Genomic DNA, 106,898 nt, shown 5'->3' on the forward strand with positions numbered 1-106,898 from the left:
TATGGCTTCTCCAGCATGATCGCATCGGTTTCGTCGGCGACCGATGCGGTATCCCCGGTCGCGAAGACGATGCCGACGCCCGGCCTGAGCGTCCGCGCGGTCCGGGCGAAGTCGGGTCCGGACACGCCCGGCAGGTTCACGTCGGTCACCAGCGCGTCGATCGGCACGGTCTGGAGCGCGGTCATCGCATCCTCCGCGCTCGCCGCGTCGACCACGACGAAGCCGCTGCCCTGCAGCATCTCGGCGGTGTTGGCGCGGATCAGCGCGTCGTCCTCGACCAGCAGCACGGTGCGGCGGGCAGGGGCGTCTAGACGGCGATCGGTATCGATCCTGGCGTCCCGCGCAACCTTCTCGGCGACGACGGGGCGCTGGCGGTTGGCGAGCACCTGGCGGAATTTCCGTGCCAGCGCCTCGCGCGTGTAGGGTTTCGACAACAGGTCGATCCCGGCGTCCAGCTTGCCGCCGTGGACGATCGAATTCTCGGTATATCCGGATGTGAACAGCACCGCGAGATCGGGCAGGCGCTCCTTGGCTTTCCGCGCAAGCTCAGGGCTTTTCAGCGTCCCGGGCATCACCACGTCGGTGAACAGCAGGTCGATCGGCACGCCACTCTCGACCACGTTGAGCGCGCTGGCGGCATCAACCGCCTTGAGGACGCTATAGCCGAGATCGGTCAGCAGCTCGACCACGGTCGCACGCACCTCGTCATCGTCCTCGACGACCAGCACGGTTTCGGTGCCACCGGCGATCGGACCGGCGTCCATGATCACCTCGACGTCCTCGCTTTCCATCGCGCGGGGCAGATAGAGCTTGATCGTGGTGCCTTCGCCGACCTCGGAATAGATCTTCACATGGCCGCCGGACTGTTTGACGAAGCCGTAGACCATCGACAGGCCGAGGCCCGAGCCCTTGCCTTCGCTCTTGGTCGAGAAGAACGGTTCGAACACCTTCTCGATGATCTCCGGCGACATGCCGCTGCCGGTGTCGGACACCGCGAGCATGACGTACTGGCCCGCCTGGACCTCGTCGTGACCGAGCGCATAGGCGTCGTCGAGATGCGCGTTGCCGAGCTCGATCGTCAGCTTGCCCTGGCCGTCCATCGCGTCGCGCGCGTTGATCGCGAGGTTGAGCAGGGCATTCTCGATCTGTGCGGGGTCGATGAAGGTGTTCCACAGGCCACCGCCGACGATCGTCTCGATTTCGATGCCCTCGCCGATCGCCCGCCGCAGCATGTCGTCCATCCCGCGCACGAACCGCGTGACGTTGACGACCTTCGGTTCGAGCGCCTGGCGACGGCCGAAGGCTAGCAGCTGCGAAGCGAGTTTGGAGCCGCGCGATACGCCGGCCATCGCGTTCTCGACCCAGCGTTCGGCGCGCGCGTTGCCGGCCAGGTTCTTGCCGAGCAACTGGAGATTGCCCGAGACGACTTGCAACAGATTGTTGAAGTCATGCGCGACGCCGCCGGTGAGCTTGCCGACCGTCTCCATCTTCTGCGACTGGGCGAGCTTGGCCTCGGCTTGGCGGCGCTCGTCGATCTCGCGGATGACGCGCGCTTCGAGCGTTTCGTTGAGCTGGCGGAGCTGATCCTCGGCGCGCTCGCGGTGACGGACCTGACGAGCGAGTGCCTCTGCCTGCTCACGAAGGGCCGCTTCGGCGGCGCGCTGGTGGGTTATGTCGGTGTGGACGCCGACCCATTCGAGGACCTCGCCCGCCTCATCGAGGATCGGCAGGCTGCGGACCGCGAACGTGCGCCACGTGCCGCAATGGCGGCGGACGCGGTGTTCGAACACGAACATCGACTTGCTCAGGACGGCGGCGGTCCAGGCCTTGATCGTCGAGGCGACGTCGTCGGGATGGATCGCGTCGGCCCAGCCGAAATTCTGGTATTCGTCGATCGACTGGCCGGTGAGCGTCGCCCAGCCGGGCTGTTCGCCGATCATCCGGCCGTCCGGGCTGTTGGTCCAGAGCACGCCGTGGACCGCGTCCATCGCGGTGCGGAAGCGGCCGTTGCTGATCCCGACCGCCGCCTCGCGTTCGGCGCGTTCTTCGACGTCGATGCCGAGGATGTAGATGCCGGGGATCGAGCCATCCGCGGCGATGTGCGGCACGTAGCGGAACTCTGACCGGCGGTGGCGACCGTCCTTATGCGGGAAGATCGCCTCGGTCGTGAAGCTCTCGCCGGCGAAGGCGCGGTCGAACGACGGGCGGCGATCCGCATACGCCGCATCGCCGAGCACCTCGCGGACCGGTTTGCCGATCATCGCTGCGGGGTCGGCACCGAGCCACTCTTCATACTGCGCGTTGGCGAGGCGGTAGACGTGATCGCGGTCGACATAGGAGATCAGCATCGGCACCGCATCGGTGACGCGGCGCAGTTCGGCTTCGCTGGCGGCGAGGCGGTGTTCGGCTTCGACCCGGCCGGTATTGTCGACCATCGTGCAGAGCACCCCACCGACGCCGGCATGCGGGCGGTAGACGGGGGTATAGAACAGGTCGAGCGTCAGCGTCTCGGGACCCTCAGGGCGCTGGAACAGGATCGGCTGGTCACGATAGGCGACGGTCTCGCCGCGGAAGCCGGCGTCGAGGACGGCGCGGTTCCAGTCCCAGACTTCGGGGAAGGCGGTCGCGACCGGGCTGCCAAGCGCGGCGGGGTGGCGGTCGCCGGCGACGGCGCGATAGCTGTCGTTGTAGAGCATGATGTGCTCGGGGCCCCACATCACGACCTTGGCGACCGGCGAGTTGAGGATGTTAGCGAGCGTGACGCGGAGCTCGGCGGGCCACGAGTCGATCGGGCCGAGGGAGGTCGCGCTCCAGTCGCGCTGGCGGACCAGCATGCCGCATTCGCCGCCACCGATCAGGGTTTCGGCGGGTCTGGCGGGTGCGCCGCGCTCGCGCATCTGTTCGAGCGCGGTGCGGACGATCGCAGTGGCATCGCCATGCCCTGCGGCAGTGAGGTCGTCGATGTAGCTGCCGAGGTCGGATGGCAGGGAAATGGTACGCGACGAGACTGGCGACGGGACTGGCGACGAGACGGGGGTTGTCATGCCGGACTAGTGGGTTTGCGGCGCACGCGTGTCAATGAATACACGTGGTTAGGGGCGGTCTGGAAAGGGCGTGTGTCCCCCAGGTACCACCCCGGCGGAGGCCGGGGCCCAATTGGGTGACGTCGTTAACAGAGCGTTGCGCGCTATTATTGCCACCTCTCCAATTGGGCCCCAGCCTTCGCCGGGGTGGTCCTTGGTGAAGGTAGCCGAGTCTCACTTTTGTTTCCCCGCGAAGGCGGGGATCCAGACTGGGCTCCCGCCTTCGCGGGAGAGCAAGGGGGCGAGGGGCGTCCGGCGATTTGCACTGACCGGCTCCCGCCCCCTTGTCGCTTACTGACTCAACCCTCGGTACGCGGCAGACCGAGCGGGTTGCCGTGCTTGACCGCCTTCGGCAGCAACGCGTCGGGCAGGTCCTGATAGCAGACCGGGCGCAGGAAGCGCTCGATCGCCGCGGTGCCGACCGAGGTCGTGCGTGGATCGGACGTCGCCGGGAACGGCCCGCCATGCACCATCGCCGGGGCGACCTCGACGCCGGTCGGCCAGCCATTGGCGAGAATGCGACCGGCCTTGCGCTCCAGCACCGGCAACAGCGCCGCCGCGTCCGCATAGTCGCCCTCGTCGATCTGCAGCGTGACCGTCAGCTGACCCTCGATCTTTTCGAGCACGCTGTGGACCTCGGCGAGGTCGGTGCAGCGGACGATGATCGACGCAGCGCCGAACACTTCGTGGGACAGCGCCGGGTCGGCGACGAACGCCTTGCCGGTGGTGGAGAACAGAGCCGCACGACCGCGATTCGAGCCCTCGGCTTCGGTCCCGCGGGCGAGCGTCTCGACCGCGTCATGACCGGCGAGCGCCGCGACGCCCTGCTCGTAGCTGGCGTGGATGCCGGGAGTCAGCATGACCTGAGGCGCGGCCTCGCCGAGCGCGGCGGCGGCGGCGTCGACGAAGGTGTCGAGGTCAGGACCGTCGACCGCGACGACGATGCCGGGGTTGGTGCAGAACTGGCCCGAACCCATCGTCAGCGACCCGACATAGGCCTTGCCGAGCGCTTCGCCCCGCGCCGCGAGCGCAGCCGGGAACAGGATCACCGGGTTGATGCTGCTCATCTCGGCATAGACCGGGATCGGCTCGGCACGTGCTGCGGCGAGCGCGACCAGTGCAAGGCCGCCGCCCCGCGAACCGGTGAAGCCGACTGCCTTGATCCGCGGATCGGTGACGAGTGCCGCGCCGAGCTCGTTCGCCGGACCCTGGACCAGCGAGAACACGCCCTCGGGTAGACCGCATTTGGCGACCGCAGCCTGGATCGCCTTGCCGACCATCACCGACGTACCAGGATGCGCGGGGTGACCCTTGACGACGACCGGGCAACCGGCGGCGAGTGCGGAGGCGGTGTCGCCGCCCGCGACCGAGAAGGCGAGCGGGAAGTTCGACGCACCGAACACCGCGACCGGGCCGACCGCGATCCGGCGCTGGCGCAGGTCTGAGCGCGGCATCGGCTTGCGGTCCGGCTGTGCCTGATCGATCACGACCGACGCCCAGGTGCCGGCGCGCAGATGCTTGGCGAACAGTCGGAGCTGGCCGGTGGTACGACCGCGCTCACCCTCGAGGCGCGGGCGGGGCAGGCCGCTTTCCTGGATCGCGCGCGCGACGAGCGGCTCGTGGATCGCCTCGATCTCGTCGGCGATCGTCTCGAGGAAGACCGCGCGGGCCTCCGGATCGATCTCGCGGAAGGTGTCGAATGCGGCTTCGGCGAGCTTGCACGCGTCGGCAACGTCTGCCTCGCTGGATACCGCGAAGGCGGGCTCGATCTTCGCGTCGGTCGAGGGATCGATCGCGAGGAAGGTGACGTCGCTGCTTACGGCGCGCGCGCCGATCGGGAAGGTGCCGTCCATATCAATTCTCCAGGTCGGTCGCGGCGGGCCTGGGCCTCGTCGCGACATTTCGGTATCGGATCGCTTGGTGTCGCAGGCGAAATAAGGGTGTGACCGATAACACGCAAGGTAAGGACTGCTCGCGGCGGACACGGCTGCGCCGCGACACGCAGGACAAACCGAGGATCCGACGTATGCCAGTTACTCCTGCATAACGGCCAGTCCTCGTAGCGGCTCCCAGCGAACTGCGTTTCGCATTTCGCTCGGAGCAAGCCCGCAGCGAGCATCCGGAGCGCGTGGTCATCGGGGAGGAGCGGGGCGGATCGTGTCATGCCCGACAAATATCTGGTATGGGATCAATCGGATGCCGCACCGGGGCGGCATTTTGCACGGGTGAGTCCATGGTTGACCTCAGGGAGGCCGCTGCGGTAGCGCTCCCATCGAAGAATAGCGTTCAGGAGAGTTTGCAGTGGACCGTGTACCGGTAAGGCCGTTCCGATCGCGTGACTGGTTCGCGGATCCTGCCCGCTCCGATATGACGGCGCTCTACCTCGAACGGTTCATGAATTACGGGCTGACCCCTGCGGAACTGCGGTCAGGGAGACCGATCATCGGCATCGCGCAGTCGGGCAGCGATCTCAGCCCCTGCAATCGCATCCATCTAGACCTCGCCAAGCGGACGCGTGACGGCATCCGCGATGCAGGCGGGATCGCGATGGAGTTTCCGGTTCACCCGATTTTCGAGAATTGCCGGCGGCCGACCGCGGCGCTCGATCGCAACCTGGCGTATCTGGGGCTGGTCGAGACGCTCTACGGCTATCCGATCGACGCGGTCGTGCTGACCACCGGGTGCGACAAGACCACGCCGAGCGGCATCATGGCGGCGTCGACCGTCGATATTCCGGCGATCGTGCTGTCGGGCGGGCCGATGCTCGACGGCTGGCACGACGGCGAACTGGTCGGGTCGGGGACGGTGATCTGGCGCAGCCGGCGCAAGCTGGCCGCGGGCGAGATCGACGAGGAGGAATTCCTCAACCGCGCCACCGACAGTGCGCCCTCGGCCGGGCATTGCAACACGATGGGCACGGCCTCGACGATGAACGCAGTCGCTGAGGCGCTCGGATTGTCGCTGACCGGCTGCGCGGCAATCCCCGCGCCGTACCGCGAGCGCGGGCAGATGGCGTACGAGACCGGGCGGCGGATCGTCGAGATGGCGTATGAGGATCTGCGCCCGTCGAAGATCCTCACGCGCGAGAGCTTCCTGAATGCGATCCGCGTGGTCAGCGCGATCGGCGGGTCGAGCAATGCGCAGCCGCATATCATGGCGATGGCGCAGCATGCCGGGGTGACGCTATACCCGGAGGACTGGTCGGATCATGGCTACGACCTGCCGTTGCTGGTGAACATGCAGCCGGCGGGCAAGTATCTCGGCGAGCGGTTTCACCGGGCGGGCGGCGTGCCCGCGGTGCTGCACGAACTGATCGCGGGCGGGAAGCTCGACACGTCGTGCCTGACCGTCACGGGGCGATCGATCGGTGAGAACATCGCGGGCCGCGAGACGCGTGATCGCGAGATGATCAAGCCGTTCGACGCGCCGATGATGGAGCGCGCCGGCTTCCTGGTGCTCAAGGGCAATCTGTTCGATTTCGGGATCATGAAGACGTCGGTGATCTCGCCGGCGTTCCGCGCGCGCTATCTCTCGACGCCGGGCGCGGAAGATCGGTTCGAGGCGCGGGCGATCGTGTTCGAGGGTTCGGACGATTATCACCACCGGATCAACGACCCTGCGCTCGACATCGACGAGGGCTGTATCCTGGTGATCCGCGGCGCGGGGCCGATCGGCTGGCCGGGCTCGGCGGAAGTCGTCAACATGCAGCCGCCCGACGCGCTGATCCAGCGCGGCGTGCTCGCGCTGCCGACGCTCGGCGACGGGCGGCAGTCGGGGACGTCGGACAGTCCGTCGATCCTGAACGTCTCGCCCGAGAGCGCGGTCGGCGGCGGATTGTCGTGGATCCGGACGGGCGACGTCGTGCGGATCGATCTGGTCGCGGGCACCTGCGACGCGCTGGTCGAGCCGGACGAGATCGCGCGACGCAAGGGCGAGGGGCTGCCACCGGTGCCCGAAAGCAATACGCCGTGGGAGGAACTGTACCGCGAGAAGACCGGACAGCTCGCCGAGGGCGGCGTGCTGGACTTCGCGGTAAAGTATCGTGGGATTTCCGCCAAAACGCCGCGGCATAACCACTGAGGGCAATATGGCCATCCCGTTCGCCGGGATGGCCATACCGCGTCTTACAGCGTGACCGGCTCGACCGGAACGCCGGGGACGTCGACGCGGAAAGTGAACAGATTGCCGGCGAGCGGCTGTTCCGCAAGCGCTGCGGCGTCGAGGCCCTTCGCCGCGGTCGTCGCATAGGCGGTCCGGCCGTCCGCGCCACCGAGCGCGATCTTGGTGATGTTGGCGACCGGGAAGCGCACCACATCGGTGCAGGTGCCGTCCGGCGCAAAGCGGCGCGCGGCCCAGCCACCGAAGAAGCCGACCCAGACGCCGCCTTCGGAATCGCAGATCGCACCGTCGGGATGGCCATCGTCGGGGCCCACGACGATGAACGGACGGCGATCGTCGAGCGTGCCATCGGCACCGACCGTCCACGCGTCGATCTGCTTGCCGAGCGTATCGACCGTGTAGAGCGTGCGGCCATCGGGCGAGATCGCCGGACCGTTGGTGATCGCGACGGGCGGCACGTCGGTCTGCGTCAGTGTGCCGTCCTGCCAGTGGTGGACGTGCCCGGACTTGGCAGTCTCGGCATTGTCCATCGTCCCGAACCAGACCCGGCCATCGGGCGCGCGTGCCGCGTCGTTGAGGCGGTTGCCGGGCATCTCGACGTGAACGGGCGCGAGCAGGTTGAACGAACCAGTCGCCGGGTCAAACCGGTGCAGCCCGCCGCGGACACCGGCGAGAAAACCGCCACCGGTTTCCGGGATCACCCAGCCGACCTGATCGGGTGCTTCCCACGAGTCCAGCGATGCCGAGTCGGGATCGAACCGGTACACGCAGGGCGCCTTGATATCGACGAACCAGAGCGCGCTGTCGCGAGCGACCCAGATCGGGCCTTCGCCGAGCGTCGCACCGACGTCGCAGATGCTGGTCGCATGGGTCTCGGCGGGCATCTCAGCGCCACCCCGCATCGACGAAATAATCGTGACCGGTACACATCCGCGCATCGTCGGAGGCGAGGAACAGCACCAGTGCGGCGACGTCGGCGGGCTGGACGCGGGTCTTCAGGCACTGCGCGGCGATGATCTCGGCCTCGCCCTCTGGCGTGTACCATTTCAGCTGGCGCGGCGTCTCGACATTGCCGGGGACGATCGTGTTGACGCGGATACCGTCGCCGCCCAGATCGCGCGCCATCGCTCGCGTCATGCCCTCGATACCGGCCTTGGCGGTCTGATAGAGCATCAGTTCGGGCAGCGCGAGATGCCACGAGATCGACCCGAAATTCAGGATCACGCCGCCGCCCGCACGCTTCATCGACGGCACCACCGCCTGCGCTGCGAAGAACAGGTGGCGAAGATTGGTCGCCATCCGCTCGTCCCAATAGTCGGGCGTGATTTCCTCGATCGTATGGCGATCGTCGTTGGCGGCGTTGTTGATCAGGATGTCGATCCCGCCGAGCCGGCTCTCGATCGTCGCGACCGTGGTCTTCAACGCATCGATATCGCGCAGGTCGAGCGGCAGGAAGATCGGCGCCGTCGCGACGGCAGGCGTCAGCGTGGCGATCAAATCGTGCGCGGCATCCTCGGCCATGTCGACGAACGCAACGTGCGCGCCCTGCCGCGCGAACGCCTCGACCAGCCCGGCGCCGATTCCCGACGCGCCGCCGGTGATCAGGACGCGTTTGCCTTTGAGGCTTGGATAGATCGCCGTCTGGTCGGCGGCTTGGGTCTTCTGCAGCACGGGGTTACGCTCCCTGGTTCTTGGTTTGCGCCAGCAGGCCACGGCCCGCCAGATTGCGCATGAGATCACCGATCCCGTAATTCCACGGCGCGGCGTCCTTCGACGTCGTTACCGGATTGACCAGCGCACCGAGCTTCGGGTTCGAGATCGTGACGACGTCGCCGACCGCGTGCGTAAAGCCGCGGCCGGGCTCGTCGCGATCCTGCGTCGGCGCGAACAGCGTACCGAGGAACAGCACGAAGCCGTCGGGATACTGGTGCTCGCTCATCGCCTGGCGGACGAGGTCCTCGGGATCGCGGCTGATCTGGTCCATCGAACTGCTGCCCTCGAGCCGGTAGCCGTCGGTGCCGTCGATCGTCAGCACGATCTCGGACGCGCGGACGTCGTCCATCCCGAACGTCTCGTCGAACAGGCGGATGAACGGCCCGAGCGAGCAGGACGCGTTATTGTCCTTCGCCTTGCCGAGCAGCAGTGCGCTGCGGCCTTCGAAATCGCGCAGATTGACGTCGTTGCCGAGCGTCGCACCGATCGTCTTCCCATTACGGTCGACGACCAGCACGACCTCGGGCTCGGGGTTGTTCCAGGTCGAGTCGGAGCGGATACCGACCTCGCCGCCCCAGCCGATCGTCGACAGCGTCGGGCTCTTGGTGAAGATCTCCGCATCCGGGCCGATCGCGACCTCAAGATACTGCGACCACATGCCGTCCTCGATCAGCGCCGCTTTCAGCGCCGCCGCTTCGGGCGATCCGGGCACGACCGAGCGGATGCTGCCGCCGACGCGTTCCTCGAGACGGGTGCGAACCGCCGCCGCCGCCGAGGCATCACCGCGGGCACGCTCTTCGATGACGCGTTCGAGTGCGGAGACCGCGAACGTCACGCCGGACGCCTTGACGCAGTGCAGGTCGATCGGGCTCAGCAGTCGCGGTGTCGCGTCCGCGTCGACCGACAGCGACAGATCGTCGAGATGGCCGAGATCGGTGCCGGCGCTGGTATCGAAACTGCCGCGCTCGATCAGCCCGGCGACGGTCGGCGCCACGTACGACATGTCGTACACGCGTCCCCCGCGGACGATGACCGGGGTCGGTCCGTCGCCCAGGTCGATCCGACCGAGCAAGGCCGCCTGTTCCCAATCGGCAGGCAGCGCCCGCGCCGATGCGAATGCGATGTCCACGATGTCATCCCCTCCGAATTTGTTAGCGTTACCGTATGCTGCTTGGCGGAGTCGTCAAGTCCCGGTCCTGTGTCTCGGACCCTATGCAATCGGCGGACCAGCTAGCGCAACGGCGAATCATACGACTTTCGTCTTATAAATGCGGCCGGGCGTGATTGAAGGACGATCTACCGGCGTGACGCTCTGTCGCGGAAAGCGGCCCTTGGATCGGATATGTCTTACCAGCCATCGAGCTGGTCGAAAGCCTAGCGAGCTGCAGTTATCGGCGATAATGGTCCGCTGGTAACGATATCAGCGCTGCCACCCGATTCTCGGTATCACGATAGAGGCAGATTGGCGCGCCCGGAGGGAGTCGAACCCCCGACCGAGGAGGTAGAAGCTCCTTGCTCTATCCAACTGAGCTACGGGCGCGCGCTGAGGACCGATTAGCGTGGATTGCGCGCGCTTGGAACCGTCATCATAACGCGCCACATGGATATCGATCAGGGCAGGGGCGTGGCGTCGGACGCCATCGGAGTCGCCGCGAGCGACGTGTCGGGCGGGCAGTTCCGCTATTATGATTTCGTGATGGCCGCGTTCGTCACGATCCTGCTGCTGTCGAACGTGATCGGTGCGGGCAAACGCGCGGTGATCGACCTGCCGTTCATCGGCGCGTGGCCGTTCGGCGCGGGGATCCTGTTCTTTCCGGTCAGCTATGTGATCGGCGACGTGCTGACCGAAGTCTATGGCTACGCACGGGCGCGGCGGTGCATCTGGGCGGGGTTCGGGGCGATGCTGTTCATGGTGTTCATGTCGGCGGTCGTCGTCGCGTTGCCGCCCGATTCGGGGTGGACCGGTCAGGCGGCGTATGAGTCGGTGTTCGGACAGGTGCCGCGGATCGTATTCGCGTCGATCTGCGCGTTCTGGGTGGGCGAGTTCGCCAACAGCTTCGTGCTCGCGCGGATGAAGATCTGGACGCAGGGGCGGATGCTGTGGACGCGGACGATCGGCAGCACGGTCGTGGGCCAGGCGTTCGACAGCCTGATCTTCTACCCGCTCGCGTTTTACGGCGCGCCCGACTGGCCGGTGCACGCGATGCTGATGGTGATGGTCAGCCAGTTCCTGCTGAAGGTGTCGTGGGAAGTTTTGCTGACGCCAGTGACATATCTGGTGGTTGGGTGGCTCAAGCGCCGCGAGGGCGTCGATGTGTATGACCGGGGCACCGATTTCTCGCCGTTCCGGACCCGGGTTTGAATCCGCACGCGGGTATAGAAGCGCGACCACACCCTCCGTTCTCCCGCGGACGCGGGAGTCCAGGGTTCCAATGTTGCGGATGGTATCCTGGGCCCCCGCTTTCGCGGGGGAACGGGTAATGATCAGGCGCTGACGGCTTCCAGCAGGCCCTCGAACAAGCGCCTGCCATCGGTGCCGCCGTGCGCCGCTTCGATACGACGTTCAGGGTGCGGCATCATGCCGAGCACGTTGCCCTTGTCGTTCAACAACCCGGCGATGTTGCGCGCCGAGCCGTTGACGCTCTCCGCGTACCGGAACGCGATGCGACCTTCGCCTTCGAGGCGATCGAGCGTCTCGGTGTCGGCGAAGTAATTGCCGTCATGATGCGCGACCGGAAAGGAGACGCGCTCGCCGGCCGTGTAGCCCGAGGTGAAGGTCGAGCTTGCGGTTTCGACCGTCAGCGCGACGTCGCGGCAGACGAAGTTCAGGCCCTCGTTGCGCATTAGCGCGCCGGGCAGCAGCCCCGCTTCGGTCAGCACCTGGAAGCCGTTGCAAATGCCGAGCACGGGCAAACCCTTGCCCGCCTGCTCGACAACCGCGCGCATGATCGGCGAGCGCGCCGCGATTGCGCCCGAGCGGAGGTAATCGCCGTACGAGAAGCCACCGGGGACCGCGACCAGGCCGACATCCGCCGGCACGTCCACGTCACCGTGCCAGACCATGAGCGGCTTGACGCCGGTCACCGCCTCCAGCGCGACGGCGATGTCGCGGTCGCAGTTGGAGCCCGGAAAGACGATGACGGCGGTCTTCATGCGCGCTCGACCCGGTAATTCTCGATCACCGTGTTGGCGAGCAGCTTGCGGCACATGCCGTCGATGGTCGCGTCGTCGGTATCGTCTGCAACTTCGAGTTCGATCAGCTTGCCCTGGCGGACGTCCTGCACGCCGTCGAAGCCAAGGCTGCCGAGCGCGTGGTGGATCGCCCGGCCCTGCGGATCGAGCACGCCGGGCTTCAATGTCACGAAAACCTTGAGTTTCATTTACTTGCCCCGGTTCTTGCGATGCTTTTCGAGGTCGAGGACGGCGTTGTCCGCACCCTCGGGCAGCAGGCCGAGACGGCGTGCAACCTCTTGATACGCTTCGACTTCGCCGCCCAGATCACGACGGAAGCGATCCTTGTCCATCTTCTCGTTGGTTTCCATGTCCCACAGGCGGCAGCCATCGGGGCTGATCTCGTCGGCAAGGATGATGCGACCGAAGTCGTTGTCGAAGATGCGGCCGAATTCGAGCTTGAAGTCGACCAGGCGGATACCAACGCCGGCGAACAGCCCGCACAGGAAATCGTTCACGCGGATCGCGAGGTCGGCGATGTCGTGCATCTCCTCCTGGCTCGCCCAGCCGAACGCGGCGATGTGTTCGTCGGAGATCATCGGATCGCCGAGCGCATCGTCCTTGTAGTAATATTCGATGATCGTGCGGGGCAGCTTGGTTCCCTCCTCGATCCCAAGGCGCGTCGAGATCGAGCCGGCGGCGACGTTGCGCACGACGACTTCGATCGGGACGATCTCGACCTGGCGGATCAGCTGCTCGCGCATGTTGAGCCGGCGGATGAAGTGCGTCGGCACGCCGATATGATCGAGCAGCGTGAAGATGTGCTCGGAAATCCGGTTGTTGAGCACACCCTTGCCGTTGATGGTGCCCTTTTTCTGGGCATTGAACGCGGTCGCGTCGTCCTTGAAATACTGGATCAGCGTGCCCGGCTCGGGACCCTCGTAGAGGATCTTGGCCTTGCCTTCGTAGATCTGGCGGCGGCGAGCCATGCGCGGTCCCCTGGAAATCGAGCGGTGAAAATCGAGCGGCCCCCGCCTACGCGCTATGCACCGCGAAGCCGAGGCCGGAATAGGCCGCGCCTATAGGCGAAGGGTGCGGGGGGTGCAATCGGATCGGTGCTTGGCCGATAAGCAGGGAGGCAGGTGCTGCAACGGTATGCTGTATACGATCAGCCTTCAACGGGCGTTCGTGCGTTATATGCTGCGCTCGATCGACCAGTTGCGGCGCACGGTTGTGAAATGTCAGGGGGATTTTCTAACCCATCCGCCTAACAAGTATCCGAGAGCAGTTGTCGCCAGCGCTCCAACCAGCCACTTGAAATCAAGGCCGGATGCCTTGCCGCTGAGGACGGCCCAAACAACGAGCGCTAATAGCGTTAAGGTTATCACGGAGGCTACCGTGCTACGCAGCCAGTCCAATCCCCTATTATGGCGCTCTGCTGCATTAAAGGCTTTCATGAGCCAATTTGCAAAGGGCTGAAAATTTTCAAAAAGCGTCAGCTCATTCATTAACTCATTTCCGAGAACATAATGAGCATTGTATTCGTTATTGGCGAAGGTCCAAACCCGCCAGACCTGGTGTGTTCCAAGAATTGCGGGGCCTTCAACTGATCGCTCTGTTTTTTCGCCACTCTGTTGGGCGACAAACGCCTCTATTTGCTGATAGCTCCACGACATAATAAAGTCCTTACCAACGGCAATGGTGGACTGCGTATCACGACGATAAATATTTTAAAAATCTATTGGTACAGAATTGGATCAATCACGTGGCACATGGCTGGCAATAAGCAGGGCATCGTCCTCAACTCGGCCACGAAGCAAGGATTGGGAGGTTCGGTCAATCAGGTGACCGCAAGCCGTTGCGAAAACGCCGGATCACGCCACGCTTCGGTTTCGATCGTTTCGCGCAGGATGTTGCCAGCTCTCCAGACGTCTTCGTGTCTGAGATATAACGGCGTGAGCCCCAAGCGAAGGATGTCTGGGTCGCGGAAGTCGCCGATGACGCCGCGGGCGATGAGCGCTTGGGTCAGCGCGTAGGCGTGCGGGTGGCGGAAGCTGATGTGGCTGCCGCGGTTGGCGGGGTCTCGGGGGCTGATGCAGTCGAGGCCCAGTGCGTCGCCGGCGGCGGCGAGGATGTCGAACAGGCGAGCGCTCTTGGTGGCGATGGCGCTCTGGTCGATGTCGGCCCAGAGGTCGAGTGCGGTTTCCAGTGCCGCCGTCGAGAGCATCGCGGGGGTGCCGGCGAGCCAGCGCTTCATGCCGGGGGCGGGGCGGTAGGCGTCCTCGAACGCGAACGGGGCGGCGTGGCCCATCCAGCCTGACAGCGGGCTGGCGAGTTTATCCTGCCAGCGTCTGGCGACGTAGAGGAAGGCAGGCGCGCCGGGGCCTCCGTTGAGGTATTTGTACGTGCAGCCGACGGCGAGATCGGCGTTCGCGCCGTCGAGGTCGATCGGGACCGCGCCGACGCTGTGACTCAGGTCCCAGAGCATTAACGCGCCGGCGTCGTGAGCGCAGGCGGTCCATTCCGCCATGTCGAAGCGATCGCTGGTCTTGTAGTGGACGTGGGTGAGCAGGAGGACGGCTGTGTCGCCGTCAAGCGCGGCTGCAAGATCTTCGCGCGCGACGACCTTCAGCCGTGCGTCGGGAACGCAGGCGACGGCGCCTTCGGCAATGTGCAGGTCGGTAGGAAAGTTGCCGGCCTCACTCACGACGGTGTGGCGTTCGGGATTGCTGCGAAGAGCGGCAACCAAGGCCTTGAAAAGATGCGTCGAGGTCGTGTCACCGATGATGACCTCGTCCTCGCCTGCGCCAATCAGGGGCGCGATCTTCGCGCCGATTCGCTGGGGGGCGTCGATCCAGCCTTCGTTCCAGCTGCGGATCAGCCGGTCGCCCCATTGGCGGGTTGCGACGTCGGCGAGCGCTGCTGGCGTGGCTTTGGGAAGCGCGCCGAGCGAGTTGCCGTCTAGGTAGATTACGCCTTCGGGGAGGGCGAACTTGTCGCGATAGGCGGCTAGCGGGTCTGTGAAGTCGAGCGCGCGGGCTTGGTCTAGCGTCATCGGGCTCACTTCAGCGCGGCCATAACGAGGCGTTTCGTCTCCGCCCATGCGGCGGTTTCGGGCGCGATCAGTTCGACGTGACCGGTGGCGGGGACGGTGTGAAGCGTGACGCGATCGCCCGCGGACCTGGCCTTTGCGAGATAGTCGGTAGCCATGCGGAACGGGATGATGCGGTCGTCGCGCCCGTTGACGAGGTCCTGCGACGCGCCGAGCGGGAGGAGGCGGGGGACCGAGGTGTCGGCGTAGACGTCGTTGTGCTGTGGCGTGGCGGTGCCGACGAGTTTCGTGACGACCTCCGTGCCGCAGCCATTGGTCGGGTCGGCGGCGGTGGCTTCGAGATCGGGGAGCCCACCGAGGCTGATGACGTGACGAATGCGGAGCGGGCGCGCGGTATGGAGCGCGCTCGTCTCGGGCAGCTTCCGGCGGGCCGCGAGCCAGAGCGCGAGATGGCCGCCGGCCGAATGACCGACGGCGACGAGGCGGCGGGTATCGAGGTTGAACTTCTTTGCGTTTACCGCGAGTTGGTCGGCGGCTTTGGCAGCATCGGCGAACGTGCCCGGATAGCCGCCCCCCGCCAGATCGACGCCGCGATAGTCGATGTTCCACACCGCGACGCCGTTCTTGCGCAGGTCGTCGGCGATCCAGTTCATCAGGCTGAGATCGGCGATGCTGCTCGTCCAGCAGCCGCCATGCACCATGAGCACGACCGGGAACGCACCCTTGCCCTGTGGGATCCAGACGTCGATTTTCTGCATGGCGTTGGTGCCGTAGTCTACGGTCGCATCCGGAATCGGCTTCGGGCGCTTGGTCAGGTCGGGCCAGGTCAGCAGCTTCGGCGCGGCGGGAGTGGGGTCTTGGGCTGTTGCCGGAACGGTAACGGCGGCGAGCGCGAGAAAGGCAAAGCGGATCATGGGGTTGGTGTAGCGGGCTCGGTCCGCCGCGTCATGCGGGCATCTGGCCTTCCGCACGCCGCCGAAGCGCGCGGTACGTTCATGCTTTGATCGTTGCGTTTTCACCTGCTACCGCTGTCGGCAATGGCCAGCAGCGACTTCAAAGATCCCTTCGACTCCATCGTCGACGCCCCGTTCGATAGCGCGCTCAGCGAGCGGTATCTCGTCTATGCGCTGTCGACGATCACCGCGCGGTCGCTGCCCGATGTGCGCGACGGGATGAAGCCGGTGCATCGGCGCCTTCTCTGGGCGATGCGCCTGCTGAAGCTCGATCCGGCGCAGGGCTACAAGAAATGCGCGCGCGTCGTCGGCGACGTCATCGGTAAGTATCATCCGCATGGCGACCAGTCGGTCTACGACGCGATGGTGCGCTTGGCGCAGTCGTTCGCGATGCGCTATCCGCTGGTCGATGGGCAGGGCAATTTCGGCAACATCGACGGCGATAACGCCGCAGCCTACCGCTACACCGAGGCGCGACTGACACAGGTCGCAATCGACCTGATGGACGGGCTCGACGAGGACGCGGTCGCGTATCGCCCGACCTATAACGGCGAGGATCACGAGCCCGAGCTGTTCCCGGGACTGTTCCCGAACCTGCTGGCGAACGGCGCAAGCGGGATCGCGGTCGGCATGGCGACGAGCATTCCGCCGCACAACGCGGCCGAGCTGCTGGAGGCGGCGATCGTGTTGATCGAGACGCCCGACGCCGACGATGCGGCGATCCTGGAGCATGTGAAGGGGCCTGACTTTCCGACCGGTGGGCTAGTCGTCGATCCGCCTGCCGTCATCCGTGAGTCCTACGCGACCGGGCGTGGTGGCTTTCGCGTCCGGGCGCGTTGGGAAACCGAGCGCGAGAAGGGTGGCGGGTGGCAGCTGATCGTCACCGAGATCCCGTACGGCGTGCAGAAGGGCAAGCTGATCGAGCAGATCGCCGATCTGATCAACGCCAAGCGCCTGCCGATCCTCGCCGACGTGCGCGACGAATCGGATACCGAAATCCGCATCGTGCTCGAGCCACGCAGCCGCACGGTCGATCCGCAGATCCTGATGGACGGGCTGTTCCGGCTGACCGATCTCGAGACGCGGATCAGCCTTAACCTCAACGTGCTCGACAAGGATCGCACGCCGCGCGTGATGTCGTTGCGCGAGGCGCTGGCGGCGTGGGTCGATCACCAGTTCGTCGTGTTGCGCCGGCGGACCGAGCACCGGCTGGCGAAGATCGCCGACCGCGTCGAGCTGCTCGATGGCTATCTGATCGCGTATCTCAATCTCGACCGCGTGATCGAGATCATCCGTACCGAGGACGAGCCGAAAAAGGTCATGATCGACGAGTTCGCGCTGACCGATCGCCAGGCCGAGGCGATCCTCAACATGCGGTTGCGGTCTTTGCGTCGCCTGGAAGAGTTCGAGATCAAGACCGAGCGCGACAAGCTCGACAAGGAGCAGGCGACGCTGGCCGCATTGCTCGCGGATCCGAAGAAGCAGCGGGCGCGGATGAAGCGGGACATGGCGAAGATCCGCGATCGCTACGGGCTGGAGACGGTGCTCGGCAAGCGGCGCACGACGATCGAGGAGGCCGCACCGACGCGCGACATCCCGCTGGAGGCGATGATCGAGCGCGAGCCGATCACCGTCATCCTGTCTCAGCGTGGCTGGATCCGGGCGATGCGCGGGCATAACGACCTGACCAGCCCGGAGGCGCTGAAGTTCAAGGAGGGCGACGGCCCGGCGTTTGCGTTCCATGCACAGACCACCGACAAGCTGTTGCTCGCGGCGGAGAATGGGCGGTTCTATACGCTGGCGGCGGATAAGCTGCCGGGCGGGCGTGGCTTTGGCGAGCCGGTGCGCGCGATGATCGATCTGGATGGCAGCATCGGGATCGTTGCGTTGTTGCCCGCGAGCAAGCATCCCAAACTGCTCATAGTCGCGACCGACGGACGCGGTTTCTCAGTCAGCAGCGCGGACGTGATCGCCGAGACGCGCAAGGGCAAGACGGTGATGACGCCGCGGCCGGGCGCGCAGTTGAAGATCGTCCGTCCGATCGGGCCGACCGACGATTATGTCGCAGCGATCGGCGACAACCGGAAGATGCTGGTGTTCCCGCTCGCCGAACTGGTCGAGATGACGCGCGGGCAGGGGCTTCAATTGCAGCGCTATCGTGACGGCGGATTGGCGGATGCGATCACGTTCACGTTCGCCGAGGGACTGAGCTGGGCGATGGGTGGCGGCACCGGGCGCACAAGGACCGAATCGGACCTTGGGCCGTGGCGTGCGGCCCGTGGTGCTGCTGGAAGAATGCCGCCGACGGGATTTCCGCGGGACAATCGCTTTGGCTAGCTTGCTGGAAAAACAAACGCTTACCGTAACATTATGAAATAATCCGTTTCGGTTCCTTTAGTTCGTCTTAACGAAGCTCGGTTAAGCGGATGTTATGGCATCGACAGCCCCGGATGCGACAGCGCAACTGACGACCGCGACCGATCTGGTTTCGCGGGCGCTGGAGCTCATCCCGATCCCGGCCGTACATGTCCATCTCAACGATGATGCGTTCGAGCTGTTTGCGATGAACCGCGCCTACCGGCTTGCTGGGCTGGGCGTGGTTGCCGAGCGATCGCCGATGATCGTCGACCTCGGGCCGCGGATTCGCGCGTTTCTCGAAAGCCCGCAGCTGCGATGCGATATGGATTGGAGGCTGGGGGAGGCGGTCGATTGCCGCTATTATCGCGTGACGATGGCGCGGACCTTCGCCTGGATGCACGACCGGTGCACGATCAGCTTCATCGACCAGACCTCGCAGATCCAGACCGAACGCAGCCTGCGCCGCGAGATGACGACTGACAGCCTGACCGGACTGCCCAATCGTGAGGGCTTCGAGGAGCTGATCGAGTCGGTGGTCGATCGTAGCGCCAGTGCGGTGCTCGCGGTCGATCTGGAACGGTTCGGCCGGTTGAACTCGTGTCTCGGATCGCTGGCCGGCGATGAGTTGCTGATCACGATGGCGCGGCGAATCAAGGGCGCATTGCGCGGACAAGATATCCTGGCACGGCTTGGCGGCGATCAGTTCGGCATCCTGATGACGATCGACAGCGATCGAAAGGAGGCGCACGCGCTTGCCGACCGGATCCAGCGGACGCTGACCACCCCGTTCCGGCTGACCGATTACGAGATCAGCGTCGAATGCTCGGTCGGTATCGCCTATGGCGGCGACGAGGCTGGCGACGTCGCCGAGCTGATCCGCCACGCGCAGTTCGCGGTGAAACGCGCCAAGGCGAGTGGGCTGGCCGAGAGCTATCTGCCGCAGGACTTCGCGATTGCGCGCGCGCAGTTCAGCATGGAAACCGCGCTGCGTCGCGCGATCGAGAACCGTGAACTGCGGCTCGCCTATCAGCCGATCTGCGATCTCGCGACCGGCAAGATCGTGTCGTTTGAGGCGCTGGCACGGTGGACCGACGACAGCGGTCAGCGGCATTGCCCGACCGCCTTCATTCCGGTGGCCGAGGAATCGGGGCTGATCGTGCCGCTCGGACGGTGGGCTATCGACGAGGCGGCGCGGACGCTGGCAAGCTGGGATGCGCGGTATGGCGGGGATTGCGGCGTCAGGCTGGCGGTCAACCTGTCGGCGATCCAGCTTCAGCGCGACGCGATCGCGCCGGTTGTCGAAACTGCGCTCGCGTCGACCGGCCTTGCCGGCGAGCGGTTTACGCTGGAACTGACCGAAAGTGCGATCGTGACCGATCCGGACCGTATCGCAAAGACGATGCACGCGTTGAAAGCGCTCGGCACGACGCTGGCGATGGACGATTTCGGGACGGGCTATTCGAATCTGGCCTATCTCCAGAAGCTGCCGATCGACGTTCTGAAGATCGACCGGAGCTTCGTGACGGGGATGCTCGCGGACCGCGACAAGGTCTCGATCGTGCGCGCGATCCTGAGCTTGGCGCAGGCACTGGGGATGAAGACGACCGCGGAAGGGGTCGAGACGTTCGAGCTTTCGCAGACGCTGGCGGCGCTTGGCTGCACCTATGGGCAGGGCTATTTCTATGCGCGGCCGCTCGAGGCGGATGCGGCGTATGCGATGATCGTACCAACCGAGGTCTAGATCCGGGCGCAGGAAATGCGTCCTAACTTACCACCGCTGCGACCATCTCGTCGGCGATTGCCGCCACCCGCGGTGCATCGGGAAAACCCTCCGCGATCCAGCGTGTCTCGACCTGGCGCAGCATCGCCGCGACGTCGGGGCCTTTGCGCAAGCCCCGTTCCACCAGTGCGCCGCCCGAGAACGGAAACTTGGGTGGTGTCCAGTCCCTGATGGCGGCGACGTCGTCGTCCGCGATCAAGAGGCGGTCGATCGCGCCGGCGGTGCCCACGCGGTAGGCGAGCGCGTGCGGGCCTTCGGTTCCGGCGCCGGCGGTGGCGGCGATCAGGCGTTTGCGGTCGGTGTTGGAGAGCTTCAGACGCGCACCGACGGATTCGGCGGCTGCGGGGGCGATCGTCATCGCGAGGCGACGGATCGGGTCCGGGGCGATCCCGGCCGCGGTTTCGCGATCGGCCAGCAAGGCCAGACGCTTGGCACCCGAAGCGTCGATCTCGGGGAGGACGGCGCGGAAGATGCCGCGGTCGACCATCAGCGCGACGACCGGCACCGCGTTGGCGGCGACCAGCAGTTTCAGGACTTCGCTGGCGATGCGTTCGCGTGAAAGGGCCATCAGGTCGTTGGCGCGCGTGGTGCACGCGTCGAGGCCGGCCTGGTCGATCGTCGTGCCGAAGCGCGCGTGGAAGCGGAAGAAGCGGAGGATGCGCAAATGATCCTCGGCGATGCGCTGCAACGGGTCGCCGATAAACCGGACGCGCCGCGCCGCGAGGTCGTCGAGGCCGCCGAAATAGTCGAAGATTTCACCCGTCGCCGGATCGGCGTAGAGCGCGTTCATCGTGAAGTCGCGGCGTGCGGCATCCTCGCGCCAGTCGTCGGTATAGGCGATGATCGCGTGGCGGCCGTCGGTCGAGACGTCGCGGCGCAGCGTCGTCACCTCGACCGGACCGCCGGCGGTGACCGCGGTGACGGTGCCGTGCGCTAGGCCGGTCGGTACCGCCTTGATCCGCGCATCCTCAAGCCGCTCGATCACCTCCTGCGGCGGCAGGCGCGTCGCGATGTCGACATCGGCGACGTCGATCCCGAGCAGCGTATCGCGCACCGCCCCGCCGACGAACCGCGATTCACCCTCGGCCGCGCCAAGGACCTTCGACAGCGCGTCGAGACCTTCACGCCGGCGCCACGGCGCGTCGGGGAGTATCAAGACCACCTCAGGCGGCGCGCGAGGTTGACGATCATCGCCGCGGTCGCGCCCCAGATACGATGCTCGTTCCACTGGATCTCGTAATAATGCCGGTCGTGGCCCTGCCATTCGAGCGTCGCCTCGACATGGTTCGCCTCGTCCAGCAGGAACGCGAGCGGGACTTCGAAAACGCTGGCGACTTCGGCCTCACTCGGGGTGAAGACGAGGTCGGGGGGAATGATAGCGATCACCGGCGTTACCTGGAAGCCGGTGACCGTACGATAGCTGTCGGCCTCGCCGACCACCCGCACCTTGTCGCGGGCGAGCGCGATCTCCTCCTCGGCCTCGCGCAACGCGGCGGTGACGACGTCTTCGCCGGGATCGATCCGGCCGCCGGGAAACGCGATCTGGCCGGGATGGCGGCTCAGCGTGTCGGTGCGCTGCGTCAGGATCACGCCGGGGTCGGCGCGGTCCGTCACCGCGATCAGGACGGCGGCAGGCAGCAGTGTCTCGGTCTCCGTGAGGTCGCCGTCATGCTGGTCGCCGGTGAGCAGGATCATGTGCGACCCGGTGCCCTTCGCCAGCGCCGCGGTCAGCCGTTCTGCAAGGTTCACGCAGCCGGCTCCAGCGCGAAGAAGGCGCCGTCGCTCCAGATTCCCGGGGGTGTCGTACCGTCGGCGATCGCGCGTTCGGCGAGCTCGTAATAGACCGGGCGCACGACCAGCGCCTCCATGCCGCCGCGGACGGCGAGGTAGGGGCGGGGACCGTCTGCGTCCTCGACGAAACGCAAGGGATGTTCGGGGCCTGCCGTGACGAAGTCGCCGGTGTTGAGCCGGAACGCGAGTTTGGCGTCGCGACCGCTGCCCTCGGCCTTCATCTCAACCGCGATGAACGGCGCGTCCTCGACCTCGATGTCGAGCTTTTCGACCGGTGTGACGAGGACATGGCTTCCGTCGGGCTCGCGGCGCAGGATCGTCGAGAACAGCCGGACCATCGCCGGGCGACCGATGGGCGATCCCTGGTGATACCAGGTGCCGTCGCGGGCGATCCGCATCTCGCTGTCGCCGCAATGCGTGGGGGTCCACTTCTCGACGGGCGGAAGCTTGGCCTCCTCGACCAGTTTCGCGATCTCGGCGAGACTGAGCGAGGCGATGTCGGGAATGGGATCCATGGGCATAGCGGCGGACTAGGCGGGCGGGGGGCCGAGGTAAAGCGGCGCCTTACGCAGATGCGACGGCCGGTAGGACGGCGGAGGTCCGGGGCCCGAGCATGCCGGCGGTTTCGGGCACCGCCGCGCCGCGCGCAAGCAGGCGGTGGCGCTCGACCGGGCCGGGTGCGCGCCAATGGGCGGTGCGCTCGGCGGTGAAGCCGAAGAACCGGCCATAATAGTCCGGGTCCCCGATCAGCATGAGCGCACCATCGAGGCCGTAGCTGGCGGCCGCATCGAGCGCCTGGGTCATCAACCGGCGGCCGACCCCGTCGCCCTGATGCGCCGGCTCGACGGCGACCGGACCGAGCATGACGAGCGGAATTTCGCGACCGTCATCGATCAGCGCGACCGGCCAGCACTGGATCGAGCCGACCAGCGTGTCGCCCGCGATCGCCGCGAAACTGAGCGCGGCGATCGGCGTGCCGGCGCCGCGGATCGTGTAGGCGGTGCGCCGGAACCGGTCCGGCCCGAATGCGCGATCGAGCAGCGACTCGACCGCGGTCGGATCGATGCTGTCGAGGGGGACGAGAGTGATCACCGGCATCTCCAGCTCCCGGGCATGGCCGATGCGGCGGCGCATGGACGGCGGGGGCAGCGCGCTTTAACTTCGGTGCGCCTGAACGCAAGGATAACCCGATCGATGAAGCTGTATGATTCGCGCGGCGCCCCGAGCCCCCGCCGCGTCCGCATCTATCTCGCCGAGAAGGGGATCACGGTCGAGCGCGTGACGATCGATCTGCGCGCCGACGAGCAGTTGCAGGACGCTTTCCTGGCGATCAACCCGCGCGGCGCGGTACCGGCGCTCGAACTCGACGACGGCGAGGTGATCTGCGAATCGGCGGCGATCTGCCGATATTTCGAGGCACTGCATCCTACGTCGTCGCTGTTCGGGATCACGCCGATCGACGTGGCGCGGATTGAATCGTGGACGCGGCGGATCGAGAGCGATGGCTATGCCGCCGCGGTCTATGTCCTGCGCAACACCGTCGATGCGTTCCGCGACCGCGGCGCCGCGGGCAAATGGCCGGCGATGCCGCAGATCCCCGAACTCGCCGCGCGCGGCGTGATCATGTGGGACGTGTTCGTCGAGACGTTGGAGACGCAGCTGGCCGACCGGACGTGGATCGCCACCGATGCGTACAGCTTTGCCGACATCACTGCGCTGGTGACGATAGACTTCGCGGCGCGCTGCAAGCTGGCGCTGCCCGAGGAGGCACGGGCGGTCCGGCGCTGGCACGCGGCAGCGACCGCGCGGCCCAGCGCCGCGGCATGACTTTCATCGCGCCGCGACTTTCTTCTACGCGCGCGTCTGCTAGAGGCGCGACGATGGAAGACAGTCTTCAACTCGAAGTCCACGATCTCGAAGTGCAGGTCCTGACCGGCATCTACTCGGAAGAGACGCATCTGCCGCAACCGCTGCGGATCTCGCTGACCGTCGACATGGTCTGCCCCGAGCGGTTCGATCCCGACACGCCGTTGTCCGCGTCGAAGAATTATCTCGACCTGAAGAATGCGGCGACGACGGCGCTGCCGCCCGGCGTGCACTTCACGCTGATCGAGGGCGTGGCGGATCATATCTGCGAGACGTTGTTCCTGCAGGACGCGCGCGTGCTGCGCGTGCAGGTCAAGATCGTGAAGCTGGCGATCGCCGAGGCGGACGAGGCGATCGGCGTGACTCTCGTCCGCCATCGTCGCTGACGCACGGGGCCCGGCGATGCGGCTCAACCTCGAGTCGGACGGCGATATCGTGTCACTGGTCCGGAACGCCGACGCCGATTCGATCGTCGTCGTTGCGCACCCTTCCGCGGACGCGATCTGGACTGCTTTCGCGCGCGCAGCAATCGGACCGCTCGCGATCGAGCGGGCGCCGGGCTGCCGGGTCAACGCGGTCTTTGCGGGAGAAGGCGCGTTGCCGGCAGATATCGACGCGGCGGCGGACTTCCTCGATCGGGCCCGGTCGACCACCGGGCAGATCGTCGACGTCCGCCCGCAAGCTCCTGCCTAGATCTTCCGCGTTCGACCGCAGGGGCCGAGCGCTTTCAGAACGAACGCGTAATCCTCGCGGGCAATTGCTGCGTCGGCGGCTTCGAGCGACGTTGTGCTGTGCTCCGGCAGCGTCTGCGGGAGAGCGCACGTCAGGCGATACCATAACAGCGTGTCGGGTTTCGGCGGGGCGGCCGATTCGTCGACGATCTCGCTGAGCGCGACCGCCCAGCGCGGCTGTTCGCCCGGTCGCCGCAGGATGGACAGCGAGACGGGGCGCTGATCGGCGGTGGTCAGGAAGATCTGCGTCTCGCCCTCGCCGGGCAGCGCACCGGCGACGTGGAAGGCATTGCCGACTCCGGTGATCACCGGCGGCGCATCGGCGGCAAGCGCGGCCTCGGCGATCTGGCGGACGGTGGCCTGTGCGGCAGGCGTCCAGTCGATCTGCGCATCGGGCGCGACGAGCTGGACCTGATCGACCGACCCGGCGACCGGACGCGCGAAGAGCAGCACGCGCGCCTTCTTCAATTTGGGGATCCGACCCCGCGCATCGGGTGCGACGTCGAGCAGATACCCGATTCGCGGCGGCAGCCCATTTGCGCCCCGGATCAGCGTTCCGACGTCGACCTCGACATAAAGTCGTACCTGTCCCGAAGTGAGACCAGGCGCCTCCGACGGCTTGATCTTGGTGGTCGATCGCACCGTCGCGTCGGCGATCACCGGCGCCGATAGTACGAGGTCGGCGAGGTCCGCATAGGCGATCCCCGATGGCGCGGTCGGCGACGCATTTGTCGTATAACCGGCGGAATCCGCGGTCTGCGAGGCCATGATCGGGCCCGCAGCGAGCGCGACGAGGCCGACGGAAGCCGTAACGTGAAGGGCGATTTTCATCGCTTAGCGCTACGCCATTGACGCTGAACGATACAGAAATAATTCTGCCATGCTGAGGTTGTACGTTTGTTGCGTCCGACAAAGCGTTTGCGTGTCGCAGAACGTGGCGATAGGACTCGGGTACTGCCCCGTGGTTATTCCGGCCAACGGCAGACGCATGTGCGACGTATCCGATACGGGCACGTGTGTACGGAGCAGGCAGATTAAGGGAGTGTCGTTGCTGAATGGCCTATGTTGACCAGAAGATGTCCGGAGGCAAAATCGTCGCGATCGTTATCGTCGCGCTGATTCATGCGGCCTTGGGCTATGCTTTCGTCACCGGCCTCGCGTACCAGTACGTGAAAAAGGCCCAAGAAAAGCTTAATACGTTCGACGTGGAGCCGCCACCGCCGCCGCCTCCACCCGACGAGCCCCCGCCGCCGCCGCCCGAACAGCCAAACCTGCCGCCGCCGCCGACGACTGTCGTCACGCCGCCGCCGGTCGTTGTAACGCCGCAGCCAGCGCCCGCGCTGACGACGTCGAGCATCATTCCACGCTTCCAGCCGACGGCTCCGCCGGCGCCGCCGGCGCCACCGGCACCGGCAGCGCCGCCCGCCCCAGTCGTCAGCAAGGCGGCAGGTGCAAAGGGTGATCCTGCGCAGTGGGTTTCGACGGACGATTATCCGCCGAGTTCGTTGCGCGCCGAGGAAGAAGGCACCGTCGGGATCGCCTGGGACATCAACACGCAGGGTCGTGTCGAGAATTGCCGCGTCACGTCGTCGAGTGGTTCGTCCGCTCTCGATCGTGCGGCATGCGCGGCGATCACGCGGCGTGGTCGGTATTCGCCGGCGATGGATCAAGCGGGTAACCCGATCCGGTCGAGCTCTTCGCGTCGTGTGACGTGGAAGATCCCGCCCCAGTAATCGGCGACCACACTCGGCGACATCACACGCTGTAGTTTTTTGTTTCAGACATAGACCTAATAGTCAGAGGACTAATCGACCATGATCACCACCATTCTTGCAGCGGCCGGGACCGCTGCTGCCGACGCCAACCCGTACGGCCTCCAGCAGGCTCTCAAGGAAGGCGGCCTGATCTCGCAGACCGTGTTCGGCATCCTGGTGCTGATGTCGGTCGTGTCGTTCTACATCCTGTTCTCGAAGCTGTTCGAGCAGCAGAAGATCATCGGCCAGGGCAAGCGCGTCCGTCAGGCCTTCTGGTCGTCGAACAGCCTCCGCGAAGGTTCGGCCAAGCTCGAGAAGAACTCGGCCTACAAGCAGATCGTCGACGACGGCCTGGCCGCCCAGGAGCAGCATTCGAAGCTGACCGATCCGGTCGAGGCACATGACTGGCTGCACGGTTCGCTGGCGCGTTCGGAAGCCGCGATCAACTCGAAGCTGGGTGGCGGTCTCGCCTTCCTCGCGACGGTCGGTTCGGTTTCGCCGTTCATCGGTCTGTTCGGTACGGTTATCGGCATCTACCGCGCACTCGTGAAGATCGGTGCATCGGGTCAGGCATCGATCGACAAGGTCGCAGGGCCGGTCGGTGAAGCGCTGATCATGACCGCCCTCGGTCTGGTCGTCGCGGTTCCCGCCGTGCTGTCGTACAACTGGCTGCAGCGTCGCAACAAGTCGATCGCAGAGGACCTGTCGGCCTTCTCGAACGACGTGCTCGGCTTCCTCGCTTCGAACGGCGCCGTCCGTCCGTCGATCGCTTCGGGTCCCAAGCCGGTTGCGACCAAGCCTGCTACGACGACCGCCGGCCAGGCTGGCGGCGTGCCGCGCGCCAACTAAGACGCGAAAAAGGCGGGGCTGCTCTCGGCAGCGGCCCCGTTTCCTTCCCGCCGGTGGTTCCGGTGGCGATTATATGAATAGGATAGTTCGCACATGGCGATGAGTGTTGGTGGCGATTCCACCGAGAAATCGATATCGGACATCAATACGACGCCGCTGGTCGACGTCATGCTCGTGCTTCTGATCATCTTCCTGGTGACGACGACCGTCGCGGTCCAGGCGGTGCAGCTGAAGCTTCCCGATGTCCGCTTCGATCCGACCATGACCAAGCCCGAGAACGTTTCGCTGTCGGTGACGTCGGCGAACGGACAGTGCCAGGTTTACTGGGGTCTTTCGCCGGTCACGCATGAAGAACTGCTGCAGCGCGCCGTCGACAAGCTGAAGGCGGAGATTGCGCGTCAGGGCGGTGCCGATGCCGCTGGTCTCGAATTGCCCGAGGCACACATCCGCGGCGACGTGAACGCACCGTATCGTTGCATCGGCGCGACGATCTACACGATGCAGCAGGCAGGGTTCGCCCGGGTCGGCTTCATCTCAGAACCGCCTCCCGGCGGCACCACCGAACGCTGACGTTCGCTCGGACGTAATTAGGAGTAGCATGCAATGGCAATGAGCGGCGGCAAAGAAGACGACGGCCCGATGATGGAAATGAACATGACGCCGTTGATCGACGTCCTGCTCGTTCTCCTCATCATGTTCATCATCACGATCCCCATTCAGACGCACGCGGTCAAGGTTGACCTTCCGGTCAACAGCAAGAACCAGCCGCAGAATCCGGTCGATCCGCAGAAGAACAAGATCTCGATCGATCCGGCGGGTGTCGTGGCGTGGAACGGTGCGCCGGTCGATGAGGTCACGCTGCGCCAGTATCTGGATCAGAGCGCGGGCATGACGCCCGAGCCCGAGCTCCATTTCCAGCCTGATCCGCAGGCGCGCTACGAAGTGGTCGATCGCACGCTGGCCGTGATCAAACGGTCCGCGATCACCAAGCTCGGCTTCATCGGCAACGAACAGTATCGCAACGACTTCTAGGTCGATCGGCGTACTGATTCGAATGTCCAAAGGGCGGTCTTTCGGGGCCGCCCTTTTTTGTTGTGTGCGGGAGAGGGGACTGAGGGACGATCCATCGCGACGGATCGACATTGGCCACGCGCGCGCTTCTGCTCCTTCCTGAAAGGGGAAGGGGGGCTTTCATATTCCACAACGCCCGAGGCATAAGTGGACCAACCCCCCAGCCTGTCCTTTTCAGGAAGCGGAGCCTGGAGCTTTTTGGGTTAGGTCAACCAAACGCCGATCCGGTCTGGGAGGTTAGCGGTGCGCTCGCGGTTTCGCGTTCGCTGAAGATCGCAAATGTCTGAGCAGGTAGACCTGCCGAGAAGAGCCAACTTTCACCGCCTGTTGTCCCGCGAAGGCGCCAGCCCAGACTTGATCCCAGAACACGGCGCGCCCGGTGTTGCTGAGACCCATCTTGGTGACGCTGACAGCTCACCCCCCTCGGCGAAGGCGGGGGCCCAAGTGGGAAACGTGGATGATATGCGTCAGGGCGTCGTTATGTCAGCCCTTCCCGCTAGGCCCAGGTCTTTGCCGGGAGGGAACGCAAAGAGGAGCATCGCTACCGTGAGCGATTCTGGGGGCCTGATCCGAGCTGGGTCGGTGCCGGGATGCCGCGCCCGGACACCCCAATCAAATCTAAAGCCGCGGCAGGGTCACCCCGCGCTGCCCCATATATTTCCCAGCCCGGTCCGCATAACTCACCTCACACGGCTCGTTCCCCTTGAGAAACAGGAACTGGCACGCGCCCTCGTTGGCGTAGATCTTCGCGGGCAACGGCGTCGTGTTCGAGAATTCGAGCGTCACATGCCCCTCCCATTCGGGCTCGAGCGGCGTCACGTTGACGATGATCCCGCAGCGCGCATAGGTCGACTTGCCGAGGCAGATCACCAGCACGTCGCGCGGCACGCGGAAATATTCGACGGTCCGCGCCAGCGCGAAACTGTTCGGCGGGATGATGCACACGTCGGTCTTGCGGTCGACGAAGCTGTTCGCCGCGAAATCCTTGGGGTCGACGATCGCGCTGTCGACGTTGGTGAAAATCTTGAATTCGTCGGCAACGCGCGCGTCATAGCCATAGGACGACAGCCCGTATGAGATGCAGCCGTCGCGGCGCTGCGCCTCGTGGAACGGTTCGATCATCGCATCGCCCAGCGCGCGTTCGCGGATCCAGCGGTCGGACATCACGGACATAGACGCATTCCCCTTTGTGCTGCGCCATCGCGCGGATGCTGCGGGACGGCAAGAGGGCGATTGCGTCGGCCCCGTCGACAGCGGGGATTTGTGCGCTAGAGCCGGGGTTCGAGGCTGGAAGCAAAGACGGGCAGGTGGGTGATGCGGGTTCTGATGTGCGGCTTGGGCGATATCGCGCGGAAGGCCTATCTGCCGGTGCTGGCGGCGATTCCGGAATTAGAGCTGCATCTCGCGACTCGCGATCCTGCGGTGTTGGCCGAACTGGGCGCTACCTATCGGCTGGCGGACCTCCACCCCAGTCTCGACTCGGCGCTTGCTGCGGCGTCGTTCGACGCGGCGTTCGTGCACAGTGCGACTTCGGCGCATCCGGCGATCGTCGAGCGCTTGCTGACCCTGCGCATCCCGACCTTCGTCGACAAGCCGCTGGCGGATAGGTTCGTGGAGGCGGAACGGCTGGTCGCGCTGGCCGATGCACAGGGGTGCCTGCTGACGATCGGTTTCAATCGGCGATTCGCGCCCGATTATGCCGCGCTTCGGCACGAACCGCGTCCGTTCATCCTGATGCAGAAGCATCGCCGCGCGCAGCCCGACCTGCCGCGCCGAGTCGTGTTCGACGATTTCATCCATGTCGTCGATACGCTCCGCTTCCTGACCGACGCGCCGAGCCCGCAGGTCACGATCGAGACGCTCGTCGAGGACGGTCTGCTGCACGGCGTGACGTTGATGTTGGCCGGCAGCGATCACCACGCCGTCGGGACGATGCAGCGCAATTCGGGGCTGGACGAGGAAAGGATCGATCTGATCGGTGCGGGCCGCAAGCGGTCGATCGTCGACCTGTCGGAGCGGTTCGATCATGACGGCACGATCGGGCGGCGTCGTCGGGGCGACTGGACTCCCGTTACCGTCCAGCGCGGGTTCGACGCGATGTGCACGGATTTCCTCGCAGGCGTGAAGGCCGGGCGCGCGACCGCGTCCCAGGACATTCTCGAAACGCATCGGCTGTGCGAGGCGATCGTCGCGCACGCCGAGATCGGGGATTAGAGAGCGGTCGCCGCCTTAGGCAATGCCAAGATCGGCAGGACCGAACGCGTCGGGGAGCAGTTCCGAGACTGTATAGGTGCGGATCGCAGCGCCTGCCGCCGCGCCGCAGTGCACGGGCAGGTCGCGGCCAGCCATCTGCGCGGCTTCGTTGATGACCTGGCGGCAGCGACCACAGGGGCTGACCGGGGATGAGCCGGTCGCGCGGCCGTCGGCGTCCATCGCGCCCCCGATCACGCCGATCGCGACGATATCGCGCAGCCGCCCCGCGGCGCTCGCGGTGGCGATCGCGACCGTCTCGGCGCACAGCGACAAGCCGTAGCTGGCGTTCTCGAAGTTCGCGCCGGTGATGACCGTGCCGTCGTCGAGCAGCACCGCGGCGCCCACCGCGAATCGCGAATAGGGGGCGTGCGCGTTGCGGGCGGCGTCGCGCGCTGCCGCGACGAGTTTGGTTGCTTGTTCGGTCATGATGCCACCACGTCCCAGTTCACCGGTCCCTCGATTCCGTCGATGCGGCGGAAATCGCTCGCGCGCCACATCCGCCACGGCCGCGCGGTGTAGTCGGGCTTGAGAATATTCTCCACCGCCCATAGCGGCCGCGGGACTGCGTCCGACAGGCTGTATTTCGAATCGACGGCCTTGCTGATCCGCAGCATTACCGGCTGCCGGGTGTGCGTCTCGACCATCGTCACGAACTGCGCGATGTCGGCGATCAGCGTCGCGCGATCCGGTCGCGCGGTGCAGTCGTCGTGGAACGCGATGTCGACAGCGGTCGGCAGTGCGTCCGACGTCCGCGGCACGAAGGTGTTGAACGCGTTGGCCTGCTCGTCCGCGCGCTGGCACAAGGAATAGACGTGGACCGCGCCGCGGCGCAGGCCGGCTTCAGGCAGCGCCGCCCAGTTCGCCTCGAAGGCTGGATCGCGGCGGTCGGTGCCCGAGGTCGCGACGATGTAGGCGAAGTCGGCACCGCTCGCGCGGACCGTGCCCCATTCGACCGGGCCGGGGTTTTCGACGAGGTCGATGCCCTGCAACGGGTAGTGTTTGACGTCGGGGTGCCAGCCGGTCGCAGCGGTCCAGCCGCAGATGCCGACAAAGCCGGTTGCGGCGAGCGCGGCCGCGAATTTCAGAAGTGCGTGAGCCATGGGTCTTCTAGTTGCGGATGTGGAGAACGCAGATCAGCGTGAACAGCCGTCGCGCGGTATCGAAATCGACCTCGATCTTGCCGTCGAGGCGCTCTTTCAGCAGCTCTGCCGCTTCGTTGTGGACGCCGCGGCGGGCCATGTCGACCGTCTCGATCTGCGCCGGGGAGGATTGCCGGATCGCCTGGTAATAACTGTCGCAAATCGCGAAATAATCACGGATCGGCCGGCGGAACCGGCCGAGCGCGAGCACTAGTGTCTCGAGATGCGTGTCGTCCTCGCGGTGGATATGGATGCCGAGGCGCCCTTCCTCAGACTGCAGCTTGATCTTGTACGGGCCGGCATAGCCGTCCGGGTAAGCGCGCTGCGGGGCGAAGTGATTGCCCTCGATCAGGTCGAAGATCGCGATCCGGCGCTCTTGCTCGACGTCGGGCGAGCGCCAGCCGAGACTGGTCTCGTCGAGTTGCACATCGATGATCCGCGGGTCGGCCATACCGGTTCGATAGCGGCGCACGTATCGCCTGTCACTTGTCGCGACACCCACGGAATTCTCCCTGCCTTTTGATGAGGAAGGAAGGGGGCAGGGAAATCTCGCTTCGTTGGAACGGAGGGGTAAGCATGCGAACGCCAATCGCCGACTTATCCCCATCATTCCGCCGCACGCCCCCTTGGACCCCGCCTCGCGCATCGCGTAGGTGAAGCAGATGGCAACTCTCGCATTCCCCGTTCCCGCCGCCGCCGAGCCGCAGCAGCTTCCCCGCAACGTCGAGGCCGAAGCGGCGATGCTCGGCGCGATGATGATCGACAACCGGCTCGCCGACGATCTCGTCGACAAGCTCGAACCGGGACACTTCTTCGAGCCCGTTCACGGCCGGATCTTCGCCGCGATCAAGACGCTGCGTGGCAATGACATGCTGGTGACGCCGGTAACGCTGCGGCCGATGTTCGATGCCGACGAGGGCATGCGCGAGCTCGGCGGGCCGGCGTATCTTGCCGGCCTGACGGGCAGCGGTGCGGGGCTGATCGGCGCGCGCCAGTTCGCGCAGCAGATCTACGACCTCGCGATGCTCCGCGCGCTCGTGTCGGTCGGGCGGACGCTGGTCGATCGCGCGATGGACACCTCCGAAGAGGTCAATCCGCGCGCACAGATCGAGCTCGCCGAGGAGGAGCTGTTCAAGGTTGCAGCCGACGGCGGCTCAGAGAACACGGTGAAGTCGTTCGCGCAGGCAACCACGGCGGCAGTGAAGATGGCCGAGCGTGCGCTCAATTCGGGCGGCAATCTGTCGGGCGTCACCACCGGCATCGATTCGATCAACGCGAAGATCGGTGGCATGCATCACAGCGATCTCATGATTCTCGCGGGCCGTCCGGGCATGGGCAAGACGTCGCTCGCCACCAACATCGCGTTCAATGCGGCGCGACGCTGGATGCGCGACATGGCCGACGGGATCGCGCCGAAGGATTCGGTCGGCGCGAAGGTCGCGTTCTTCTCGCTGGAAATGTCCGCGGACCAGCTCGCGACGCGTATTCTCGCCGAGCAATCGCAGATTTCGTCCGAGTCGCTCCGCATGGGCAAGATCAGCCGGACCGAGTTCGCGCAGCTTGCTGCCGCCGCGGCCGAGTTGGAGAATTTGCCGCTGTTCATCGACGACACCGGCGGTCTCTCGATCGGCGCACTGCATACGCGCGTGCGCCGGTTGCAGCGTCGGCATAACAACGAGATCGGGCTGGTGGTGGTCGACTACCTCCAGCTTTTGTCGGGGTCGGGCAAGAGCAAGGACGGCAACCGCGTCCAGGAAATCTCCGAGATTTCTCGCGGGTTGAAGACGCTGGCGAAGGATCTCAACGTCCCCGTTCTGGCGCTGTCGCAGCTGTCGCGAGCGGTGGAGTCTCGCGAGGACAAGACGCCGATGCTCTCGGATCTTCGCGAGTCCGGCTCGATCGAGCAGGACGCCGACATGGTCTGGTTCGTGTACCGCGAGGATTACTACGTCGCGTCGAAGGAGCCCAAGCGCCCGGCGGAAGGGGATAGCTCGAAGATCTTCGAGGACCATGCATCGTGGGCGGCTGAGATGGAGCGGGTCTACGGCCTGGCGGAGCTGATCATCGCGAAACAGCGACACGGTGCGACGGGGAAGGTCCGGATGAAGTTCGATCCGACGATCACGAAGTTCTCGGATCTCGCCGAGTATTGAGGCCATCGTGTCCCTCTCCCCTCCGGGGAGAGGGAAGGGGCCCGCGGCTCTTGCCGTGGGAAGGGAGAGGGGAGTGAGGCTCGGGACGGTTCATCCCAACCACCCCTCTCCCTTCCGTCGCCAAGTGGCTCCTCCCTCCCTCTCCCCGCAGGGGCGAGGGAAAGCGGTCAGATCATCGGATCGTAATCGGTCGGCGCGTGGATGCCGCATTCCACCTTGTCGAAACTCCGCCACCGGCCCGCGCGCGGGTCTTCGCCGGGGGCGACCTTCGTCGTGCAAGGCGCGCAGCCGATCGAGAGATAGCCCTGCGCCTCCAACGGATGCCGCGGCAACTCATGCTCCGCAAAATACGCGTCGAGCTTAGCCTTGTCCCAATCCGCGAGCGGGTTGATCTTCAAGCGGCCCTCGTCCTCCTCGAACCGGGGCAGCGCGGTACGAGTCCCCGACTGGAACCCCTTCCGCCCCGAAATCCAGGCATCGAACGGCGCCAGCGCCCGCCGCAACGGCTCGACCTTGCGCAGATCGCAACACCCATCCGGATCATACGACCACCGCAACCCCGTCTTGTCCTTGATCGCAAGCAACCGTGGATCGGGACGGAAGACGCGGAGATCGGTAAAGCCCAGCTTCTCCGCCAGCTCGTCACGATACGCCAAGGTCTCGCCGAACATCTTCTGCGTATTCGTAAACACCACCGGCACGTCGACATCGACCTGCGCAACCATGTGGAGCAGCACCGCCGACTCCGCACCGAACGACGACACCGCCGCGATCCGCCCGCGCAACTCCCCGACCAGCAGTTCGCGCAGCATCTCCTGCGCGGAGATACCTTCGAAGCGCGCCTGCATCGCCATCGCGTCGGCGCGCGTGAACGCCGGCGTGACGTCGATCATGTCGAGTTGGCGCGCGGGCTCACCCATGGCGCAGCTTCCACACCGGCACCGCACCGTCCGCCGCCTTCTGGTACGGCGTATCGTAGCGCTCGAGGCTCGCGCGCAGCACGTCGATGTCGATCGGCGCCTGCGGTGCGAAGCTGTCGAACCCACAGCGCCGCATCAGCGGAATCTGGTCGACCAGCACATCGCCCTGCGCGCGCAGCTCGCCGGTATACCCTGCTTCGCGCAGGATTCGCGCCGACGAATATCCACGCCCGTCGCGGTAGCCCGGAAAGCTCACCTCGATCAGCGCGAGCTGGTCGATCTGCGGCAACAGCGCGCGTGCATCGTCGCCCGCTTCCAGGCGCACGGCGGCGGCGTTGCTCTGGCCGATGAACGAATCGAGCGTCACCGCCGGCTCGTCATGCGGCTCGTCGTCGCGGAAGCGGAGCAGCGTCTGGTCCGGATACTCAACCATAGATCGCCTCCTTGAACGTCTCGAAGCCGACGCGGCGATAGGTGTCGAGGAAGCGCTCGCCGGGATCGCGGACCTGCAGGTACCGGTCGGTAACGCGCTCGATCGCGTCGACCACGCCGTCCTCCGAGAAACCGGGGCCGGTGATCTTGGCGAGGCTCACATCCTCTGCGCCCGACCCTCCGAGCGAGAGCTGGTAATTCTCAGTGCCCTTCTTGTCGACGCCGAGGATGCCGATGTGGCCCGCGTGATGGTGCCCGCACGCATTGATGCAGCCGCTGATCTTGAGCTTCAGTTCGCCAAGGTCACGCTGGCGAGCGAGACTGCCGAAGCGCGTCGCGATCTTCTGTGCGAGCGGGATCGATCGCGCGTTGGCGAGGCTGCAATAATCGAGACCGGGGCAGGCGATGATATCGCTGATCAGGTCGAGATTGGCCTCAGCAAGCCCTGCCTCGTTCAGCGCCGACCACACCGCGTGGAGGTCGGCGATCTTGACGTGCGGCAGGACGATGTTCTGCGCATGCGTGACGCGCAGTTCGTCGAAGCTGTAGCGCGTGCCGAGATCGGCCATCACGTCGATCTGGTCCGCCGAGGCGTCGCCGGGGATGCCGCCGATCGGCTTGAGGCTGATGTTGACGATCGCATAGCCCGGCTGCTTGTGCGCCTTCACGTTCTGGTCGAGCCAGACCGCGAAGTCGGGATCGCTGCGGTCGATATCGGTCGACGCGTTGGCGTCGAAATCGGGCGCGCCGAAGTGGCTGGTGATGCGCTCCAGCTCGGCCCGCGGCGGATCGAGGCCGAGGCCCTTCACCGCAGTGAATTCCTCCTCGACTTGGCGGCGATATTCGTCGGGGCCGATCTCGTGGAGCAGGATCTTGATCCGCGCCTTGTAGATGTTGTCGCGCCTGCCGTAGCGATTGTAGACGCGCAGGCACGCCTCGAGATAGCTCATCAGGTCGTCGGCAGGCACGAAGTCGCGGATCTCGTGACTGATCATCGGCGTGCGGCCCATGCCGCCACCGACGAAGATCTTCGCGCCGAGTTCACCGTCGCGGACGTGCAGCCCGATGCCGATGTCGTGCAGCCGCATCGCCGCGCGATCCTCGTCCGCCGCGATCACGCAGATCTTGAATTTGCGCGGCAGGTACGTGAACTCGGGGTGGAACGTCGACCATTGGCGGATCAGCTCTGCCCAGGGGCGCGGGTCGGCGACCTCGTCCGCGGCGGCGCCGGCGAACTGGTCGGAGCTGATGTTGCGGATGCAGTTGCCGCTGGTCTGGATGGCATGCATCTCGACCGTCGCCAGTTCCTGGAGGATGTCCGGAGTCTGGTCGAGCTGGATCCAGTTGAACTGGATGTTCTGCCGCGTAGTGAAGTGGCCGTAACCACGATCGTATTTTCGCGCGATATGCCCGAGCATCCGCATCTGGCGCCCGTCGAGCGTCCCATACGGCACCGCGACTCGCAGCATGTATGCGTGCAGCTGGAGGTACAGCCCGTTCATCAGGCGCAGCGGCTTGAACTGGTCCTCGGTCAGCTCGCCGGAGAGGCGGCGGCGGACCTGATCGCGGAACTCGTCGACGCGCTGGTCGACGATCGCCTGGTCGTATTCGTCGTATTTATACATGTCAGATTACCCAGCTGCCGGCGTTGGGGTCGGCGGGTTTGAGAGTCAGGTCGGGTCGCATCGTCGGGCCGAGCGCGCGGATCCGGTCCTTGATGTGCGCGGGGCGGGGGCCGTCTTCGGTCTGCGTCGCCTCGATCAGATAGGGGACGTTGACGCGGCGCGCGCCTTCTTCGGCCCGAAGGATCGATTCACCCGCGACGCCGACGTCGACCGCATCCTCGATGTGGCGCGACCAGCCATTGCCGGTCCACCAGATCACGTCGCCGGTAGGAAGGTCGTTTCCGGTCAACAGCTTCATGCGGCGGCGTCCTCTGCTACGCGGGCCCAGCGGGCGAGTTTGTCTTGCGCGTCGGAGAGTTCGACGACCTCTCCGACGACGATGATCGCGGGGCTCTTCACCGCCTCGCGCGCGACCATCGCGCCCAGATCGGCGAGCAGCGTGCGGATCGCGCGGCTGCCCTCCAGCGTGCCGCGTTCGAGCACCGCCACCGGCATGTCGGGCGCGACGCCGTCGGTCATGAGCTTGTCGGCAATGTCGGTCGCCGACGCGATGCCCATGTAGATCACGAGCGTACGGCCTTGCCCCGCGAGGCCGGCCCAGTTTTGCTCGCTCAACCCCTTGCACTGGCCCGCGACGAAGCTGACTGCACTCGAATGATCGCGGTGGGTGAGCGGCAGCATCGCCTCAGCGGCACAGCCGAGTGCGGCCGAGACACCGGGGATCACTTCGACGGGCAGGCCGGCGGCGCGCACCGCTTCGACTTCCTCGCCGCCGCGGCCGAACACGAACGGGTCGCCGCCCTTCAGGCGGATGACGATCGCGCCGGTCTTCACATGCGCGATGATCAGCGCGTTGATCGCCTCCTGCGGCAGCGTGTGGCGTGCGCGCTGCTTGGCGACCGAGATGCGCTGCGCAGACGGCGGCGCGATGTCGAGCACGCGCGGATCGATCAGGCCGTCATGGACGACGACGTCGGCGGTCTTGAGCGCCTCGACCGCGCGGACGGTGAGGAGACCGGGATCGCCTGGCCCCGCGCCGACGAGGATGACGCGCCCGCGGGCGGTGGGATCTAGAAGGCTTGCCATGGAGCAGGAGATGGACGGCAACCCGCTGCACCGCAACCGAATGATGCTTTGGCGGGAGGTAGGATTGCTTTCGAACGCGCCGAAACGCGATCAGCCGTCGCTGAGGCCGATGCCGATCGACGCGCGCGCGCTCTCGGATTCGCTGCTGACAACCGGGTAGGCGCAATAGTCGGCGGCGTAATAGGCGCTCGGCCGGTGGTTGCCCGACCAGCCGATACCACCGAACGGCGCGCCCGACGAGGCGCCATTGGTCGGCTTGTTCCAGTTGACGATGCCGGCGCGGATGTTCGCCCAGAACCGGTCGTAGAGCGCAGGCGTCTGGCTGATCAGCGACGCGGACAGGCCGTAGCGGGTGGCGTTCGCCTCGACGATCGCCGCGTCGAAATCGTCGACGCGGACGACCTGCAGGATTGGGCCGAACAGCTCGATATCGGGTCGGTCAGCGATATCGGTGACGTCGATCAGGGCGGGTTTCAGGAATGGCAGGTCCGCGACCGGGCGTTCGAGGTGGCGGATCGCGCGGCCGCCGCGCGTAAGCAGTTCGAGGAAGCTTTCGGTCAGCTGCTCGGCGGCTTCGTTGTCGATCACCGGGCCCATGAACGGGGCGGGGTTGGCGTGCGGTTCGCCAACGATGATCCGGCCGACCATCTTGTCGACGGTGGCGATCAACGGGTCGTAGAGCTTGGTGTCGACGATCAGCCGGCGCGCCGCGGTGCAGCGCTGCCCGGCGGTGGTAAAGGCCGACTGGATGATCAGGATCGCTGCGGTGTGCAGGTCCGGCGTGTCCCACACGACGATCGGGTTGTTGCCGCCCATCTCGAGCGCGAGGATCTTCTCGGGCTTCTCGGCGAACGCGCGGTTGAGCGCGAGGCCGGTGCGCGCCGAGCCGGTGAACAACAGCCCGTCGATATCGGGGTGCGCGGCAAGCGCCTTGCCTTCGTTCGGGCCACCGATGACGAGGCGGATGCATTCGGGTGGCACGCCCGCGGCGCGGAAGCATTCGACCAGGAACGCGCCGACCGCGGGAGTCTTTTCGGACGGTTTGAAGACCACCGCGTTGCCGGCGATCAGCGCGGGGACGATGTGCCCGTTGGGGAGATGCGCGGGGAAATTGTACGGCCCGAGCACCGCCAGCACGCCGTGCGGTTTGTGGCGGACGGCGATGCGCGAGCCCATCGTCGCTTCCAGGCGGCGCTGTGCGGTGCGGTCGGCATAGGCGCTGACCGAGATGTCGACCTTGGCGATGACCGTCTCGACCTCGCCGCGCGCTTCCCAGATCGGCTTGCCGGTCTCGCGCGCGATCAGGTCGGTAAACGCGTCGTTGCGCTGGCGGACGATGTTGGCGAAGCGCCGCATCGTCTCGATCCGGAAGGCGAGCGGTTTGGAGGCCCAGGTCGCCCAGCCGGACCGCGCGGCGGCGACTTCGGCATCGACATCGCCGATCGGGTGGCGCCAGAGAATCGCGCCGGTGGCCGGTTCGTAGGAGATGATCTCGTCGGACATGCGCCGCTCTTGCCTTGATTCGCGGGGAGTTTCCACTGGTCGCGGAAAACGCGGATCGACAATCGGTTTTGCGATCCTCCCCTTGGCGGGGGAGGATCGGGTCAGGCGAGCGCGTCGGCCATGGTGCGGATTGCGGCGACCTTGGCGGTCAGCGCATTCCAGTCGTCGTGCTCTGCGATCGGCGCCCAGATCGCCTCGACCTCGTCGATCAGCATGCTGCACGGCTCGCCCGACCAATACGGATGCGCGCGGTCCTTGCGTGGTTCGTAGGCGGCGAGCGCGGCGCGGACTTCGCTCCAGGGTTCGCCGTAGGTGTCGGGCAGCGTGCCGCCGAACGCGTCGAAGAAGAAGCGGTCGATGCCGGCTCCCGAGGTGCGCAGCGCGCGTTCGGTCGCCTGGACGAGATCGCGGTCGGCGCCGGGATCGCCCGGACGGACGCCAAGACGCCAGAGGATCGCCTCCGTGACTTCGGGTTGGTAGCGCGGGCCGAATTGGTCGAGCGCGGCGACCAGCGGGTCGCTCTCGGCGATCTGGCGGAGTGCAACAGCAAGCTGCATGACGTCCCAGTGGATCGCTTCGGGCTGGCGGCCGAACGCGTACAACCCCTGATGATCGAAATAGGCGGCGGTGAAGGCAGGGTCCCAGGTCGGGGCAAACCGCCACGGGCCGTAGTCGAAGCTCTCGCCGGTGACGTTGATGTTGTCCGAATTGAGCACGCCGTGGACGAAGCCCGCCGCCATGTAGCGCGCGGCAAGGCGCGCGGTGCGGGCGACGACGAGGTCGAGCAGGCGGATGGGATCGTCGCTGTCCTCGTCGTAGAGGTTGCGGAGCGTGTAACCGACGAGCTTGCGAAGGCCAGCTTCGTCGCGCTCGTAGGCGAGGCGCTGGAAGCTGCCGATGCGGACGTGGCTGTGGTTGAGGCGGACGAGAACGGCGGAGCGTGTCGGGCTGGGCTCGTCGCCGCGGTGGAGGTGCTCACCGGTTTCGATCAGTGACAGCGTCCGCGAGGTGGGGACGTTGAGGGCTTCGAGCATCTCGGTCGCGAGGATCTCGCGAACGCCGCCCTTGAGCGTGAGGCGACCGTCGCCCGCGCGGCTCCACGGGGTCTGGCCCGAGCCCTTGGTGCCGAGGTCCATCAGGCGACCACGATCGTCGCGCATCTGGGCGAAGGTGAAGCCGCGGCCGTCGCCGAGATCGGGATTGTAAGTGCGGAATTGGTGACCGTGATAGCGGAGGGCTAAGGGCTGGGGGAGCGTGTCCGGCAACGGCGCGAACCGCCCGAAATGCCGGGTCCACTCATCGTCGGCGAGCGCGTCGAGGCCGATCTGCGCGGCGGCGCGATCGTTGCGGAATCTCAGCCGTGTCTCGGGGAAGTCGGCCGGCGCGACCGGATCGAAGAACGCGTCCCCGAGCGTCAGGAGTGCAGCTTCGGGGCGATAGGCTTGCGGGTCGATAGGCATGCGGCGATATGGTGGCCGCTACCCGAAGGACGCAACCATGGCCGCTTACGAAAACCTCTATTGGTCGTCCGGCGACGGCCTCAAACTGCATGCGCGCGACTATCCGGGCGGGGCGGAGGGCCAGCCGCCGATCCTCTGCATGCCCGGACTGACTCGCAACGCGCGCGATTTCGATGCGCTCGCCGCGCGGCTGGCGGGGCGCTGGCGCGTGATCGCGATCGACTTTCGCGGGCGTGGCGAGAGCGCGTACGCCAAGGATCCCACGTCGTATGTCCCGACCACCTATGTCGACGACGTCGACGCGCTGCTGACCGAGCAGGGGATCGATCGGTACATCGCATTCGGCACGTCGCTCGGCGGGATCGTGACGATGCTGATGGCGGAGCCGTCGCGGGGACGGATGCTCGGTGCGTTGCTCAACGATGTCGGGCCGGAGATCGATGCGCAGGGGCTGTCGCGGATTCGTGGTTATGTCGGCAAGGCGAACGTGTTCCCAACCTGGATGCACACCGCGCGCTGCGTCGCCGAGAATAACGACGACGTCTATCCCGACTTCGGGATCGAGGACTGGCTGGCGATGGCCAAGCGGCTGTACCGGCTCAACAGCTCGGGGCGGATCGTGCTCGATTACGACGTGAAGATCGCCGAGCCGTTCCGCGTGCCGGGCAACGAGGCGGGGCCGGACATGTGGCAGGCGCTGGCGTCGCTCCGTGATGTGCCGACGCTGATCGTGCGCGGCGGTCGATCGGACCTGTTGTCCGCGGCGACGGCGGAGCGGATGGCGGCGTCGCTCGACCAGGTCGAACTCGTGACGGTGCCGGGGGTCGGACACGCGCCGACGCTGACCGAGACGATCGTGCAGGCGCCGATCGACCGGCTACTGGAGCGCGCGCTTGAGCGTGACCATGAGGGTGCCCTTGAGGGTGGGGGTATTCGCGCTTAGGACCCGCCTCCTGCCGATATTCTACCGACAACCGGGATACTTGATGACCGATCTCTCCGACGCACACACGACCGTTCGCCCGCTGAAGGGCCGCCGCGCGATCATCACCGGCGGGACCACCGGGATTGGGCGGGCGATCGCGGTGCTGCTCGCGGCGGAGGGGGCGAAGGTCTTCATCTGCGGGCGCGACGAACGCTATCTGGCGGACGCGCTCGCGCGTATCCGCGAGGTCGGCGAGGGCGAGGGGATGATCACCGAGCTCGCCGATCCCGACAAGGTCCGTGCGTTCTTCGATGCGGGCGAGGCGGCGATGGGCGGCTTCGACATCACCGTCATCAATGCCGCGGTCGCGGCGGGCGGCCTGATGCAGATGAGCGAGGACGAACTCCGCTACGCGATCGCGGTCGACTTCACCGCCTACATGCTGAGCGCACATCACGCCGCGCACCGGATGAAGCCGATCAGCGACATCGTCATCATCGGCTCGCTGAGCGCGCACATCCTCGGGCCGAGCTCGACGGTCTATGCCGGGGTCAAGGCGGGGATCGCGGGCTTTTCGGAGGCGTTGCGGCGTGAACTCGGACCGAAAGGGATCAAGGTGTCGCTGGTCGAGCCGGGCAAGGTCGGCTCTAACATGCAGTATCCCGACGTACCCGACGACAAGCAGCGCGCGATGATCAAGGCGGAGCAGATGCTGCGCGCGGAGGACATCGCCGCGGGGGTCGAGTTCCTGCTGACGCAACCGACGCGCACCGTGATCCAGCAGATCGTCATCGTCCCGCGGGCGCTTGAGGGGGAATAAGCGAGACGGCTAACCCATGCCCCCGTTCGCGCGGCGCCCGTCCCGTCATCCTGACGAAAGTCAGGATCCAGAGTAACGGCGAACTGCCCTTGATGACCCTGGATCCTGACTTTCGTCAGGATGACGGAGCAGGTGGAAGTCGCCAGACGTAAATCAAAGGAGAATAGCATGTTCGACCAGCTCGTCTTCACCCCCGCCGACATCGACCTGTCGCGCTCGCCGCTGGCGGGGAAGGTCGGTGCCGAGACCTATGTGCTCGGCGCGTTCAATCCGGGGATGACGCGGCTGGCGAACGGCAATCTGCTGCTGATGGTGCGCGTTGCCGAGGCGCTCAAGCAGCCGGTCAAGAACGGCAACGTCCACGCGATCCGGTGGCAGGACGGCGCATACCTGCTCGATGCGTGGCCGTTGCAGATGGTCGATACCAAGGATCCGCGTAAATTCCTGATCCCCGGCGGCGGGTGGAAGGTGATGGCGCTGACGTCGCTGTCGTGGCTCCTCCCGGTCGAGCTCGACGCCGAAGGACGATCGGTGGTCGCGGTGCATTACGACAAGGCCATCGCGCCGCGCACGTCGTACCAATGCTACGGCGTCGAGGATGCGCGGATCTCGAAGGTCGGCGACCGCTATCTGATGACCACCTGCTCGGTCAGCCCCGAGCGGCATTCGACCACGCTCTATACGTCCGCCGACGCGCTCGACTGGCACCTCGAAGGGATCGTCCTCGATCACCAGAACAAGGACATGCTGATCTTCGAAGGGCTGATCGACGGGCAATATTGGGCGCAGACCCGCCCGCTCGGCGACCTGTATTTCGCCTACCCGCCGGGCAGCGAATGGCGCAGCGGCCCCTCGATCAATCTGTCGCGCTCGCCCGACGCGCTCCACTGGAAACCGCACGACAAGCCCGGTATCCGGCCGCATGCCGCCACCGTCGCGACCGCGCGGATGGGCGGCGGGGCCCCTCCGATCCTGACCGATCGCGGCTGGCTGACGCTGTGGCACGGTGTCGAGCCATCGGGCGTGGTCGGCATCTACCGCACCTATTGGTCGATCCTCGACAAGGACGATCCGTCGATCACCGTTGCGACGGAGCATACCGCGCTGCTGGAGCCAAACCCGGCGCTGACCGAACCGCTGAAGGACCAGATGTACCTCGACAACGTCGTCTTCACGACCGGCATCGCGGACGCGGGCGACTTCTACGTGGTGGCGAGCGGCGAGGCGGATCTGGCGTGCCGCATCACGCATATCCCGAAGGGTGTTTTCGGAGCCTAGACGCCGCCGATGGACGAGCCCGGCAGGAGAACTTCGCACCGATGTTCTCCTGCCGGTTGCGTCAGCAGCGGCCGATCGACTTCGACACGATGACCTGGCCGGCGATCGAAATCGTCACCTTGACCCCGGTCGGGATGCCCCACGTCGTGCAGATGTCGATGCAGGCCTGCGCCGCGGTGCCGTTGGGAAATATCGAGGGGATTGGCAAACAGACCGATCCGAAGCCGAACGGCAGATTGACGCAGATTTGCCCGTTGTTGACCGTGACGCTGATGCACCCACCGGCGAGAACGAGCGCGCCGCCTTGGGATACATCGGTCGTCGTCGTGATTGCCGCCAGATTTGCAGTCTTCGCATGATGCGCAGCGGCATCGACAGCGCTCTGGATATGCTTTGCGTCGAAATCATAAGCAGCCATGGCAATCATCCTCGTTATCCGGGGAATCCCGGTAACGGATGGTTAGAGCTGATCTGTTATCGTCGACAATTTGAACCTGCTCCATAACGCAGTAATATCTGCGAATATGTCTGTGAAATGGAGAGAGTTTCCACGAATACTGTTGGCGATACGATTGTCTTGATGTCAGTCGCGCGAGAGTGGTTTCGGCAAGCCTTCCGGTGGCGGCGTGAAAACCGCCACCGGATCGTGATGCTCGACGTCAAAACCTGGTCGGCTACGCTAAATCCCTAGATCGATCCGTTCCGGTTACAGCGCCAGATCGGGGCTGCGGTCGACCTTGACGCGCGTGGCGGCGGGCTTCGGCTGCGTCGCGACCTGCACCGTCGGCGATGGTACCGTAAGCTGCAGCGTCTGCGCGGTCGCCGCCCAGGTCTTGGCGATCAGGTCGGGCTTGTCGTTGAGCGTGACGCCGTAGCTCGGGACGATCTCGCGGATCTTGCCCTGCCACGCCGCGGTAGCGAGATGGTTGGGAAACACCTTTTTCAACAGGTCGAGCATGATCGACGGCGCGGTCGAGGCGCCCGGCGACGCGCCGAGCAAGGCCGCGATCGAGCCGTCCTTCGACGCGACGATCTCGGTGCCGAGCTTCAGTACGCCGCCCTTGTTCGGATCGCGCTTGATGATCTGGACGCGCTGGCCCGCCTGCCACAGCCGCCAGTCGCCGTCCTTCGCCCCCGGGAAATATTCACGCAGCGCGGTCATCCGGTCGGCGTCGGACATGATCAGCTGCCCGGCGAGATATTCGACGAGATCGAAATCGTCCCAGCCGACCGCGATCATCGGCCGGAAATTGTCGAGCGTCACCGACGCCGGCAGATCGAAATACGAGCCTTCTTTCAGGAACTTGGTCGAGAAGGTCGCGAACGGTCCGAACAGCAGCGCCTGCTTGCCGTCGAGATAGCGCGTGTCGAGATGCGGCACCGACATCGGCGGCGAGCCGACCGCCGCCTTGCCGTACACCTTGGCGAGGTGACGCTGCGCCACCTCGGGCTTGTCGGTGACCAGGAACGAGCCGCCGACCGGGAAGCCGGCATAATCGTCGGCCTCGGGGATGCCCGACTTCTGCAGGATCGGCAGCGCGCCACCGCCCGCGCCGGCGAACACGAAGCGCGCATTGATGATCCGCTTCTCGTCGCTCTTCATGTCGCGCGCGGTCACCCGCCAGCGCTTGTCGGCACTGCGTTCGAGCGAGCGGACCTCGTGGCCGGTGGTCAGCGTGAAGCCGGGCTGCCTGCGCATCGCGTCGACATATTGGCGCGTGACCTCGCCCCAGTTGCAATCAGTGCCGAGCGGCGAGCGCGTCGCGGCAAGTTTCATCGCCGGGTCGCGGCCCTGCATCATCACGGGCACCCACTGCGCGATCTGCCTGGAATCGGTCGAGAATTCCATCCCCGAGAACAGCGGGCTCGCCTGCAACGCGGCATGCCGCTTGCGCAGGAAAGCGACGTTCGCATCGCCCCACACCAGGTTCATGTGCGGCGTCGAATTGATGAACGAGCGCGGATTGACGAGCATCCCCGCGTCGACCTGATGGCTGAGGAACTGGCGCGTGACCTGGAACTGCTCGTTGATCTCGATCGCCTTCTTGATCTCGACCAGGCCGTCGGCGCTGTTGACCGGCGTGTAGTTCAGTTCGCACAGCGCCGAATGACCGGTGCCGGCGTTGTTCCAGCCGTTCGAGCTTTCCTCCGCGACCTTGTCGAGGCGCTCGACCAGTTCGATCGTCCAGCTCGGTTCGAGCTGGTGGAGCAGCACTGCGAGCGTCGCGCTCATGATCCCACCGCCCACCAGCAGCACGTCGACGTTGCGCTCGGTCGGCGCGGCGTCGGCGGCGGCGAGAGGCAGCATCGCTGCGCCGCCCGCGGTGATCGCCGAGCCCAGCAGTCCGCGCCGCGTCACGCCCGCGGCGGCCTTGGTCACGCCGACGGAGTCGGGAGCGATACTATTGTCGTTGGAAGGGAGCCGCATCGTCGTGCCTCATCATTGCGGTCTGGCCTGGCCTCCAGCGCGTCGAGAGCGGGGACCGGAAACCATCACCGGATTGTCGTTCGGGCCGCGCGAGGAATCTGCCGCAATCGGGCAAAAACCATCGATCGAGCGCGACCGCTGCTCGAAATCCTCGTCCAACTCTCTGATAGTCTTGGGATGTCGTCACGCTGCTTGGTGCGCATGACGTTGTCGCCATTTAATGGCACTGCCTCACCGATCTTGCAAGTCCGGCGCCCGCCAGACGGGCTTGCGGCACCCTTGAAAGCGGACGCGAAAATCGGCATCCCCCGCCGCATGGCCGCACCCGTGAACATCCTCCATCTCCATTCCTCGTTCGATCTCGGCGGGAAGGAGGCGCGGGCGGTTCGGTTGATGAACGCGTTCGGCGATCGCGCGAGGCATACCATCGTCTCCGGAATGCCCGAGCAGACCAGTGCGCGGGAGTCGATCGCCAAGGGCATCCGTTACGAAATCGCGCAGACCCCGCCGCCGCTGACCGGCAAGCCCTCCGTGCAACGCTACGAGGCGATCGCGCAATACATGCGGCGGTTCGATCTGGTGTTGACGTACAACTGGGGCGCGATCGACGGGGCGATGGCGCGCCGCGCGTTCGGCAAGGGCGCGCCCCCGCTCGTCCATCACGAGGATGGGTTCAACGCCGACGAGGCGTCCGGACTGAAGATCGAGCGCAACATCTATCGGCGGCTCGCGCTGAGTGCTGCGTATGCGCTCGCGGTGCCGTCCGAGGTGCTCGAGGGGATCGCGCTGAACACCTGGAAACAGCCGCGCGACCGCGTACACCGGATCGTCAACGGCATCGGCACCGCCTATTACGCGCAGAAGCCCGAGCCCAAGGCGATCCCCGGTTTCACGCGCAACGCCAAGGAAGTCGTGATCGGCGCGCTGGCGGGTCTGCGCGAGGTGAAAGACCTCACCGCGCTTGTGCGGGCGGTCGGCGGCGTCTCGGGTCGGGTGCGGCTAGTGATCGTCGGCGAGGGGCCTGAGCGCGCCAACATCGTTCAGGCCGCCGCGGCGATGGGGATGGCGGACAAGCTGGTGCTGCCCGGATTCCTCGATCGGCCGTACCGGTATATCGGTCATTTCGACATGCTCGCGCTGTCGTCGCGGAGCGAGCAGTTTCCCATTTCGGTAGTCGAGGCGATGGCGGCGGGCCTGCCGATCGCCAGCTATCCGGTCGGCGACCTTAAGCGAATGGTCGCACCCGAGAACCTGCCGTTCGTCACCGACATCGCCAACGAAGTCCGGTTGCGCGACGCGTTGCAGGCGTTGGTGTCCGACCCTGCGCTGCGCGCCTCGGTCGGCGCGGCGAACCAGGCGAAGGCACGCGCCGAATATGACGAGGGCGTGATGATCGCCCGCTACCGCGACCTGTACGAAGCCGCATTGCAGCGGCCGGGTGCGCTGACGTAGGTCGCAATTTTGCTCGCACGATGCGTCCGTGCGTTCTAGTAGGCCGTATTTTCCGGGAGAGGTGACGTCGTGTTCAAGGGCCTGAAGCCTATCGTCTATAACGGTCGGGAAGTCTGGCCTCTGGTGGAAGGCGGCAAAGGAGTCGCGGCGACCAACCATGCCTCGGCCGGCGCCTGGGCCGCCGCGGGCGGGATCGGTACCGTCTCGGCGGTCAACGCCGACAGCTACGATCCCGACGGCAAGATCATTCCGCAGGTCTATCAGGCATTGACGCGGCGCGCGCGTCACGAGGAACTGGTCGAATACGCGATCGAGGGCGCGGTCCAGCAGGTCGAGCGTGCGTACGAGATCGCCGACGGCAAGGGCGCGATCAACATCAACGTCCTGTGGGAAATGGGCGGCGCGCAGCGGATCCTGCACGGCGTGCTGGAACGGACGCGTGGCAAGGTGGCCGGCGTCACCTGCGGTGCGGGCATGCCGTACAAGCTCTCCGAGATCACCGCGTCCTACGGCGTCAGTTATCTCCCGATCGTCAGTTCGGGGCGTGCGTTCCGCGCACTGTGGAAGCGCGCCTATTCGAAGGCGGCCGAATGGCTTGCCGCGGTAGTGTACGAGGATCCGTGGCTCGCAGGCGGGCATAACGGCCTGTCGAATGCCGAGGACCCACTAAAGCCGCAGAACCCGTATCCTCGCGTGAAGGAACTACGTGACGTGATGCGCGAGGGCGGCATCAGCGACGATGTGCCGATCGTGATGGCGGGCGGGGTCTGGTATCTGCGCGACTGGAACGACTGGATCGACAATCCCGAACTCGGCACGATCGCGTTCCAGTTCGGCACGCGACCCTTGCTGACCCGCGAGAGCCCGATCCCCGAGGGCTGGAAGAACGCGCTGACGCAGATCGAGCCCGGCGACGTGCTGCTGCACAAATTCTCGCCGACCGGCTTCTATTCGTCAGCGGTGCGCAATCCGTTCCTGCGCTCGCTCGAAGCACGCTCGGAGCGCCAGATCGCGTTCTCGACGCAGGAGGCGGGCGATCACGTGTTCCAGCTCGACGTCGGCGTGAAGGGCAAGAACTTCTGGGTCACGCGCAACGACCTGCTGCGTGCGCGGCAGTGGTTCGGCGAGGGCTACACCGATGCGCTCAAGACGCCGGACAACACGCTGGTGTTCGTCAGCCCGACCGAGAAGGGCATGATCCGCAAGGACCAAGCCGACTGCATGGGCTGCTTGTCGCAATGCTCGTTCTCGAGCTGGGCGGATACCGATACGAACTCGACCGGCCGCCTCGCCGATCCGCGCAGCTTCTGCATCCAGAAGACGCTGCAGGACATCGCGCATGGCGGCGACATCGACCAGAACCTGATGTTCGCGGGCCATGCGGCGTATAATTTCAAGAAGGACCCGTTCTATTCGAACGGGTTCGTGCCGAGCGTCGGGCAGCTGGTGGATCGGATCCTGACCGGGGATTGAACTGGGGTTTGAGGGCGGCGGCGCGTTACGACCTCCACCGCCGCCCAACAACCGTCACCCCAGCGAAAGCTGGGGTATCCTTCGTTGCAGACGACCGGAGTCCCACGCTGATACCCCAGCTTTCGCTGGGGTGACGGTCGAGGCCGGGCGATGGCCGCGAATGATCTGATGCGATGCCACGAACGGCGAACGGAGAACGCGCATGACTTTGCATCTGTGGTGGCTGTTCGTGGTCGCGGTGTTCCTGCTGTGCGGGACGCCAGGTCCGAACATGCTCCACGTCATGACGCGCAGCGTGTCGTTCGGCGTGCGGCGCAGCATCGCTGCGATGGCAGGCTGTCTCACCGCGCTGGTGCTGGTGCTCGCGGCCTCGGCGGCGGGGGTGTCCGCATTGCTGGCGGCATGGCCCCGCGTATTCGACGCGTTGCGCTATGCGGGCGTCGCATACCTGATCTTTCTCGGAATCAAGGCATGGCGCGGCGCCGGGTCGCCGATTGACGTAGGCGAGGATACGCTGCCGGCGACGGTCTCGAAGCGTCGCCTGTACCGCGGCGGGTTCGTGATCGGGATCAGCAACCCCAAGCTGCTGCTGTTCGCGGCAGCGTTCCTGCCGCAATTCGTCGACCGCGCCTCGCCGCAAGCGCCGCAGTTCGCGATCCTGGTGGCGACGTTCGCGGTGGTAGAGAGCTTCTGGTACGGCGTCTATGCCGCAGGCGGGCAGACGCTGGCGAAGTATCTGACGCGACCGGCGTTGCGGCGGGCGTTCGACCGCGCGACCGGGGCGATCTTCGTCGGCTTCGGGCTAGCGTTGTTGCGAGTGCGACCATAGCGGTCTGCCTTGCCGTCCGGGGGTGAAGCGCGCATAACGATTGCATTGCGGTGCCTTCTACGAGCGGGCCGTGACTGAGAGATGCTTTAAGCTCCCGCTCCGAGCCGGGAATGCCGTATGCGTCTTCATTCAACCTCAGCGAACTCCGGACATTCGTCGTGACGACAGGCACCGACACGGTCGTGCCGATCTCGCGCGCGGTCAACGTCAGCGTCGAACAGCCGCAGGTCGTCGCGATGTGCAAGAAGCACGACGCGACCATCAGCGCGATCGAAACACTGCCGTCGGGCGGCACGCGCGTGGTGCTGATGAACAGCGCCGATGCCGCCAAGATCATCAAGGCGTTCGGATCGAAGGTTCTCACCGGCACGGTGGCGCGGACACACTGGATGCGCGCGATCTAGTCGCGCTCCACCGACCGGCCGGTCAGATCCAGCCGTCGAGAACCTGGTCGGGGGGGCGGTGGCCGTCCGCCCACATGCGGATGTTCTGGATGACGCGCTCGCCCGACGCCATCCGGCCTTCGAGCGTGGCGGAGCCCATGTGCGGCAGCATCACGACGTTGGGCAGCGCGAGCAGGCGGGGATCGATCTCTGGCTCGTGCGCCCAGACGTCCAGCCCTGCGCCTGCCAGTCGTCCGGCCTCCAGCGCATCGACCAACGCACCCTCGTCGACGATCCCGCCGCGCGCCGCATTGATCAGATAGACCGACGGCCGCATCAGCGCGATTCGGCGCGCGTCGATCAGGGTGCGGCTGTCGGCGTTGAGCGGCGTGTGGATCGTGACGATGTCGACCGCGCCGAGCATTTCGTCGAGCGACTCGTGCCACGTCGCCGCCAGCTGCGCCTCGCGGACAGCGGGCAGGCGGTGGCGGTTGTGGTAATGGATCGTCAGCCCGAACGCGCGCGCTCTCAGTGCGACCGCCTGGCCGATCCGCCCCATCCCGACGATGCCGAGCGCCTTGCCACCGATCCGGTGGCCGAGCATCCCGCCCGGGCTCCACCCCTTCCATTGACCCGATCGCACCAGCTTCTCGCCCTCCGCCAGTCGCCGGGGAACGGAGAGTATCAGCGCCATCGTCATGTCGGCGGTATCCTCGGTGAGAACCCCCGGCGTGTTGGTGACGATGATCCCCCGCGCGCGCGCCGCCTTCAGGTCGATATGGTTCACGCCCGCGCCGTAGTTGGCGATCAGCTTCAGCCGGTCTCCGGCGCCCGCGATCAGCGCGGCGTCGATGTCGTCGGTGACGGTCGGCACCAACACGTCGCAGTCGGCCATCGCGGCGGCGAGCTGATCGCGCGTGAGCTTCGCATCGGCGCGGTTGTTGGTGGTGTCGAACAGCGTTTCGAGACGGTCCATCAGCGTGTCGGCCAGCTCGCGCGTGACGATCACCTTGGGGTTCGGACAGCGGCGGGTGTCGGTCATCCGGACGGCTTGGCGAAGCCGCGCCGACGCGTCAACTTGGTTGCGGCAAGCCTGTTGAGGGGCGGGGGGCATCGCGGTATCAGATGGCTTGCCAAACAGGACACGACCATGCGCCTTTTCGTCTTCGCGCTTTCCGTACTCGTTGCCGCGTCGCTGATACCCGACCCCGCCGGCGCCGCGGATCCGAAGCGGAGCTTGCCCTATTACGCGTCGATCTCGGCGGCGCGGGCGCGGATGCGGACCGGCCCGGCACGCACCTATCCGGCGAGCTGGCTGTACCAGCGCGCGGACTTGCCGATCAAGGTGGTCGCGATCTTCAAGGAATGGCGCAAGGTCGCCGATCCCGATGGCACCGAGGGCTGGATGCAGGCGAACCTGCTCAGCAGCACGCGCACCGCGATCGTCCGCGGGGCATCGCCGGTCGAGTTGCACGACCAGCCCAGAAGCTCGGGAAAAGTGCTGTGGCGCGCTGCGCCGGGAGTCGTCGGGCGGCTGAGCCAGTGCGGCAACGGCTGGTGCCGGTTCGACGTGAAGGGGCAGGCGGGGTTCGTCGACATCGGCGGTCTCTGGGGCGTCGAGGCGGGCGAGACTCTGCCTTGAATGACGGCGCGACGCCGTGGCGGATCGTCCGCGATGATCTGACCAAGTCGGAGGTCGTCGCGCTGGTTGAATTGCACTTGCGTGCGGCGCACGAAAATTCGCCGCCGGGGAGCGTTTTCGCGCTCGACCTGACCGGCTTGCGCGATCCGACCGTCACGGTCTGGTCGGCATGGGACGATGATCGCGTGGTCGGATTGGCGGCGTTGAAGCGGCTCGACGATACGCATTGCGAAGTAAAATCGATGCGCACCGCGCCGACCCACCTGCGACGCGGCCTCGGGCGCATGATGCTCGATCACGTGATGGCGGAGGCTCGGAAGCAGGGGTATCGGCGGATTAGTCTCGAAACGGGAACGACGCCGGCATTCGCGGCGGCGCATGCGTTGTACGATAGTGCCGGATTTACCGCCTGCGATCCGTTCGGATCCTATAGCGATAGGGTGTTCGCGGCTTATTACACCGCCGAACTGTAACCCTGAAAGGCCGAGGGAGCGGCGTCGCCCCCTCGGGCCCCTCAGGAGTGTCAGTTCATCAGTTCCACCGCCATCGCGGTCGCTTCGCCGCCGCCGATGCACAGCGAGGCGAGGCCGCGCTTCTGGCCGGTCGTCTCCAACGCCGACAGCAACGTCGCGAGAATACGCGCACCGCTCGCACCGATCGGATGGCCGAGCGCACACGCACCGCCGTGGATGTTGACGCGGTCGTGCGGCAGGCCAAGGTCGCGCATCGCGATCATCGCGACGACGGCGAACGCCTCGTTGACCTCGAACAGGTCGATGTCCGACGCGGACCAGCCCGCCTTCTCCATCGCTTTGCGCATCGCGAACACCGGCGCGGTCGTGAACAGCGACGGCGCGTGCGCGTGCGCGGCATGCGCGACGACGCGTGCGATCGGCGTGATGCCGAGCCGGTCGGCGACGCTCATGCGCGTCATCACCAGCGCGGCGGCGCCGTCGGAGATCGACGAGGCGTTGGCGGCGGTGATCGTACCGTCCTTCGAGAAGGCGGGCTTCAGCGTCGGGATCTTGGCGACATCGCCCTTGGCAGGCTGTTCGTCGAGCGACACCGTCGTCGGGCCCTTGCGACCGGCGATCTCGACCGCGACGATCTCGCGGTCGAACGCCCCGGACCTTTGCGCGGCCTGTGCGCGGTGGAGCGATTCGATCGCGTACTCGTCCATCTGCGCCCGCGTGAACTGGTAGTCGTGCGCGGTGTCCTCGGCGAAATTGCCCATCAGCTTGCCGGGTTCGTAGGCGTCTTCAAGCCCGTCGAGATACATATGGTCGTACATACGGTCATGGCCGATCCGGGCGCCACCGCGGTGACTTTTCGACAGATACGGCGCGTTGGTCATGCTCTCCATGCCGCCCGCGACGAGCAGGTCGACCGACCCGGCCGCGAGCGCATCGGCGGCAAGAATCGCCGCCTGCATCCCCGATCCGCACATCTTGTTGACGGTCGTCGCCTCGACATGATCGCCAAGCCCTGCGTTGATCGCCGCCTGTCGCGCCGGTGCCTGACCCAGTCCGGCCGGCAGGACGCAGCCCATGTAGATCCGCGCGATCTCGGCGGCGGACACGCCGGAGCGCTCGACGGCACCGCGCACCGCATCGGCGCCGAGCTGTGTCGCGGTCGCGCCCGCCAGCGCGCCCTGGAACGAGCCCATCGGCGTGCGCGCATAGGACAGGATGACGATGGGATCTCGATCGACGGCCACTGCAACTCTCCAAGTATTTTTCTGCCCCGTATCTGGGGTTGATGTGCGGCAATACAAAGCGCGACGGGACGCGCCTAGACCCGTCGGCATGGAAACCCTCATCACGACGCTCAAATGGTGTGCAGCAGGGTCGGGGGTGATCGCGGCCTTGATGGTGTCGCTTGATTTCGGCCGGCGCGTGACGGGGGGCGGGTTCGTGCTGTTCGTCGGCTCGTCGATCGCCTGGCTGTCGGGTGCGGCCTTGACCGGAGACTGGGCGCTCGGCACGCAGAACATCGTGTTGTTCGGGATCAACCTGCTCGGCGTCTATCGCTATCTGGTCCGCAAGACGGGTGACTGAAGCCGCAGTCTGGGCAGTGCTGCTGGGCGTGCTCGGCGCGATCATCGGCAGTTTCGTCGCGGCGCTGGTGATGCGCTGGCCCGAGGGGCGATCGGTGATTCGCGGGCGCTCGGCGTGCGATGCATGCGGGCGGACGTTGCGCGCCGCGGACCTCGTACCGCTGCTCAGCGCGCTGGTTCTGCGCGGTCGATGTCGCGGATGCCGGGCGCCGATCAGCCCGGTCCACTGGCGGATCGAACTGGCCGGGCTCGTGATTGGAGCCACGGCGGGGTACGTCGCACCGGGACCGATCGGTATCGCGGGCGCGGTGTTCGGCTGGCTGCTTCTGGCCCTGGCGAGCCTTGATCTGGTTGCGTTCTGGCTGCCCGACCGGCTGACATCGCTGCTCGCCCTGGCTGGTTTGGCGAGCGCGGCGCCGGGCATCGCCCCGTCGATCACCGACCGGCTGATCGGCGGCGCGGCCGGGTTCGGCGTGCTCTGGCTGGTCGCAGTCGGCTACAAGCGCGTGCGCGGCCGCGACGGCATGGGCGGCGGCGATCCCAAGCTGTTCGGCGCCATCGGACTGTGGCTCGGTTGGCAGATGCTGCCCGCCGTCCTGTTGATCGCGAGCATGGTCGGGCTCGGCGTCGTGCTTGCCGCGCAGATGAAGGGGCGGGCGATGGCGGCAGACACCGCGCTTCCGTTCGGCGCGTTGCTGGCGATCGCGGCTTATCCGGCGTGGCTGTTCATGATAGGCCTGACCCCATGATATCGTTCGCTCTTATGCTCGCGGTGCAGGCCGCCGGGTCGGTGCCATCGCCCAATCCCGGCCCCAATCCCGGCCCCAATCCCGGCCCCGGTCCGCTCGCGGCGATCGGTAAGCAGAAGCTGCCGGCAAAGGGCTGCGCGGCCTATCTCTGGACTCTGTCCGATCGCCAGCTGGTGGCGATGGCGAGTGCGGACCCGGCGCAGATCAGGCTCTCGATCGACGGCAAGCCACGTGATTTCGCGCTCGCGACGCAGTCCGGCGCGGCCGGTTTCGGGTTCGCCGGCGTGACGCAATATCGCGGCGGCGACGTAACCGCGACGCTCGACATGGCGATCGCGACGCGCGGCGACATCACCGCGGGCGCTACCGTCACCGACGCCTCGCTGCGGATCGATCGCCCCGGTCGCGATACGATCGTGGTGCCGGTCGGTGGCCTTATCGGCTGTGTTTAAAGCCTTTTTTCAGGAGATCGCGAGACGCAATCTCGCTGAGCTTAAAGTAAATGTTCGTGAAACCAAGCTAACGCCCATGCGTTACGTGGGCGAAGATGGGGGTGAGTCGAATACGATCGCTTCCCGTAAAGGGGATTGTGTGACAGCTTCGACTAGCCGGCATCAGTGGCTCGCTTTGGCGTTGGTAGCGTCATCTACGGGATTTGCGGGGGTCGTCTCCGCACAGATTGCCAAGCCGGGCACCGCGCCGGCCAAGGGTCCCGATGCGCCCAAACCCGACTCTTCGAAAGCCGGCGACGCCGCGCAACCGAACGATGCGCCGATCGTGCCCGATGCCGAGTTCGACAGCGCATTGCCACCGCTCAGCAACGACCTGAACGCGCCACTGGAACCGATGGCGGCCATGCCGGCAACCGCCGCTGCACCCGCAACCGCGACGCAGTCCGCGACAACCGTCACCGGCGACGTGCTGCCGCCGACCGGCCCGAGTGATCCGCAACTCGCCCAGCCGCTGACGCCGCTGTCCAGCTTCGACACGACCCCGCTCCAGACCGCGGCGGACATCAAGGACAAGGACGCGCCCGAGATCCGCTACGAAACCGCGACCAAGGGGCTCGACAAGGCGGGTGACGGGCTGGAAGGCGAATACAAGGCGCTCTCCGCGCTCGCCGAGGGCAAGGGTAAGGCGGCGAACGCCACGCAGGTCGCGGCGCGGGCGCGCGAGGACGAGGCGCTGGCGGTGCGGTTGCTGAAGTCGCTCGGTTATTACGACGCGACCGCGATCTCGACGATCGAGACTTTCCCCGACGCCGACAAATCCAAACCCGCGCGCCTGAAGGCAATGGTCAGCGCGCAGCCCGGTCGGCTGTATTCGCTGTCGTCGATCACCGTAAAGGCAGATCCGACGACACCCCCCGATCTGGTCCGCAACGAACTGCCGCTGAAGGTCGGCGACCCGATCGAGGCCGCTCGCATTCAGGGCGCGGAGGCGAACGTCAGCCTGACGCTGCCGCAGCAGGGCTATCCATTCGTCAAGATCGGCGAGCGCGACATCCTGCTCGACGACCAGACCCCGACCGGCGCGTACACGCTGCCGGTGGACACGGGGCCGCGCTCGTCGTTCGGGCAGGTGCGGACCGAAGGCGATCCGGTGTTCGATCTCGAGCATCTCGATCTGTTCCCGCGGTTCAAGTCGGGCCAGTTGTACGACAACCGGCTGACCGACGATCTGCGCGATGCGCTGGTCGCGACGTCGATGTTCTCGACCGTGTCGGTCGAGCCGGTGCGGACGGGGACGATAAACCCGGACGGCACCGAACAGGTCGACGTGCTGGTCCGCCAGAATGCCGGCAAGGTGCGGACGCTGGGCGGCAACGTCGGGTACGCGACCGGGCAGGGCTTCCGCGCGGAAGGTACCTGGCAGCACCGCAACCTGTTCCCGTACGAGGGCGCGCTGATCGCATCGGTCGTCGGGGGTACGCAGGAGCAGGGCGTGTCGGGCACGTTCCGCCGCGCGAATGCCGGCAAGCGCGACAGGACTTTCAGCCTGACCGCCGGCGCCAACCATTCGAATTACGACGCGTATGATGCGTTCACGACCAGCGTCGGCGTGCGCTGGAGCTACGATTCGACGCCGATCTGGCAGAAGCCGCTGACCTATTATTATGGCGGCGAACTCGTCGGCACGAACGAGAGCGTCTACGACTTCACGCAGGACAAGGACGTCCGCCGAACCTACGGCATCGTCGCGCTGCCCGGCCAAGTGTTGTTCGATCGCTCGGACAGCCTGCTCAATCCGGCCAAGGGCTATCGCCTGAAATTGAACCTCAGCCCCGAGACGTCGGTGCAGGGGTCGGTGAAGCCCTATGTCCGCGCGATGATCGAGGGGACGTTCTACTATCCGGTGTCGTCCAGCATCGTGATCGCCGGGCGCGCCAAGGCCGGTACGATCCAGGGTATCGATCGCGATGATCTCGCGCCGTCGCGGCGCTATTACGGCGGCGGCGGCGGATCGGTGCGCGGCTATGGCTATCAGCGCCTCGGGCCGTTCGATCCCAACGGCAACCCGGTCGGCGGCCGCTCGCTCAACGAATTCGCGCTCGAGGCCCGGTATCGGTTCGGCGACTACGGCATCGTGCCGTTCATCGATGCCGGCAACAGCTACGAGAGCAGCACGCCCAACCTGTCGTCGCTGCGCTACGGCGCGGGCATCGGCGGCCGGTTCTACACCAGCTTCGGACCGATGCGGTTCGACGTCGCGACTCCGCTGAACCCGCGCAAGGGTGACGGCAAGATCGCGCTCTACATCTCGATCGGGCAGGCATTCTGATGGCCGAAAACGGCACACCCCCTGCTGAGCGGGACCAGTTCGAACAGACCGAAACGGTGATCGTCGACCGTCGCCCTCTGTGGCAGCGTGTTCTGAAATGGCTCGCGATCGTGGTCGTCGGCCTCGTCGCGCTCGTCCTGATCGTGCTGTTCGGGATCAACACCGATCCGGGCCGACGCCTCGTCGCCGACCAGATCGGTGGCTACACGACCGCATCGGGGCTGAACATCAAGGTCGGCCGGATCGATGGCTCGATCTACGGCGCAATGACCTTGAGCGATGTCCGCGTGTCGGACCCCAAGGGCGTCTTCCTGACCAGCCCCAAGCTCGCCGTCGACTGGCGTCCCTTCGCGTTCGCCAGCAATCATGTCGACGTGCGCTCGCTGACGACGCCGCTCGTCACGCTGCAGCGCCGCCCAGTCCTGAACGCGACGCCGACCGATCCCAACGCGCCGCTGCTTCCCGATCTCGATATCGACATCAACCGTCTGGCGATCGACCGTTTCCTGATCGCCAAGCCCGTCACCGGCCAGACGCATATCGTCAGGATCGACGGCACCGTGCATGTCGCCGACAAGCGCGCGCAACTGACGACCAATGCCGTCGCGCTGACCGGACCCGGGATCGCCGGTGGCGATCGCCTGATGCTCAAGCTCGACGCGGTGCCCGATCAGAACAAGCTCGACGTCAATGTGAAGCTGACCGCACCGGTCGGCGGCGTCGTCTCGACGATGGGCTCGCTGAAGGCGCCGCTCACCGCGACCGTTGATGGGCGTGGCAGCTGGGCGTCGTGGCAGGGGCGCGCGATTGCGACGCTCGGAGGCGGCCAACTCGCCAACCTCGCACTGACCGCCAGGAACGGGCATATCGAAGTCCGCGGCTCGACACGTCCCGGCCTGTATCTCGAAGGGCCGGTCGAGCGGCTGACGGCGCCGCAGCTCGACGTGGCGATCGACACGACGCTCAACGATCGTAAAGCCGACACGCGGATGACGCTGAAGTCGGACGCGCTCGCGGTCGATGCCGGCGGCCTGATCGATCTCGCCAACAATCGCTTCGGCAATTTCGCGGTGAGCGCGAAGCTGCTGACCCCCGGCGCGATCCTGCCGAACCTGCGCGGGCGTGACGTCACGGCGCGCGTCGTGCTCGACGGTGCGTTTGCGACGCCGACCGTCGATTACAAGGTCAAGGCCGCGACGATCGCGTTCGGCGACATGGGCGTCGAGAACCTCTACGCCGAGGGTCTAGCGCGTGTGAACGCGGACCGCATCCTCGTTCCCATCAAGGCGCGGGCAAAGCGCGTCACGGGCCTGAACGCCGCAGTCGGCGGGCTTGCCACCAACGTCGCGATCGACGGCGACTTCGCGATCTCGGGCGTCAATGTCCTCTCCGACAATCTCAAGATCCGCTCGGACAAGGTCGATGCGACCGCCGTGGTCGTCGCGAACATGTCCACCGGCCGCTACACCGGCGCGCTCAAGGGGCGGGTCAACAACTACCGCGTCGACGGCATCGGCATCGTCAACCTGACGACCGACGCCAAGCTGGTGCCGGGGCCTAAGGGCGGGTTCGGGATCACCGGTCACGTCGTCGCGCAGACCGCGCAGATCTTCAACGAAGGCGCACGCAGCTTTCTCGGCGGCAACGCGATCGTCCGCTCGGACATCGGCTATAGCCCCGAAGGCATCGTCACCTTCCGCAATCTCCGCATGAACGCGCCACAGTTCCGCGTGACGCGCGGCGAAGGCCGGTTCGACCCGGCCACCGGCGCAATGCTGGTCAACGCCGATGCCTATTCCACCGTCTACGGCCCGCTGACCGCGCGCGTCACGGGAAGCGCGACTGCGCCCGTCGTCGTGCTCCGCGCACCCCGTCCCGGTGTCGGCGTCGGGCTCGTCAACCTCAACGCGCGGATCGTCGGCCGCGGCGGTGCCTATGCCGTCACCGCGAGTGGTGGCACAAATTACGGGCCGTTCACCGCCGACGTGCTGGCGACGCCCGGTACCCAACTCGCGATCGATGTTCGCCGCGTCGTGTTCGCTGGCATTACCGGTCGGGGCCGGATCGTGCAGACCGCGCCGGGCCCGTTCGCTGGCGCGCTCCAGTTCGCAGGGCAGGGCCTGACGGGCAATGTCCGTCTCGCCAACCAGGGCGGCTATCAGCGCGCCGACGTCGCGGCCCGTGCAAACGGCGCCAAGATCCCCGGCATGGTCGACTTCACGATCGGCCGCGCGATCGTCAGCGCGACCGCGGTGCTGACGCCGACGCCGCAGATCGTCGCCGACGCCCAGATCGCGGACATGCGCTACGGGGCGATCGTCCTGTCGGCGGCACGCGCCAAGGTGAACTATGTCGGCGGCAACGGTACCGCGCAGGCGGTGCTGACCGGCTCGAACGGCGTGCCCTTCCGCCTCGCGGTCAACGCCAAGCTCAGCCCGAACACTTACCTCGTCGCCGCGCAGGGCCAGGCCAACGGCATCGACTTCCGCACCGTCAATCCGGCGCGCATCCAGGCGGTGAAGGGCGAATATCGCCTGTCGCCGACCCGGATCGACTTCGGCGGTGCCGGTGGCGGTTCCGCGCGTCTGGCGGGCAGCTACGGCCGTGGTACGAACGCGCAGGTCCGCCTGGATCGTCTCGACCTGTCGACCTTGTCCGCGCTGGTCCCCAATCTGGGTATCGGCGGCAAGGCGACCGGCAGCCTCGACTTCTCGCAGGCCAGTTCGGCCGCGGTGCCGACCGCGGACGCCCGCGTGACCGTCACCAACTTTACCCGCTCGGGCCTCGCCGCCGTCTCCGAACCCGTCGATATCGTATTCGCAGGCACGCTCGGTGGCGACGGCGCGACCGGTCGGGCGCTGGTACGTCGCGGCCCGTCGGTGATCGGTCGGATGGTCGCCAATTTGCGCCCGTTGCCAGCAGGCGGTGGTTCGTGGAGCACGCGCCTGATGGCCGCGCCCCTGTCGGGCGGGATCCGCTACAACGGCCCCTCGGCGGTGCTGTTCAGCTTCGCCGCCATCCCCAACCAACAGCTCAGCGGACCGATCGCGGTCGCCGCCGACTTCTCCGGGCGCGTGCAGGCGCCGCAGTTGAACGGAGTCGTCCGCGCCGACAACCTGACCTACGACAACGAGACCTACGGGACGCGCCTGTCGCAGATGCGGATCGTCGGCCGCTTCTCGAACACCGATTTGCAACTGACGCAGCTGACTGCCAAGGCTGGCGACGGGACCGTGCAGGCACAGGGCAGGATCGGTTTTGCGGCGGATAGCGGCTTCCCGATCGATATCCGCGCCACGCTGAACAAGGCGCAGCTGGCGAAGAGCGATGCCATCAGCGCGACCACGACGGGCACGGTCCACCTCACGCATGATCGCAACGGCGGGCTGATCCAGGGCGATCTCCAGATCCCCGAGGCCCGGTATCAGATCATCCGCCAGGGCCAGGCCGAAGTCCCCGAACTGACCGGGGTGCGGCGTAAGGGCGATGTCCGCACGCCGCTGTCGACCGATCGGTCGCAGGTGCCGACCGCCGGATCGTTCAAGCTCGACCTGCGCGTTCGCGCGCCGAACCAGCTGTTCGTCTCGGGCATGGGCCTCGAGTCCGAATGGGAGATGGACATGCGGATCGGCGGCACGTCCGCCGCGCCGATCGTCACCGGCGGGCTCGATATCGTCCGCGGCACCTATTCGTTCTCGGGCAAGCGGTTCGACGTCACCAAGGGGCAGATCCGCTTCCGCGGCGGCGCGCTGACCGATCCGGACATCAACATCGAGGCGAGCACCACCACCAGCGACATCACCGTCACGATCGTGATCACCGGCACCGGCCAGAAGCCGCAGATCGCGTTCACCTCGACGCCGACGCTGCCGCAGGACGAGGTGCTCAGCCGGCTGCTGTTCGGGGCTAGCCCGGCTAATCTGTCCGCAACCGAGGCGATCCAGCTGGCGTCCGCGCTGAACTCGCTGCGCGGGTCGGGCGGGGGCGGTTTGAACCCGCTCGGCAAGCTGCGCTCGGCGACCGGGTTCGACCGGTTGCGCGTGCTCGGTGCCGACTCGGCGACCGGCCGCGGCACGAGTCTCGCTGCGGGCAAGTACATCACGAAGAACATTTATGTGGAGATCGTAACCGACGCGAAGGGCTTTACCTCGACCCAGCTCGAGATCGCATTGACGAAGGCACTCAGCCTGTTGTCGGCGGCGGGGTCAAGCGGCGGCCAGAGCGCCAGCGTCAAATATTCGAAGGACTATTGAGTAAAGATCGCAACAGGATAGGTTCGGTTATGAAACCTACGGCGTAACGCCGGGGCATGAGGATGCAGCATGACCGAACATGTCGACGTGATCGTGGTGGGCGCCGGCATTTCCGGCATAGGGACCGGCTACCACCTGCAAACGCGCTGCCCTGACCGAACCTACATGATTCTCGAGGGGCGGCAGTCGATGGGCGGGACGTGGGACTTGTTCCGCTATCCCGGCATCCGGTCCGATTCGGACATGCACACGCTGGGGTTCGCCTTCCACCCCTGGACCGCAGCGAAATCCATCGCCGACGGCCCGTCGATCCGCGCCTATGTCGAGGATACGGCGAAGGAGTACGGCATCGACCGGAAGATCCGCTACGGCCATCACGTGAAGTCCGCCGAATGGTCGACCGAGGACGCACGCTGGACGGTCGAGGCTACGGGACCGGATGGTCCGGTAACGCTGACCTGCAACTTCCTCTCGATGTGCGCGGGCTACTACAATTATGCCAAAGCCTATTCGCCCGAATTCGAGGGGGCGGAGAGTTTCGCGGGGCGGATCGTCCACCCCCAGTTCTGGCCCGAAGACCTCGACTACGCGGGTAAGCGCGTCGTCGTCATCGGCAGCGGCGCGACTGCGGTGACGCTCGTGCCGACGATGGCGAAGACGGCCGCACATGTGACGATGCTCCAGCGCTCGCCGACCTACATCGTCGCGCGCCCCGGCGAGGACAGCGTCGCGAACTGGCTGCGCGGCAAGCTGCCTGCGAAGGCCGCATACGGCATCACGCGGTGGAAGAACGTCCTGATGGGGATGGTCTTCTACCGGCTCGCGCGCAAGAAACCGGCGAAGATCAAAGAGCGGATGATCGGCATGGTCCGCGATCAACTCGGTCCGGACTATGACGTCGCAACGCATTTCACGCCGCGCTACAATCCCTGGGACCAGCGCGTCTGCCTGGTGCCCGACGGCGACCTGTTCACCGCGATCAACGCCGGCACCGCGTCGATCGTTACCGATACAATCGCCAGGATCACGCCCGAGGGTATCCAGCTCGATTCGGGGAAGGATCTGCCCGCCGACGTGATCGTCACCGCGACCGGGCTCGAATTGCAGCTGATGAGCGGAGTCGCGTTCAGCCTCGACGGACAGCCGATCCAACTCGCGGGGCGGCTTCAATACAAGGGCATGATGTTCGACGGCGTACCGAACCTGTCGTCGACGTTCGGTTACACCAACGCATCGTGGACGCTGAAGGCGGATCTCACCGCCGTGTACGTCTGTCGGTTGCTCAACACGATGACGAAGCGTGGATTGCGGCAGGCGACGCCGACCAATGGCGATCCTAGCATGAAGCGCGAGGCGTTCCTGGATTTCACCTCCGGCTACGTGCAACGTGCGGCAGCAGCACTGCCCGTCCAGGGTGAGCGCAAGCCCTGGAAATTGAACCAGAATTATGCGCTGGATCTGCTGGTGTTGAAATTCGGGTCGGTCGATGACTCGATGATTTTCTCGAACCCGGCGAAGCCGGTTCGATCGAGCCGCGATTTGATGAAGGCATGACGGTCACTCGACGGCCTTAGTTCTCCAATGCGATGCGGGACATCTAGATTAGGCGATTCGTCGCGCGTTCATGTGGTGCCGCGCGGACTGGAGGTGGCCAAGTTCCGTCAGCGCAAATACTGGAAAGCCTAAGGCGTTTAGCGTGCCCATCACGTATCAAGTTCGATACGCTTACCATTGACTAATATAGATTAAGTGTCGGCCCGAAAACCGGACCCGCCAACCAGTGGCGGGTCCATTTCCGGACCGACGAACGTCATTCACCAAGGCTTGATGGTGACGCCGAGGATGAGGGCAATGATATTCAGCATTTTTATGCTCCCTTATGGGCACCGATAACGGTGCCCGCTCAACATATCACTAACGCGGCGTTAAACAATCACAGTTATACTCTGTTAACCATACATTATCGGCCCGTTTCGGTTTCGGTTAAGAGTATGTTTAAGGCTCGCGGATAGCACGGTGGGATGAGGGAACATCCGTACTCGCAGCTCGAGTGCAGCACGGCGCAAACTACTGCGCGGCTGGCAAATCCGGTTGCGCTCGGCGCGCTCGGGCAAGAGGGCCTCGGTGACAAGGCTCCGAACGATTGGCGTTTCCTGATCCTGGCGGAAGTTGCCAATTTTGCGGCGCTCAGACGCCATGTTGGCAGGGCGCGTTCCGAAACCCTGATTCTCGATGTCGCGACGCGGGTCGGCGAGGCTCTTCCAGATGCCCGTATCGTGGTCATCGGTCGTGAAATGCTGGAAATTGCATTCGAGAGCGGGGCACGACTGGCGCTGGATGTCGCCATCGCAGCGTTGCAAAACGCCTTCGAAGTCCCTTTCGACATCGATGGAGAAACGCATGTCATCCAGGCGCGGCTCGGTGGTGCCGCGGCGGCGCCACATCGCGACGAGGTCCACCTTGTAGAGGCGGCAGAGCAGGCGTTGGCAGAAGCTCGAAAGGATCGAGTCCCGATTGCGCTCGACGTAGCTGGTAGCACAGAAGCGATCGATCGCGCCCAACTCGTCGAGGACCTGACTGCGGCGATCGAAAACGAAGAGCTCTTCCTGCAATATCAACCGAAGGTGCATCTTCGGCGGCAGCAGATCACGAGCGTCGAGGCCTTGGTTCGCTGGAATCACCCGACCCGGGGATTGGTGCTGCCGAGCGACTTCATTCCGCTGGCCGAAGAAACCCACGATATCGTCGCCTTGACGCTGTGGACGATCCGTCGCTCGATCGAGGATCAGAAGATATTGTCGCGGGCCGGGCACGACCTGCGGGTGTTCATCAATATCTCCGGTGTGCTTCTGGCGGACGCGTGGTTCGTCAGACAGGCCTGCGCGTTGGTCGAGGAAAGCGGCGCCCAGCTCGGGTTCGAGATCACCGAAACGTCGGTCATTCGCGATCCGGAAAGCGCGATCGCGAACCTCAAGGTTTTTGCGGAGATCGGCATTGTCATCGCGATCGACGATTACGGGGCCGGGCTGTCCTCGCTGGCCTATCTGAAGCAGTTGCCTGCGCGCGAATTGAAGATCGACAAGCTGTTCGTCACGCAGCTGACGAGCTCGAACCGCGATCCGCTGATTGTCCGCTCCACCATCGATCTGGCGCATGCGCTGGAAATGGAAGTCGTGGCGGAGGGCGTCGAGACACCCGCGGCGATGGCGCTGCTATCGGTGATGGGTTGCGACATGATCCAGGGGTTTCTGATCAGTCGTCCCATTAATATCGATGCGCTGATCCATTTTCTCGACGACGGGAAATCGCTGGCTATGGCAACCGACGTCCGGGCCCCGTTCAATCGATTGGCGACCGTGTGGAAGCGCGCCTGATCTCAGTCACTCTTCGGAGTTTCGCTTTGGTCATGGCGTTACTTCTGGTGTGTACCGCCCCGTCGTCGGCAAAGGCAGCGCAGACCCCGCCGGCGAGAGCGACAAGCGAAAGGTATGAAGCGGCGGTTGCCGGAGCGAAAGCGGCCATGCTGGTCGACCCTAGGAAAGCGTTGACCAAGGCGATCGAGGCGGAGCGCCTTGCCGCGCATCTTCCTCAAGCAGATCATCGCGGTATTGCCATCGCTGCCGCGCGGTGGCTCCAGGGAGAAGCGCATCTGCGAACCAATGACTCGGACATGGCGGAGGCCCCGATCAGCAGTGCGATCGCCGAAGTTACGCTGCGCCAACCAAATTCAAAGCTTCATGGGGATCTTCTTCTGTCGCTCGGGTGGCTAGACAGCAATCGGGGCAGGATGGGCGAGGCATTGCGTGATTATCAGGGTGCATTCGAGATATACCGGAAGCTCGACGATCCCCGCGGACAGGCTCGTGCGCTGGTTTTCATCGCATCGTTGTACGACCAAGCCCGCGAGCAGCAGACTGCACTAAAATATTATCAACAAGCGCTAGATACGTATAAATCTGACGTAAATCTTTCGCTTTCGATCCACAACAATCGCGCGCTGTCTCTTGCTCTGTTTCGTCGATATCCAGAAGCACGAGACGAGCTTGCACAGGCCCTTGCGATTGCGAAAAATCTAGGCAGCCGAAATCTTCTCGAGCAGATATACATTAATACCGCCTGGATTGAGCTCAAGATCGGGAATCTGGCCCGGGCGACAAAAGCGCTAGAAATGGCGCGCAAAGTGGAGGACCCCAGCGACCTAGGCCTTCGTAGCAGATTGTTTGCGACCGATGCGCAGATTTCGTTGCAGCGCGGCGATATCGCGCGGGCATACGCGGCGATGGTCAAATCACTGATCGGCCTTAGCCCCAAGGACACCGATACGACGTACAGGGACGTGCACCAGACGGCGTACGACATTTATATGTTAACCGGTGATCCGAAGGGCGCATTGGTCCAGCTTCAAGCACTGAAGCGGATGGACGACGACGCAACGAAACTGGCGACTGACACGAAGACGGCCCTCATGGCGGCGCGGTTCGACTTCGCGAACCAAGAGCTGAAAATCAGCCAGCTCAAGGCAACCGAACTTCAAAGAAGCATCGCGTTCGAACGCGCCCATGCGCAGACCCAGCGTTACATGTTTCTCGGCGCGGCGGCCGCGGTGGCGGTGGTGATCGCGGTGCTTGCGTTCGGGCTGCTCACGATCCGCCGGAGCCGCGATCGGGTAACGGCGGCGAACAACGACCTTGCGGTGACCAACGACGCTCTTGGCAAGGCGCTCGCGGCCAAGACCGAATTCCTGGCGACCACGAGCCATGAGATCCGGACGCCGCTCAACGGGATCCTCGGCATGACGCAGGTGATGCTCGCGGATCGGGCGATTGAACCCGGGATCCGTGACCGTCTCGGCATCGTTCACGGCGCCGGGGTCAGGATGCGCGCGCTGGTCGACGACATTCTCGATGTCGCCAAGATGGAAACGGGCAATCTGGCGATCGAATCCGCGCCGTTCGATATCCGTGCCACCGTTATCGACGCGACCCGGATGTGGGAGGAGCAAGCCCGCGCCAAGGGATTGTCGTTCGCGGTCGATCTGGACGGCTGTCCGGACCTGATCATGGGCGATGCCGCGCGCGTCCGACAGATCGTCTTCAACCTGCTGTCGAACGCCCTCAAATTCACGAAATCGGGCGAGGTGGCGCTGAAAGTCGATGTCGATGGCGACGATCGTCTGCGCATCGCCGTCACCGATTCCGGGATCGGCATCTCCACCGGCAAGTTCGAAGAAATCTTCGAATCCTTCAAACAGGCCGACGCAGGCACGACGCGGCAATACGGTGGAACCGGGCTCGGCCTGTCGATCTGCCGCAATCTGGCGCGCGCGATGGGCGGCGACGTCGCGGTCAGCAGCGCGATCGGGCGCGGCGCGACGTTCACGCTGACGCTGCCATTGATCCGCACCGAACCCGCCATGATCGCCGAGCCCTCCGGGGTGGACGGTGCGGCGACGCTGGTGCTCGATCGCAACCCGATCACACGGAGCATGTTCAAGACGCTGCTGGAACCGCACTGCGGGCCGGTTGCGAGTAGCACGTCGGTCGATGAAGCCGTCATGCGGCTGGAACAGGGGAATATCGCACGCGTGCTGATCGATGACGCGACGATACGGGGGGAGGGCGATCACCTTGCGGCGTTGACGCGGATTGCAGAGATTGCCGCATCGGCCGATGTCGAGACGACGTTGCTCTGGCCCGTTTCGGCTGATCGGGAACGCGACGAATTGATCGCCACCGGCATCACGCGCGTCGTCGCCAAGCCTGTCAGCGGCGTCGATCTTATCGGAGCCTTATTACACAGATCAGTTTCAAAAAAACACTCAATTCCTGACCTTGTATCTCGGGCTGCATGACGCGTAGACACAGGTCCATGGCCGCCTTTTTGCTTCCCCTCGACCTCCTCTCGCGGCCGGTGGTATGAACGTTCTTTTCATCGAAGACGACCGGATGAACCGGCGTGTTGTCAAGGACATGCTGGACGTTGCCGGGGCAACGATGGTGGAGGCGGAGAGCGCCGAGATCGGTTTGCAGATCCTCGATGAAGACGAGTTCGCGATCGTGCTCGTCGATCTGCGGATGCCTGGCATGGATGGCATCACCGCGATTCAGCACATTCGCGCGCGTGGCGATGCCAAGGCGACCGTGCCCATCATCGTCGTCACGGCGGACATCGCGCCCGATCTGCGCCAGCGCTGTCTCGCTGCCGGCGCGGACGACGTGATCTTCAAGCCGGTAGCGATGGACGCCCTGTTCGAGGCGATGGGGAGGATCCTGGCGCGTGCCGCCGAGGGCGACGGGCTGATCGCCTAGCGCTTGAGCGCATCACCCAGCGATGCCGTCGCGCTGCCTCGCCGCGCGGGCTTGGGTTGCGACGGATCGGGCGACCAGCCGGTCAGAAAGACGATCTGGAACGTCTCCCGGGTCTTGCCGGTATCGTCGGCGGCATCCGCAAACGCGGCAAATGTCCGCGCGAGCACGTCGCGGGTCAAAGTCTGGCGGTGTGCCAGCATGTTGCCCGCCGCCATGCCGCGCAGGTCCCCGAGCAACCGGCCCAGGTCGGAATAGCGCACGTCGAGCGTTTCCACGTCGGCGACCGGCAACGCGAACCCGGCACGCATCAGCAGATCGCCCGCCGACCGCACGTCGATCTGGGGATGGAGGCGCGCGGCAGGGCGCTCGCTGTCGCCGATCCGCAAGGCAGCGCGCAGGGCACGCAGGCTGCCTGCGCCGACGAAAGCGCCGAGAAACAGGCCGTCGGGGCGCAGGACGCGGCGGATCAGCGACAGCGCGCCGGGCAGGTCGTTGACCTGGTCGAGCACGCCGCCGCTCACCACCAGATCGAATGAAGCGTCAGCGAACGGCAGGCGATCCTCGTCGGTCTGGATGCCTCGAGCCTGCGCGGCGAACGCAAAGCCCGCGTCGCACCGCACCACGCGCGCGCCCGGCGGCGGTTGGAAGGCACCGTCGAAACAGCCAAGATCGAGGATGTCGGTGAAACTGCGGGTGACCGCATCGAGCCGCTCGGCGATTCCGTCGAGCATCGTCGCGCGCAGGAAGTCGTGATCGGCGTAACCGGGCTCTGCGCGGTCGCGGCGGAGGCGGCGTGCTGCGCGGTCGAAGATTTCTGGGGGGCTGTCGGACACGAGCGCGCTTGTGCCGTGGTCGCGCTTCCACGACAAGGTCTGGCGGAAGGGAAGGGGGCGTCGGAATGATCGGACCGCTTCGCCGGATTCTCGGACTCGCCCTCCCGCCGCGCTGCGCCGGGTGTGGGGTACCGGTTGGCGAGGACCATCGGTTCTGCGCGCTCTGCTGGATGGGACTGCGGTTTCTCGGTCCGCCCTGGTGCGCGCGGTGTAACCGGCCGTTCGCGTTCGATCGCGGCGAGGGCGCGGTCTGCGCGCCATGCCTCGCCGAACCGCCGCGGCATGCCGGCGTTCGCGCCGCCGTCGCCTATGGGCCGATCGCAAGCAGCCTCGTGCTGCGTCTCAAATATGGCGGACGGATCGCCTTCGCCGAAACGATGGCGCGGCATATGCACCGGCTGCTGCCCGACGGCGTCGACCTGCTGGTACCGGTCCCGCTGCATCGATCGCGAATCTGGTCGCGCGGGTTCAATCAGGCCGCGCTAATCGCGGGGGCCGTCGCCAACCTTTCCGGCGTGGCCCATGATCGCGACGTTCTGGTCCGGCCGCGCCGTACGCTGGTGTTGCGCGGACTGGGCGGGAAGGCGCGAGCCAAGGCGGTCTCAGGCGCGTTCGCTATCGTCGGTCCGGACCGCGTTCGTGGGCAGTCGATCGTACTGGTCGACGACGTCTACACCAGCGGCGCGACCGCGGATGGCTGCACCCGTGCACTGCTCAGGGCGGGTGCGCGGTCCGTCACCATCCTGTGCTGGGCGCGCGTGTTGTCGCCGACGTCGGACGAATGATCGCCCGCGGTTGGCCGCTGGCGAGTTGACAGGGATCGGTGGAAACCACATCTCCGGCGCATGGCAAAAGTAGAGATCTATACCAAGGCGTTCTGTCCGTATTGCACGCGCGCGCTGAAACTCCTCGCCTCCAAGGGGGTCGAGCCCGAGCAGTTCGACGTGACGATGGGCGGCCCGAAAAAGGCTGAAATGGTCGAGCGGTCGGGCGGCCGCATGACGATGCCGCAGGTCTTCATCGACGGTCAGCATATCGGCGGATCCGACGATCTCGCGGCGCTCGAAGCGAAGGGCGGGCTCGACGCTCTGCTGGCCTGATGGCCAAGATCGGCATTCTCCAGATGACGAGCGGCATCGATCCGGTCGTCAATGTCGCCACGATCGTCAATGCGATCGGTCTTGCGGCGGGCGAGGGTGCCGCGATGCTGTTCACGCCGGAAATGTCGGGCTTGATCGACCGCGATCGTATCCGCGCCGGCCGGTCGATCGTGACCGAGGCGCACGACCCCGTACTCGCGTCGGTCCGTGCTGCGGCCGCCGAGGCGGGTCTGTGGGTCCACCTCGGCTCGCTCGCGGTGCGGTGTGCGGACGGCAGGTTCGCCAATCGCGGGTTCGTCATCGACGACCGCGGCGCGATCCGGGCGCGATACGATAAACTGCATCTGTTCGACGTCGATCTTCCGACAGGCGAAACCTGGCGCGAATCCGCCGCCTATGTGGCAGGAGAAACCGCGACCGTGGTCGAAACGCCGGCCGGCATGGTCGGCCCGTCGATCTGCTACGATCTTCGCTTCGCCGACCTGTACCGCGCGCTCAGCGATGCCGGCGCGACCGTGCTGTCGGTCCCCGCGGCCTTCACGCGACCGACCGGCTCGGCGCATTGGCACATCCTGTTGCGCGCCCGCGCGATCGAGGCGGGGGCGTTCGTCGTCGCGGCGGCGCAGACCGGCGAGCATGCCGATGGGCGCACGACCTATGGCCATTCGCTGGTGGTCGATCCCTGGGGCGACGTGCTGCTCGACATGGGAGAGACCGCGGGGCTCGGTTATGCGGAGGTCGACCTCGATCGACTGCGCGACGTCCGGACGCGGATTCCGGTGATCGCGCATCGTCGCGCGATCCCCGCCGTCGCTGTCGTCCGGTGATCGTCTTCGATCTGAAATGCGGCGGCGGCCATGTGTTCGAGGCGTGGTTCGGGTCGAGTAGCGCCTACGAGGTACAACGCGAGGCTGGGCAGGTCCGCTGCCCGATCTGCGACGACAGTGCGGTAACCAAGGCGGTCATGGCGCCAGCGATCCCCGCGAAGGCCAACAGCAAACCGCCGCCACCGAACGCGGAGGCGATCAAGTCGGCCTTGGCGACGCTCGCGATGCGGCAGGCCAAGGCGCTGGAATCGTCGCAATGGGTCGGCACCGCCTTTGCCGATCGCGCCCGCGCCATGCATCTCGGCGACGAGAAACAGTCGACGATCCACGGTCAGGCCAGTGTCGCCGAAGCGAGGGCGCTGGCGGAGGAAGGCGTCCCGATCGCCGCGCTGCCGCTCCCGATCGTCCCGCCGGAGCGGTCCAACTGAGCTTTGGCGCAGATACTGGTGAATTGGCGGACGGGGTGGGATTCGAACCCACGGTAGAGTTACCCCTACGACGGTTTTCAAGACCGTTGCCTTAAACCACTCGGCCACCCGTCCGGGATACGTGGGTCTGGGCGGGCGTCTACGGCGTCGAGAGCGGGATCGCAACCGTCTCGATCGCGGCGCGGCACAGGGCATGGATTGCGTTTCGGCGCCGCTGGCTACAGGAGGCTGTGATGGATCTCGACGCGGTTTTACGACATTTCTTCGGCACGGCCGATATCGACGCGCTCGACCAGGGCGCGATCGACGACGGGCGCGAGAAGGTCGCTATCGCGTTCGGGACCGAGCGCGAACCTGGTCGGCGCTTCGCGTTGTGGGCGGTGTTGCGCGCGACCGGCGAAGCGCCCGATCCGCGCGACGCGTTCGACGACCTGCGCGAGCAGCGTGCTGCCCAGATGTACGCGTCGGCAATGTCCATCGCCGACCGACCGGACTGACGCGTGCTCACGCGGAGTGGATCAGGCGGCGCGACGCTCGCGTAGCGCGCGATCGATCCGGCGGACGAGTTCGGCGATCGGCGGCATGTCGACGTTGCAAGGGGCGCTCGGGGTGCCGCGCATGCGTTTGCCGACCAGTGTGAAGACGTCCTGTTTGCTTGCCATCGATCTCGTCCTGTCCGATCGTGCGACTATGCCGGCCAAGCGTTAACCGATGGTTGGGATGCGTTTCACGATTGCGTAACTGTTTGAGCTCTGACGGACCGCGACACGCAACGCACGCGGGCGTCCGACGTTCTTTGTTCGGGACCGGCGCGCACCGCGGCCGGATGGTGCGGGATCGATTCACTGACGAAATATCCATCAGGCTGGTCCGTTCTCGAAACCGTCCGCCACCTCGCCGCATCGTGGGACCAGGAGAACACGCACGAGGATTTTCCCGCCGAGCGGCTTCTAGCGCTGTCCCAGGCGGGCGCGCTGGGGGCGTTCAAGACCGTCACTGCGGGCGAGTCGACCGATGCGCTGCTCGACGTGTTGCGCGCGATCGGCGGCGCCGACCTCAGTCTCGGTCGGGTGTATGAGGGGCACGTCAACGCCGTCCAGTTGATCGCAGGCTATGGCGATCCGGACCAGCGCCAGGCGCTGGATGACGATGTCGCGGCGGGACGGGTGTTCGGCGTCTGGAACACCGAGCCTGCACCTGGCCTTTCGATCCGCAAGACCGACGAGGATCGCTGGACGCTCGATGGGGCCAAGGTCTTCGCGACCGGGGCGGGGCATCTCGATCGTATTCTCGTCACCGCGCGGGACGAGACGGGCGGAAAGCAGCTCGTCCTCGTTCCGATCGCCGGAGAGATTGCCCGCACGGACAATAAAGCTTGGCAGGTTCGCGGCATGCGGGGGACGTGCAGCGGTGCGTTCGATTTCTCCGGCATGGTGATCGGACGCGAGAACCTGATCGGCGACCCGAACGACTATGAACGCGAGCCACGGTTCAGTGCGGGCGCGTGGCGGTTCACGGCGGTGCAGCTCGGCGCGGTCGAGGCGCTGGTGCGGCATTTGCGCGATCACCTCGTCGCGAGCGGCAAGGGGAACGATCCAATTCAGCGCGCGCGGTTTGCCGCCTGTCTGACCGAGACGCGCAGTGCCGGGCTCTGGGTCCGGCGGGCCGCGCATCTGGCGGAGTCCGAGGCGGCCGAGGCGATCCCGTTCGTGCTGATGACTCGCGGTGTGGTCGAGGAAGCCGGCTTGCGGACGATGGAGGCGGCGGCCCGGTCGGTCGGCACCGCGTCGTTCTTCGCCAAGAGCCGGATCGACCGGATCACGCGCGATCTAGGGCTGTATCTGCGTCAGCCGGTCCCCGACCAGGCGCGCGACCGGGCGGCGGCGGCGTGGCTCGAGGACGATTGCTGGGGCGACGATCGGTGGTGGTAGCGCCGGGCGCGGACGCATGGCGATCGCTCACCCGCCGCGCCCGGCGGATCTCGGCGAGCGACGCCGTGCGGCAGGGACCCTGGCTCGTGCTCGCGCCGCATCCCGACGACGAGACGCTCGGCTGCGGCGCGCTGATCGCCGCGGTGTCTGCTGCCGGTGGCCGGGTCCATACGGCGTTCCTGACGGATGGATCGGGGTCGCATCCCGACGCACCCGGCTGGAGTGCGCAGCGGATCGCGGCCCTGCGTCGCCGCGAAGCGCGGGAGGCGATCCGCGTGCTCGGAGGAGCGTCCGATATCCTGCGCCTCGACTGGCCCGATGCGGTGCCCGCCAAGCCGGGGGACGCGCTGTTCGCCCGCAGCGTTGATCGGCTGGTGGCCTGGTGCAGGCGGCGCGGCGTTCGGCAGATCGCGGTGACGTGGTCGGGCGAGCCGCATTGCGATCATGAGGCGGCAGCAGCCTTGGCGGTCGCCGTCGCGTCGCGCCTTCGTTGCCGGCTCTACGATTATCTGGTGTGGGGCTGGACGGTCGACGGTCTGTTGCCGAGGTTGCGCGGCAGCCAAGCTTGGTCGGTCGACAGCCAAGCCGGGCGACCGCGCCAGCGCCGGGCGATGGCCTGTCATCGGAGTCAGCGTGGCGGGCGGATCGTCGGTGCTCGCGAGAATTTCCGCCTGCCGCACGCGATGCTGCGGCTGATCGACCGTCCGAACACCATCTTGCTGGAGAGCCGCCGTGCGCCGTGAACGATCGATCGAATCCGAATATTTCGAGGCGCTGTACAAGGCTGAGGGCGATCCCTGGCATTTCGAAACCAGCGCGTACGAAGCCGCCAAATACGAGGCAACGCTCGCCGCGCTACCCCGGGACCGGTTCGTCACTGCGCTGGAGGTCGGTTGCGCGAACGGCGTTCTGACGACGCGGTTGGCGGAGCGTTGCGACGCGCTGCTGGCGGTCGACGTGTCCGATACCGCGCTCGCCGCGGCGTCCGCCCGGTGCGCGGATCAGCCGAACGTCCGTGTCGAACGGCGGCGCCTGCCCGCCGAAGCGCCCGGCGGTGCCTTCGATCTCGTGCTGCTGTCGGAGGTCGTCTATTACTGGGACAGCGCCGATATCGTCGGATTGGCGGACTATCTCCGTACCGCCATCGTGTCAGGCGGTCACGTTCTCCTGGTCCACTGGATCGGCGAAACCGACTATCCCAAGAGCGGGGACGACGCGGTCGTCGAACTCCGGTCGGCGCTTGGCGACGCGGCGCACGTCGTCCGCAGCGATCGGCACGAGGCGTATCGGCTCGACCTTTGGCGCCTTGGCGCGGCGGACTAGCCTGATCCGTCGTTGCGCTTCGGCAATCGCGGCGGGCAAGGTCGCAAAACTAAGCTGGTCTTGCCCGGTCGCTTGATCGGGGGCGAGCGCTGCATCCACGCTATACGTCTCGTGGAGCGGCGCATCGTGCGGCTGATCGATCCACCTGGCCACCGCATCCGCCATGCCCCCCGGCGCGCGCCCCGCCGTGCGACACGAGGTGAACACGCGCACATCGAGCGGGTGACGCACGCGGCCGCCATGGTGTCGGATGCGCTCGAACAGCGCGCGATCCTCGGCCACCGGCGGGGTAGGCGCGCCGCCGATCCGTCGGTACAGGCCGCGCGTCAGGGCGATGCTCGCGCCGCCCTCGTAGAAATGCCGCGGCCACGGATCGTGCGGCAGGCTTACGGCATCGGCGCGCAGATAATCGAGCGCGGTGTAATACCGCCCGATCATCTCGAGCCGCCGCCGTGCGGTGGCGCCCAAGTCCGCCCGGTCGCCCCGAACCGTCAACGCGCGACCCGCGACCGCGTCGTAGCCAGCCTCGATATGTGCGACCGTCCGGACGATCCAGTCCGGCGCCACATTGGTATCGGCATCCGTCGACAGCAGCAGATCGTCATCGCCTTGCAGCAACGCCGCGGCGCTGTCCCATGCGAGACGGCGCGCCCATCCCGCGTGCCGATACCCGGCAAGGAGCGATACCGCGGACCACGAGACTTCGGCGAAACGGGGTCGCCATGCGGTCAGGATATCCAGCGTCCCGTCGGAACAATCGTTCAACACGGCGATGATCGTCACGCGTCCGCCGAACATTTGTGCGGCTCGGTCTATTGCTGCGAGACAGGCCGGAAGATGCTGCTCCTCGTTCTTGACCGGGATGGCGACAGCCACGTGCCTTCTATTCGCTGCCGAACAGATAGCCGGAGAAAGTCTCATGACTTTGAAGCGTCTTGGACCGATATCGGGCAGCATGGATGCTGCCACTGTCGATCAAATTGGCAATCGACAAGGCGCAGTTTTTGCTCGTGATCAGCGATCGTCTTGCTCACATGCTGTCCCCGCCGTTTGTGTAAAGACTACAAAGCTTGGCGACGCCAACGAGTTGCGTCGATTTTTACGTCCCTTGATCCGGATCAGCTAGATTGGCCGGGATTGGATAGAGTCTAGGCCCGGTGCGTTCAGCGTCGGACATCTCCTAGGAAAGACCAATCATGCACATCGACCTGACGGGCCAGGCCGCGATCATCACCGGCGCGAGTTCGGGATTGGGCCGCGCGGCGGCGCTCGCCTTTGGTGCAGCTGGGGCATCGGTCGCGGTCAACTACAACAGCAGCGAGGACAAGGCGCGCGAGGTCGTCGACCAGATCGTGCAGGCCGGTGGCAAGGCCTTTGCGTGCGCGGCGGACACGTCCGACGAGGCGGCGGTGATCCGGTTGTTCGACGAAACCGTCGAGCGGTTCGGCGGCGTCGACATCGTCTTCGCCAATGCCGGCATGCAAAAGGATGCGGCCTATGCCGAGATGACGCTGGAAGACTGGAAGCGCGTCATCGACGTCAACCTGACCGGGCAGTTTCTCGTCTCGCGCGAGGCCGTGCGACGGTTCCGCCAGCAGGGCGACCGCGGGTTCAGCCGGTCGATCGGCAAGATCCTGTTCATGAGTTCGGTGCACGAGGTCATCCCCTGGGCGGGCCACGCCAACTACGCCGCGTCGAAGGGTGGCAGCGGGATGCTGATGCGGACGCTCGCGCAGGAAATTGCCGGCGATCGGATCCGCGTGAACGGCATCGCCCCCGGTGCGATCGCGACGGAGATCAACGAGGATGCGACCGCTGACCAGGACAAGCTGCTCGAACTCATCCCCTACGGCCGGATCGGCGATCCCGAGGACGTCGCGCGCGCCGCGCTGTTCCTGGTGTCGGATGCGGCGGACTATATCGTCGGATCGACGCTGACGATCGACGGCGGCATGAGCCTGTATCCCGGCTTCCGCGATAATGGATAAGCTTGGCATATCGATCGCGGATCACGGCGCGATCGGTAACCTGGAGACGATCGCGCTGGTCGATACGGCGGGCACGATCGATTACCTCTGCTGGCCGTGCCTCGACAGCGCGTCGGTCTTCGCGCGGCTGCTCGATGGCGACAAAGGCGGGCATTTCTCGATCGAGCCCCATCTGCCCGACGCGAACATCGTGCAGATGTACCTGCCCGAGACCAACATCCTGCTCACCCGCTGGATGGCGAACGCGGCGAGCGTCGATCTGGTCGACCTCATGCCGGTCGGCAACGACAAGGACGACGCGCCGTCGCGGCTGGTCCGGCGGCTGACCTGCACGCGCGGATCTGCGATGGTCCGGGTCCGCTGCGCCCCGCGGTTCGATTACGGCGTGATGGGACGCACGGCTTCCGTCACGATGTCGGAGGCGGACGTGTCGCGCGGCCGGTTCGACCACGAAAGCGGCCTTGCCCTCGCGGCTCACGGTGCCGCGACGCTCGTCGCCGACGGTTGCGACCTGACCGCCGATATCCACCTGACCGAAGGCGACACCGTCTCGCTGATCCTCAGCAACCCGGACGACGTTTCGCTCGATACCGACGCGCTCGATGCGATCGTTGAGAAGGACATCGCGTATTGGCGCGCATGGAGTCGCAAGTCGCGCTACCGTGGCCGCTGGCGCGAGACGGTCGAGCGCTCGGCAATGGCACTAAAGCTGCTCACCTCGCGCAAGCACGGTTCGATCGCCGCCGCCGCCACCTTCGGCCTGCCCGAAGCGCCCGGCGGCGTGCGCAACTGGGATTACCGCGCGACGTGGATCCGCGACTCCTCGTTCACCGTCTACGCTTTGCTGCGACTGGGTTATCAGGGCGAGGCGGTCGGCTTCCTCCATTGGGCGATGGACCGCGCGCAGGCGTGTTCGAAGGGCCATCTCGGCGTGATGTATGCGCTTGATGGCGGCGAGATCGCCGACGAACGCAAGCTCGACCTCGCCGGGTTCGAGGGCGCGACCCCGATCGTCGTCGGCAACGAGGCGAAGGACCAAACGCAGCACGACATCTACGGCGCGCTGCTCGACGCGACCTATCTCGGCAGTAAATATGGCGAGCCGATCGCGCATGATTCCTGGGTCGCGATCTCGCGCATCGTCGATCAGGTCTGCGAGACATGGGACACGCCGGACTCGGGGATTTGGGAAGTCCGCGGGCCGAAGAAGCATTATCTCCACTCGCGCCTGATGAGCTGGGTCGCGGTCGATCGTGCGGTGCGGCTGGCGCAGAAGCGTTCGCTGCCCGCGCCGCTGGTCCGCTGGTCGGAGACGCGGACGGCGATCCACGACGATATCTGGGCGAATTTCTGGAACGACGATCTCGGCCGGTTCGTCCGCGCGATCGGCGATGCGCCCGAGGATCTGGCGGTCGACGGCGCGTTGCTGATGATGCCGCTGGTCCGCTTCGTCGGCGCGACCGATCCCAAGTGGCTCGCGACGCTGGAGGCGATCGGCGCGGACCTGTCCGACGACGGGCAGGTCTATCGCTACCGGATCGACGACGGTTTGCCGGGGCAGGAGGGGACGTTCGTCGCCTGCTCGTTCTGGTACGTCGAATGCCTCGCGCGGGCCGGGCGGCTCGACCAGGCGCGGTTGAACTTCGAGAAGCTGCTCGCGCACGGCAATCATCTCGGTTTGTTCGCCGAGGAGATCGCGCAGGACGGCAGCTTTCTTGGCAATTTCCCGCAAGGCTTCAGCCATTTGGCGCTCATCAGCGCCGCCTTCTATCTCGACCGTGCGCTCGACAGCGCCGGTCCGCGGGAATGGGCATGACAATTTTCACTGACGTAAGGACGACAGCATGAACCTCGATATCGCAGGCAGGATCGCGCTCATCACCGGCGCGGACAGCGGCATGGGCAAGGAAACCGCCCGGATGCTGCTCGAGGAAGGCGTCCGCGTTGCGATCACCGACCAACCCGGCGGCGACCTCGACGCGAGTGTTTCGGAGCTGAAGACGCACGGCGAGGTGATCGCGCTCGAGGCCGACCTGACCAAGCTCGACGACGTGAAAACTTTGTTCGCCAAGGTCCGCGAACAGCTCGGCGAGCCCGACATCCTGGTCAATTGCGCGGGCGTGACGGGCGCGACCGGCGACTTCCTCGACGTCGACGATGCCGGCTGGCAGTCGACGCTCGACATCAATTTGATGGGCGCGGTGCGCGTCTGCCGCGAGGCGATCCCGGCGATGCGCGCGGCGAAATGGGGCCGCATCGTGCTGATGAGCTCGGAGGACGCGGTGCAGCCCTATGTCGACGAACTCGCCTATTGCGCGTCGAAGGCCGGGATTTCGAGCCTGTCGAAGGGGCTTTCCAAGGCTTACGGCTGCGACAACGTGCTGGTGAACACCGTATCGCCCGCGTTCATCGCCACGCCGATGACGGACACGATGATGCAGAAGCGCGCCGACGAGAAGGGGGTGAGCTTCGACGAGGCGATCGAGACGTTCTTGGAGGAGGAGCGGCCGGGAATGACGCTCAAGCGTCGCGGGAAGGCGGAAGAGGTCGCGTCGGCGATCGTATTCCTGTGCTCCGAGCGCGCGAGCTTCATCAACGGCGCGGACATCAGGGTGGATTCGGGCTCGGTGATGACCGTCGCCGGTTAAGCCGCCAACGATCACCACTCCTACCGGAGCGGAACCGGGCAATCCTCCCCCGCCAGGGGGAGGATTGCAAAAGCGAGCACTACCCCTCGAACAAATCCTTATACTGCCGAGGCTGCGACCGAAGATACTGGTCTGGCGCCTTCACCTTGCCCCCGAGATGCGCCGCCGCATGCCAGGGCCAGCGCGGATCGTACAAAATCGTCCGGGCCAGCGCGATCATGTCCGCATCGCCCGTCCCGATGATCGCCTCGGCCTGCTCGAAATCGGTGATCAGCCCGACCGCGACGACCGGGATCGACACCGCCTGCTTCACCGCGCGCGCGAGCGGCACCTGATAGCTCGGCCCGACCGGGATCTGCTGCGCCGGCGTAATCCCGCCACTCGACACGTGGATCGCACTGCACCCACGCGCCTCGAGAGCCTTCGCAAACGCCACCGTCTGGTCGGAATCCCAACCGCCCTCGGCCCAGTCGGTCCCCGACACGCGCATCGTCACCGCGCGCTCGGCCGGGAACGCAGCGCGTACCGCGTCATACACCTCGAGCGGGAATCGCATCCGGTTTTCGAGACTGCCGCCATACTCGTCCTCACGCCGGTTCGAGAGCGGCGACAGGAACTCGTGCAGCAGATACCCATGCGCCGCATGCAACTGCACCGCATCGATCCCGAGCCGCGCAGCCCGTACCGCCGCCGCCACGAAAGCGTCGCGTACCCGCGTCAGCCCCTCGGCGTCGAGCGCGACCGGTGCATTCTCCTCTGGCAGGAACGGCACCGTCGAAGGCCCTTCGGTCTGCCAGCCGTTCGGCGCGCCCGGTGCAATCTGGAGCCCGCCCTTCCACGGTACCTCGCACGACGCCTTGCGCCCGGCATGCGAGAGCTGGATCGCGATCGGCATGTCCGACCAGCGCCGCACGCTCTCGATCACGCGCGCCATCGCCGCCTCGGTCGCATCGTCGTACAGCCCGACATCGCCATGCGTGATCCGCCCCTCGGGCAGCACCGCGCTCGCCTCGATCGTCAGCAGCGCCGCGCCCGACAGCGCCAGGTGCCCCAGATGGATCTGGTGCCAGTCGTTCATGCAGCCGTTTTCAGCCGAATACTGGCACATCGGCGCGATCACGATCCGGTTCGCGAGTGTCAGGTTGCCGACCTTGAGCGGCTCGAACAGTTTCGGCCCGCTCATGCGAGGATCGATCCGATGGTGTAAGCCATGTGCATGTCCTTGATACGTAGAGGAGTGTGGCGAAACTCGCCGTGCCGTGCGGAACATAGGAAGTGGCGGGCGGGTTTCATGGCAAGGAATGCTGCACCGCGATAAAGCCGCGGTCGGCAACACGAAAAGGGTCCACGCATTGCATCTACTGCCCGACACGCTCGACGCCGGCTCGGCCTATCCCCTCGGCGCGACGTTCGACGGCCTCGGCGTGAACTTCGCGGTCTATTCCGCCAATGCCGAGAAGATCGAGCTCTGCGTCTATGACGAGACCGGCCGCCGCGAGCTGAAGCGCTATGCGCTCCCCGAATGGACCGACGAAGTCTGGCACGGCTACCTGCCCGACGCGCAGCCGGGCCTGGTCTACGGCTACCGCGCGCATGGCCGGTACGCGCCTGAGGAAGGCCACCGCTTCAACCCGAACAAGCTGCTGCTCGACCCGTACGCCAAGCAGATGATCGGCGAACTCCGGTGGACCGACGCGATGTACGGCTATCAGGTGAAGTCGCCGCGCGCCGACCTCAGCTTCGATCGGCGCGACAATGCGCTGACGATGCCCAAGGGCGTCGTGACCGACAGCCATTTCGACTGGTCGCGCGACGTGCGCCCCAACACGCCCTGGTCCGAGACGGTGATCTACGAGGCGCATACCAAGGGCCTGACCAAGCTGTTCGAGGAGGTCCAGCCCTCCGAACGCGGCACCTTTGCGGCACTCGGCAACCCGAAGGTCATCGATCACCTCAAGCGCCTGGGTGTCACCGCGATGGAGTTGCTGCCGATCCACACCTACATCCAGGATCGGTTCCTGCAGGAAAAGGGCCTGCGCAATTACTGGGGCTACAACACCCTCAATTTCTTCACCCCCGAGCGCTCGTACTTCGCGACCGACAGCCACGACGAACTCCGCCGCTCGATCCGCCGCCTGCATGCCGCCGGGATCGAGGTGATCCTCGACGTTGTCTACAACCATACGTGCGAAGGCTCGGAACAGGGGCCGACGCTGTCGTGGCGCGGGCTCGACAACGCCAGCTACTACCGCCTCGTCAAGGACGACCCGCGCTTCTCGATCAACGACACCGGCACTGGCAACACGCTCAACCTGACCAAGGCGCGCGTGATCCAGATGGTCGCGGATTCGCTGCGCTACTGGGCGACCAGCTTCGGCATCGACGGTTTCCGCTTCGATCTCGGCCTGACTTTGGGGCGGACGGACACCGGCTTCGATCCCGGCGCCGGCTTCTTCGACGTGCTCCGGCAGGATCCCGTGCTGGGCAAGCTGAAGCTGATCACCGAGCCCTGGGACATCGGCCCCGGCGGCTATCAGCTCGGCAACTTCCCCCCCGGTTTCGCCGAGTGGAACGACAAGTACCGCGACACCGTGCGAAAGTTCTGGCGCGGCGATCATGCGCAACGCGCCGATCTCGCCGCCCGTCTGACCGGCTCGGCCGATCTGTTCGACCGCCGCGCACGCCGCCCCTGGGCGAGCGTCAACCTGCTCGGCGCGCATGACGGCTACACGCTCGCCGACACGGTCGCCTACGAGGAACGCCATAACGAGGCGAACGGCGAGGACAATAACGACGGTCATTCGAACAATTGCTCGCGCAACTGGGGCGTCGAAGGCCCAACCGAAGACCCGGCGATCCTCGAGACCCGCCAGCGCGTGATGCGGTCGATGCTGACCACGTTGTTCGCGTCGCTCGGCACCCCGATGCTCGTCGCCGGCGACGAGTTCGGCCGCACGCAGAACGGCAACAACAACGCCTATTGCCAGGACAACGAGATCAGCTGGCTCGACTGGGAGAAGGCCAAGGCGCCCGAGGGCAGCAAACTGATCGACTTTACCGCGCGGCTGATCGCCCTGCGCCGCGACTATCCGATGCTCCGCGCCGGCAACTTCCTCTACGGGGAGGACACGCCGGCCGAGGGGCTGAAGGACATCGAATGGTGGGACGAGCGCGGTCAGCAACTCACCCCCGAGGACTGGCAGAACACCAACGGCCGCGCGCTGGTGATGCGTCGCGCCTGTGAGATGGAATCGGGCGAGGTCCAGGTGATTTCGCTGCTACTCAACGCGTCGGAAGGCCCGCTGACCTTCCACATGCCGCCTCCGGCAGAGGTCGAGCGTACCGTCCTGATCGACAGTAGTAAGCCCGATCAGGGCACAACCATGATCAGGGACAGCTACGAACTACCCCCGCAGGGCGCGGCATTGCTGTCCTGGACGATCGCCGCGGCATGACGCGCTGGGGACCGACGCTGGCCGATAACGGGGCGACCTTCCGCCTATGGGCACCCGACCGCGACGGGATAACGCTCGAGTTCGCCGATGGCGACGGTGTTCCCATGACCCGCCAACCGGACGGTTGGTTCAGCGCCGACGCCCTGGCCGGGGCCGGTGCCCGATACCGGTTCCGGCTTGCGGATGATCTGACCGTCCCCGACCCCGCAGCACGGGCGCAGGATGGCGGCGTCCACAGCTGGAGCGTTGTCGTCGACCACGGCGCCTACGAATGGCGCACCCCGGATTGGCGCGGCCGGCCTTGGGAGGAGATGGTTATCCAGGAGCTCCATGTCGGCGCGCTGGGCGGCTTCGCAGGTGTCGCGGACCAGCTTCCGGCGATCGCCGCGCTCGGCATCACCGCAATCGAACTCATGCCCGTCAACGCATTCGGCGGCACCCGCAACTGGGGCTATGACGGCGTGCTCCCCTACGCTCCCGCCGAAAGCTACGGCACGCCCGACGACCTGAAGGCGTTGGTCGATCGCGCCCACGAACTCGGTCTCGCGGTGTTCCTCGACGTGGTCTACAATCACTTCGGACCCGACGGAAACTACCTCGGCGCGTATGCAAAGGGCTTCTTCCACGCCGAAGTCGACACCCCCTGGGGCGGCGCAGTTGCGGTCGACCAAGCGCCGGTCCACCGCTATTTCGTCGACAACGCGCTGATGTGGCTCAACGAATACCGCTTCGACGGCCTCCGCTTCGACGCAGTCCACGCGATCGAAAACGACGCCTTCCTCGACGCGATGGCCGCCGAACTCCGCGAGCAGACCGAAGGCCGCCACATCCACCTCGTCCTCGAGAACGAAGGCAACGACGCCGACCGCCTCCACCCCGCCGCGTTCGACGCGCAGTGGAACGACGATTTCCACAACGTCCTCCACGTCCTGCTCACCGGCGAGACCAGCGCTTATTACGCCGACTTCGCCGACCGCCCCGCCGAGCGCCTCGCGCGCTGTCTTGGTGAAGGCTTCATCTACCAGGGGGAGGGTTCTCCCAACCACGACGGCAAGCCACGCGGCAAGCCGAGCGCGCACCTCTCGCCGACGGCATTCGTCGCGTTCCTCCAGAACCACGACCAGATCGGCAACCGCGCGCTCGGCGAACGTCTGACGCTGCTCGCCGACCGCCAGAAGCTTCGCGCGGCTACCGCGTTGCTCCTGCTCGGCCCCCAGATACCGCTCCTGTTCATCGGCGACGACCACGGCAGCGAAAGCCCGTTCCTGTTCTTCACCGACTTCCACGACGATCTCGCTGACGCTGTGCGCGAAGGCCGCCGCAAGGAATTTGCCAAGTTCGCCGCCTTCGCCGATCCCGAGGCGCGCAAGGCGATCCCCGATCCGAACGCACACGAGACCTTCCACCGATCGCGCGCTAAACCAGGCCTGGATGCTGCGGAATGGCAGGATCTGTACCGCACGCTCCTTGCGATCCGCCACGCCGAGATCATCCCTCGTCTCCGTGGCACCACCGCGATCGGCGCCGAAGCGATCGGGGAGGGGGCGGTCGTCGCCCGCTGGACGATGGCCGACGGCGCGCTCCTCACGATCGCGCTGAACCTCGGGGAGGCCGCCGTATCATTCCCGGAGATCGAGGCTGCACCGATCTTCGCCGATGGCGAACCCGGCCAATCCGGCAGCGTCGCAGTCTGGCTGGAACGATGAGCAGCCGGCAAACGCTGGCGACCGCGGCGGGTCTGCAACTCGAATGGCAGGATGCCGCCGGTCAACGCCAGACGGTGTCGGACGCGGCGTTGAAGGCGATCCTCGATCGCCTCGGCCACCCCTCGGCGACCGCCAAGCAGATCGCCGACAGCCTCGCTGCGATCGCCGCGAGGACCGCGCGAGCGCCCCGCTTCCTGTCTGTCGGTGTCGGCGACCCGATCCAGCTGTCGACGACGCTATCGGGCAACGCCGAACTCACCCTGGAAAACGGTACGAGAACATCGATTGCGATCGACCGAGGCGCGCTCACGCCAATCGAGCATACCGGTTATCACCGTCTCGAAGTCGGTGACGAGGTGATCGACCTGCTGGTCGCTCCCCGCCGCTGCTTCACGATCGCCGACGCCGTACCGGGCCGCAAACTCTGGGCGCCCGCGGTCCAGATTCCCAGCCTACGCGCCGAGACTGCCAAGGCATTCGGGGACTTCGGCACACTCGCGGAAACCGCCCGAGCATTCGGCCAGCGCGGCGCCGATGCCCTCGCGATCAGCCCCACGCACGCGCTCTTTCCTGCGGATGCCGGCCGCTACAGTCCCTACGCGCCGTCGAGCCGGCAATTCCTCAACGGCCTCTATGCCGATGCGTCCGCATTCGCCGGGACGTCGGACGACCCCGCGCCCGACCTGATAGACTGGCAGAGCGCGATACCGGCAAAGCTCGTACATCTTCGCAAGACCTTCGACCAAGATGCTCGGCAACTTCGCGAATCTCTCGACGCATTCCGGCGGGAAGGCGGAGGCGACCTGGAACGTCACGCCGAGTTCGATGCCCTCCACGCCCATTTCTTCGCCATCTCCGGAGCACGAGGCTGGCAGCAATGGCCGGCCGAGTATCAAGATCCCGCCAGCCCGGCCGTCCGCCGCTTCGTCACGGAACATGCCGACGACGTCACCTTCTACGTCTTCCTCCAATGGCTCGCTCGCCGCGATCTCGACGCGGCACAAACCGCCGCGAAGGACGCCGGCATGGTGATCGGCCTCATCGCCGATCTCGCCGTCGGCATGGACCCGGGCGGCAGCCACGGCTGGAGCCGCCGCGGCGACCTGCTGACCGGCCTGTCGATCGGCGCACCACCCGATCCGTTGGGCCCGGACGGCCAAAGCTGGGGCATCACTGGTTTCGATCCGCACGCGCTCCGCGAGACCGGGTTCGCCCCGTTCATCGCGACGATCCGCGCCGCGCTCGCGCACGCCGGCGGCATCCGCATCGATCATGCGTTCGGCATGCGCCGCCTGTGGGTCGTCCCCGAGGGCGCGTCGGCGGCGGAAGGCGCCTATCTCGACATGCCCTTCGACGACCTGATGCGGATCATCGCCATGGAATCGCAGCGTGCCAAGGCGATCGTCATCGGCGAAGACCTCGGTACCGTTCCCGACGGCTTTCGCGAGGCGATGGACGCGCGCGCCATGCTCGGGATGCGCGTGCTCTGGTTCGAGCGCGATGCGGACGGCTTCGTCCCTCCCGCAAAGTGGTCGCGCGATGCGGTCGCGATGACCGGCACGCACGACCTCGCGACGATCGCAGGCTGGTGGAGCGGCCGCGACATCGACTGGACCTGGGACCTCGGCCGTAAGTCCGACGCTGTCGATGAACCCGCAGACCGCGCCGCTCGCGTCGATGATCGTGCGGCACTCTGGTCCGCCTTCGACACGGGGGCCAAACAGCCATCGCTCAATGACACCGACCCGGTCGTCGACGCCGCAATCGCCCATGTCGCCAGCACGCCGTGTACGCTCGCGATCATACCCATCGAGGATCTGGCCGGGATGATCGAGCAGCCCAACCTCCCCGGCACGATCGACGAACATCCCAATTGGCGCCGCCGCATGCCCGACACGACTGAAGCCCTCCTGCAACGTCCCGAGGTCGCTGCCCGCATCGCCACGCTCAACGCGAAAAGACCCGCATGACCCCCCGCGCAACCTACCGCTTCCAGTTCCACAAGGACTTCACCTTCGCCGATGCCGAAGCGCTGGTGCCGTATCTCGACAAGCTCGGCATCAGCCACCTCTACGCCTCGCCGATCACCACCGCCCGCAGTGGCTCGACGCACGGTTACGACGTCGTCGACCCGACCCGGATCAACCCCGAACTCGGCGGCGAAGACGCGTTCCGTAGCCTCGTCGCCGCGCTCCGGTCGCGCGACATGGGCGTCATCATCGACATCGTCCCCAACCATATGGGCGTCGCCGGTGGTGAGAATGCGTGGTGGAATGATGTCCTGACGCACGGTGAAACCAGCGAATTCGCGCGCTACTTCGACGTCGACTGGCGCGAGAAGCTCGTGCTCCCGATCCTCGGCGATCCGCTGGGCGAAACGCTGGCAAGCGGCGCGCTGAAGGTCGAGCATATCGACGGCCGCTATGTCCTAGAAGCGTATGGCGAACACCGCCTGCCTATCCGCGATGAGGACCAGGCGACTGCCGCGACCGACGACATTGCCGCGCTGGTCGACCGCCAGCACTACCGCCTGGCCTCGTGGCGCGTCGCGAACGATGAGCTCAATTGGCGGCGGTTCTTCACGATCAACGATCTCGCCGGCCTCCGCGCCGAAGACCCGGTCGTGTTCGACGCTACGCACGCACTCTATTTCCGCCTGTACGCCGAGGGCCTGATCGACGGCGTTCGTGTCGATCACGTCGACGGACTGACCGACCCTGCGGGCTATTGCCGCCAGCTTCGTGCAAGGTTCGATGCGATCGAGCGTCCCGCCGGTGCTCCCGCTGGCCGGGCCTACATCGTCATCGAGAAGATCCTCGCCGACGGCGAACCGCTCGGCACAGACTGGGGCGTCGACGGCACCAGCGGGTACGACTTCATGGAGCAGGTCACCGCCTTGCTCCACGCCCCCGCCGGCGCCGAGCCGCTCGCCGATCTCTGGGATGAGATCAGCGGCCGGTCCGCCGACTTCGCCCCCGAGGAACTGCGCGCGCGGCAGGAATTGCTGTCGTGGCAGTTCGACGGCCAGCACCGTCGGTGCGTCGAAGCATTCGTGGCGCTCGCCCGGTCCACGCCCGAGGGCGACGGCATGACGAGGGGCATGCTCCACCGCGCGATCGAACGCCTGCTCTGGGTCTTCCCGGTCTACCGAACCTATGGAACGGGCGATGCCGCCCCGGCGGCGGACGCCGCGATCCGCGAGACGGTGCGCCAACGTGTCGCGCAGTTCGTGCCGCCGGGTGAGGACTTTGTCGTGGACGCGGTGCTCACGTGGCTGGCTGGCGAGGGGCAGGGCGATGCCGCGCTCGCCGCGGATGCGGTGCGCAAATTCCAGCAACTCTCCGCACCGATTGCCGCCAAGGCGGTCGAGGACACCGCGTTCTATCGCTATGGTCGCCTGCTTTCGCGCAACGACGTCGGCTTCGACGCGGCCCGCATGTCGCTCGATATCGACGATTTCCACGCCGCAATGGTCGACCGCGCGCGCGATTGGCCGGCGGCGATGCTCGCGACCGCTACGCATGACCACAAGCGCGGCGAAGACGTCCGCGCGCGGCTCGCGGTGCTCAGCGAAATTCCGGACGAGTGGCGCGCTCGGGTCGAGCATTGGCTGGGGCTGGCCGCGCCGCTCGCAAGCGCGGTCGATCCGGCAGACGTCTACATGCTGCTCCAGACCCTCTTCGGCGCCTGGCCGGAAGGGCTGACGGCGTCGGACGCGACAGGGCTCGCCGCCTTCGCCGAGCGTATCGTCGCGTGGCAGGAAAAGGCGCTGCGCGAGGCCAAGCTGCGGTCGTCATGGGAAGCGCCGGATCAGGCGTATGAAGCGCGCTGCCATGAACTGGCGCGCGCGCTCCTCGACTCCGCGCGCTCGGCAATATTCTTGGATGACCTGACGGCCTGTGTCGCCCGGATTGCGCCCGCAGCGGAGGCGAACAGTCTCGCACAGGTCGCCCTGCGATACACGGTACCCGGCATTCCGGACCTGTATCAGGGCACCGAGATCGCCGACCTGAGCCTGGTCGATCCCGACAATCGCCGCGCGGTCGACTACGCCAAGCTGCAGGCGACGCTCGACGGTATCCCACCGCCGAAGATGGCGCTGATCGCACGACTGCTCGAGATGCGGCGGGCCCATCCGGCGGTCTTCGCTGAGGGGGACTATGACCCAATCGCGCTCACCGGCCCCCGTGCAACCCAAGCCTTGGCCTTCAACCGCCGGCATGATGGCGTGACGGTGCGCTCATTGGTGGCGTTGCGCTGTGCCGACCGCCATCTCGACCGGATCGCCGCGCGCGACTGGTGGGCCGACACTGCGCTTGCATCGGGGGAAACGCTAGCCGACCTGTTCGGTGCAGAGGCCGTGTCGATCGAAATCCTGCACGCGGACGCCTGAACCGCCGCCGTCGTCACCGTGCAGTGACGACGGCGAGATTTGGGCCTTACAACCCGAAGCGCAACGTCGCGCGGAAATCGCGCCCGGAGAGTGGCGCGAAGTCCTTGAGGAAGCTCGTCGACCGCCGCGCGTTGACGTCGAACAGGTTGTTCGCGCTCAGCAGCAACGTCGTCTTCGAATCCTTACCGAACGGGCTCAGACCGATCGAGGCGTTGACCATCGTGTACGCGTTGGTCTTCGTCTCGAACGCGGCGATCCGGTTCTGGTCGAACACGTGCTCGACCTCGACGCGGCCGTTCAGCCGGTCGCCCTGCGCCTCGATCCCGCCGAGCACGCGCATCGGCGGGATGCGCGGGACGGGGCCCTGGTCGACGATGTTGGCATGGACATAGTCGCCCAGCACGTCGGCGTTCACCGCATAGCCGCCGATCTGCGCGACCTTCACCGACGCATCCGCCTCGAACCCGTAATAGCGCGCGTCGGCCTGCTGATATTGGAAGCAGGGCAGGTCGACCACGCGGCCCGACGGATCGGCGGCGGCCTGGCAGACCGACGACGCGACCTGGTTCTCCGAGATATAGTTTGAGAACCAGTTGTAATAGGCCGACGCGTCGAAGCTGAAGCCGTCGCCATGCGCGTGCAGCGTGCCTTCGAGTCCCCAGGACTTCTCGAGTCTGAAGTCGGGATTGCCGAGTTCGTACGCCTGCGTCCCGGCATGCGCGCCGTTCGCGAACAGTTCCTCGGCCGACGGCGCGCGTTCGGTGCGCGATAGGTTCAGCCCGAGCCGGACGCTGTCGGTCACGCCATACGACGCCCCGAGCGAGCCCGACACAGCATTGTAACTCTGGCTGCCGCGGAAGAACCGCAAATCATCCTCGGGCGTCCGCGCGGCGAGATCGGTGATCTCGTAGCGCAAACCACCCTCGGCGCGGAACTTGCCCGACTCATATTGTTGGAGCGTGAAGAGCCCCGTCTGGTTGGTCTCGTTCTTCGGCAGGAAGGCTTCGTCCCCGACGACGTTGAAGATCCGGTTGTAGAATTGCACGCCCGATGCGCCCTGCCAGCCGCCGCGGTTCGCCTGGACCACTTCGAGACGTCCTTCGAGGCCTTTGTTGTAGAACGCGGTGCCGACCGAATTGTCTTCCTCGAGCTCGAAATGGCGATAGCTCGCCTGCCCGACGCGGACGCGGATCTTGCTCAGCACGTCGCCGCCGGTGTCGATCTCGCCGCGCAGGTCGACGCGGTTCTGGACGATGTCGAGGCGCGGCGCTTCCTGCTCCTGGCCGGGTTGCGTGGCGTAGCGGATCGGCACGCCGTACAGGCTGTCGTAGTGGCTGTACGACACCCCAAGGCTGCCGGTGTCGGTGATGATCGAGGCGCCGGCGCCCGCCGTCCACGTCTCCGCCTGCGTGTTGGGCAGCTTGCCCTTCAACTGCGCCGATCCGGCATAATCGATCGACTCGGCATCGTTCGGATCGACGGGTGTGGTGGCGGCCGTTGCCAGCGCTTGCGCGCGCTGATCGCGCGACAGGATGTAGCCACCGGTGCGCAGGTCGCCCGACTTCAGGTACGAGCCGTCGGCGTGGAGCACGAGGTGCTGGCCGACCGCCACGTCACCGGCCATGCCGCCCGACCGCTCGTTCGCGGCCGAGCCATAGGTGCCGATGCCGTTCACGCGGTAGCCGTTCTCGGGCACGGTCCGCGGGATCCGCGTGTCGATCACGTTGACGACGCCGCCGACCGCCGACGAGCCGTACAGCAAGGCGCTCGGCCCGCGGAGAATCTCGATGCGCTCGGACAGCAAGGGGTCGATGATCACCGCGTGATCGACCGAGGTGTTCGACACGTCGATCGAGCCGATCCCGTCGGTCAGCACGCGGATGCGATCACCCTGGAAGCCGCGCAGGATCGGACGCGAGGCGCTCGGGCCGAACGAGCTGGCCGACACGCCGGGCTGGCGGGCGAGCGTCTCGCCGATCGACGGGCGCAGCTGGCGGGTGAGTTCCTGGCCGGTGAGAACGGTGGTGCCCTGCAACACGTCGCGCTCGCTGGTTTGGAGCGGCGCGGTCACAATGATGTCGCGCTGGTTAGTCGCGGCCGCGGGTTGGGCCGCGGGATCCGGGGCCGTCGTCTGCGCGTGCGCCTGCGCGGCCAGGAGGGCGGCCAGGGCACTGGCGCCGAACAGCATCGTCTTCATCGAATTTCCCTGTGTCGTCCCTGAATGAACGAGCGATTAAAACTTTATGATACATCATATCAAGTTAGAAACGGGCAGGGTGGGTGCATCGGCGCGTGGCTGTTGCCGCAATGCAACACAGATTAGGCGGGCGCGTCAGCATGGAGGCGACGGGAAGGCGTCGACATGGGCGCCATAACACCGGGAGATACTGACAGGCGTATTGAGAAGCGCTAGCTAGCTCGCTGAATAAAGGCGGAAGATCGTCAAACCGCGAGCCGCGCAAACGCCATCGGCAGCAGCCGCGCTAACCGATCCGCCCAAGCCGCGCAGCCCTCGGTGGATTCGAGGAGGTCCTGACGTATCTCGATCTCCGCATAGGGCCGTCGCGCCGGATAGGCGTGGCGCGGAATGGTATAATCGATCAGGTCCATCCGGTACGGCTCGTTGTCGCCGACGACGAGGTCGGGCTCGTCGCGCAGCACCGACAGCAGCGTGTGCGCGAATCCGGTGTCGCCGCCGTCGTGCAGGATGCCGATATGCCAGGGGCGTTGCTGGTCGCGCAGAGGCCCGCGCATCGCCGGCGTGAAGCTGTGCAGCGCGACGATCACCGTGGTCATTCCCGCGGCATCGCGTCGCGCAAGCTCGGCCGCGATCGCTGCTTGATACGGCAAATGGATCTCCGCCAGCCGCGCCGCGCGGTCGGTTTCGGCGAGCCTGGCATTGCCCGGCACGACCGTCCCGTCGCTGACTTCGGCGATCAGGTCCGGCTGGGTTTCGTTGCGATTGCAGTCGATCACGAGCCGCGAATAGGTCTGGCGGACGAACACCGCGTCGAGCCGCTCCGCCAACATCGCGCCGAGGTCGCCGATGCCGATGTCCCAGCCGATATGCCGCGACAGGTCGCCGTCGCTCAATCCCAGAGATCCCAGCGCCTTCGGCACCGCATTGCCGGCATGATCGCCGATCAGCAGGAACGATGACGCACCTTTGGGGTTGACCACCATGACCGGTGCGGCATCTTCGGTCCCCAGCAGCGTTTGGCTGGCAGTGCTGTTCATGCGACGTGGATCCTCGATGCCATCTCTAACGCTCTCTCATGTAACCAAATACGCGTATCGCCAACCGGTTGCGTTCGGCGAGCACCGGATCATGGTCCGACCGCGCGAAAGCTACGACCAGCGCCTGATCGATGCCACGCTGACGATCAGCCCGGAGCCCTCCGACATCCGCTGGCTGCACGACGTGTTCGGTAATTCGGTCGCGATCGCCACTTTCGCCAAGCGCGCGAAGGATCTCGTGATCGACAGTACCGTCCGCCTCGATCACAGCCCCGGGGACCTGCAGCGGGTCGATATCGAACGCTATGCGCGGCAGTATCCGTTCACCTATTCGTCGGAGGAAATGCCCGACCTGCTCCGATCGATCGAACGTCAGCATCACGACCCGCAACGCCAGATCGACAGCTGGGCGCGGCGTTTCGTCGGGACTGGCGCGAAGACCGACACGCTGGCGATGCTGTCCGAAATGACCGCCGCGATCAAACGCGAGTTCACCTATGTCCAGCGCCCCGAAAAGGGCACGCAGACGCCGATCGAAACGCTCGCCACGCGCAAGGGCACGTGTCGCGATTATGCGATGCTGATGATCGAGGCGGTTCGCGCGCTTGGCTTCGCGGCGCGGTTCGTCTCGGGCTATGTCTACAACCCGACACGTCGGGAGCATCGTTCCGGCGGCGGCAACACGCATGCCTGGGTCCGCGTCTACCTGCCCGGCTCGGGCTGGGTCGAGTTCGATCCGACCAACGGCATCGTCGGCAATCGCGGCCTCGTCCGCGTCGCCATCGCGCGCGACATATACCAGGCGGTGCCCGTCTCCGGCACCTGGAGTGGCTTCCCCGGCAGCTTCCTCGACATGAGCGTGTCGGTCGACATCACCGTCGACGAGGATGCCGAGACCGCCGTTCACCAGCATCCATCATCGCAATCCGCGTGACACCAGGCATCCAAGGGGGACATCGATGCTGATCAGAGCCGGCTACGACATTCGTTTCGAAACCGACGTGGCGACGCCGATGATGGCGATGCTCAGCCTGCATCCGTCACGCAACAAGGATCTGGTCACGCCGCACCGGCTCGCGGCCGATCCCGACGTGCCGACCTATGATTATCTCGACGCATTCGGCAACGTCTGCACGCGGTTCACCGTCCCGAAGGGTGGCATGACGCTGTCATGCGACTTCACGATCGAGGACAGCGGTTTGCCCGACCCGGTCTCCCCCGACGCGGTCCAGCACGCGGTCGAGGATCTGCCCGACGATATCCTGATCTACCTGCTAGGCAGCCGCTACTGCGAGACCGATCGCCTGTCCGACACCGCATGGTCGTTGTTCGGGCATGTCCCCGCCGGCTGGCAACGGGTGCAGGCGATCGTCGACTTCGCGCATAACCATGTCGAGTTCGGCTATCACTTCGCGCGCTCGACCAAGACCGCGTGGGACGTCTACCAGGAGCGCCAGGGCGTATGCCGAGACTTCGCGCATCTTGCGATCACGCTGTGCCGCTGCATGAACATCCCCGCACGCTATTGCACCGGCTATCTCGGCGACATCGGCATCCCGCCGGTCGATGCGCCGATGGACTTCTCCGCGTGGTTCGACGTGTATCTCGGCGGCACGTGGCATACGCTCGACGCGCGCCATAATCGCCCACGGATCGGCCGGATCCTGATGGCGCGGGGTCGTGATGCGACCGATACGGCGCTCACCACCAGCTTCGGTCCGGCACGACTGGTCGGCTTCGACGTCCACACCGACGAGGTCGACGCCGCGGGCTAAACCGGCGCTTGCGGCAAGTTAGGTCTTGTCGCGAGCGTCGCGTTCGGCCTAACGGCTCCGATCCCCAAACTTATGCTGCGATGCACAACATGACCTCGACCCCCGACCAGTCCTCGCCTGCCAACGCGAACGCCCTGCTGTTGCAGGCGATCGCGCTGCGCCAGTGCATCACCGCGACGTATAACCGGATGGTCTGCACGCTCGCCCCGCACATCCTCTACACCAAGCATGACGACGTGTTCGTCGATGCGATCACGCTCGAGCGCGACGGCCAGCCGCCGAAAGAGATCAAGCTCGGCACGTTCAAGCTCGCCGGCCTGAAGGATATCGAGGTCATCGATCGCCCGTTCGTCCCCGATGCGATCTTCAATCCCGGCGACATCAAGTACGACCGGGTCACGTTGTTCGTGGTCGACCGCACCTGAATTTCACGCGGCGGCGGGCAGCCACGCCGTCTCGATCTCGCCGTAGCGATCGACGAACCCGGTCGCCGCGACGAGCGCCTTCTCGTCGACGATCTTCACCCGCCGGCCGGTCCGCTCGATCACCCCGGATTTCTCGAGCGCGCGGATCGTCCGGTTGACGTGGACCTTGGTCAGCCCGAGCGCATCGCCGATATCGGTCTGCGTCAGCGGCAGATCGAACGAGTCAACGATCCCGCCCGCGGTGACGCGCAGCCGCGCCATGATATCGAGCAGCAGCGTCGACAGCCGCTCGCTCGCCCCCATCCGGCCGATCGTCGTCAGCCGGTCGCTCATCGCGACGTTCTCGGCCGCGGCGATAGCGTAGAGCAGCCCGGCGATTCGCGGCTGTGCGCGGAACAATTGCCCGAGCGAGGCCTTCGGCATTTCGATCACGATGCAGTCGGAGATCGCGGTCAGCGTCGCCGCCGCCTGCGACCACGCCATGCTCGACGTCCCGATCAGGTCGCCCGCATAATGGAACCGCAGGATCTGCCGGCCACCGGTGATCAGCTTGGTGGACGAATGCAGCCAGCCCTGCCGCACGACGTACAGCGCATGGCTTTCGCCACCCTCCGCCATCAGCACGTCGCCCGCTTTCAGGCGTCGTTCGCCCTTCTCCGCCTGCAGAATCGCTTCCCGCTCCGCATCGGTCAGGTCGAGATGTCGACCCAGCCGCGCGATCAAACCGCTCAATTGCATCTTCGTGCCTTACGTCCACGCCCCATGAACGGATATCGTTCGCACGAACATCGCCCAGCGGGAAGGGGGGATGACCGTTTCACCGCTGGTTTCGCGCAAGGAAACGCTGTGCTAGTCGCCGCGCAACAAGCCTCGGCAAGCGGGGCGACACGGAGATGGCATGCTGAACGATTTCGATTTCGCCTTGGGTGAATCGGCGGACATGATCCGCGAATCCACCAAGCGTTTCGCCACCGACAAGATCGCGCCGCTGGCGGCGAAGATCGATGCGGACGACTGGTTCCCGCGCGAGCTGTGGCCGGCGATGGGCGAACTCGGCCTCCATGGCATCACCGTCGAGGAGGAATATGGCGGCCTCGGCCTCGGTTATCTCGAGCATGTCGTCGCGGTGGAGGAAGTCTCGCGCGCCTCCGCCTCTATCGGACTCAGCTATGGCGCGCATTCGAACCTCTGCGTCAACCAGATCCGCCGCTGGGGTAATCCCGAGCAGAAGGCGAAATACCTCCCCAAGCTCGTCTCCGGCGAGCATGTCGGCAGCCTCGCCATGTCCGAGGCGGGGGCTGGCTCCGACGTCGTCTCGATGAAGCTCAAGGCGGTCAGGACCGACGCGGGCTACGTCCTCAACGGCACGAAATTCTGGATCACCAACGCGACTTACGCGGATACCCTCGTAGTCTACGCGAAGACCGGCGAGGGCTCGCGCGGGATCACCGCGTTCCTGATCGAGAAGGACATGCCCGGCTTCTCGATCGGTCAGAAGATCGACAAGATGGGTATGCGCGGGTCGCCGACCGCCGAACTCGTCTTTACCGATTGCGTGGTCCCGGCCGAGAACGTCATGGGCCCCGAGAATGGCGGCGTCGGCGTCTTGATGTCGGGCCTCGATTACGAGCGCGCGGTGCTCGCCGGGATTCAGCTCGGCATCATGCAGGCGTGCTTAGACGTGGTGATTCCGTATGTCCGTGAGCGCAAGCAGTTCGGCACGCCGATCGGCCAGTTCCAGCTGATCCAGGCGAAGGTCGCCGACATGTACGTCGCGCTCAGCTCGGCACGTGCGTACGTCTATGCGGTCGCCAAGTCATGCGATGCAGGCAAGACCACGCGGTTCGACGCGGCGGGCGCGATCCTGCTGGCGAGCGAGAGTGCGGTGAAGGTATCGCTCGAGTCGATCCAGGCGCTCGGCGGGGCTGGGTATACCAAGGACTGGCCGGTCGAACGCTTCATGCGGGATGCCAAGCTGCTCGACATCGGTGCAGGGACGAACGAGATTCGGCGGATGTTGATCGGGCGTGAGTTGATAGGTGCCGCCCCGAAGGTGGCACAGTGATGCGCCTACTGCTCCCCTCCCGCTTGCGGGAGGGGTCGGGGGAGGGCCTGCCACAAGCGTCCTTCCTGGCCGCATTCCCTCCCCTAACCCCTCCCGCAAGCGGGAGGGGAATCAAGTGACCGCGCCCGTCCTCACCGAAAGCGAGACCTTCCGCGCCAACGCAACGCACAACCGCGCGCTCGCCGAAACCCTCCGCGAGGACGTCGCCCGCACCGCGCTAGGCGGCAACGCCAAGTCCCGCGAGCGCCACACCGCGCGCGGCAAGCTGCTCCCCCGCGACCGCGTCGAACGTCTGCTCGACCCCGGCTCCCCCTTCCTCGAGATCGGCCAGCTCGTCGCGAACGGCCTCTACGACGACGAAGTCCCCGGCGCCGGCCTGATCATCGGGATCGGCCGCGTCTCCGGCCGCCAGTGCATGATCCTGTGCAACGACGCGACGGTGAAGGGCGGCACCTACTTCCCGCTGACCGTCAAGAAACACCTGCGAGCCCAGGAAATCGCTCAGGAAAACAGGCTTCCCTGCATCTACCTTGTCGACAGCGGCGGCGCCAACCTGCCGCATCAGGCGGAGGTCTTCCCCGACCGCGATCACTTCGGTCGCATCTTCTTCAACCAGGCCAACATGTCCGCGCTCGGCATCCCGCAGATCGCCTGCGTCATGGGCAGTTGCACCGCCGGCGGCGCGTATGTGCCCGCAATGTCCGACGAGACGATCATCGTCCGCGGGCAGGGGACGATCTTCCTCGCCGGCCCGCCGCTGGTGAAGGCCGCGACCGGCGAGGTCATCTCCGCGGAGGAACTGGGGGGCGCCGACACGCATGGCCGCCGCTCGGGCGTGGTCGATCACGTCGCCGAGAACGACGAGCACGCGCTGACGATCGTCCGCGATATCGTCTCGACGCTGCAACCGCAGACGCAGACCGCGGTGAACCTCCAGCAGCCCAGGCCCCCGAAGTTCGCCCCCGAAGAACTGTACGGCATCGTCCCGAGCGACGTCCGCGCGCCCTACGACGTCCATGAAGTTATCGCGCGCCTCGTCGACGGCAGCGAGTTCCACGAGTTCAAGGCGCTCTACGGTACCTCGCTCGTCTGCGGGTTCGCGCACATCTGGGGCATCCCCGTCGCGATCCTCGCCAACAACGGCGTGCTGTTCAGCGAGAGCGCGCAGAAGGGCGCGCACTTCATCGAACTCGCCTGCCAGCGGAAAATCCCGCTGCTGTTCCTCCAAAACATCTCCGGCTTCATGGTCGGTGGCAAGTACGAGGCGGAAGGCATTGCGAAGCATGGCGCAAAGCTCGTCACGGCGGTCGCCACCGCGACCGTTCCGAAGATCACCGTCCTGATCGGCGGCAGCTTCGGCGCGGGCAATTACGGGATGTGCGGCCGCGCCTATTCGCCGCGCTTCCTGTTCACCTGGCCCAACAGCCGGATCAGCGTGATGGGCGGAGAACAGGCGGCCTCGGTCCTCGCCACCGTCCACCGCGACGCGGAGAGCTGGACGCCCGACCAGGCCGAAGCCTTCAAGGCACCCGTCCGCCAGAAATACGAGGACGAGGGCAACCCCTGGTACGCGACCGCGCGTCTGTGGGACGATGGCATCATCGATCCCGCGCAGACCCGCGACGTGCTCGGCCTCGCCTTCGCCGCGACGCTCAACGCTCCCATCCCCGAACGCCCCGCGTTCGGCGTGTTCCGGATGTAACCCGATGATCCTGCTGTCACTTCTCCTCGCCGCTGGCCAGGTCACCCCGGTCCAGCCGATCGTCAAGGGCACCGGCCTGCCGCCGGCGGAAATGCAGAAGGGGGCGACCGAAGAGGCGGGCGTCATGGTCCCGATCGACGCGCTCTTCGCCGCGCTCGCCGCGCGCGACGGCCAGGCGATCCTCGCGCACGTCCGGCCGGACGGGGGCGCCACCGTCGCCGAGGAAAAGCCCGACGGCACGCGCACCGTCCGCCGCATGAGCTGGCCCGAGTTCGCCGCCATGATCAAACCCGGCCCCGAGCGCTACGCCGAGCGCCTCACCGATCCCGCGGTCGACATCGACGGCGACATCGCGATGGTCTGGTCGCCCTATGTCTTCACGATCGACCGCAAGGTCGCACACTGCGGCACCGATCATTTCGACATGGTCCGCGACGCTGGCCGGTGGAAGATCGCCAACATCACCTGGTCCTCGCGGACCACCGGATGCGCGGGCTGATATGCGCTGTCCTACAAACCTCGCCGCGGTCTATGCCGAGAGCATGACGACGATTAATGCCCTCTTTTCCGCGTCTAGCAGTGTTGCAGACGCGTCATCGGACGCCGAAACGATACGCGTCCAGCGTCTGCACTTTCTGCACTTCACTCTGGATCTCGTGGGCCCGAGCCGATGATCGCGTCGCTTCTGATCGCCAACCGCGGCGAGATCGCCTGCCGTATCATCCGCACCGCACGCGGTCTCGGCATCCGCACCGTCGCGGTCTATTCGGAGGCCGACGCGAACGCGCTCCACGTCCGCCAGGCCGACGAAGCCGTCCACATCGGCGCGTCCCCGGCGCGCGAAAGCTATCTGGTCGGGGAGCGCATCGTCGCCGCCGCGAAGCAGACCGGCGCCGAGGCGGTCCACCCGGGCTACGGCTTCCTGTCCGAGAATGCCGATTTCGCCCAAGCCGTGCTCGACGCCGGGCTGATCTGGGTGGGGCCCAACCCCGACAGCATCCGCGCGATGGGCCTGAAGGACGCCGCGAAGGCGCGCATGATTGCCGCCGGAGTGCCCGTCACGCCGGGCTATCAAGGGGAGGATCAAACCCTTGGCCGCATGATCGCAGAAGCAGAGAAGCTCGGGCTTCCGGTATTGATCAAGGCCGTTGCCGGCGGTGGCGGAAAAGGAATGCGCCTCGTCGAGGATATCCACGAGTTCGACGTCGCGTACGGATCTTGCCGGCGCGAGGCAGCGTCGAGCTTTGGCGACGATCGCGTTCTGCTGGAAAAATATATCCAGTCGCCGCGCCATATCGAGGTGCAGGTCTTCGGCGACAGCCACGGTAACGTCGTCCATTTGTTCGAACGCGACTGCTCGCTCCAGCGCCGCCACCAGAAGGTGATCGAGGAAGCGCCCGCACCCGGCATGGACGCCGCCACCCGCGAAGCGATCTGCGCCGCCGCGGTAAAGGCCGCCAAGGCGGTCGATTACGTCGGCGCCGGCACGATCGAGTTCATCGCCGACGCCAGCGAAGGCCTCCGCGCCGACCGCATCTGGTTCATGGAAATGAACACGCGGTTGCAGGTCGAGCACCCGGTCACCGAAGAGATCACCGGCCAAGACCTCGTCGAATGGCAACTTCGCGTCGCATCCGGCGAGCCTTTGCCCAAGCGTCAGGACGAACTGGCGATCGACGGCTGGGCGATGGAAGCGCGGCTGTATGCGGAAGATCCCGCCAAGGGTTTCCTGCCCTCCATCGGAACGCTCGAACGCTTCGATCTCGGCACCACCGCCCGTGTCGACACCGGCGTAGAGCAGGGCGCCGAAATCTCGCCCTTCTACGACCCGATGATCGCCAAGGTGATCGCCTGGGGCGAAGACCGCGAAATTGCACGCGAGGCGTTGGCGTCTGCGCTCGACGGCGCGGTCGTGTGGCCGGTGCGCTCCAACGCCGGGTTCCTGGTCGAGGCGCTCGACCATCCCGACTTCGTGGCGGGCACGCTCGACACCGGGCTGATCGCGCGTGAAGGCGACGCGCTCATGCCACCGACGCACCCGACAGAGGAGGCCTTAACCGAGGCTGCCGGTGCGCTAGTCTCCACAAATCCGATCGCCGGCTTCCGCCTCAATGCCGCGCCGCGCCGTAGCGCTACGTTTCTGCTGGACGGCGAACCGGTCGAAGTCGAACTCGACGGACACGCCGGGACGATGCCGCCGTTCGAAGACGTCCTGATTTCCGAGAGCGGCCAAACCTGGCAGCTAAAACCTTGGCGTGCGACCGGTGTCGCTGCGGGTGGAGCGGCCGACGGCGCTATCCTGTCGCCGATGCCCGGCCGCATCATCGCGGTCGACGTCGCTGCGGGCGACACCGTCACGAAGGGCCAGAAACTCGTCACGCTCGAGGCAATGAAGATGGAGCACTCGCTGACCGCACCGTTCGACGGCATCGTCGCGGACCTCAACGCAACAGAGGGCGGGCAGGTGACCGAGGGCACCATGCTCGTCCGTATCGAGAAGGACGCCTGATGGCCGGCCGCTATTTCGACGACTGGAGCATCGGCGACCGGATCGAGCACGAGATCCGCCGCACGGTGACCGAGACGGACAACCTCCTGTTCTCGACGATGACTCACAACCCGCAGCCGCTCCACCTCGACATCGAGGCGGCCAAGGCGAGCGAGTTCGGCCGAATCCTCGTCAACGGCACCTTCACCTTCGCGCTGATGGTCGGGCTGTCGGTCGGCGAGACGACGCTCGGTACGCTCGTCGCCAATCTCGGCTACGACAAGCTGGTGCACCCCAAGCCCGTGTTCATCGGCGACACGATGCGCGCGGAGACGGAGGTTACAGAGCTCAAGCCGAGCAAGTCGCGTCCCGAGGCGGGCATCATCACCTTCACCCACCGCCTGATCAACCAGCGCGACGAGATCGTCTGCCAATGCCTGCGAACAGCGCTGCTCAAGCGAAGGGGTTAATTGGCTTTTCCAAGCGCTGTCTCGACCACCGGCGTGACCTTTGCCGCGATCTTGGCGACCCCGCCCGAATTGGGATGAACATGATCGCCCTGCATCAACTGCGCATCGCCGATCACCCCGTCCAGAATGAAAGGATACAGCGCAGCGTCGTACCGCTTGGCCAAATCCGGCCAGATCGCGTTGAACTGATTGGCGAAGTCCGGCCCGAGATTGGGCGGCGCCATCATTCCGGTGAGCATCACGGGGATACCGCGACGCTTCGCCTCGTCGAGCATCGCGATCATGTTCGTCCGCGTCTCGGCTGGCGAAATCTGCCGCAGCACGTCATTCCCTCCGAGACCGATCAACACGAGATCAGGTTTCCGCGCCATATTATCGAGCGCGAACGCGAACCGCTGACGGCCGGCCGCGCTGGTATCGCCCGAGACGCCTGCGTTGACGATTGTCGCATTGATCCCATCGCGTCGCAGCCGTGCTTGCACCGCATCGGGCAGGCTCTGGCCGCGATCGAGCCCATAACCCGCATACAGGCTGTCACCGAATGCCAGGATCAGCTTGGCCGGGCCTTTGGGTGCCGGCGTCGCGGCGACCGAAGCAACGGCGTTTGCGGTGGGCGCGGGGGCAGGGGCCTCGGCGCTGCGATCACAGCCTGCGAGCAAGCCGGCTTGGAGAAGCACGGCGCTGACCCCATAGAGTGTCCAGTGCCTGCTGTTTCGATTTCGCTCCAACGTAAAGATCTCCAACCGCCCATGACCGAGAGTGCGAACACCGCGGCAAATCCTGTCGCCACTACCGCCGAAGACGACGCCAATGAGGACATGGTGATCACGATCCGCGATGTCACCCTGACGCTCGGCGCGGCGAGCGCGGCGACGACGATCCTGAAGGGCATCGACCTCGATATCGCGCGCGGCACCAGCATCGCGCTGCTCGGACCGTCGGGGTCGGGCAAGTCGTCGCTGATGGCGATCCTGTCGGGGCTCGAACAGGCGAGTGGCGGCAGCGTGCGCGTCGCCGGGCTCGATTTCGGTGCGCTCGACGAGGATGCGCTGTCACGGGCGCGGCGCGGCCGGATCGGAATCGTACTCCAGGCCTTCCACCTGCTGCCGACGATGACCGCGCTGGAGAACGTCGCGGTGCCGATGGAGCTGGCCGGAATGCCCGACGCGTTCGCGCGCGCCGAGGCCGAATTGCAGGCAGTCGGCCTCTCGCACCGGATCGGCCATTACCCGACCCAATTGTCGGGCGGCGAACAGCAGCGCGTGGCGATCGCCCGCGCCCTCGGGCCTCGTCCGGATATCGTGTTCGCCGACGAGCCGACCGGCAATCTCGACACCGCGACCGGCGCGTCGATCATGGACCTGCTGTTCGACCGCCGGGCCGCGACCGGCGCGACGCTGATCGTCATCACGCACGACGCGGCGCTGGCGGCACGGTGCGACCGGATCGTCGAGCTCGGCGATGGCCGCATCGTCGCGGATCGCTTGCGGTGAACGACTGGCGGCTGGCGTGGCGGCTTGCGCGACGCGAACTCGACCTGCGGTTTCGCGGGCTGCGGCTGTTGCTCGCATGCCTGTTCCTCGGCGTCGGCGCGCTCGCTGCGATCGGCAGCCTGACGCAGGCGATCGACACCGAACTCGCCGCGCGCGGTAGCGCGATCCTCGGCGGCGACGTCGAATTCGCCGCCTCGCAGCGTGCTGCGACGCCGAAGGAGCGCGCGGCGATGGCTCGGCTCGGTGCCGTCTCCGAGACGGTGCGGATGCAGGCGATGGCGGTGCGCGGCACCAACAGCGTGCCGATCGAGCTGAAGGGCGTCGATACCGCCTATCCGCTTTACGGCGTGCTGGAATTGCGCGGTGGGCGCTCGGCCAAGCCGCTCGACGCGAACACCGTGCTGATCGTCCCGGCGCTGGCTGAGCGGCTCGGCATAGCATCCGGCGCGCAACTCAAGCTCGGTACTGCGGCGTTCACCGTCGGCGGGATCGTCACGAGCGAGCCGGACCGGTTGGGGGAGGGGTTCACGCTCGGCCCCGTGGCAATCGTCTCGCTGGCGGGGATCGCGCGGACCGGGCTCGTCCAGCCCGGCAGCCTGTACGAAAGCAAATACCGCGTCCGCCTCCCCGAAGGTGCCTCGCCGACCACCGCCACCAACCGCTTCAAGGCGGCGTTCGCGACCGGTGGCTGGGAAACCAAGACGCGCGATCGTGCTGCCCCCGGTGCCGAGCGCTTCGTCGACCGGATGGGCCAGTTCCTGCTGCTCGTCGGGCTATCCGCTTTGGTCATCGCCGGGATCGGCGTCGGTAACGGCGTATCGTCCTACCTCACCGCGCGCCGTGGCAGCATCGCCGCGTTGAAGGTGCTCGGTGCCACCTCGGGGATCATCGCGCGGATCTACATCCTGCAGGTCGCAGTAGTCGCGGCTATGGGGATTGCCGCCGGGCTGGTCGCGGGCGTCGTCACCGTGCCGCTGATCGTCTGGCTCGCCGGCGACGTCCTGCCGGTCGCGCCACGCTTCACCGTGCAGGTCGCGCCGCTCGCGCTCGCCGCCGCGTACGGCATGCTGATCGCGCTCGCCTTCACCGCGCCGCCGTTGATCGAGGCGGGGCGCATCCCCGCCGCCGGACTGTTGCGCGGCTTGCCGGGAGAGCGGCGCGTGCCGCTGCGGCGGACGCTGCCCTGGGTGATCGGCGCGGGGGCGGCGATCGTGGGGCTCGCGCTGCTGACCGCCGAACAGCCCGGCCTCAGCGCTGGCTTCCTCGCGGCGGTGGCAGGCGTCCTCGGGATCCTTGCGCTGTTCGGCTGGTGCGTCCGTCGCGGCGCCGCCTTGCTGCCACGGTCGCGACGACCGCTGCTTCGGCTGGCGGTCGCTGGGCTGCATCGCCCGGGTGCACGCACCGGAACCCTGGTCGTCGCGCTTGGCCTTGGCCTGACACTGTTCGTCCTGCTTGCCGGGATCCGGACGAGCATCGATGCCAATATCGCACGGACCGTGCCGGCGCGTGCGCCTGCCTTGTTCGCGCTCGACGTGCCCCCCGATCGCGAGGCGGAGTTTCGCCACGTCGTCGCAGCCGTCGCCATCCCCCCTGTGATCCGAACGGTGCCGGCGATGCGCGGCACGATCACCGGCTATGGTACGACTCGCGTCGCCGACTTGAAGACGCTGCCCGAAGGCGCTTGGGCCCTGCGCGGAGAGCGTGGGCTGACCTACGCCGAGACGCTGCCTGAGGGGAGCGCGCTGACCGTCGGCCGCTGGTGGCCCCGTCATTACAAAGGGCCACCCCTCGTCTCGGTCGACGAGCGACTGGCCAAGGTGCTCGACCTGAAGATCGGCGATCCGCTGAGCTATACGCTGCTCGGGGTCGAGCGCACCGCGATGATCGCGTCGTTCCGCCGGATCCGCTGGGATACGCTCGGCTTCAACTTCGTGATGGTGTTCTCCCCCAACGCGATCCAGGACGCGCCACATAATCTCGCCGCGACGATCGATTTGGCGCCCGGCCAGGAGGCGATGGTCACGCGTGCGCTGTTGCCGCGGTTCCCGTCGGTATCGGTGATCGAAGTGCGCGGCGTGCTGGGGCAGGTCCGCGTGATCGTCTCGCAGATGGCGACCGCGATCACGGCGGCGGCGTCGGTCGCGATCCTCGCCGGCGTCGCCGTCCTGATCGGCGCGATCGCTGCTGCCCGTGAAGCGCGAACCTATGACGGCGTGATACTGCGGACCTTGGGCGCCACACGTCGCCAGGTGCTGGCGGTCCAGGCGCTCGAATACGCGTTTCTCAGCGTGATCCTGTCGCTGCTCGCCTTGGTGCTGGGGCTGGGCGGCGCGTGGTATGTCGTGACGCAACTCTTCACGTTCGAATGGCTGCCCGATTACGGGACGGTGTTCGCGACGTTGATCGGTGGGGCGGGGCTGACGATGGCGATCGGGCTGATCGGTACATGGCCGATTCTCGGCGCGCGTCCGGCACAGGCGTTGCGGCAACTCTGAGGCGTCGAACATCCGGCACGTTTCGCGTCACGCGGCGTTAGGCTGACGCGGGACGATCCTCGCGTGCCCTTTCCGAGGACCCAGACGCTGGCCGATACGAACTCTGCGCCCAACACCAGCCCCTGGTCGATGTCGGCGCGCGACTGGTGGAAAGTCCTGAAGCGGACCTGGGCCGAGGCGGGCAACGACAATATCGGGCTGATCGCGGCGGGGACGGCGTTCTACGGGTTCGCGGCGATCGTGCCGCTTCTCGCATCGGTGGTGTTGATCTACGGCCTGGTCGCCGACACCGCGACGGTCGTCGCCAACATTCGCGCGCTGTTCACCGTGTTGCCCGAGGACGCCGCTCGCGTGGTCGGCGAACAGCTCGCAACGGTGGTCAACACGTCGGAAGGCAAGAAGGGTTTCGGCCTCGTCGTCGCGCTGGGCATCGCGTTGTACGGCGGCACGAAGGGCGCGTCGTCGATCGTCACCGCGCTCAACATTGCGTATGAAGAGAAGGAAACGCGCGGGTTCATCGCCCTGAACCTGCTCGCGTTCGCAATCACGGGTGGTGCGGTGATGCTGGCATTGGTCGCCGCCCTGTCGACCGCGGCGTTCGCGCTTCTCGACAGCCTGATACCCGGTGCCCCGGAAGTGCTGCTGCTGCCGATCCGTCTCGCCAGTTACGGCGTGCTCGCCTCGCTGGGCGTGACCGCAGCGGCCTGCCTGTATCGGTTCGGTCCCAATCGTCACACGGCGAAATGGGCGTGGCTGACGCCGGGATCGCTCGCCGCGACATTGGTCTGGCTGGGCGCGACGATCGGGTTCGGCGTCTACGTCTCGCGCTTCGGCAATTACGGCGCGACCTATGGCTCGCTGAGCGCGGTCATCGTGCTGCTGACATGGCTGTGGCTTTCGGCGTACGTCTTCCTGCTCGGCGCCGAGCTCAATGCCGAACTCGAACATCAGGCGACGAGTCCGATAGACGCAACTGTCGCTGATAAGGTGGTGACCGAGGCTGTGCCTGTGCCCGTCGCCCGGTATGCGGAGCCGGACGGGGCAGGGGTGTTGGCAGTAGCGCATCTCAGCGGCCTACATGCAGGTCTACCCGCATCGCTGCTGGCGCTTGGCGGCCTGAGGTCGATCCGTCGTGGGTCGCCGGTAGCGGGTCTTGGCATGCTCGCTATCGGCGCAGCGCTGGCACACAGGAAGCGGGCTGCATCCGACGAGGTGACCAAGACCCTAGGAGCCAGGCACTGATGGCCTATGGACGATCGACCAAGATGTTCTTCGACGGCGGATCGCGGCCAAACCCCGGTCCGATCGAATGCGCGGTGGTCCGCAAGGGCGTCACCCATTACCGGCACGATCTGGCCGAGGGCACCAACAGCGACGCCGAATGGCTGGCCGCCATCCATGCGTTGGAAGTCGCGGCCCGAAACGGCGACCGCGATATCACGCTACTGGGCGACTCCACACTGGTCGTCACGCAAGCCAACGGCACGGCGCGGTGCCGCTCGGAAGCACTGGAAGCGCATCGGTTGCGGTTCGTTGAACTCGCTGCCGGTTTTGACCGTGTTCGCCTACGCCATATCGGTCGTACCCAGAACCTCGCCGGGATCGCGCTTGCCAAGCTTCACCCGCGGTGACCCACCGGCGTGGGTAGGAAGCCCGCTCAGTCCTTGGCGTCGAAAAATGGAAGACCGACCAAAAACTGTAAAAAAGCATTTGACGGTTCTGCGAACGCCGCCTAGAGGGGTGTCACCGCAGCGAACGACCACACGGTCTGGTTGCTACGGTCGCAAAAAACCAGATGCTGCAAGCTTCTTCTACCGAGGAGGTTATGCGAGTGTCGGTATTTTTGTCGGCTCTTTGACATTGTAGGTTAAGATGAA

Annotated in this window: 96 protein-coding genes, 2 tRNA genes and 1 pseudogene (1 of these 99 only partly in view); 58 read left to right on the plus strand and 41 right to left on the minus strand. The window is 66.0% G+C overall.

All coding sequences use genetic code 11. From position 1 onward, the window contains the following. Positions 1 to 3,044 carry the 5' portion of a response regulator gene (locus ACLBWL_RS07930; RefSeq protein ID WP_447791731.1) on the minus strand. It extends 106 nt beyond the left edge of the window, so only the first 3,044 of its 3,150 coding nucleotides appear in the window; it begins with the start codon at positions 3,042 to 3,044; its stop codon lies beyond the left edge, outside the window. 338 nt (positions 3,045 to 3,382) lie between these two features. Continuing rightward, entirely contained in the window at positions 3,383 to 4,936 is a 1,554-nt protein-coding gene (locus ACLBWL_RS07935) for an aldehyde dehydrogenase (NADP(+)) (protein WP_447791733.1), read from the minus strand. A 448-nt stretch (positions 4,937 to 5,384) separates the two neighbouring features. On the opposite strand from ACLBWL_RS07935, the gene ACLBWL_RS07940 reads away from it, so the two are divergent. After that, positions 5,385 to 7,163, plus strand: a complete 1,779-nt coding sequence (locus tag ACLBWL_RS07940; protein ID WP_447791735.1) for an IlvD/Edd family dehydratase — start codon at positions 5,385 to 5,387, stop codon at positions 7,161 to 7,163. Positions 7,164 to 7,207: 44 nt separating this feature from the next. Here the strand turns inward: ACLBWL_RS07940 and ACLBWL_RS07945 are convergent, their stop codons facing one another. The 4 genes from ACLBWL_RS07945 to ACLBWL_RS07960 all read right to left on the minus strand — a co-directional run bounded on the left by ACLBWL_RS07945 (position 7,208) and on the right by ACLBWL_RS07960 (position 10,455). Further along, the gene (locus ACLBWL_RS07945; RefSeq protein ID WP_447791736.1) at positions 7,208 to 8,086 is read right to left on the minus strand and encodes an SMP-30/gluconolactonase/LRE family protein; all 879 of its coding nucleotides are present in this window, start codon (positions 8,084 to 8,086) and stop codon (positions 7,208 to 7,210) included. Position 8,087: 1 nt separating this feature from the next. Further along, positions 8,088 to 8,873 carry an SDR family NAD(P)-dependent oxidoreductase gene (locus tag ACLBWL_RS07950; RefSeq protein ID WP_447791738.1) on the minus strand — a complete coding sequence of 262 codons (786 nt, stop codon included), beginning with the start codon at positions 8,871 to 8,873 and terminating at the stop codon, positions 8,088 to 8,090. 4 nt (positions 8,874 to 8,877) lie between these two features. Beyond that, positions 8,878 to 10,047, minus strand: a complete 1,170-nt coding sequence (locus ACLBWL_RS07955) for a fumarylacetoacetate hydrolase family protein (RefSeq protein ID WP_447792069.1) — start codon at positions 10,045 to 10,047, stop codon at positions 8,878 to 8,880. A gap of 331 nt (positions 10,048 to 10,378) precedes the next feature. Continuing rightward, positions 10,379 to 10,455, minus strand: a tRNA-Arg gene (locus tag ACLBWL_RS07960). Between the two features lie 60 nt (positions 10,456 to 10,515). Between ACLBWL_RS07960 and ACLBWL_RS07965 the strand changes: the two genes are divergently transcribed. Beyond that, positions 10,516 to 11,277, plus strand: a complete 762-nt coding sequence (locus ACLBWL_RS07965; protein ID WP_447791740.1) for a queuosine precursor transporter — start codon at positions 10,516 to 10,518, stop codon at positions 11,275 to 11,277. A gap of 122 nt (positions 11,278 to 11,399) precedes the next feature. Here the strand turns inward: ACLBWL_RS07965 and purQ are convergent, their stop codons facing one another. The 6 genes from purQ to ACLBWL_RS07995 all read right to left on the minus strand — a co-directional run bounded on the left by purQ (position 11,400) and on the right by ACLBWL_RS07995 (position 16,052). After that, positions 11,400 to 12,068: a phosphoribosylformylglycinamidine synthase subunit PurQ gene (gene purQ, locus ACLBWL_RS07970; RefSeq protein WP_447791742.1), complete on the minus strand. Its 669-nt coding sequence runs from the start codon at positions 12,066 to 12,068 to the stop codon at positions 11,400 to 11,402. Beyond that, positions 12,065 to 12,295, minus strand: a complete 231-nt coding sequence (gene purS, locus ACLBWL_RS07975; protein ID WP_056050714.1) for a phosphoribosylformylglycinamidine synthase subunit PurS — start codon at positions 12,293 to 12,295, stop codon at positions 12,065 to 12,067. Before purS ends, purQ begins: the two co-directional genes overlap by 4 nt. Beyond that, positions 12,296 to 13,075: a phosphoribosylaminoimidazolesuccinocarboxamide synthase gene (gene purC, locus ACLBWL_RS07980; RefSeq protein ID WP_056050712.1), complete on the minus strand. Its 780-nt coding sequence runs from the start codon at positions 13,073 to 13,075 to the stop codon at positions 12,296 to 12,298. A 252-nt stretch (positions 13,076 to 13,327) separates the two neighbouring features. Further along, positions 13,328 to 13,762: a hypothetical protein gene (locus ACLBWL_RS07985; protein ID WP_447791745.1), complete on the minus strand. Its 435-nt coding sequence runs from the start codon at positions 13,760 to 13,762 to the stop codon at positions 13,328 to 13,330. Positions 13,763 to 13,926: 164 nt separating this feature from the next. Further along, positions 13,927 to 15,141: a kynureninase gene (kynU, locus tag ACLBWL_RS07990; protein WP_447791747.1), complete on the minus strand. Its 1,215-nt coding sequence runs from the start codon at positions 15,139 to 15,141 to the stop codon at positions 13,927 to 13,929. A 5-nt stretch (positions 15,142 to 15,146) separates the two neighbouring features. Then, positions 15,147 to 16,052, minus strand: a complete 906-nt coding sequence (locus ACLBWL_RS07995) for an alpha/beta hydrolase (RefSeq protein ID WP_447791749.1) — start codon at positions 16,050 to 16,052, stop codon at positions 15,147 to 15,149. A 123-nt stretch (positions 16,053 to 16,175) separates the two neighbouring features. Between ACLBWL_RS07995 and parC the strand changes: the two genes are divergently transcribed. Both parC and ACLBWL_RS08005 read left to right on the plus strand, forming a co-directional pair. Further along, the gene (gene parC / locus ACLBWL_RS08000) at positions 16,176 to 18,428 is read left to right on the plus strand and encodes a DNA topoisomerase IV subunit A (protein ID WP_447791751.1); all 2,253 of its coding nucleotides are present in this window, start codon (positions 16,176 to 16,178) and stop codon (positions 18,426 to 18,428) included. Positions 18,429 to 18,522: 94 nt separating this feature from the next. Further along, a complete protein-coding gene (locus tag ACLBWL_RS08005; protein ID WP_447791753.1) occupies positions 18,523 to 20,190 on the plus strand; it encodes a putative bifunctional diguanylate cyclase/phosphodiesterase in 1,668 nt (555 codons plus the stop codon). Positions 20,191 to 20,212: 22 nt separating this feature from the next. On the opposite strand, the gene ACLBWL_RS08010 is transcribed toward ACLBWL_RS08005, so the two are convergent. Genes ACLBWL_RS08010 through ACLBWL_RS08025 form a run of 4 tightly spaced genes read right to left on the minus strand, consistent with a single transcriptional unit; the run spans position 20,213 to position 23,112 of the window. Then, a complete protein-coding gene (locus ACLBWL_RS08010; RefSeq protein ID WP_447791755.1) occupies positions 20,213 to 21,391 on the minus strand; it encodes a CCA tRNA nucleotidyltransferase in 1,179 nt (392 codons plus the stop codon). Continuing rightward, on the minus strand, positions 21,382 to 21,978 hold the full coding sequence (locus ACLBWL_RS08015) for a CoA pyrophosphatase (protein ID WP_447791757.1): 597 nt from the start codon (positions 21,976 to 21,978) through the stop codon (positions 21,382 to 21,384). Before ACLBWL_RS08015 ends, ACLBWL_RS08010 begins: the two co-directional genes overlap by 10 nt. After that, entirely contained in the window at positions 21,975 to 22,541 is a 567-nt protein-coding gene (locus tag ACLBWL_RS08020) for a DUF1285 domain-containing protein (protein ID WP_447791759.1), read from the minus strand. Before ACLBWL_RS08020 ends, ACLBWL_RS08015 begins: the two co-directional genes overlap by 4 nt. A 43-nt stretch (positions 22,542 to 22,584) precedes the next feature. Further along, on the minus strand, positions 22,585 to 23,112 hold the full coding sequence (locus tag ACLBWL_RS08025; protein ID WP_447792071.1) for a GNAT family N-acetyltransferase: 528 nt from the start codon (positions 23,110 to 23,112) through the stop codon (positions 22,585 to 22,587). Positions 23,113 to 23,214: 102 nt separating this feature from the next. On the opposite strand from ACLBWL_RS08025, the gene ACLBWL_RS08030 reads away from it, so the two are divergent. Genes ACLBWL_RS08030 through ACLBWL_RS08040 form a run of 3 tightly spaced genes read left to right on the plus strand, consistent with a single transcriptional unit; the run spans position 23,215 to position 24,579 of the window. Then, positions 23,215 to 23,847: a glutathione S-transferase family protein gene (locus tag ACLBWL_RS08030; RefSeq protein ID WP_447791761.1), complete on the plus strand. Its 633-nt coding sequence runs from the start codon at positions 23,215 to 23,217 to the stop codon at positions 23,845 to 23,847. 53 nt (positions 23,848 to 23,900) lie between these two features. Then, positions 23,901 to 24,272, plus strand: a complete 372-nt coding sequence (locus ACLBWL_RS08035; RefSeq protein WP_447791763.1) for a dihydroneopterin aldolase — start codon at positions 23,901 to 23,903, stop codon at positions 24,270 to 24,272. Positions 24,273 to 24,288: 16 nt separating this feature from the next. Then, positions 24,289 to 24,579, plus strand: a complete 291-nt coding sequence (locus tag ACLBWL_RS08040; protein ID WP_447791765.1) for a Rossmann fold domain-containing protein — start codon at positions 24,289 to 24,291, stop codon at positions 24,577 to 24,579. On the opposite strand, the gene ACLBWL_RS08045 is transcribed toward ACLBWL_RS08040, so the two are convergent. Then, positions 24,576 to 25,448: a hypothetical protein gene (locus ACLBWL_RS08045; RefSeq protein WP_447791767.1), complete on the minus strand. Its 873-nt coding sequence runs from the start codon at positions 25,446 to 25,448 to the stop codon at positions 24,576 to 24,578. The two genes, ACLBWL_RS08040 and ACLBWL_RS08045, sit on opposite strands and share 4 nt — an antisense overlap. Positions 25,449 to 25,693: 245 nt before the next feature. Here ACLBWL_RS08045 and ACLBWL_RS08050 point away from each other — a divergent pair, with 245 nt between their 5' ends. The 4 genes from ACLBWL_RS08050 (at position 25,694) to ACLBWL_RS08065 (ending at position 28,252) form a co-directional block, all read left to right on the plus strand. Beyond that, entirely contained in the window at positions 25,694 to 26,350 is a 657-nt protein-coding gene (locus ACLBWL_RS08050) for an energy transducer TonB (RefSeq protein WP_447791769.1), read from the plus strand. A gap of 81 nt (positions 26,351 to 26,431) precedes the next feature. Beyond that, positions 26,432 to 27,220 (plus strand): MotA/TolQ/ExbB proton channel family protein, encoded by a 789-nt coding sequence (locus ACLBWL_RS08055; RefSeq protein ID WP_447791771.1) that lies wholly within the window; start codon positions 26,432 to 26,434, stop codon positions 27,218 to 27,220. Between the two features lie 93 nt (positions 27,221 to 27,313). Further along, complete coding sequence (locus ACLBWL_RS08060) at positions 27,314 to 27,790, plus strand: ExbD/TolR family protein (protein ID WP_447791773.1); 477 nt, start codon at positions 27,314 to 27,316, stop codon at positions 27,788 to 27,790. A 33-nt stretch (positions 27,791 to 27,823) separates the two neighbouring features. Next, positions 27,824 to 28,252, plus strand: coding sequence for an ExbD/TolR family protein (locus ACLBWL_RS08065; RefSeq protein WP_447791775.1), 429 nt, complete (start codon positions 27,824 to 27,826; stop codon positions 28,250 to 28,252). A gap of 657 nt (positions 28,253 to 28,909) precedes the next feature. Here ACLBWL_RS08065 and dcd read toward each other — a convergent pair. Continuing rightward, positions 28,910 to 29,464 carry a dCTP deaminase gene (gene dcd / locus ACLBWL_RS08070; protein WP_055878967.1) on the minus strand — a complete coding sequence of 185 codons (555 nt, stop codon included), beginning with the start codon at positions 29,462 to 29,464 and terminating at the stop codon, positions 28,910 to 28,912. A gap of 141 nt (positions 29,465 to 29,605) precedes the next feature. Between dcd and ACLBWL_RS08075 the strand changes: the two genes are divergently transcribed. Then, a complete protein-coding gene (locus tag ACLBWL_RS08075) occupies positions 29,606 to 30,505 on the plus strand; it encodes a Gfo/Idh/MocA family protein (RefSeq protein ID WP_447791777.1) in 900 nt (299 codons plus the stop codon). Positions 30,506 to 30,520: 15 nt separating this feature from the next. Here ACLBWL_RS08075 and ACLBWL_RS08080 read toward each other — a convergent pair whose 3' ends face one another. The 3 genes from ACLBWL_RS08080 to ACLBWL_RS08090 are packed head-to-tail and all read right to left on the minus strand — an operon-like array spanning position 30,521 to position 32,134. After that, positions 30,521 to 30,970, minus strand: coding sequence for a cytidine deaminase (locus tag ACLBWL_RS08080; RefSeq protein ID WP_447791779.1), 450 nt, complete (start codon positions 30,968 to 30,970; stop codon positions 30,521 to 30,523). Then, positions 30,967 to 31,644 carry a glycoside hydrolase family 25 protein gene (locus ACLBWL_RS08085; RefSeq protein ID WP_447791781.1) on the minus strand — a complete coding sequence of 226 codons (678 nt, stop codon included), beginning with the start codon at positions 31,642 to 31,644 and terminating at the stop codon, positions 30,967 to 30,969. Before ACLBWL_RS08085 ends, ACLBWL_RS08080 begins: the two co-directional genes overlap by 4 nt. A gap of 7 nt (positions 31,645 to 31,651) precedes the next feature. Beyond that, positions 31,652 to 32,134, minus strand: a complete 483-nt coding sequence (locus tag ACLBWL_RS08090; protein ID WP_132735525.1) for a UPF0262 family protein — start codon at positions 32,132 to 32,134, stop codon at positions 31,652 to 31,654. A gap of 211 nt (positions 32,135 to 32,345) precedes the next feature. On the opposite strand from ACLBWL_RS08090, the gene ACLBWL_RS08095 reads away from it, so the two are divergent. Continuing rightward, complete coding sequence (locus ACLBWL_RS08095; RefSeq protein ID WP_447791783.1) at positions 32,346 to 33,836, plus strand: replicative DNA helicase; 1,491 nt, start codon at positions 32,346 to 32,348, stop codon at positions 33,834 to 33,836. Positions 33,837 to 34,003: 167 nt separating this feature from the next. Here the strand turns inward: ACLBWL_RS08095 and ACLBWL_RS08100 are convergent, their stop codons facing one another. The 7 genes from ACLBWL_RS08100 to ACLBWL_RS08130 all read right to left on the minus strand — a co-directional run bounded on the left by ACLBWL_RS08100 (position 34,004) and on the right by ACLBWL_RS08130 (position 40,862). Beyond that, positions 34,004 to 34,756, minus strand: coding sequence for a phosphoadenylyl-sulfate reductase (locus ACLBWL_RS08100; RefSeq protein WP_447791785.1), 753 nt, complete (start codon positions 34,754 to 34,756; stop codon positions 34,004 to 34,006). After that, positions 34,749 to 35,189, minus strand: coding sequence for a DUF934 domain-containing protein (locus ACLBWL_RS08105; RefSeq protein ID WP_056050673.1), 441 nt, complete (start codon positions 35,187 to 35,189; stop codon positions 34,749 to 34,751). The genes ACLBWL_RS08100 and ACLBWL_RS08105 overlap by 8 nt, the downstream gene beginning before the upstream one ends. Continuing rightward, positions 35,182 to 36,813, minus strand: coding sequence for a nitrite/sulfite reductase (locus ACLBWL_RS08110; RefSeq protein WP_447791787.1), 1,632 nt, complete (start codon positions 36,811 to 36,813; stop codon positions 35,182 to 35,184). Before ACLBWL_RS08110 ends, ACLBWL_RS08105 begins: the two co-directional genes overlap by 8 nt. Position 36,814: 1 nt before the next feature. Continuing rightward, on the minus strand, positions 36,815 to 37,111 hold the full coding sequence (locus ACLBWL_RS08115) for a DUF2849 domain-containing protein (protein ID WP_447791789.1): 297 nt from the start codon (positions 37,109 to 37,111) through the stop codon (positions 36,815 to 36,817). Further along, the gene (gene cobA / locus ACLBWL_RS08120; protein ID WP_447791791.1) at positions 37,108 to 37,899 is read right to left on the minus strand and encodes a uroporphyrinogen-III C-methyltransferase; all 792 of its coding nucleotides are present in this window, start codon (positions 37,897 to 37,899) and stop codon (positions 37,108 to 37,110) included. Before cobA ends, ACLBWL_RS08115 begins: the two co-directional genes overlap by 4 nt. 90 nt (positions 37,900 to 37,989) lie before the next feature. Then, entirely contained in the window at positions 37,990 to 39,402 is a 1,413-nt protein-coding gene (gene astD, locus ACLBWL_RS08125) for a succinylglutamate-semialdehyde dehydrogenase (RefSeq protein ID WP_447791793.1), read from the minus strand. Positions 39,403 to 39,503: 101 nt separating this feature from the next. Further along, positions 39,504 to 40,862, minus strand: coding sequence for a protein adenylyltransferase SelO family protein (locus tag ACLBWL_RS08130; RefSeq protein WP_447791795.1), 1,359 nt, complete (start codon positions 40,860 to 40,862; stop codon positions 39,504 to 39,506). Positions 40,863 to 40,899: 37 nt separating this feature from the next. Here ACLBWL_RS08130 and ACLBWL_RS08135 point away from each other — a divergent pair, with 37 nt between their 5' ends. The 3 genes from ACLBWL_RS08135 to ACLBWL_RS08145 all read left to right on the plus strand — a co-directional run bounded on the left by ACLBWL_RS08135 (position 40,900) and on the right by ACLBWL_RS08145 (position 43,885). Beyond that, entirely contained in the window at positions 40,900 to 41,805 is a 906-nt protein-coding gene (locus ACLBWL_RS08135; RefSeq protein WP_447791797.1) for an alpha/beta fold hydrolase, read from the plus strand. A 43-nt stretch (positions 41,806 to 41,848) separates the two neighbouring features. Then, positions 41,849 to 42,607, plus strand: a complete 759-nt coding sequence (locus ACLBWL_RS08140; RefSeq protein WP_447791799.1) for an SDR family oxidoreductase — start codon at positions 41,849 to 41,851, stop codon at positions 42,605 to 42,607. Between the two features lie 168 nt (positions 42,608 to 42,775). Then, positions 42,776 to 43,885, plus strand: coding sequence for a glycoside hydrolase family 130 protein (locus ACLBWL_RS08145; protein WP_447791801.1), 1,110 nt, complete (start codon positions 42,776 to 42,778; stop codon positions 43,883 to 43,885). 61 nt (positions 43,886 to 43,946) lie between these two features. Here the strand turns inward: ACLBWL_RS08145 and ACLBWL_RS08150 are convergent, their stop codons facing one another. Then, the gene (locus ACLBWL_RS08150; RefSeq protein ID WP_447791803.1) at positions 43,947 to 44,303 is read right to left on the minus strand and encodes a hypothetical protein; all 357 of its coding nucleotides are present in this window, start codon (positions 44,301 to 44,303) and stop codon (positions 43,947 to 43,949) included. Between the two features lie 288 nt (positions 44,304 to 44,591). Next, positions 44,592 to 46,265 carry a malate dehydrogenase (quinone) gene (gene mqo, locus ACLBWL_RS08155; protein WP_447791805.1) on the minus strand — a complete coding sequence of 558 codons (1,674 nt, stop codon included), beginning with the start codon at positions 46,263 to 46,265 and terminating at the stop codon, positions 44,592 to 44,594. A gap of 363 nt (positions 46,266 to 46,628) precedes the next feature. Between mqo and ACLBWL_RS08160 the strand changes: the two genes are divergently transcribed. From ACLBWL_RS08160 to ACLBWL_RS08175, 4 genes are all read left to right on the plus strand, one after another. Continuing rightward, positions 46,629 to 47,765 carry a glycosyltransferase gene (locus ACLBWL_RS08160; RefSeq protein WP_447791807.1) on the plus strand — a complete coding sequence of 379 codons (1,137 nt, stop codon included), beginning with the start codon at positions 46,629 to 46,631 and terminating at the stop codon, positions 47,763 to 47,765. 69 nt (positions 47,766 to 47,834) lie between these two features. Next, positions 47,835 to 49,238: an NAD(P)H-dependent flavin oxidoreductase gene (locus ACLBWL_RS08165; RefSeq protein WP_447791809.1), complete on the plus strand. Its 1,404-nt coding sequence runs from the start codon at positions 47,835 to 47,837 to the stop codon at positions 49,236 to 49,238. Positions 49,239 to 49,440: 202 nt separating this feature from the next. Beyond that, positions 49,441 to 50,067: a LysE family translocator gene (locus tag ACLBWL_RS08170; RefSeq protein ID WP_447791811.1), complete on the plus strand. Its 627-nt coding sequence runs from the start codon at positions 49,441 to 49,443 to the stop codon at positions 50,065 to 50,067. Between the two features lie 158 nt (positions 50,068 to 50,225). After that, complete coding sequence (locus ACLBWL_RS08175; protein ID WP_447791813.1) at positions 50,226 to 50,471, plus strand: hypothetical protein; 246 nt, start codon at positions 50,226 to 50,228, stop codon at positions 50,469 to 50,471. 22 nt (positions 50,472 to 50,493) lie between these two features. Here the strand turns inward: ACLBWL_RS08175 and ACLBWL_RS08180 are convergent, their stop codons facing one another. Beyond that, complete coding sequence (locus tag ACLBWL_RS08180) at positions 50,494 to 51,492, minus strand: 2-hydroxyacid dehydrogenase (protein ID WP_447791815.1); 999 nt, start codon at positions 51,490 to 51,492, stop codon at positions 50,494 to 50,496. 108 nt (positions 51,493 to 51,600) lie between these two features. Here ACLBWL_RS08180 and ACLBWL_RS08185 point away from each other — a divergent pair, with 108 nt between their 5' ends. Continuing rightward, positions 51,601 to 52,092 carry an SH3 domain-containing protein gene (locus ACLBWL_RS08185; RefSeq protein WP_447791817.1) on the plus strand — a complete coding sequence of 164 codons (492 nt, stop codon included), beginning with the start codon at positions 51,601 to 51,603 and terminating at the stop codon, positions 52,090 to 52,092. Next, the gene (locus tag ACLBWL_RS08190; RefSeq protein ID WP_447791819.1) at positions 52,089 to 52,565 is read left to right on the plus strand and encodes a GNAT family N-acetyltransferase; all 477 of its coding nucleotides are present in this window, start codon (positions 52,089 to 52,091) and stop codon (positions 52,563 to 52,565) included. The genes ACLBWL_RS08185 and ACLBWL_RS08190 overlap by 4 nt, the downstream gene beginning before the upstream one ends. A 50-nt stretch (positions 52,566 to 52,615) precedes the next feature. Here ACLBWL_RS08190 and ACLBWL_RS08195 read toward each other — a convergent pair whose 3' ends face one another. After that, the gene (locus tag ACLBWL_RS08195; protein WP_447791821.1) at positions 52,616 to 53,809 is read right to left on the minus strand and encodes an acetyl-CoA C-acyltransferase; all 1,194 of its coding nucleotides are present in this window, start codon (positions 53,807 to 53,809) and stop codon (positions 52,616 to 52,618) included. 88 nt (positions 53,810 to 53,897) lie between these two features. Here ACLBWL_RS08195 and ACLBWL_RS08200 point away from each other — a divergent pair, with 88 nt between their 5' ends. The 9 genes from ACLBWL_RS08200 (at position 53,898) to ACLBWL_RS08240 (ending at position 68,239) form a co-directional block, all read left to right on the plus strand. Next, positions 53,898 to 54,149 carry a hypothetical protein gene (locus ACLBWL_RS08200; protein WP_447791823.1) on the plus strand — a complete coding sequence of 84 codons (252 nt, stop codon included), beginning with the start codon at positions 53,898 to 53,900 and terminating at the stop codon, positions 54,147 to 54,149. Next, positions 54,142 to 54,897 (plus strand): prepilin peptidase, encoded by a 756-nt coding sequence (locus ACLBWL_RS08205; RefSeq protein WP_447791825.1) that lies wholly within the window; start codon positions 54,142 to 54,144, stop codon positions 54,895 to 54,897. The genes ACLBWL_RS08200 and ACLBWL_RS08205 overlap by 8 nt, the downstream gene beginning before the upstream one ends. Next, positions 54,894 to 55,349, plus strand: a complete 456-nt coding sequence (locus ACLBWL_RS08210) for a hypothetical protein (protein WP_447791827.1) — start codon at positions 54,894 to 54,896, stop codon at positions 55,347 to 55,349. Before ACLBWL_RS08205 ends, ACLBWL_RS08210 begins: the two co-directional genes overlap by 4 nt. Before the next feature lie 139 nt (positions 55,350 to 55,488). Then, on the plus strand, positions 55,489 to 57,678 hold the full coding sequence (locus ACLBWL_RS08215) for an autotransporter assembly complex protein TamA (protein WP_447791829.1): 2,190 nt from the start codon (positions 55,489 to 55,491) through the stop codon (positions 57,676 to 57,678). Beyond that, on the plus strand, positions 57,678 to 61,931 hold the full coding sequence (locus ACLBWL_RS08220) for a translocation/assembly module TamB domain-containing protein (RefSeq protein WP_447791831.1): 4,254 nt from the start codon (positions 57,678 to 57,680) through the stop codon (positions 61,929 to 61,931). The genes ACLBWL_RS08215 and ACLBWL_RS08220 overlap by 1 nt, the downstream gene beginning before the upstream one ends. 69 nt (positions 61,932 to 62,000) lie before the next feature. Continuing rightward, positions 62,001 to 63,485 (plus strand): flavin-containing monooxygenase, encoded by a 1,485-nt coding sequence (locus ACLBWL_RS08225; RefSeq protein WP_447791833.1) that lies wholly within the window; start codon positions 62,001 to 62,003, stop codon positions 63,483 to 63,485. Between the two features lie 467 nt (positions 63,486 to 63,952). Beyond that, positions 63,953 to 65,305 carry an EAL domain-containing protein gene (locus ACLBWL_RS08230; RefSeq protein ID WP_447791835.1) on the plus strand — a complete coding sequence of 451 codons (1,353 nt, stop codon included), beginning with the start codon at positions 63,953 to 63,955 and terminating at the stop codon, positions 65,303 to 65,305. 170 nt (positions 65,306 to 65,475) lie between these two features. After that, positions 65,476 to 67,782: a tetratricopeptide repeat-containing sensor histidine kinase gene (locus ACLBWL_RS08235; protein WP_447791837.1), complete on the plus strand. Its 2,307-nt coding sequence runs from the start codon at positions 65,476 to 65,478 to the stop codon at positions 67,780 to 67,782. A 64-nt stretch (positions 67,783 to 67,846) separates the two neighbouring features. Then, positions 67,847 to 68,239 (plus strand): response regulator, encoded by a 393-nt coding sequence (locus tag ACLBWL_RS08240; protein ID WP_447791839.1) that lies wholly within the window; start codon positions 67,847 to 67,849, stop codon positions 68,237 to 68,239. On the opposite strand, the gene ACLBWL_RS08245 is transcribed toward ACLBWL_RS08240, so the two are convergent. Beyond that, positions 68,236 to 69,072, minus strand: coding sequence for a class I SAM-dependent methyltransferase (locus tag ACLBWL_RS08245; RefSeq protein ID WP_447791841.1), 837 nt, complete (start codon positions 69,070 to 69,072; stop codon positions 68,236 to 68,238). The two genes, ACLBWL_RS08240 and ACLBWL_RS08245, sit on opposite strands and share 4 nt — an antisense overlap. Before the next feature lie 65 nt (positions 69,073 to 69,137). On the opposite strand from ACLBWL_RS08245, the gene ACLBWL_RS08250 reads away from it, so the two are divergent. Genes ACLBWL_RS08250 through ACLBWL_RS08265 form a run of 4 tightly spaced genes read left to right on the plus strand, consistent with a single transcriptional unit; the run spans position 69,138 to position 71,427 of the window. After that, positions 69,138 to 69,857: a ComF family protein gene (locus ACLBWL_RS08250; protein ID WP_447791843.1), complete on the plus strand. Its 720-nt coding sequence runs from the start codon at positions 69,138 to 69,140 to the stop codon at positions 69,855 to 69,857. Between the two features lie 60 nt (positions 69,858 to 69,917). Beyond that, positions 69,918 to 70,172 carry a glutaredoxin 3 gene (gene grxC, locus ACLBWL_RS08255; RefSeq protein ID WP_447791845.1) on the plus strand — a complete coding sequence of 85 codons (255 nt, stop codon included), beginning with the start codon at positions 69,918 to 69,920 and terminating at the stop codon, positions 70,170 to 70,172. Beyond that, on the plus strand, positions 70,172 to 70,999 hold the full coding sequence (locus tag ACLBWL_RS08260; protein WP_447791847.1) for a carbon-nitrogen hydrolase family protein: 828 nt from the start codon (positions 70,172 to 70,174) through the stop codon (positions 70,997 to 70,999). Before grxC ends, ACLBWL_RS08260 begins: the two co-directional genes overlap by 1 nt. Then, complete coding sequence (locus ACLBWL_RS08265) at positions 70,996 to 71,427, plus strand: DUF1178 family protein (RefSeq protein ID WP_447791849.1); 432 nt, start codon at positions 70,996 to 70,998, stop codon at positions 71,425 to 71,427. The genes ACLBWL_RS08260 and ACLBWL_RS08265 overlap by 4 nt, the downstream gene beginning before the upstream one ends. Positions 71,428 to 71,451: 24 nt before the next feature. On the opposite strand, the gene ACLBWL_RS08270 is transcribed toward ACLBWL_RS08265, so the two are convergent. Then, positions 71,452 to 71,541 (minus strand) — tRNA-Ser (locus tag ACLBWL_RS08270). 119 nt (positions 71,542 to 71,660) lie between these two features. On the opposite strand from ACLBWL_RS08270, the gene ACLBWL_RS08275 reads away from it, so the two are divergent. Continuing rightward, the gene (locus ACLBWL_RS08275) at positions 71,661 to 71,924 is read left to right on the plus strand and encodes a hypothetical protein (protein ID WP_447791851.1); all 264 of its coding nucleotides are present in this window, start codon (positions 71,661 to 71,663) and stop codon (positions 71,922 to 71,924) included. A 21-nt stretch (positions 71,925 to 71,945) separates the two neighbouring features. Here the strand turns inward: ACLBWL_RS08275 and ACLBWL_RS08280 are convergent, their stop codons facing one another. Beyond that, the gene (locus tag ACLBWL_RS08280; RefSeq protein WP_447791853.1) at positions 71,946 to 72,089 is read right to left on the minus strand and encodes a hypothetical protein; all 144 of its coding nucleotides are present in this window, start codon (positions 72,087 to 72,089) and stop codon (positions 71,946 to 71,948) included. Positions 72,090 to 72,455: 366 nt separating this feature from the next. Between ACLBWL_RS08280 and ACLBWL_RS08285 the strand changes: the two genes are divergently transcribed. The 3 genes from ACLBWL_RS08285 to ACLBWL_RS08295 are packed head-to-tail and all read left to right on the plus strand — an operon-like array spanning position 72,456 to position 74,681. Continuing rightward, positions 72,456 to 73,358, plus strand: a complete 903-nt coding sequence (locus tag ACLBWL_RS08285) for an acyl-CoA dehydrogenase (protein ID WP_447791855.1) — start codon at positions 72,456 to 72,458, stop codon at positions 73,356 to 73,358. Beyond that, positions 73,349 to 74,101, plus strand: a complete 753-nt coding sequence (locus ACLBWL_RS08290) for a PIG-L deacetylase family protein (protein WP_447791857.1) — start codon at positions 73,349 to 73,351, stop codon at positions 74,099 to 74,101. The genes ACLBWL_RS08285 and ACLBWL_RS08290 overlap by 10 nt, the downstream gene beginning before the upstream one ends. Continuing rightward, the gene (locus ACLBWL_RS08295) at positions 74,091 to 74,681 is read left to right on the plus strand and encodes an SAM-dependent methyltransferase (RefSeq protein WP_447791859.1); all 591 of its coding nucleotides are present in this window, start codon (positions 74,091 to 74,093) and stop codon (positions 74,679 to 74,681) included. Before ACLBWL_RS08290 ends, ACLBWL_RS08295 begins: the two co-directional genes overlap by 11 nt. A gap of 471 nt (positions 74,682 to 75,152) precedes the next feature. Here ACLBWL_RS08295 and ACLBWL_RS08300 read toward each other — a convergent pair. Next, positions 75,153 to 75,638: pseudogene (locus ACLBWL_RS08300) on the minus strand (glycosyltransferase); the annotation flags it as partial. Positions 75,639 to 75,877: 239 nt separating this feature from the next. Between ACLBWL_RS08300 and fabG the strand changes: the two are divergent. The 3 genes from fabG to ACLBWL_RS08315 are packed head-to-tail and all read left to right on the plus strand — an operon-like array spanning position 75,878 to position 79,317. Further along, on the plus strand, positions 75,878 to 76,669 hold the full coding sequence (gene fabG / locus ACLBWL_RS08305) for a 3-oxoacyl-ACP reductase FabG (RefSeq protein ID WP_447791861.1): 792 nt from the start codon (positions 75,878 to 75,880) through the stop codon (positions 76,667 to 76,669). Continuing rightward, the gene (locus ACLBWL_RS08310) at positions 76,662 to 78,485 is read left to right on the plus strand and encodes a glycoside hydrolase family 15 protein (protein WP_447791863.1); all 1,824 of its coding nucleotides are present in this window, start codon (positions 76,662 to 76,664) and stop codon (positions 78,483 to 78,485) included. Before fabG ends, ACLBWL_RS08310 begins: the two co-directional genes overlap by 8 nt. 28 nt (positions 78,486 to 78,513) lie before the next feature. Beyond that, complete coding sequence (locus ACLBWL_RS08315; RefSeq protein WP_447791865.1) at positions 78,514 to 79,317, plus strand: SDR family NAD(P)-dependent oxidoreductase; 804 nt, start codon at positions 78,514 to 78,516, stop codon at positions 79,315 to 79,317. A 79-nt stretch (positions 79,318 to 79,396) separates the two neighbouring features. On the opposite strand, the gene ACLBWL_RS08320 is transcribed toward ACLBWL_RS08315, so the two are convergent. Next, entirely contained in the window at positions 79,397 to 80,500 is a 1,104-nt protein-coding gene (locus ACLBWL_RS08320) for an NADH:flavin oxidoreductase/NADH oxidase (RefSeq protein WP_447791867.1), read from the minus strand. Between the two features lie 169 nt (positions 80,501 to 80,669). On the opposite strand from ACLBWL_RS08320, the gene glgX reads away from it, so the two are divergent. From glgX to treY, 4 genes are read left to right on the plus strand one after another with little or no spacing between them, the layout of a single operon-like run. Next, the gene (gene glgX, locus ACLBWL_RS08325; protein WP_447791869.1) at positions 80,670 to 82,772 is read left to right on the plus strand and encodes a glycogen debranching protein GlgX; all 2,103 of its coding nucleotides are present in this window, start codon (positions 80,670 to 80,672) and stop codon (positions 82,770 to 82,772) included. Next, on the plus strand, positions 82,769 to 84,478 hold the full coding sequence (gene treZ, locus ACLBWL_RS08330; protein WP_447791871.1) for a malto-oligosyltrehalose trehalohydrolase: 1,710 nt from the start codon (positions 82,769 to 82,771) through the stop codon (positions 84,476 to 84,478). The genes glgX and treZ overlap by 4 nt, the downstream gene beginning before the upstream one ends. Next, entirely contained in the window at positions 84,475 to 86,448 is a 1,974-nt protein-coding gene (gene malQ / locus ACLBWL_RS08335) for a 4-alpha-glucanotransferase (protein ID WP_447791873.1), read from the plus strand. The genes treZ and malQ overlap by 4 nt, the downstream gene beginning before the upstream one ends. Then, the gene (treY, locus tag ACLBWL_RS08340; protein WP_447791875.1) at positions 86,445 to 88,871 is read left to right on the plus strand and encodes a malto-oligosyltrehalose synthase; all 2,427 of its coding nucleotides are present in this window, start codon (positions 86,445 to 86,447) and stop codon (positions 88,869 to 88,871) included. The genes malQ and treY overlap by 4 nt, the downstream gene beginning before the upstream one ends. Before the next feature lie 46 nt (positions 88,872 to 88,917). Here treY and ACLBWL_RS08345 read toward each other — a convergent pair whose 3' ends face one another. Then, positions 88,918 to 91,068, minus strand: a complete 2,151-nt coding sequence (locus ACLBWL_RS08345) for a TonB-dependent receptor (protein WP_447791877.1) — start codon at positions 91,066 to 91,068, stop codon at positions 88,918 to 88,920. Positions 91,069 to 91,313: 245 nt separating this feature from the next. Next, positions 91,314 to 92,108 (minus strand): N-formylglutamate amidohydrolase, encoded by a 795-nt coding sequence (locus ACLBWL_RS08350; RefSeq protein ID WP_447791879.1) that lies wholly within the window; start codon positions 92,106 to 92,108, stop codon positions 91,314 to 91,316. Between the two features lie 16 nt (positions 92,109 to 92,124). On the opposite strand from ACLBWL_RS08350, the gene ACLBWL_RS08355 reads away from it, so the two are divergent. The 3 genes from ACLBWL_RS08355 (at position 92,125) to ACLBWL_RS08365 (ending at position 94,308) form a co-directional block, all read left to right on the plus strand. Next, positions 92,125 to 93,042: a transglutaminase family protein gene (locus tag ACLBWL_RS08355; RefSeq protein ID WP_447791881.1), complete on the plus strand. Its 918-nt coding sequence runs from the start codon at positions 92,125 to 92,127 to the stop codon at positions 93,040 to 93,042. A 25-nt stretch (positions 93,043 to 93,067) separates the two neighbouring features. Beyond that, positions 93,068 to 93,883, plus strand: a complete 816-nt coding sequence (locus tag ACLBWL_RS08360; RefSeq protein WP_447791883.1) for a transglutaminase-like domain-containing protein — start codon at positions 93,068 to 93,070, stop codon at positions 93,881 to 93,883. Between the two features lie 80 nt (positions 93,884 to 93,963). Then, on the plus strand, positions 93,964 to 94,308 hold the full coding sequence (locus tag ACLBWL_RS08365; protein WP_404969189.1) for a hypothetical protein: 345 nt from the start codon (positions 93,964 to 93,966) through the stop codon (positions 94,306 to 94,308). A 3-nt stretch (positions 94,309 to 94,311) separates the two neighbouring features. On the opposite strand, the gene ACLBWL_RS08370 is transcribed toward ACLBWL_RS08365, so the two are convergent. Beyond that, positions 94,312 to 95,040: a Crp/Fnr family transcriptional regulator gene (locus ACLBWL_RS08370; protein ID WP_447791885.1), complete on the minus strand. Its 729-nt coding sequence runs from the start codon at positions 95,038 to 95,040 to the stop codon at positions 94,312 to 94,314. A 166-nt stretch (positions 95,041 to 95,206) separates the two neighbouring features. Between ACLBWL_RS08370 and ACLBWL_RS08375 the strand changes: the two genes are divergently transcribed. The 5 genes from ACLBWL_RS08375 (at position 95,207) to ACLBWL_RS08395 (ending at position 101,033) form a co-directional block, all read left to right on the plus strand. Beyond that, on the plus strand, positions 95,207 to 96,373 hold the full coding sequence (locus ACLBWL_RS08375; protein WP_447791887.1) for an isovaleryl-CoA dehydrogenase: 1,167 nt from the start codon (positions 95,207 to 95,209) through the stop codon (positions 96,371 to 96,373). Positions 96,374 to 96,488: 115 nt separating this feature from the next. Further along, the gene (locus ACLBWL_RS08380) at positions 96,489 to 98,075 is read left to right on the plus strand and encodes a carboxyl transferase domain-containing protein (protein ID WP_447791889.1); all 1,587 of its coding nucleotides are present in this window, start codon (positions 96,489 to 96,491) and stop codon (positions 98,073 to 98,075) included. Between the two features lie 4 nt (positions 98,076 to 98,079). Then, positions 98,080 to 98,574, plus strand: coding sequence for a nuclear transport factor 2 family protein (locus ACLBWL_RS08385; protein WP_447791891.1), 495 nt, complete (start codon positions 98,080 to 98,082; stop codon positions 98,572 to 98,574). A gap of 171 nt (positions 98,575 to 98,745) precedes the next feature. Then, positions 98,746 to 100,584 (plus strand): acetyl/propionyl/methylcrotonyl-CoA carboxylase subunit alpha, encoded by a 1,839-nt coding sequence (locus ACLBWL_RS08390; RefSeq protein ID WP_447791893.1) that lies wholly within the window; start codon positions 98,746 to 98,748, stop codon positions 100,582 to 100,584. After that, a complete protein-coding gene (locus ACLBWL_RS08395) occupies positions 100,584 to 101,033 on the plus strand; it encodes a MaoC family dehydratase (protein WP_447791895.1) in 450 nt (149 codons plus the stop codon). The genes ACLBWL_RS08390 and ACLBWL_RS08395 overlap by 1 nt, the downstream gene beginning before the upstream one ends. Here the strand turns inward: ACLBWL_RS08395 and ACLBWL_RS08400 are convergent. Then, positions 101,030 to 101,710 carry an arylesterase gene (locus tag ACLBWL_RS08400; RefSeq protein WP_447791897.1) on the minus strand — a complete coding sequence of 227 codons (681 nt, stop codon included), beginning with the start codon at positions 101,708 to 101,710 and terminating at the stop codon, positions 101,030 to 101,032. The two genes, ACLBWL_RS08395 and ACLBWL_RS08400, sit on opposite strands and share 4 nt — an antisense overlap. 141 nt (positions 101,711 to 101,851) lie before the next feature. On the opposite strand from ACLBWL_RS08400, the gene ACLBWL_RS08405 reads away from it, so the two are divergent. From ACLBWL_RS08405 to ACLBWL_RS08420, 4 genes are all read left to right on the plus strand, one after another. Beyond that, on the plus strand, positions 101,852 to 102,526 hold the full coding sequence (locus ACLBWL_RS08405; protein ID WP_447792073.1) for an ABC transporter ATP-binding protein: 675 nt from the start codon (positions 101,852 to 101,854) through the stop codon (positions 102,524 to 102,526). Then, positions 102,523 to 105,021 (plus strand): ABC transporter permease, encoded by a 2,499-nt coding sequence (locus tag ACLBWL_RS08410; RefSeq protein WP_447791899.1) that lies wholly within the window; start codon positions 102,523 to 102,525, stop codon positions 105,019 to 105,021. Before ACLBWL_RS08405 ends, ACLBWL_RS08410 begins: the two co-directional genes overlap by 4 nt. A 63-nt stretch (positions 105,022 to 105,084) precedes the next feature. Further along, positions 105,085 to 106,263 (plus strand): YihY/virulence factor BrkB family protein, encoded by a 1,179-nt coding sequence (locus tag ACLBWL_RS08415; RefSeq protein WP_447791901.1) that lies wholly within the window; start codon positions 105,085 to 105,087, stop codon positions 106,261 to 106,263. After that, on the plus strand, positions 106,263 to 106,652 hold the full coding sequence (locus tag ACLBWL_RS08420) for a reverse transcriptase-like protein (RefSeq protein ID WP_447791903.1): 390 nt from the start codon (positions 106,263 to 106,265) through the stop codon (positions 106,650 to 106,652). The genes ACLBWL_RS08415 and ACLBWL_RS08420 overlap by 1 nt, the downstream gene beginning before the upstream one ends. Positions 106,653 to 106,898 lie beyond the last annotated feature (246 nt).

Source organism: Sphingomonas sp. M1A8_2b, from assembly GCF_053345535.1.

What these genes read in the sequence shown, in the direction of transcription:
- ACLBWL_RS07935 (WP_447791733.1), bottom strand. Translation starts at nt 4,936, where the DNA reads ATGGACGGCACCTTCCCGATCGGCGCGCGCGCCGTAAGCAGCGACGTC.
- ACLBWL_RS07945 (WP_447791736.1), bottom strand. Translation starts at nt 8,086, where the DNA reads ATGCCCGCCGAGACCCATGCGACCAGCATCTGCGACGTCGGTGCGACG.
- ACLBWL_RS07965 (WP_447791740.1), top strand. Translation starts at nt 10,516, where the DNA reads ATGGATATCGATCAGGGCAGGGGCGTGGCGTCGGACGCCATCGGAGTC.
- purQ (WP_447791742.1), bottom strand. Translation starts at nt 12,068, where the DNA reads ATGAAGACCGCCGTCATCGTCTTTCCGGGCTCCAACTGCGACCGCGAC.
- purS (WP_056050714.1), bottom strand. Translation starts at nt 12,295, where the DNA reads ATGAAACTCAAGGTTTTCGTGACATTGAAGCCCGGCGTGCTCGATCCG.
- purC (WP_056050712.1), bottom strand. Translation starts at nt 13,075, where the DNA reads ATGGCTCGCCGCCGCCAGATCTACGAAGGCAAGGCCAAGATCCTCTAC.
- ACLBWL_RS07985 (WP_447791745.1), bottom strand. Translation starts at nt 13,762, where the DNA reads ATGTCGTGGAGCTATCAGCAAATAGAGGCGTTTGTCGCCCAACAGAGT.
- kynU (WP_447791747.1), bottom strand. Translation starts at nt 15,141, where the DNA reads ATGACGCTAGACCAAGCCCGCGCGCTCGACTTCACAGACCCGCTAGCC.
- ACLBWL_RS07995 (WP_447791749.1), bottom strand. Translation starts at nt 16,052, where the DNA reads ATGATCCGCTTTGCCTTTCTCGCGCTCGCCGCCGTTACCGTTCCGGCA.
- parC (WP_447791751.1), top strand. Translation starts at nt 16,176, where the DNA reads ATGGCCAGCAGCGACTTCAAAGATCCCTTCGACTCCATCGTCGACGCC.
- ACLBWL_RS08005 (WP_447791753.1), top strand. Translation starts at nt 18,523, where the DNA reads ATGGCATCGACAGCCCCGGATGCGACAGCGCAACTGACGACCGCGACC.
- ACLBWL_RS08020 (WP_447791759.1), bottom strand. Translation starts at nt 22,541, where the DNA reads ATGCCCATGGATCCCATTCCCGACATCGCCTCGCTCAGTCTCGCCGAG.
- ACLBWL_RS08030 (WP_447791761.1), top strand. Translation starts at nt 23,215, where the DNA reads ATGAAGCTGTATGATTCGCGCGGCGCCCCGAGCCCCCGCCGCGTCCGC.
- ACLBWL_RS08035 (WP_447791763.1), top strand. Translation starts at nt 23,901, where the DNA reads ATGGAAGACAGTCTTCAACTCGAAGTCCACGATCTCGAAGTGCAGGTC.
- ACLBWL_RS08040 (WP_447791765.1), top strand. Translation starts at nt 24,289, where the DNA reads ATGCGGCTCAACCTCGAGTCGGACGGCGATATCGTGTCACTGGTCCGG.
- ACLBWL_RS08045 (WP_447791767.1), bottom strand. Translation starts at nt 25,448, where the DNA reads ATGAAAATCGCCCTTCACGTTACGGCTTCCGTCGGCCTCGTCGCGCTC.
- ACLBWL_RS08050 (WP_447791769.1), top strand. Translation starts at nt 25,694, where the DNA reads ATGTCCGGAGGCAAAATCGTCGCGATCGTTATCGTCGCGCTGATTCAT.
- ACLBWL_RS08055 (WP_447791771.1), top strand. Translation starts at nt 26,432, where the DNA reads ATGATCACCACCATTCTTGCAGCGGCCGGGACCGCTGCTGCCGACGCC.
- ACLBWL_RS08060 (WP_447791773.1), top strand. Translation starts at nt 27,314, where the DNA reads ATGGCGATGAGTGTTGGTGGCGATTCCACCGAGAAATCGATATCGGAC.
- ACLBWL_RS08065 (WP_447791775.1), top strand. Translation starts at nt 27,824, where the DNA reads ATGGCAATGAGCGGCGGCAAAGAAGACGACGGCCCGATGATGGAAATG.
- dcd (WP_055878967.1), bottom strand. Translation starts at nt 29,464, where the DNA reads ATGTCCGTGATGTCCGACCGCTGGATCCGCGAACGCGCGCTGGGCGAT.
- ACLBWL_RS08075 (WP_447791777.1), top strand. Translation starts at nt 29,606, where the DNA reads ATGCGGGTTCTGATGTGCGGCTTGGGCGATATCGCGCGGAAGGCCTAT.
- ACLBWL_RS08080 (WP_447791779.1), bottom strand. Translation starts at nt 30,970, where the DNA reads ATGACCGAACAAGCAACCAAACTCGTCGCGGCAGCGCGCGACGCCGCC.
- ACLBWL_RS08085 (WP_447791781.1), bottom strand. Translation starts at nt 31,644, where the DNA reads ATGGCTCACGCACTTCTGAAATTCGCGGCCGCGCTCGCCGCAACCGGC.
- ACLBWL_RS08090 (WP_132735525.1), bottom strand. Translation starts at nt 32,134, where the DNA reads ATGGCCGACCCGCGGATCATCGATGTGCAACTCGACGAGACCAGTCTC.
- ACLBWL_RS08095 (WP_447791783.1), top strand. Translation starts at nt 32,346, where the DNA reads ATGGCAACTCTCGCATTCCCCGTTCCCGCCGCCGCCGAGCCGCAGCAG.
- ACLBWL_RS08100 (WP_447791785.1), bottom strand. Translation starts at nt 34,756, where the DNA reads ATGGGTGAGCCCGCGCGCCAACTCGACATGATCGACGTCACGCCGGCG.
- ACLBWL_RS08105 (WP_056050673.1), bottom strand. Translation starts at nt 35,189, where the DNA reads ATGGTTGAGTATCCGGACCAGACGCTGCTCCGCTTCCGCGACGACGAG.
- ACLBWL_RS08110 (WP_447791787.1), bottom strand. Translation starts at nt 36,813, where the DNA reads ATGTATAAATACGACGAATACGACCAGGCGATCGTCGACCAGCGCGTC.
- ACLBWL_RS08115 (WP_447791789.1), bottom strand. Translation starts at nt 37,111, where the DNA reads ATGAAGCTGTTGACCGGAAACGACCTTCCTACCGGCGACGTGATCTGG.
- cobA (WP_447791791.1), bottom strand. Translation starts at nt 37,899, where the DNA reads ATGGCAAGCCTTCTAGATCCCACCGCCCGCGGGCGCGTCATCCTCGTC.
- astD (WP_447791793.1), bottom strand. Translation starts at nt 39,402, where the DNA reads ATGTCCGACGAGATCATCTCCTACGAACCGGCCACCGGCGCGATTCTC.
- ACLBWL_RS08130 (WP_447791795.1), bottom strand. Translation starts at nt 40,862, where the DNA reads ATGCCTATCGACCCGCAAGCCTATCGCCCCGAAGCTGCACTCCTGACG.
- ACLBWL_RS08135 (WP_447791797.1), top strand. Translation starts at nt 40,900, where the DNA reads ATGGCCGCTTACGAAAACCTCTATTGGTCGTCCGGCGACGGCCTCAAA.
- ACLBWL_RS08140 (WP_447791799.1), top strand. Translation starts at nt 41,849, where the DNA reads ATGACCGATCTCTCCGACGCACACACGACCGTTCGCCCGCTGAAGGGC.
- ACLBWL_RS08145 (WP_447791801.1), top strand. Translation starts at nt 42,776, where the DNA reads ATGTTCGACCAGCTCGTCTTCACCCCCGCCGACATCGACCTGTCGCGC.
- ACLBWL_RS08150 (WP_447791803.1), bottom strand. Translation starts at nt 44,303, where the DNA reads ATGGCTGCTTATGATTTCGACGCAAAGCATATCCAGAGCGCTGTCGAT.
- ACLBWL_RS08160 (WP_447791807.1), top strand. Translation starts at nt 46,629, where the DNA reads ATGGCCGCACCCGTGAACATCCTCCATCTCCATTCCTCGTTCGATCTC.
- ACLBWL_RS08170 (WP_447791811.1), top strand. Translation starts at nt 49,441, where the DNA reads ATGACTTTGCATCTGTGGTGGCTGTTCGTGGTCGCGGTGTTCCTGCTG.
- ACLBWL_RS08180 (WP_447791815.1), bottom strand. Translation starts at nt 51,492, where the DNA reads ATGACCGACACCCGCCGCTGTCCGAACCCCAAGGTGATCGTCACGCGC.
- ACLBWL_RS08185 (WP_447791817.1), top strand. Translation starts at nt 51,601, where the DNA reads ATGCGCCTTTTCGTCTTCGCGCTTTCCGTACTCGTTGCCGCGTCGCTG.
- ACLBWL_RS08200 (WP_447791823.1), top strand. Translation starts at nt 53,898, where the DNA reads ATGGAAACCCTCATCACGACGCTCAAATGGTGTGCAGCAGGGTCGGGG.
- ACLBWL_RS08210 (WP_447791827.1), top strand. Translation starts at nt 54,894, where the DNA reads ATGATATCGTTCGCTCTTATGCTCGCGGTGCAGGCCGCCGGGTCGGTG.
- ACLBWL_RS08220 (WP_447791831.1), top strand. Translation starts at nt 57,678, where the DNA reads ATGGCCGAAAACGGCACACCCCCTGCTGAGCGGGACCAGTTCGAACAG.
- ACLBWL_RS08225 (WP_447791833.1), top strand. Translation starts at nt 62,001, where the DNA reads ATGACCGAACATGTCGACGTGATCGTGGTGGGCGCCGGCATTTCCGGC.
- ACLBWL_RS08230 (WP_447791835.1), top strand. Translation starts at nt 63,953, where the DNA reads ATGAGGGAACATCCGTACTCGCAGCTCGAGTGCAGCACGGCGCAAACT.
- ACLBWL_RS08240 (WP_447791839.1), top strand. Translation starts at nt 67,847, where the DNA reads ATGAACGTTCTTTTCATCGAAGACGACCGGATGAACCGGCGTGTTGTC.
- ACLBWL_RS08250 (WP_447791843.1), top strand. Translation starts at nt 69,138, where the DNA reads ATGATCGGACCGCTTCGCCGGATTCTCGGACTCGCCCTCCCGCCGCGC.
- grxC (WP_447791845.1), top strand. Translation starts at nt 69,918, where the DNA reads ATGGCAAAAGTAGAGATCTATACCAAGGCGTTCTGTCCGTATTGCACG.
- ACLBWL_RS08260 (WP_447791847.1), top strand. Translation starts at nt 70,172, where the DNA reads ATGGCCAAGATCGGCATTCTCCAGATGACGAGCGGCATCGATCCGGTC.
- ACLBWL_RS08275 (WP_447791851.1), top strand. Translation starts at nt 71,661, where the DNA reads ATGGATCTCGACGCGGTTTTACGACATTTCTTCGGCACGGCCGATATC.
- ACLBWL_RS08280 (WP_447791853.1), bottom strand. Translation starts at nt 72,089, where the DNA reads ATGGCAAGCAAACAGGACGTCTTCACACTGGTCGGCAAACGCATGCGC.
- fabG (WP_447791861.1), top strand. Translation starts at nt 75,878, where the DNA reads ATGCACATCGACCTGACGGGCCAGGCCGCGATCATCACCGGCGCGAGT.
- ACLBWL_RS08310 (WP_447791863.1), top strand. Translation starts at nt 76,662, where the DNA reads ATGGATAAGCTTGGCATATCGATCGCGGATCACGGCGCGATCGGTAAC.
- ACLBWL_RS08315 (WP_447791865.1), top strand. Translation starts at nt 78,514, where the DNA reads ATGAACCTCGATATCGCAGGCAGGATCGCGCTCATCACCGGCGCGGAC.
- ACLBWL_RS08320 (WP_447791867.1), bottom strand. Translation starts at nt 80,500, where the DNA reads ATGAGCGGGCCGAAACTGTTCGAGCCGCTCAAGGTCGGCAACCTGACA.
- treZ (WP_447791871.1), top strand. Translation starts at nt 82,769, where the DNA reads ATGACGCGCTGGGGACCGACGCTGGCCGATAACGGGGCGACCTTCCGC.
- malQ (WP_447791873.1), top strand. Translation starts at nt 84,475, where the DNA reads ATGAGCAGCCGGCAAACGCTGGCGACCGCGGCGGGTCTGCAACTCGAA.
- treY (WP_447791875.1), top strand. Translation starts at nt 86,445, where the DNA reads ATGACCCCCCGCGCAACCTACCGCTTCCAGTTCCACAAGGACTTCACC.
- ACLBWL_RS08345 (WP_447791877.1), bottom strand. Translation starts at nt 91,068, where the DNA reads ATGAAGACGATGCTGTTCGGCGCCAGTGCCCTGGCCGCCCTCCTGGCC.
- ACLBWL_RS08350 (WP_447791879.1), bottom strand. Translation starts at nt 92,108, where the DNA reads ATGAACAGCACTGCCAGCCAAACGCTGCTGGGGACCGAAGATGCCGCA.
- ACLBWL_RS08355 (WP_447791881.1), top strand. Translation starts at nt 92,125, where the DNA reads ATGCCATCTCTAACGCTCTCTCATGTAACCAAATACGCGTATCGCCAA.
- ACLBWL_RS08360 (WP_447791883.1), top strand. Translation starts at nt 93,068, where the DNA reads ATGCTGATCAGAGCCGGCTACGACATTCGTTTCGAAACCGACGTGGCG.
- ACLBWL_RS08365 (WP_404969189.1), top strand. Translation starts at nt 93,964, where the DNA reads ATGCACAACATGACCTCGACCCCCGACCAGTCCTCGCCTGCCAACGCG.
- ACLBWL_RS08375 (WP_447791887.1), top strand. Translation starts at nt 95,207, where the DNA reads ATGCTGAACGATTTCGATTTCGCCTTGGGTGAATCGGCGGACATGATC.
- ACLBWL_RS08385 (WP_447791891.1), top strand. Translation starts at nt 98,080, where the DNA reads ATGATCCTGCTGTCACTTCTCCTCGCCGCTGGCCAGGTCACCCCGGTC.
- ACLBWL_RS08390 (WP_447791893.1), top strand. Translation starts at nt 98,746, where the DNA reads ATGATCGCGTCGCTTCTGATCGCCAACCGCGGCGAGATCGCCTGCCGT.
- ACLBWL_RS08395 (WP_447791895.1), top strand. Translation starts at nt 100,584, where the DNA reads ATGGCCGGCCGCTATTTCGACGACTGGAGCATCGGCGACCGGATCGAG.
- ACLBWL_RS08405 (WP_447792073.1), top strand. Translation starts at nt 101,852, where the DNA reads ATGGTGATCACGATCCGCGATGTCACCCTGACGCTCGGCGCGGCGAGC.
- ACLBWL_RS08420 (WP_447791903.1), top strand. Translation starts at nt 106,263, where the DNA reads ATGGCCTATGGACGATCGACCAAGATGTTCTTCGACGGCGGATCGCGG.